105 protein-coding genes and 2 pseudogenes (2 of these 107 only partly in view) are annotated in these 112855 nt (G+C 61.6%); 54 read left to right on the plus strand and 53 right to left on the minus strand.

The features are described 5' to 3' along the window. On the minus strand, positions 1-11 hold the 5' end (the start) of the coding sequence (gene ppk2, locus IB266_RS21615; RefSeq protein WP_192262360.1) for a polyphosphate kinase 2. The gene continues 907 nt to the left of window position 1, outside the view; only the first 11 of its 918 coding nucleotides appear in the window; its start codon is at positions 9-11; its stop codon lies beyond the left edge, outside the window. 222 nt (positions 12-233) lie between these two features. Here ppk2 and IB266_RS21620 point away from each other — a divergent pair, with 222 nt between their 5' ends. The 4 genes from IB266_RS21620 to IB266_RS21635 all read left to right on the plus strand — a co-directional run bounded on the left by IB266_RS21620 (position 234) and on the right by IB266_RS21635 (position 4697). Further along, complete coding sequence (locus tag IB266_RS21620) at positions 234-1169, plus strand: Ppx/GppA family phosphatase (RefSeq protein ID WP_192262361.1); 936 nt, start codon at positions 234-236, stop codon at positions 1167-1169. 251 nt (positions 1170-1420) lie between these two features. Next, entirely contained in the window at positions 1421-2518 is a 1098-nt protein-coding gene (locus tag IB266_RS21625; RefSeq protein ID WP_058545429.1) for a carboxynorspermidine decarboxylase, read from the plus strand. Positions 2519-2543: 25 nt separating this feature from the next. After that, complete coding sequence (locus tag IB266_RS21630; RefSeq protein WP_041476374.1) at positions 2544-3788, plus strand: saccharopine dehydrogenase family protein; 1245 nt, start codon at positions 2544-2546, stop codon at positions 3786-3788. Between the two features lie 381 nt (positions 3789-4169). Next, the gene (locus tag IB266_RS21635) at positions 4170-4697 is read left to right on the plus strand and encodes a GNAT family N-acetyltransferase (protein ID WP_192262362.1); all 528 of its coding nucleotides are present in this window, start codon (positions 4170-4172) and stop codon (positions 4695-4697) included. A gap of 39 nt (positions 4698-4736) precedes the next feature. Here the strand turns inward: IB266_RS21635 and IB266_RS21640 are convergent, their stop codons facing one another. Further along, on the minus strand, positions 4737-5165 hold the full coding sequence (locus IB266_RS21640) for a DUF1810 domain-containing protein (protein ID WP_192262363.1): 429 nt from the start codon (positions 5163-5165) through the stop codon (positions 4737-4739). A gap of 244 nt (positions 5166-5409) precedes the next feature. Here IB266_RS21640 and IB266_RS21645 point away from each other — a divergent pair, with 244 nt between their 5' ends. Together IB266_RS21645 and IB266_RS21650 are read left to right on the plus strand one after the other, a co-directional pair. Continuing rightward, entirely contained in the window at positions 5410-6192 is a 783-nt protein-coding gene (locus IB266_RS21645; RefSeq protein ID WP_192262364.1) for a hypothetical protein, read from the plus strand. 31 nt (positions 6193-6223) lie between these two features. After that, the gene (locus tag IB266_RS21650; protein WP_225613616.1) at positions 6224-6844 is read left to right on the plus strand and encodes a LuxR C-terminal-related transcriptional regulator; all 621 of its coding nucleotides are present in this window, start codon (positions 6224-6226) and stop codon (positions 6842-6844) included. A gap of 4 nt (positions 6845-6848) precedes the next feature. Here IB266_RS21650 and IB266_RS21655 read toward each other — a convergent pair whose 3' ends face one another. From IB266_RS21655 to IB266_RS21695, 9 genes are all read right to left on the minus strand, one after another. Beyond that, a complete protein-coding gene (locus tag IB266_RS21655; protein ID WP_192262366.1) occupies positions 6849-8501 on the minus strand; it encodes a sensor domain-containing diguanylate cyclase in 1653 nt (550 codons plus the stop codon). Positions 8502-8650: 149 nt separating this feature from the next. Continuing rightward, on the minus strand, positions 8651-9349 hold the full coding sequence (locus IB266_RS21660; RefSeq protein WP_192262367.1) for an outer membrane protein: 699 nt from the start codon (positions 9347-9349) through the stop codon (positions 8651-8653). A 56-nt stretch (positions 9350-9405) separates the two neighbouring features. Continuing rightward, positions 9406-9927: an SRPBCC family protein gene (locus IB266_RS21665; protein WP_225613617.1), complete on the minus strand. Its 522-nt coding sequence runs from the start codon at positions 9925-9927 to the stop codon at positions 9406-9408. A gap of 7 nt (positions 9928-9934) precedes the next feature. Further along, positions 9935-13354, minus strand: a complete 3420-nt coding sequence (locus IB266_RS21670) for a beta-ketoacyl synthase N-terminal-like domain-containing protein (RefSeq protein ID WP_192262368.1) — start codon at positions 13352-13354, stop codon at positions 9935-9937. A gap of 74 nt (positions 13355-13428) precedes the next feature. Beyond that, positions 13429-14520, minus strand: coding sequence for a phosphopantetheine-binding protein (locus tag IB266_RS21675; protein WP_192262369.1), 1092 nt, complete (start codon positions 14518-14520; stop codon positions 13429-13431). A gap of 119 nt (positions 14521-14639) precedes the next feature. Then, positions 14640-16403: an FAD-dependent monooxygenase gene (locus IB266_RS21680; RefSeq protein WP_192262370.1), complete on the minus strand. Its 1764-nt coding sequence runs from the start codon at positions 16401-16403 to the stop codon at positions 14640-14642. Positions 16404-16406: 3 nt separating this feature from the next. Next, positions 16407-17018: an HAD-IB family hydrolase gene (locus IB266_RS21685; RefSeq protein WP_192262371.1), complete on the minus strand. Its 612-nt coding sequence runs from the start codon at positions 17016-17018 to the stop codon at positions 16407-16409. Next, positions 17008-18528, minus strand: coding sequence for a class I adenylate-forming enzyme family protein (locus IB266_RS21690; protein WP_192262372.1), 1521 nt, complete (start codon positions 18526-18528; stop codon positions 17008-17010). Before IB266_RS21690 ends, IB266_RS21685 begins: the two co-directional genes overlap by 11 nt. Before the next feature lie 80 nt (positions 18529-18608). Beyond that, positions 18609-19622, minus strand: a complete 1014-nt coding sequence (locus IB266_RS21695) for an SDR family oxidoreductase (RefSeq protein ID WP_192262373.1) — start codon at positions 19620-19622, stop codon at positions 18609-18611. A gap of 513 nt (positions 19623-20135) precedes the next feature. On the opposite strand from IB266_RS21695, the gene IB266_RS21700 reads away from it, so the two are divergent. Continuing rightward, positions 20136-20732 (plus strand): TetR/AcrR family transcriptional regulator, encoded by a 597-nt coding sequence (locus IB266_RS21700; RefSeq protein ID WP_192262374.1) that lies wholly within the window; start codon positions 20136-20138, stop codon positions 20730-20732. Between the two features lie 10 nt (positions 20733-20742). Here IB266_RS21700 and hisM read toward each other — a convergent pair whose 3' ends face one another. From hisM to IB266_RS21725, 5 genes are all read right to left on the minus strand, one after another. Next, complete coding sequence (gene hisM, locus IB266_RS21705) at positions 20743-21444, minus strand: histidine ABC transporter permease HisM (RefSeq protein WP_192262375.1); 702 nt, start codon at positions 21442-21444, stop codon at positions 20743-20745. Continuing rightward, on the minus strand, positions 21441-22130 hold the full coding sequence (locus tag IB266_RS21710) for an ABC transporter permease (protein WP_192262376.1): 690 nt from the start codon (positions 22128-22130) through the stop codon (positions 21441-21443). The genes hisM and IB266_RS21710 overlap by 4 nt, the downstream gene beginning before the upstream one ends. A 23-nt stretch (positions 22131-22153) precedes the next feature. Beyond that, positions 22154-22924, minus strand: coding sequence for an ABC transporter substrate-binding protein (locus IB266_RS21715; RefSeq protein ID WP_192262377.1), 771 nt, complete (start codon positions 22922-22924; stop codon positions 22154-22156). A gap of 62 nt (positions 22925-22986) precedes the next feature. Continuing rightward, positions 22987-23841 (minus strand): PfkB family carbohydrate kinase, encoded by an 855-nt coding sequence (locus IB266_RS21720; protein WP_192262378.1) that lies wholly within the window; start codon positions 23839-23841, stop codon positions 22987-22989. Between the two features lie 2 nt (positions 23842-23843). Then, a complete protein-coding gene (locus IB266_RS21725; RefSeq protein ID WP_060741794.1) occupies positions 23844-24857 on the minus strand; it encodes an SIS domain-containing protein in 1014 nt (337 codons plus the stop codon). A gap of 246 nt (positions 24858-25103) precedes the next feature. Between IB266_RS21725 and IB266_RS21730 the strand changes: the two genes are divergently transcribed. Together IB266_RS21730 and IB266_RS21735 are read left to right on the plus strand one after the other, a co-directional pair. Further along, positions 25104-25895, plus strand: coding sequence for a GntR family transcriptional regulator (locus tag IB266_RS21730; RefSeq protein ID WP_060741795.1), 792 nt, complete (start codon positions 25104-25106; stop codon positions 25893-25895). Positions 25896-26077: 182 nt separating this feature from the next. Next, positions 26078-26989, plus strand: coding sequence for a helix-turn-helix domain-containing GNAT family N-acetyltransferase (locus IB266_RS21735; protein ID WP_192262475.1), 912 nt, complete (start codon positions 26078-26080; stop codon positions 26987-26989). Positions 26990-26995: 6 nt separating this feature from the next. On the opposite strand, the gene IB266_RS21740 is transcribed toward IB266_RS21735, so the two are convergent. Beyond that, on the minus strand, positions 26996-27739 hold the full coding sequence (locus IB266_RS21740; RefSeq protein WP_192262379.1) for a GntR family transcriptional regulator: 744 nt from the start codon (positions 27737-27739) through the stop codon (positions 26996-26998). Positions 27740-27873: 134 nt separating this feature from the next. On the opposite strand from IB266_RS21740, the gene IB266_RS21745 reads away from it, so the two are divergent. From IB266_RS21745 to IB266_RS21765, 5 genes are all read left to right on the plus strand, one after another. Continuing rightward, positions 27874-28713 (plus strand): ABC transporter ATP-binding protein, encoded by an 840-nt coding sequence (locus tag IB266_RS21745; RefSeq protein WP_192262380.1) that lies wholly within the window; start codon positions 27874-27876, stop codon positions 28711-28713. Next, positions 28710-29711, plus strand: a complete 1002-nt coding sequence (locus IB266_RS21750; protein ID WP_060741799.1) for an ABC transporter substrate-binding protein — start codon at positions 28710-28712, stop codon at positions 29709-29711. The genes IB266_RS21745 and IB266_RS21750 overlap by 4 nt, the downstream gene beginning before the upstream one ends. Before the next feature lie 7 nt (positions 29712-29718). Further along, complete coding sequence (locus IB266_RS21755; RefSeq protein ID WP_060741800.1) at positions 29719-30468, plus strand: ABC transporter permease; 750 nt, start codon at positions 29719-29721, stop codon at positions 30466-30468. Positions 30469-30520: 52 nt separating this feature from the next. Then, on the plus strand, positions 30521-32890 hold the full coding sequence (locus tag IB266_RS21760) for a hypothetical protein (RefSeq protein WP_192262381.1): 2370 nt from the start codon (positions 30521-30523) through the stop codon (positions 32888-32890). Positions 32891-33156: 266 nt separating this feature from the next. Beyond that, entirely contained in the window at positions 33157-33921 is a 765-nt protein-coding gene (locus tag IB266_RS21765) for an SDR family NAD(P)-dependent oxidoreductase (RefSeq protein WP_192262382.1), read from the plus strand. Between the two features lie 60 nt (positions 33922-33981). Here the strand turns inward: IB266_RS21765 and IB266_RS21770 are convergent, their stop codons facing one another. The 13 genes from IB266_RS21770 to IB266_RS21830 form a co-directional block, all read right to left on the minus strand. Further along, positions 33982-35037 (minus strand): hypothetical protein, encoded by a 1056-nt coding sequence (locus IB266_RS21770; RefSeq protein WP_192262383.1) that lies wholly within the window; start codon positions 35035-35037, stop codon positions 33982-33984. Between the two features lie 32 nt (positions 35038-35069). After that, positions 35070-36887, minus strand: a complete 1818-nt coding sequence (locus IB266_RS21775; RefSeq protein WP_192262384.1) for a hypothetical protein — start codon at positions 36885-36887, stop codon at positions 35070-35072. Positions 36888-36890: 3 nt separating this feature from the next. Then, on the minus strand, positions 36891-38195 hold the full coding sequence (locus IB266_RS21780) for a hypothetical protein (RefSeq protein ID WP_192262385.1): 1305 nt from the start codon (positions 38193-38195) through the stop codon (positions 36891-36893). An 18-nt stretch (positions 38196-38213) separates the two neighbouring features. Beyond that, positions 38214-39134, minus strand: coding sequence for a hypothetical protein (locus tag IB266_RS21785; protein WP_192262386.1), 921 nt, complete (start codon positions 39132-39134; stop codon positions 38214-38216). Positions 39135-39368: 234 nt separating this feature from the next. Beyond that, positions 39369-41753, minus strand: a complete 2385-nt coding sequence (locus tag IB266_RS21790) for a hypothetical protein (RefSeq protein ID WP_192262387.1) — start codon at positions 41751-41753, stop codon at positions 39369-39371. A 10-nt stretch (positions 41754-41763) separates the two neighbouring features. Then, entirely contained in the window at positions 41764-42906 is a 1143-nt protein-coding gene (locus tag IB266_RS21795; protein WP_192262388.1) for a hypothetical protein, read from the minus strand. Further along, complete coding sequence (locus IB266_RS21800) at positions 42885-44330, minus strand: alkaline phosphatase family protein (protein WP_192262389.1); 1446 nt, start codon at positions 44328-44330, stop codon at positions 42885-42887. The genes IB266_RS21795 and IB266_RS21800 overlap by 22 nt, the downstream gene beginning before the upstream one ends. After that, the gene (gene eboE, locus IB266_RS21805) at positions 44320-45549 is read right to left on the minus strand and encodes a metabolite traffic protein EboE (protein WP_192262390.1); all 1230 of its coding nucleotides are present in this window, start codon (positions 45547-45549) and stop codon (positions 44320-44322) included. Before eboE ends, IB266_RS21800 begins: the two co-directional genes overlap by 11 nt. Next, positions 45546-46430: a TatD family hydrolase gene (locus IB266_RS21810; RefSeq protein ID WP_060741816.1), complete on the minus strand. Its 885-nt coding sequence runs from the start codon at positions 46428-46430 to the stop codon at positions 45546-45548. The genes eboE and IB266_RS21810 overlap by 4 nt, the downstream gene beginning before the upstream one ends. A gap of 38 nt (positions 46431-46468) precedes the next feature. Beyond that, positions 46469-47242 carry an EboA domain-containing protein gene (locus IB266_RS21815; RefSeq protein ID WP_192262391.1) on the minus strand — a complete coding sequence of 258 codons (774 nt, stop codon included), beginning with the start codon at positions 47240-47242 and terminating at the stop codon, positions 46469-46471. Then, positions 47239-48129 (minus strand): UbiA family prenyltransferase, encoded by an 891-nt coding sequence (locus tag IB266_RS21820; RefSeq protein ID WP_192262392.1) that lies wholly within the window; start codon positions 48127-48129, stop codon positions 47239-47241. The genes IB266_RS21815 and IB266_RS21820 overlap by 4 nt, the downstream gene beginning before the upstream one ends. Beyond that, a complete protein-coding gene (locus tag IB266_RS21825; protein ID WP_192262393.1) occupies positions 48126-50000 on the minus strand; it encodes a 3-dehydroquinate synthase in 1875 nt (624 codons plus the stop codon). The genes IB266_RS21820 and IB266_RS21825 overlap by 4 nt, the downstream gene beginning before the upstream one ends. Positions 50001-50241: 241 nt before the next feature. Further along, entirely contained in the window at positions 50242-51057 is an 816-nt protein-coding gene (locus IB266_RS21830) for a helix-turn-helix transcriptional regulator (protein WP_412548318.1), read from the minus strand. A gap of 94 nt (positions 51058-51151) precedes the next feature. Here IB266_RS21830 and IB266_RS21835 point away from each other — a divergent pair, with 94 nt between their 5' ends. After that, on the plus strand, positions 51152-52108 hold the full coding sequence (locus tag IB266_RS21835) for a threonine dehydratase (RefSeq protein WP_192262395.1): 957 nt from the start codon (positions 51152-51154) through the stop codon (positions 52106-52108). A 291-nt stretch (positions 52109-52399) separates the two neighbouring features. Next, positions 52400-52909: a hypothetical protein gene (locus tag IB266_RS21840; RefSeq protein ID WP_072404789.1), complete on the plus strand. Its 510-nt coding sequence runs from the start codon at positions 52400-52402 to the stop codon at positions 52907-52909. A 131-nt stretch (positions 52910-53040) separates the two neighbouring features. On the opposite strand, the gene IB266_RS21845 is transcribed toward IB266_RS21840, so the two are convergent. The 5 genes from IB266_RS21845 to IB266_RS21865 all read right to left on the minus strand — a co-directional run bounded on the left by IB266_RS21845 (position 53041) and on the right by IB266_RS21865 (position 56586). After that, positions 53041-53631, minus strand: a complete 591-nt coding sequence (locus tag IB266_RS21845; RefSeq protein WP_192262477.1) for a helix-turn-helix domain-containing protein — start codon at positions 53629-53631, stop codon at positions 53041-53043. Positions 53632-53684: 53 nt separating this feature from the next. After that, positions 53685-53846, minus strand: a complete 162-nt coding sequence (locus IB266_RS21850) for a hypothetical protein (RefSeq protein WP_177431673.1) — start codon at positions 53844-53846, stop codon at positions 53685-53687. Positions 53847-53968: 122 nt separating this feature from the next. Continuing rightward, positions 53969-54682, minus strand: a complete 714-nt coding sequence (locus tag IB266_RS21855; protein WP_060741824.1) for an ABC transporter ATP-binding protein — start codon at positions 54680-54682, stop codon at positions 53969-53971. 3 nt (positions 54683-54685) lie between these two features. Further along, positions 54686-55531, minus strand: coding sequence for an ABC transporter permease (locus tag IB266_RS21860; protein ID WP_192262396.1), 846 nt, complete (start codon positions 55529-55531; stop codon positions 54686-54688). Between the two features lie 62 nt (positions 55532-55593). Beyond that, a complete protein-coding gene (locus IB266_RS21865; RefSeq protein WP_060741826.1) occupies positions 55594-56586 on the minus strand; it encodes an aliphatic sulfonate ABC transporter substrate-binding protein in 993 nt (330 codons plus the stop codon). Positions 56587-56889: 303 nt separating this feature from the next. Between IB266_RS21865 and IB266_RS21870 the strand changes: the two genes are divergently transcribed. Further along, a complete protein-coding gene (locus IB266_RS21870; protein ID WP_192262397.1) occupies positions 56890-57837 on the plus strand; it encodes an ABC transporter substrate-binding protein in 948 nt (315 codons plus the stop codon). Between the two features lie 414 nt (positions 57838-58251). Here IB266_RS21870 and IB266_RS21875 read toward each other — a convergent pair whose 3' ends face one another. Next, a complete protein-coding gene (locus tag IB266_RS21875; protein ID WP_192262398.1) occupies positions 58252-59202 on the minus strand; it encodes a DNA/RNA non-specific endonuclease in 951 nt (316 codons plus the stop codon). A 364-nt stretch (positions 59203-59566) separates the two neighbouring features. On the opposite strand from IB266_RS21875, the pseudogene IB266_RS31245 reads away from it, so the two are divergent. Both IB266_RS31245 and IB266_RS31250 read left to right on the plus strand, forming a co-directional pair. Then, a pseudogene (locus tag IB266_RS31245) lies at positions 59567-60244 on the plus strand (PAS domain-containing protein); the annotation flags it as partial. Positions 60245-60358: 114 nt separating this feature from the next. After that, positions 60359-60832: pseudogene (locus tag IB266_RS31250) on the plus strand (methyl-accepting chemotaxis protein); the annotation flags it as partial. On the opposite strand, the gene IB266_RS21885 reads toward IB266_RS31250, so the two are convergent. Next, complete coding sequence (locus IB266_RS21885; protein ID WP_192262400.1) at positions 60813-62444, minus strand: hybrid sensor histidine kinase/response regulator; 1632 nt, start codon at positions 62442-62444, stop codon at positions 60813-60815. The pseudogene IB266_RS31250 and the gene IB266_RS21885 overlap by 20 nt on opposite strands. A 131-nt stretch (positions 62445-62575) precedes the next feature. On the opposite strand from IB266_RS21885, the gene IB266_RS21890 reads away from it, so the two are divergent. Next, on the plus strand, positions 62576-62965 hold the full coding sequence (locus IB266_RS21890; RefSeq protein ID WP_192262401.1) for a hypothetical protein: 390 nt from the start codon (positions 62576-62578) through the stop codon (positions 62963-62965). Between the two features lie 54 nt (positions 62966-63019). On the opposite strand, the gene IB266_RS21895 is transcribed toward IB266_RS21890, so the two are convergent. Beyond that, entirely contained in the window at positions 63020-63526 is a 507-nt protein-coding gene (locus IB266_RS21895) for a hypothetical protein (RefSeq protein ID WP_192262402.1), read from the minus strand. A gap of 316 nt (positions 63527-63842) precedes the next feature. Further along, positions 63843-64481, minus strand: coding sequence for a response regulator (locus IB266_RS21900; protein ID WP_192262403.1), 639 nt, complete (start codon positions 64479-64481; stop codon positions 63843-63845). A 102-nt stretch (positions 64482-64583) separates the two neighbouring features. Between IB266_RS21900 and IB266_RS21905 the strand changes: the two genes are divergently transcribed. From IB266_RS21905 to IB266_RS21925, 5 genes are all read left to right on the plus strand, one after another. Next, positions 64584-66191, plus strand: a complete 1608-nt coding sequence (locus IB266_RS21905) for a hybrid sensor histidine kinase/response regulator (protein ID WP_192262479.1) — start codon at positions 64584-64586, stop codon at positions 66189-66191. Positions 66192-66365: 174 nt separating this feature from the next. Then, complete coding sequence (locus IB266_RS21910) at positions 66366-68420, plus strand: pyridoxamine 5'-phosphate oxidase family protein (RefSeq protein WP_192262404.1); 2055 nt, start codon at positions 66366-66368, stop codon at positions 68418-68420. A gap of 130 nt (positions 68421-68550) precedes the next feature. Then, positions 68551-69180: a glutathione S-transferase family protein gene (locus tag IB266_RS21915; RefSeq protein ID WP_060741835.1), complete on the plus strand. Its 630-nt coding sequence runs from the start codon at positions 68551-68553 to the stop codon at positions 69178-69180. A gap of 99 nt (positions 69181-69279) precedes the next feature. Continuing rightward, on the plus strand, positions 69280-70200 hold the full coding sequence (locus tag IB266_RS21920) for a LysR family transcriptional regulator (RefSeq protein WP_192262405.1): 921 nt from the start codon (positions 69280-69282) through the stop codon (positions 70198-70200). Beyond that, entirely contained in the window at positions 70200-71114 is a 915-nt protein-coding gene (locus IB266_RS21925; RefSeq protein WP_192262406.1) for a LysR family transcriptional regulator, read from the plus strand. The genes IB266_RS21920 and IB266_RS21925 overlap by 1 nt, the downstream gene beginning before the upstream one ends. On the opposite strand, the gene IB266_RS21930 is transcribed toward IB266_RS21925, so the two are convergent. Further along, positions 71115-72038 (minus strand): AraC family transcriptional regulator, encoded by a 924-nt coding sequence (locus IB266_RS21930; RefSeq protein WP_192262407.1) that lies wholly within the window; start codon positions 72036-72038, stop codon positions 71115-71117. Between the two features lie 110 nt (positions 72039-72148). On the opposite strand from IB266_RS21930, the gene IB266_RS21935 reads away from it, so the two are divergent. Next, positions 72149-72496, plus strand: a complete 348-nt coding sequence (locus IB266_RS21935; RefSeq protein ID WP_060741839.1) for a carboxymuconolactone decarboxylase family protein — start codon at positions 72149-72151, stop codon at positions 72494-72496. A gap of 222 nt (positions 72497-72718) precedes the next feature. On the opposite strand, the gene IB266_RS21940 is transcribed toward IB266_RS21935, so the two are convergent. Then, entirely contained in the window at positions 72719-72907 is a 189-nt protein-coding gene (locus IB266_RS21940; protein WP_192262408.1) for a hypothetical protein, read from the minus strand. Between IB266_RS21940 and IB266_RS21945 the strand changes: the two genes are divergently transcribed. Together IB266_RS21945 and cynR are read left to right on the plus strand one after the other, a co-directional pair. Next, a complete protein-coding gene (locus IB266_RS21945) occupies positions 72906-73130 on the plus strand; it encodes a hypothetical protein (protein ID WP_192262409.1) in 225 nt (74 codons plus the stop codon). The genes IB266_RS21940 and IB266_RS21945 overlap by 2 nt on opposite strands. Before the next feature lie 88 nt (positions 73131-73218). Further along, positions 73219-74169 carry a transcriptional regulator CynR gene (gene cynR / locus IB266_RS21950; RefSeq protein WP_192262410.1) on the plus strand — a complete coding sequence of 317 codons (951 nt, stop codon included), beginning with the start codon at positions 73219-73221 and terminating at the stop codon, positions 74167-74169. A gap of 15 nt (positions 74170-74184) precedes the next feature. Here cynR and IB266_RS21955 read toward each other — a convergent pair whose 3' ends face one another. The 3 genes from IB266_RS21955 to cynS form a co-directional block, all read right to left on the minus strand. Then, the gene (locus IB266_RS21955) at positions 74185-74844 is read right to left on the minus strand and encodes a carbonic anhydrase (RefSeq protein ID WP_192262411.1); all 660 of its coding nucleotides are present in this window, start codon (positions 74842-74844) and stop codon (positions 74185-74187) included. A gap of 29 nt (positions 74845-74873) precedes the next feature. Beyond that, positions 74874-75122, minus strand: a complete 249-nt coding sequence (locus IB266_RS21960) for a DUF2790 domain-containing protein (RefSeq protein ID WP_192262412.1) — start codon at positions 75120-75122, stop codon at positions 74874-74876. Between the two features lie 94 nt (positions 75123-75216). Then, positions 75217-75684, minus strand: a complete 468-nt coding sequence (cynS, locus tag IB266_RS21965) for a cyanase (RefSeq protein ID WP_192262413.1) — start codon at positions 75682-75684, stop codon at positions 75217-75219. Positions 75685-75910: 226 nt separating this feature from the next. On the opposite strand from cynS, the gene IB266_RS21970 reads away from it, so the two are divergent. Further along, positions 75911-76411 carry a GNAT family N-acetyltransferase gene (locus IB266_RS21970; protein ID WP_192262414.1) on the plus strand — a complete coding sequence of 167 codons (501 nt, stop codon included), beginning with the start codon at positions 75911-75913 and terminating at the stop codon, positions 76409-76411. 193 nt (positions 76412-76604) lie between these two features. Here IB266_RS21970 and IB266_RS21975 read toward each other — a convergent pair whose 3' ends face one another. Both IB266_RS21975 and IB266_RS21980 read right to left on the minus strand, forming a co-directional pair. Continuing rightward, a complete protein-coding gene (locus tag IB266_RS21975; protein ID WP_192262415.1) occupies positions 76605-77486 on the minus strand; it encodes an AraC family transcriptional regulator in 882 nt (293 codons plus the stop codon). Positions 77487-77549: 63 nt separating this feature from the next. Continuing rightward, the gene (locus IB266_RS21980) at positions 77550-78491 is read right to left on the minus strand and encodes a DMT family transporter (protein WP_192262416.1); all 942 of its coding nucleotides are present in this window, start codon (positions 78489-78491) and stop codon (positions 77550-77552) included. A gap of 74 nt (positions 78492-78565) precedes the next feature. Here IB266_RS21980 and IB266_RS21985 point away from each other — a divergent pair, with 74 nt between their 5' ends. Beyond that, on the plus strand, positions 78566-79420 hold the full coding sequence (locus tag IB266_RS21985; protein ID WP_192262417.1) for a LysR family transcriptional regulator: 855 nt from the start codon (positions 78566-78568) through the stop codon (positions 79418-79420). Between the two features lie 184 nt (positions 79421-79604). On the opposite strand, the gene IB266_RS21990 is transcribed toward IB266_RS21985, so the two are convergent. Then, positions 79605-81311 (minus strand): amidase, encoded by a 1707-nt coding sequence (locus tag IB266_RS21990; RefSeq protein ID WP_192262418.1) that lies wholly within the window; start codon positions 81309-81311, stop codon positions 79605-79607. A gap of 244 nt (positions 81312-81555) precedes the next feature. On the opposite strand from IB266_RS21990, the gene IB266_RS21995 reads away from it, so the two are divergent. The 7 genes from IB266_RS21995 to IB266_RS22025 are packed head-to-tail and all read left to right on the plus strand — an operon-like array spanning position 81556 to position 87850. Then, positions 81556-82233 (plus strand): thermostable hemolysin, encoded by a 678-nt coding sequence (locus IB266_RS21995; RefSeq protein ID WP_192262419.1) that lies wholly within the window; start codon positions 81556-81558, stop codon positions 82231-82233. Then, positions 82223-83704: an AMP-binding protein gene (locus tag IB266_RS22000; RefSeq protein ID WP_192262420.1), complete on the plus strand. Its 1482-nt coding sequence runs from the start codon at positions 82223-82225 to the stop codon at positions 83702-83704. Before IB266_RS21995 ends, IB266_RS22000 begins: the two co-directional genes overlap by 11 nt. Continuing rightward, positions 83701-84375 carry a TenA family transcriptional regulator gene (locus tag IB266_RS22005; protein WP_192262421.1) on the plus strand — a complete coding sequence of 225 codons (675 nt, stop codon included), beginning with the start codon at positions 83701-83703 and terminating at the stop codon, positions 84373-84375. The genes IB266_RS22000 and IB266_RS22005 overlap by 4 nt, the downstream gene beginning before the upstream one ends. Further along, positions 84362-85171: an SDR family oxidoreductase gene (locus IB266_RS22010; protein ID WP_060741853.1), complete on the plus strand. Its 810-nt coding sequence runs from the start codon at positions 84362-84364 to the stop codon at positions 85169-85171. Before IB266_RS22005 ends, IB266_RS22010 begins: the two co-directional genes overlap by 14 nt. Continuing rightward, entirely contained in the window at positions 85168-85812 is a 645-nt protein-coding gene (locus tag IB266_RS22015) for a tetratricopeptide repeat protein (protein ID WP_192262422.1), read from the plus strand. The genes IB266_RS22010 and IB266_RS22015 overlap by 4 nt, the downstream gene beginning before the upstream one ends. An 11-nt stretch (positions 85813-85823) precedes the next feature. Beyond that, positions 85824-86486: a response regulator gene (locus IB266_RS22020; RefSeq protein ID WP_192262423.1), complete on the plus strand. Its 663-nt coding sequence runs from the start codon at positions 85824-85826 to the stop codon at positions 86484-86486. Next, entirely contained in the window at positions 86483-87850 is a 1368-nt protein-coding gene (locus IB266_RS22025; protein WP_192262424.1) for an ATP-binding protein, read from the plus strand. The genes IB266_RS22020 and IB266_RS22025 overlap by 4 nt, the downstream gene beginning before the upstream one ends. Positions 87851-87870: 20 nt before the next feature. Here the strand turns inward: IB266_RS22025 and IB266_RS22030 are convergent, their stop codons facing one another. The 3 genes from IB266_RS22030 to IB266_RS22040 form a co-directional block, all read right to left on the minus strand. Next, on the minus strand, positions 87871-88290 hold the full coding sequence (locus IB266_RS22030; RefSeq protein ID WP_192262425.1) for a DUF6691 family protein: 420 nt from the start codon (positions 88288-88290) through the stop codon (positions 87871-87873). A gap of 2 nt (positions 88291-88292) precedes the next feature. Further along, positions 88293-88727: a YeeE/YedE family protein gene (locus IB266_RS22035; protein ID WP_192262481.1), complete on the minus strand. Its 435-nt coding sequence runs from the start codon at positions 88725-88727 to the stop codon at positions 88293-88295. 182 nt (positions 88728-88909) lie between these two features. Then, positions 88910-90253, minus strand: a complete 1344-nt coding sequence (locus IB266_RS22040; protein ID WP_192262426.1) for an OprD family porin — start codon at positions 90251-90253, stop codon at positions 88910-88912. A 309-nt stretch (positions 90254-90562) separates the two neighbouring features. On the opposite strand from IB266_RS22040, the gene IB266_RS22045 reads away from it, so the two are divergent. From IB266_RS22045 to IB266_RS22070, 6 genes are all read left to right on the plus strand, one after another. After that, a complete protein-coding gene (locus IB266_RS22045) occupies positions 90563-91294 on the plus strand; it encodes a GntR family transcriptional regulator (protein ID WP_192262427.1) in 732 nt (243 codons plus the stop codon). A gap of 122 nt (positions 91295-91416) precedes the next feature. Next, the gene (locus IB266_RS22050; RefSeq protein WP_192262428.1) at positions 91417-92706 is read left to right on the plus strand and encodes an MFS transporter; all 1290 of its coding nucleotides are present in this window, start codon (positions 91417-91419) and stop codon (positions 92704-92706) included. A gap of 28 nt (positions 92707-92734) precedes the next feature. Continuing rightward, positions 92735-93565, plus strand: coding sequence for an amidohydrolase family protein (locus tag IB266_RS22055; protein ID WP_192262429.1), 831 nt, complete (start codon positions 92735-92737; stop codon positions 93563-93565). Between the two features lie 195 nt (positions 93566-93760). Then, positions 93761-95944 carry a PAS domain S-box protein gene (locus tag IB266_RS22060; protein ID WP_192262430.1) on the plus strand — a complete coding sequence of 728 codons (2184 nt, stop codon included), beginning with the start codon at positions 93761-93763 and terminating at the stop codon, positions 95942-95944. Further along, on the plus strand, positions 95941-96342 hold the full coding sequence (locus IB266_RS22065; RefSeq protein ID WP_192262431.1) for a response regulator: 402 nt from the start codon (positions 95941-95943) through the stop codon (positions 96340-96342). The genes IB266_RS22060 and IB266_RS22065 overlap by 4 nt, the downstream gene beginning before the upstream one ends. Before the next feature lie 257 nt (positions 96343-96599). Further along, a complete protein-coding gene (locus IB266_RS22070; protein WP_192262432.1) occupies positions 96600-97043 on the plus strand; it encodes an HIT family protein in 444 nt (147 codons plus the stop codon). Positions 97044-97079: 36 nt separating this feature from the next. Here IB266_RS22070 and IB266_RS22075 read toward each other — a convergent pair whose 3' ends face one another. Beyond that, positions 97080-97937: a LysR substrate-binding domain-containing protein gene (locus IB266_RS22075; RefSeq protein ID WP_060741881.1), complete on the minus strand. Its 858-nt coding sequence runs from the start codon at positions 97935-97937 to the stop codon at positions 97080-97082. 242 nt (positions 97938-98179) lie between these two features. On the opposite strand from IB266_RS22075, the gene IB266_RS22080 reads away from it, so the two are divergent. The 11 genes from IB266_RS22080 (at position 98180) to IB266_RS22130 (ending at position 110587) form a co-directional block, all read left to right on the plus strand. Then, positions 98180-99022 carry a transporter substrate-binding domain-containing protein gene (locus IB266_RS22080; protein WP_192262433.1) on the plus strand — a complete coding sequence of 281 codons (843 nt, stop codon included), beginning with the start codon at positions 98180-98182 and terminating at the stop codon, positions 99020-99022. A gap of 54 nt (positions 99023-99076) precedes the next feature. Next, entirely contained in the window at positions 99077-99928 is an 852-nt protein-coding gene (locus tag IB266_RS22085; RefSeq protein ID WP_192262434.1) for a transporter substrate-binding domain-containing protein, read from the plus strand. Beyond that, a complete protein-coding gene (locus tag IB266_RS22090; RefSeq protein WP_192262435.1) occupies positions 99925-101349 on the plus strand; it encodes an FAD-binding oxidoreductase in 1425 nt (474 codons plus the stop codon). The genes IB266_RS22085 and IB266_RS22090 overlap by 4 nt, the downstream gene beginning before the upstream one ends. Further along, the gene (locus tag IB266_RS22095; RefSeq protein WP_192262436.1) at positions 101346-102557 is read left to right on the plus strand and encodes an aminotransferase class I/II-fold pyridoxal phosphate-dependent enzyme; all 1212 of its coding nucleotides are present in this window, start codon (positions 101346-101348) and stop codon (positions 102555-102557) included. Before IB266_RS22090 ends, IB266_RS22095 begins: the two co-directional genes overlap by 4 nt. Further along, positions 102554-103288 carry an amino acid ABC transporter permease gene (locus IB266_RS22100; protein ID WP_192262437.1) on the plus strand — a complete coding sequence of 245 codons (735 nt, stop codon included), beginning with the start codon at positions 102554-102556 and terminating at the stop codon, positions 103286-103288. The genes IB266_RS22095 and IB266_RS22100 overlap by 4 nt, the downstream gene beginning before the upstream one ends. Continuing rightward, the gene (locus IB266_RS22105) at positions 103278-104066 is read left to right on the plus strand and encodes an amino acid ABC transporter permease (protein WP_192262438.1); all 789 of its coding nucleotides are present in this window, start codon (positions 103278-103280) and stop codon (positions 104064-104066) included. Before IB266_RS22100 ends, IB266_RS22105 begins: the two co-directional genes overlap by 11 nt. Beyond that, positions 104053-104889: an amino acid ABC transporter ATP-binding protein gene (locus IB266_RS22110; protein ID WP_060741888.1), complete on the plus strand. Its 837-nt coding sequence runs from the start codon at positions 104053-104055 to the stop codon at positions 104887-104889. Before IB266_RS22105 ends, IB266_RS22110 begins: the two co-directional genes overlap by 14 nt. Before the next feature lie 13 nt (positions 104890-104902). Continuing rightward, positions 104903-105502: a cysteine dioxygenase gene (locus tag IB266_RS22115; RefSeq protein WP_192262439.1), complete on the plus strand. Its 600-nt coding sequence runs from the start codon at positions 104903-104905 to the stop codon at positions 105500-105502. Between the two features lie 46 nt (positions 105503-105548). Next, entirely contained in the window at positions 105549-108314 is a 2766-nt protein-coding gene (gene metC, locus IB266_RS22120; RefSeq protein ID WP_192262440.1) for a cystathionine beta-lyase, read from the plus strand. A 421-nt stretch (positions 108315-108735) separates the two neighbouring features. After that, positions 108736-109254: a hypothetical protein gene (locus IB266_RS22125; protein ID WP_060741891.1), complete on the plus strand. Its 519-nt coding sequence runs from the start codon at positions 108736-108738 to the stop codon at positions 109252-109254. Positions 109255-109375: 121 nt separating this feature from the next. Further along, positions 109376-110587, plus strand: coding sequence for a cupin domain-containing carboxymuconolactone decarboxylase family protein (locus tag IB266_RS22130; protein WP_225613618.1), 1212 nt, complete (start codon positions 109376-109378; stop codon positions 110585-110587). Here the strand turns inward: IB266_RS22130 and IB266_RS22135 are convergent. Both IB266_RS22135 and IB266_RS22140 read right to left on the minus strand, forming a co-directional pair. After that, positions 110575-111468, minus strand: coding sequence for a LysR family transcriptional regulator (locus tag IB266_RS22135; protein WP_192262441.1), 894 nt, complete (start codon positions 111466-111468; stop codon positions 110575-110577). The genes IB266_RS22130 and IB266_RS22135 overlap by 13 nt on opposite strands. 103 nt (positions 111469-111571) lie before the next feature. Continuing rightward, positions 111572-112855, minus strand: the 3' portion of a protein-coding gene (locus tag IB266_RS22140) for an ABC transporter ATP-binding protein (protein ID WP_103308523.1). Its footprint extends 576 nt past the window's final position; the window shows 1284 of its 1860 coding nt (coding positions 577-1860); the start codon falls outside the window, past its right edge; the stop codon is at positions 111572-111574.

Consider the following 112855-nt stretch of genomic DNA (forward strand, 5'->3'; position numbering starts at 1 on the left):
GTTGAAAGCATGATGGAAAACTCGGTCGTGGAGGCGCCATCCACGCTAGTTGCAATTTATTACATAGTGGTGAACGTCATCTGTGCTTCATGCGCTGCCCTTGGCTAAAACAGTTACTGGGGCTCAAGGGGTGTCATCCAGGTGTCATCGAAGCCATGGCAGGATCTTCGCAAACCATCGTGGGATGCCCGCAGCGCTTGTGCCTGCTGGCTGATGAATCAAGGAACACCGCTATGAAAGGCGACGCCCCCCTGTTCGCGGCCATTGACCTGGGCTCCAACGCCTTTCGCCTGATGATTGGCCAGTCGGTCAAGCGCAATCGACAACGGGTGATCCAGGAAGTGAAAACCCTGCGCGAGCCGGTCCGATTGGCCGAGGGCCTGCAAGCCGGGGCCCTGGACGAACTGGCGCTGGATCGAGGCTGGCAAGCCCTGGCCCGATTTGGCAAAAAGCTGCGAGGCTTCGAAGCCGGACGGGTGCGGGCGGTGGCGACCAGTGCCGTGCGCGAAGCGGCCAATGCCCAATTGTTCCTGGCCAGTGCCGAGCGGCACCTGGGGTTTCGGATCGACGTGCTGTCCGGGCATGAAGAAGCCCGGCTGGTGTATGCCGGTGTCGCCCATGCGGTGCCCGGTGTCGAGCGGACGCGACTGGTGGTGGACATCGGCGGTGGCTCGACCGAACTGATTCTGGGGCAGGGCGCCCAGCCGCTGTTGACGGAAAGCATTGCCATCGGCAGCGGCACCTTTGGCGCCCGTTACTTTGCGGGCGGACGCATCACCGCTCAAGCGCTGCTGGAGGCTGAACGCGTGGCCGTCCTGCAGTTTGAAGCGATGGCGGCGCGTTATCGCGCGCAGGGCTGGCAGCAGGTGATCGGCTCTTCCGGTACGGCGCGGATGTTGGCCAAAGTGCTCAAGGCCAATGGCCTCAATGACGTTGGCCAAGGCGGCATTACCTACAGCGGGTTGTTGCGCCTGTCGTTGCGGCTGCTGGAAGTCGGCCATGTCGAGCGCCTCAGATTGGCCGGTTTGCAGAGCCATCGCCTGGGCATCCTGCCCGGTGGCCTGGCGATCATGCTGGCGGCGTTCAAGGTCTTCGGTGTTACAGACATGATCGTTTGCGAAGCGGGCCTGAGGTTTGGTGTCCTGCATGACCTGATGCATAAACACTGATCACCCATGGCCTGTTGCGCAAGGCCGGTTATCCGCGACGGCTCAAGGTCGAGCGTCAGCGCTCTTTGGTTATCCTCCCTTTGCCAGATTCAGCATTTCGTCGCCTGGGCGGCCGGTATGTCCGGTGATCGCAAAGCGTCGATCTGGATCAGGATGATTGCGCGAACGGGGCTTTTCGCTCTTTCGATCTGCAGTCAGTGAAGGCACAATGCGCATCCTTTTTTGGCTCGCCTTGCCCGGAGGCCTCGAAAATGATCAAAACGCCGTACTACCTCATCGACAAACAAAAGCTGCTGGCGAACATGCAGAAGATCGCCTATGTGCGTGAGCAGTCCGGGGCCAAGGCCTTGCTGGCGCTCAAGTGCTTCGCCACCTGGTCGGTGTTCGACCTGATGCAGCAGTACATGGACGGCACTACGTCGTCGTCGCTGTATGAACTCAAGCTCGGCCGGCAGAAATTCGCGGGCGAGACTCACGCCTACAGCGTGGCCTGGGCCGACGATGAGATCGAGGAGATGCTCGCCAACTGCGACAAGATCATCTTCAACTCCATTGGCCAGTTGCAGCGCTACACCGAGGCGTCGGCCGGCAAGGTCCGCGGCCTGCGGGTCAACCCGCAAGTGAGCAGCTCCGATTACCTGCTGGCCGACCCGGCGCGACCGTTCAGCCGCCTGGGCGAATGGGATCCGGTAAAAATCGAACAGGTCATCGAGCATATCTCCGGGTTCATGTTCCACAACAACTGCGAGAACGGCGATTTCGGTTTGTTCGACCAGATGCTGGGCACGATCGAGGAGCGTTTCGGTCATCTATTGCATAAGGTCGAGTGGGTCAGCCTCGGTGGCGGCATCCATTTCACCGGTGAGGGCTACGCCCTGGACGCCTTTTGCGCACGGCTCAAGGCCTTCTCGCAGAAGTATGGCGTGCAGGTCTACCTGGAACCGGGCGAGGCTGCGATCACCCAGAGCGCGTCGCTGGAAGTCACCGTGCTCGACACGCTCTACAACGGCAAGCACCTGGCCGTGGTGGACAGTTCCATCGAGGCACACATGCTCGATCTGCTGATCTATCGCCTGGACGCCAAGCTGGCACCGAGCGAGGGCGAACACACCTACATGGTGTGCGGCAAATCCTGCCTGGCTGGGGACATCTTTGGCGAGTACCAATTCGATCGTCCGCTGTCCATCGGCGATCGGCTGTCGTTCATCGACGCAGCGGGCTACACCATGGTCAAGAAAAACTGGTTCAACGGCCTGAAAATGCCGTCCATCGTTGTGAAGCAACTCGACGGCAGCGTCGAGGTGGTTCGCGAGTTTGTTTACGACGACTACTTGTCCAGCCTCTCTTGAGCTGGCGGAAGGAGAAATAAAGAAATTGAAGAAGAACGTACTTATCATTGGTGCAGGAGGTGTCGCCAAGGTGGTGGCCCACAAGTGCGCGCAGCACAACGACGAACTCGGTCGTATTGCTATCGCGTCGCGCAACATCTCCAAATGCCAGGCCATCATCGACAGCGTCAAGGCCAAGGGTAGCCTCAAGCAACCCGCCGACATCAAGGCCTTTGCACTGAACGCTCTGGATGTCGAAGCGACCAAGGCGCTGATTCGCGAAACCGAGTCGCAGATCGTCATCAACGTTGGCTCTGCTTTCCTCAACATGTCGGTGCTGCGTGCCTGCATCGATACCGGCGTGGCCTACCTGGACACCGCCATCCACGAAGAACCGGGCAAGGTCTGCGAGACGCCGCCCTGGTACGGCAACTACGAGTGGAACCATCTCCAGGAGTGCCAGGAGAAGAACATCACCGCCATTCTCGGCGTGGGCTTCGACCCGGGTGTGGTCAATGCCTATGCGGCACTGGCGCAACAACAGCATTTCGACCGCATTGATTCGATCGACATTCTCGACGTCAATGCTGGCTCCCATGGCAAATATTTCGCCACCAATTTCGATCCGGAAATCAATTTCCGTGAGTTCACCGGACAGGTGTGGAGCTGGCAGGACAGCCAGTGGACCAGCAACACCATGTTCGAGGTCAAGCGCACCGACGACCTGCCAGTGGTCGGCTCACAGAACCTGTACCTGACCGGTCACGACGAAGTGCACTCGCTGTCGAAGAACCTCGATGTGCCCAACGTGCGTTTCTGGATGAGCTTCGGCGAGCACTACATCAATGTGTTCACCGTGCTCAAGAACCTCGGCCTGCTTTCCGAGCAACCGGTCAAGACCGCCGAAGGCCTGGAAGTCGTGCCGCTGAAAGTGGTCAAGGCCGTGCTGCCTGACCCTAGCTCGCTGGCGCCGGGTTACACCGGCAAGACCTGCATCGGTGACCTGGTCAAGGGCGTCAAGGATGGCCAGCCGCGCGAAATGTTCATCTACAACGTGGCCGACCACGAGGACGCCTACGCCGAAACCGACAGCCAGGGCATTTCCTATACCGCCGGCGTGCCACCCGTGGCCGCGGCCTTGCTGGTGGCCCGTGGCGAGTGGGACGTGCAGCGCATGGTCAACGTCGAAGAACTGCCTGCCGAGGCGTTCCTCGAGGCGCTGGATGTGATGGGCCTGCCGACGCGCATCAAGGACGAACATGGAGACCGTCCCTGGAACCAGAACGCCTGAAGGACTTCAGGCGGGTTCCCCCAATAGGAACTGCAGAATCGCTCTGGATTCTGCAGGCGATTGAACCAGAAGACTCACCGTCGCGTGAATACCTGGCAATCCACGGGAAGCCTTGAAGAAATGCTCCGTATCGAAAGGTACGGGGCATTTTTCGTTTAGGGGCCCATCAAATAGGCCCGTGGCGAGGGAGCCTGCTCCCGCTGGCGCGTGAAGCGGCGCTGAAGTCAGACCCTGTGGTGTTTCAGGCAGACCGCATTCAGCTTTTTGGGGCTGCTGTGCAGCCCAGCGGCCCCTAACAAAGGACCGCCCAAGTAGAAACCCTCGCCATGAACGATCACTCGACCTTACGATTGCGCTTCACGGCCCCAGGAGAAGCCATCAGTGAAACCCTTCAGAATTCGCGAGCTGGAAATGACCGATGTGCAAGCGCTGCTGGCCTTCGAAGTCCACAACCGTGAATGGTTCGAGTCGCAGATCGACGCACGCGACCCTGCCTTTTATTCATGGACGGGCGTCACCGATCACATTGAAGGCTATCTGGCCGATTTTGCCGTGGGCGCCTGGCACCCGTTTGTGATCGAAGACGCCAGCGGGAAAATAGTGGGGCGGGCGAATTTGAAAGGCATTCATTCACCACGCGGTTGCGCCGAGGTGGGCTATCGCATTGATCAACGCGCTTGCGCGCAAGGGCTGGCAACGCAGGCCCTGAAACATTTGATCGAGGCGGCGCGGATGCGTTGGGGGCTTACGCAGTTGGTGGCTTATGTCTATGAGAACAACATCGGCTCAAGGAAGGTCCTTGAGCGATGCGGGTTTGTGCCTGAGGTGCTGTCATGTGACCACCAAACCGGGAGTTCTTCCAGATGGTGTAAAACCATTCAAGTAGAACTCCCGACGATCCAATCCTGAGGCCACGGTCACCTGTACCACAACGTCCATGTTTCGGAATCAGGCATTTTTTCTCTCGTGCTCCTTAAGTAACTCCAGTGTTCTCGAGTCGACACTCACGCCACCACTCAGCGCCTGGGCATACGCCGAATGCTCGCCGGCAACCGCTGCAAAAAGCGTCATGCAGGACGCGAATTTCATGGCGTCGAGTGTCCCCAGGAGTTTCTCTACCGCGACTTCCGAGTCCAGGACGGCACGGGTTGCGCACTCCAGTCGTGGTCCCAGAAGCGGGTGATGCAAATAGTCGCGCGCTTCTTCCAGGTCGCGCAGGCCGTAGTAGGTGGCGTTCTCGCTGGCACCCAGGCCGCGTAATTGGGGAAAGATGAACCACATCCAGTGGCCTTCCTTGCGGCCGTGCCGTAGCTCGAGCAAAGCGCGGTCATAGGTTGATGCTTGCGCCTGGACAAAACGCTCCAGTGATTCGGTCATACGAGCCTCTGATACGGTTTCACGGCTGAAGAATGAAGCGCGTCCAGGCTCGATCAAGGTGGTGGCTTTATGATGTCGTGGACTGGCGCGTATCGGTAGTCTCGATCATCACCTCCATCCAGAACGAGGGCAAAGCCTATAGCACACTTGCGCTATAGCGCCGCTCGGCACTCGACCCTAACCTATGAGCGCTATCGGGTTTTCGATCGGTCGCAACGAGCCTATTTGAACAAGGATCTGTTTTTTGAAAAGCACACCTGCCAGAAAGTCCAGCATCTGCCCGGCTTATCGCAAGCGCCTCGCAACGGCATTCGCCGTCTCGGCCCTTGTCGCCAGTGGCTGGGGTTCTTTGATCGCCGGTGCGTCGGCTGCCACTGCCAGTGAGACATCCTCGGCGGCTTGCACCAACGAGGCGGATTTCCAGGCCGGGACGGTGGTGGAGTATGAAAGTCGCGACAACCTGTCGCCAGCCACCAGTCGCGGTAAAACCGAGGCGCTCGGGCGCGAGGCGTTTGCCGGCGCCAATCCGGTGGCTTCGGTGCACACGTCGTTCCTGAACAATGCGCCGTTTTTCCTGACGACGACCTTCGCCGAGATCAAGGACGGTCGGCTGGTTCGTTACGGTGATCGTCATGGTGCCGGGGCATCGTTGGTGACCACCACCTACCAGCCTCCCGCTTCCACACCGATTGATCTGCAACCTGGGCAGACCGTCACCGTCAGCTACAAAAACAAAGCGGTGAGCGCTGGGGGAGCGGTCGAGTTCGATGTCGTCGAGAAGCTGACGTACAACGGGCGTGAAACGATCAAGACGGCCCTGGGGACGTTTGATACCTGCAAATTCACCAATGAAATCTCCACGGGCCCGGTTTCGTCTGGGCAGCCGAAACAGGTTGTCGTTGTCCAGAATTGGTTTCCCGCGGACGGACCTTATCGTGGTCAGTCGATCCGATCCGTCACGCCTCCGTTCAATGGCGTTGCGCAGAGAATCAGTGAAGTCGTCAAGATGCAGTATGGGACGCGATGAGAGACGCGTCTCGGGTCGGAATATTTGCCGGATGATCGTGGCAGATGAGCATCCGCTGTTCCGAGAGGGGATGATGGTGTTGCTGGAACGCCTGATACCTGACGCAATGATCGAACAAGCAGGGAGCCTGGAGGAAGTACGGACGCTGGCAACGAATGGACAACCTCTCGATACGCTGATTCTTGAAATACGTCTTCCCGGCCTGGGCTCCATCAGCGAGCTCGCGCAGTTGCGCCAGGCACTCAAGCACACCGTGATGATTGTGGTTTCGACCCTGGATGACAGCGATGTCATTGGCCGTGTCATGGCCACCGGTGTGGACGGGTTTGTCGGCAAGAGCCTTTCTCCCGACCAGGTCGGCCAAGCCATCGCCGATATTCGCCGTGGCGAAGTGCTGGTCAAGTACGAGCCTTCGGGCCCGCTCCCACTGGGTTCCGACGATGATATGAGCCGGCTCACGTCACGGCAGCGAGAGGTCTGGCAATTGATTGCCGAAGGCAAGACCAACAAGGAAATCGCCGCGGCGCTTGAGATCTCTCCCTTCACCGTGCGCATTCATGTCTCTTCGTTGATCCGTGCGCTGAACGTTCCCAACAGGGCGGTGGCCGCTGCTCGTTTTGCCGGGCGCGAGGCGCTTCAGACCTTGCGCTAGCGCCTCAGACCTTTGCTCCGGTATGTCCGGCCTCGGTGAACGAGGTGTCATGGAATTTCGCCTGGGACTTGCCCGCACGCTTGGCCCGGTAGAGCGCTTCATCGGCCTGGGCCAGCGCATCGGTAAACTCGCCGCCGGTCCACAGCGTCCCGCCGATACTGCAGCCGATCGTGATCGACTCCCCGGCCAGCACGACCGGCTCGGCCAGTTTTGCGAGGATGCGCTGGGCGGCACCCTGCATGCTGGACAAGGATTCTCCGGTACGCAGGCGCAGCAGCAATACGAACTCATCCCCGCCGTGGCGGACAGCGATGTCGCCATCGCGCACCGCGCCCAGGAGCCGGAGACCAACCTCCTGGAGCAATGCATCGCCAACGGCATGGCCGAAGCAATCGTTGATGGGCTTGAACCCGTCCAGATCCAGGCATAGCACGCCAAAGCCAGGCTGTACGTCGACCTCGCTGCGTACCGCCTCGATGTACTTTTCCAAGGCTGCCCGATTTGGCAGGCCGGTGACGACATCGCGGTAGGCGATACCCTCGACCACGGCCAACTGACCTCTTTTTCGGGTGAGGCTGTCAACGAGGTGCCGGATCGCAACACTCAGCGTTTCGACTTCGCGTGTGCCCTTGAGCAAGGGAATCCCCACATCGGCGCCTTCGGAAAGGCGCGCGGCAGCCTTGGCGATGACGTTTACCGGCCCGGTGAGAATACCTGCCATGATCCATCCGATGACCGCGAACAGGATGGACAGCAGGCCGCCCCAGATGAGTATTTCATTGCGCATCTCACGTGCTGCCGCAAAGGCGATCTCGGCGGGCTGGCGTGTCACCACGGTCCATCCCAGGCCGGGATAGTCGTCGACGCCGACACTTTGCGCCGCACCTGCCAGATAGAGCTTACCGTCCGGCCAGCGCTCGACCGACCAGCTTTGTCCGCGCCCATCGAGCGTGATCCCGGCGGGCTTGCCGATCATGTCCTTGGGGCCCAGCAAGAGGGTGCCGTCCTTGCTGATGACCAGGAACTCCAGGCCAGGCAGGCGCTCTTGCAAGGGGTCGAAAAGCGATCGACCAACTTCCGCAGCCCATTCCCAGGAAAGATGCGCCGCGAGCACCCCCGTGAGATTTCCGGCGACGTCCTTGATTGGCATGCTGATATCGACGAATTTCATCGCTTCCCCGGAAGGATTCGGCAGCAGCTTGGCCAGCAGGACGGCTTCGTGGACATCGCCAATGAACGTCTTTTCCCGCGCACTGGCAAAGACCGGCCGTTGCGAGATGTCGGCGCCTGCGAGCACCCCGTTGGTCGATGCGACCACTTTGCCGTGGGCGTCGGTGAGGCCGATCCAGGAATAGTTCGGGAACTGCTGGCTAAGGTGGTCGAGCAGGGCGCGTGCTTCGCCAGGGTTCGCAGTGTTGCGCAGGGTTTCCAGCTTGCTCAGGACCGTGAGCGCTTTTGAACGGTTACTCATGTCGCGATCGAGGCGATCGATCATCGAGTAGGCATATTCGCTCAGTTGCAGCCCGGTTTGCTCCTTGAGCCGCGAAATGGAGGACTCGCCGATAACGGTGCCGAATATGCAACTGAGGAGCAGCACCACCAGCGCCACGACGATGGCGAAGCGTGCCCGTAAGCTTTGGAAGAGAGGGATGTACATGTCGGACCGCCACGGGGATGGAAATTGGAAAGCCTGTATTCCATGGCGTTCTTGGCATGCATCCTCTCAAAATTTTCCAGTTTGGGGTACTGGCGCGGTCACCGCCGGGACGCCCTGCGAATGAGGCAAGGCGCCGTTCCGTCTACCGCTTACAACCAGTACCGCAAACCAAGCATCAAGGACTGGGCGTTGTACTCCGTTTTCACATCGCCCTGGGGCAGGCCCTGGATGTTGCCGAAGTGCGCTTCACCGGTCTTGAAGTAGCGATAATCCAGGGACATGGACCAATGCTCGCTGAGCTCGTAAGCGACCCCGGTGCCGAGTTGCCAGGCCGAGACGGTGTCGCGATGGGTGTCGCCGAACTCGACGCCGCCGGCTTCCAGGCCGGTGATGGTCAGCACGGCGTAGCCCAGGCCACCGCCGACATAAGGGGTGAACCGGCTCAAGGGGGCTGGCAGATTCGTGACGTCATACCAGAGGTTGGCCATGAGGCTGGTGGCTTGCTCTTTGCCTTTGCCGTCGATGCTGCCGCCACCCTCGTAGACCCGGTGATTGAACTGGGTCAGGGTGTTGCGGCGGTAGCTCAGTTCCACTTCAGGCCTCAGCCCGACCGGGAATCGCCAGCCCAGTGCCAGGCCGGTGGCGAAGCCGGAATGCAACGGTTGGTTGAATTCCATCTCGACGAAGTCAAGGTCGTTCTGGTTAAGGTCCTGTTCAGCGACCCAGTTCACGCCGCCCATGCCACTGACATAGGGGCCGAGTGTGTCGGCGAAACTCGATGCCGGGGCGGTACCACCCAGGCCAATGATGCCCATGACAAGATACCGGGTGTTTTTCTGTAGGTTCATGCTAGATCCGAAATGTTGCTGTTATCGATAAGTAGGCGAAGCGTGTCCGAAGACGTTCATACGAGGTGCAAGGGCGTCGCGGTTTTCCCGTGCACCGATGTGTCGCTGGCTCGTTGTTCAGCCAGCCTGCACAGGTTGTCCAGTGCGGTGGTCATCGCCTTGGCCAGCGCTTTGCGCAGCAGCCCGCGGTACAGGAAACTCAACGGGCCCGAAATCTTCGCGCTATGGATGACATGGGTTTCATCGGCAGAGAGCCTGCGCATCCGATGGTCGAATTCGAGGTCGATCCAGAGCAGCCGGGCGCTGTTGCGATAACTTTCGTGCGGACTCACGGCCTCCAGTTTCAGAGGCATTTCCAAGCCATTCTTGAGGACACATCTACCGCGGGTTCCAGCCTGGAACGGACCGTCGAGTTGACACTGGCGGACGTCGGTATCCCAGAGCGGCGCTTCGGGAAAATTGCTCCAGAGCTTCCAGATTTCAGAAGGGGGCGATTTGACTATGACTTGCACGTTGACATCGTTCACGGCGACACCTTGGTTGTGGGGGGCACGGTCATGCCGGGTGGGCAGATCCATTCCATGCTCAGGCTGCCGGTGCCGATTGACTCAGCACCTGGGCGGTAATGCTGGCTTGACCGATTTTTTCGCCCCGGTTGAACAGGTCGATATAGATGCGGTTGGTCTTGAAGGCCTGGAGCGACGCATCGAAACCGGCTTGCGGCGCCAATGACAGCGGGCTGTTCCTGGGGATGGGCCGGTCCAGGGTGAAACTCAAGGCCAGCAGGTTCATCGGGGTATTGAGCGGGATCCGCAGGTGACTGTGGGCGATCTGCATGTAGCACTGGCGAGCCACTTCGAGGAAATACACCATCGAATAGTGCTGGGGATCGCCGGCCTGGAAGAAGTGTTCCGGCGGCAGTTTCACGGTGTCCACGCTCAGGCCCTGGGCGATGCCGCTCATGTCACTGACGATGACGTTTTCCGCCCTGGCCTTGTGCAACAGGGCCTTGTCGCGGCAGGGCGTGGCGCTGAATTCGCCAGCCGGCGAGGTCTCGAATGCCGAGCTGTAGGCCATGGCGAGGACGCAGGTGCACATCACTTTTCCGGCCTGCATGACCTTCGCGTTGAACACCTGGGGGTCTTCGCCGTGTTCGACGTGCAGATCGACCGTGCCCTGCTTCTGTACGTAGTGCTGGAACCTGATCGTCAGGGTCTTGATGTAGGCGACCCGTCCGCTCAGAGGCGGCATGGCCAGTTCGAGCAGTTGCAGCACGCCCTCCAGCAGCAAGATGCCCGGGATGTGATCCAGGGGATGATCGAAGAAGTACGGATGCGCTTCATTCACCACGAGTTGGGCGTGCAGCGACTGAGGGCTGCGCTGGGCGTTGGTGATCACGCTATGCTCCGCGCTGCGCTGCCAGTGCGCCGGGCGCTGGGCGGTATCGCCACGGTGCAGGGCGAACAGGCTTTCCATGGCGCGCACCCGTACCCGCAGCCCGGAGAGCAGGGTGCTGGTGAGCATGTCGCTGAGCTGCTGCACGTCGACACCATCGTTCTGCGGCTCGCGAACCAGGCTGACAGGCGTGATGACCTGCTGCAGTTCGTGAGCTGACGAATGGGCAAAGCGCAACATGAACGGATGCTTGATGGGCGAGCTGACCTCGGCGGTGGTCGGGTTCCACTGGCGAAGCTGTTCGGTAAACAGCCACATCACCGCCTTGCCGGCCTCGCGCACTTCGATCACGGTATGGGGCGCGCCCCGCAACATCACCGCCAGCAGGGTTTCGATGCCACTGGCTTCAGCGAGGAAACCGGTGATCTCCTGCAGCGATCCACTGGCAGGCGTCGCAACCGGTTGCAATTCGCAGACTTCAACGTGCGGCGAGTGGCCGGGCGCTTTGCCCACCAACCGGCAAGCCTCTTCCAGTGAGCCCGCCGCATGGGCGAGGACCGCGGCGCGGATCACCAGCAAGGGTTTGTCAGTGGCCTGGGGTTGATAGCGACGCAGCGCGATCAACCCCAGGCCTTCACCTTGCTGGGTCGCGCTGCACCGAGCGCGCTCGACCTCTATTTCACCGCTGACAAAACGCCCGGCGCCGAGCAGGAGCGTGGTGATGCCGTTGTCGAACCATTGCGGCGAGGCCAGCAAGGTTTGCCAGAACAGGCCCGCCGTGCCGACCAGGGTCTGATGGAAACCCTTGAAGTCGAAAATCTGCGCCGGGTAGCCGGACAGCATGTTTGGCAACATGGTTGCCACGTCGGTTACCTCGACGCCCGGCGCCGCACCTTGCGCCCGGGAATAGAAGTTGTGGGCGCTGCTATAGGCGTTGCTGAAGCGCTCGCCGCCCATGTTGCAGCACATGACCATCGCGGTGCCGGGCGAACCGGCCACGCCCGGCAAGCGCCGCAGCAAGTGATTGACGCGATCGGTGATCAACAGCTTGAACGGATCGACATGGGCCAGTGGCTTGGGGCCCATGCCGAAGCCGTCGATATCGATGACGTGGTCCTGGGCGAGGAATTTGCCCAGCAAAGGCTGACCGGGAGCCGGGGTGTAATCGACGAAGCGCCCATAAGGAAACATGACCGAGGGGGCGGCGGGTTGGTCGAGCTGCTGCTGGAATGCTTGCAACGAGCGGTGGCTGCCCAGCGCGGCTTCAGCCTCGACAATGGCAAGGTCCAGCATCAGCACGCCGGAGGTGGTTGCGGGGGCTGCGGGGGCTGCGGCAGGGTGGTCGCCGGGCAGGTATTCGTCTACCACCAGGTGCGCGTTGGCGCCGCCAAAACCAAAGCTGGAGATGCCAATCCGGAGCGCCGACGGACGCGCCTCCAGAGGTTGAACCTGCTGGGTGGCGAGTCGCAGGCAGGTGTCGTCGACCTTGGTGCTGGGGCGGTAGCCGGGCTGCGGTGGAATGCCTTTGTGGCGCAGTATCATCAAGGCCTTGGCGAGCGACGCGCCGCCGGCAGCGGCCAGGGGATGGCCGATGACCGACTTGATCGAACCGATGGTGATTTTCCGGTCGTCCGGGCGATGGGGGGCGAAGAAGCTGTTCAACGAGGCCAACTCCGTCGCATCCCCCAGCGGCGTACCGGTGCCGTGGGTCTCGATGTAGTCCACGTCCCTTGGGTCGAGGCCGCGATAGGCACGTTGGTAAGCCGAGTACTGGGCCTGTTTGCCGGGGGCGAACACCGAGCCCTCGGCGCCGTCGGCGGACATGCCCAAGGCACGTAAGACACCCAGGGGCCGGCGCTGCGCCGTCAGGGCCTGGGCGACGGGTTCGACCAGAAACGCGACCGCACATTCGCCCGGCACGATGCCGTCGGCGTCCTGGCCGAAGGCTTCCATCCGCGCCCGCGCGGAAAACGCCGTCAACTGCGAGAACCCGAGGAACAGCGCCGGAGGCAGCACGGTGTTGAGGGCCATGACAATCGCGTTGTCCGCTTGGCCACTGTTGACCAGCGCCTGGGCCATATCCAAGGCATAGGGGAACGAACTGCAGGCCGTGTCCACCGATAACGCCGGGCCACCCAAGGCAAAGGCCGCGGCCAGTGCCTCCACTTGTTCACCCGGTGTAAAACCCGGCGGCGCAGCGGTTTTTCCGGACATGCCGGTGACGAAATAGCTCTCGTCGCTCCAAGATGTCGCGACTACCAGCGCGGTGCGTTCGCCGCCCAGTGGCGAGCCTTGTGCGGCGAGTTGGGTCAACAGCGTCTGAAGCACCTTCTTGCCGATGGCGACCTGCCGTCCTTCGTGCCGTGACGGGATCGAGGCGTCGTCGGTCAGGCAAAAAGCGCTGTCCAGATACGTGCGATCCTTCTCGCCGGCCTTGGTTGAATAGATCGATGCCTTGTCCACTTCCCAGCGTGTCGGCATCGATTCCATCGGTGCGACCTGCCCTTGGGCGAGCAACTGCCAGAGCGCCTCCGTTGACGGTGCCCCCGGAAACTCGCCCGCCATCGCGCTGAAGCAAAAATCGCCCGCTGTCGTTACTGCGCCACTCATACCCTGTCTCCTGATCGCCAAAATGCTGGGTGACCTGTTCGGTCACCCGGATTCCATTCCTGTTGCTGCTGGGCTCAGCTCAGCCTGGCCAGCAGCGACAAGGCATCCTGGGGCGTGCGACGGGACATCAGCGCTTCACCGGCAAATTCGCTGACCGAGCACTGCTGCGCCATGGATTGGCAGAGCGTCTCCCGGGCAAAGCCGTTGAGACCCAGTTGTGCGAAGGGCGTCTGGATATCGATCGCCTGCGCTGCGTCCGGGATCAACGGCGACAGGGCGTTGAGCAGCAGGTTTTCCTCCTGTCCTTGAGTGTTCGTCGCGGCAGGGGAAGGCGTCTCGCAAGGCGTCGCTTGTGGCTGGGGATCGGCCAGGGCCGCTTGAATCAGGGCGATGGTTGCCTGCGGGAACTTGGCATTGGCCAGCTCGGAACTGTGAGCCTTGAGCTGCGGCCACAGGGCGACTACCGACTCGAGGAAATCCAGCTGCACCAGCGAATCCAGGCCCAGGTTTTCATAGCTTTGTGTCGGGTCGATCTGCTCGACCGTAAAGCCGGTGATCGCCGCCAGTTGATCGAGTACCCAGCCCTGGACATCCACCGCCGGTGCCTGCGGATCGGCTTCGAGCCGTGCCAGCAAGGCGGTCGGGGTCGGGGCATCGAAGAGCTGCGAGGTGAGTGCTTTCTTTTCCGGAAAGTGCTGGGCCAGGGATTCGAAGATATCCACCAGCCCCAGCGAGTCGATCCCCAGGCTTTCGAAACTTTGATCGAAGTCGATCTGTTGCGCCTGGAACCCGGTCACCGTGCCGATTTCGCTGCGCAACCATTGCCCGTAGCTGAGTGCGGTGGCCTGTTCGACGGTTTCGGCGGCGGGCACCGGGGCCAGTATTGTCGGGTTCGAGTGAACAGGCTCCAGCACCGCAACATTCTGGTTGACGGAGGTTTCGATCCCATGGGCATAAACGCCCTCGAGAACTTGTTGATGAGCATTGAAATAGTGGGCCGTGACGGATTCGGCCTGTTCCAACACCCGCAGCAATATCGCTTCCTTGGCGATATTGGATTCGCACAATGATTCAAGGATCTTTTCGGACAGAGAGAAATAGCTGTGGGCTATTCTTCCGTTGGACACGATGAATTCCTGCACCACATCGTTAAGTTGCATGCGCATAAGGTTCTCCTAACCAAAGTCGGTGGATATTTCTATACAGAAGAAAGATCAGAAATCGCGGCCCAGGACTGGGCCGTGTTTATATCAATGAGGCAAACTGGCAGTAGCCATGGAGCGACTTAAAGTTGGAGTTCCATTGCGTTGATCTCGCGAGTCAGCGTTTTTCTGGCGCCCTTGAGCAACCCGGACCTTACGTGCAGATACGTCACCAGCGTCATTGCATCGGCGCCCTGGAAAGCGATGTAGCCGTCAGGACGAATCAGCATCAACGTGCCTTCCTTGGCGTGGTAGCGCTTGTGCAGCCGCCAATCGGGGTCCAGCAGTGTCGAGTGCCAGGCCGGTAGCCCGGCGCTGCTCAGGGCGTCGATCACGCAATAGGCCTTGATGCCCGGGTAGTCCTTTTCCACCGACTCGGCCAACGCGTAATAGCCCGGCAATAACGGCGAAAACTGATCGGCCGCGCTGAAGATCAACAACGTGAACGTGCCATGAAACAGGTCGATCAAGCGTTTCGTGGGCAGCCCTTGCAGTTGCCACAACTCGACATCCGGCGCCAGTTGCCCGGCGCGGGGCGCGGCGGTCTGGAACTCGGGTTTTTTCCCTTTTCTGTTCCAGTTCTGGCGCTGCTTTTTCGTCAGCGATTCTTGGATATAGTCACTCTTGTCATAGTGGTACTGATGACCGGAAATCATCGACGGCAACCTGCGCTGGACCTTTTTCCGGTTGCTCAACAGCGGCAGGACATGGTCGCGCAGCCAGACCAGGGCGCGCCGCCGGACGGTAATCAGCCGTGTCAGGCGGTGTGCGGTGTTCTCGACTTCCAGGGCAACCGGATAACGCTCTTCGTTGTAGCTGTCGAGCAAGGACGGATCCGCCAGGCCTTGATCGACATAAGCGATTTTCCAGGCCAGGTTATAGGCCTCGGAAACCCCCAGGTTCATCCACTGGCCACCGATGGGGCTGCCGATGTGCGCCGAGTCCCCCAGCAGGAACACCGAGCCTTGCTGCATCGTTTGCACGCGGCGATGCTGGAACGAGGCGATGGTGGTCGATGAGATATTGGACAGCGTCATCTTTTGCCCGCGTCCTTCGCACAGGCGCTGGAAGTTCTCCAGGCTCAAGGACGGGCGCTCGCCTTCGGGGGGCAGGTTATAGGGCATTTCGATGAACAGCCGATAACGGGACTGGGCGCTGATCGGTGCGACGGCCACATAACCGTCCTGCGCACCCAGGAAGAACGCGCCCTCATCCTGGCTGCCGGACCATTGGATATCGGCATCGGCCAGCATGAAGAAGCGGTCGTAGGACGAACCTTCGAAGGTCATGTCCAGGCGTTTTCTGATGTTGCTGCGAGCCCCGTCACAGGCGGCCACCCAGCGACTGGTGAAGGTTTCGTCGGTGCCGTCGGCATGCTTGAGCGTCATGCGTACCGACCCCGGCAGGTTTTCGATGTCCACCAGTTCGGTGTTCCATTCCACCTCTGCGCCCAGTTCCTTCAGCCGCTCCAGGAGAATCTTCTCGGTTTGCGGCTGTGGCAGGCTCAAGAGCAGGGGATAGGTCGCGTCCAGGTAGGAGAAGTTGTAGTTCAGCACCCGCCTGGCGTTCGACTGCACGGAGAATTGGTTGATCGTGAAGCCGTCGTTGATGGCTTGCTCGGCAACGCCCAGGTCTCTGAAGATTTCCAGGGTCCGGGAGTGGATCGCCATGGCCTTGGTCGCCGTCGAGGGGCCGGCGTTCTTTTCAATGATGCGAAACGCCACACCCCATTTTTTCAGCATGATTGCCAGGGACAGGCCAATGGGGCCGGCGCCGACGATCATGACGGCCGGGGCGCTGCCAGGGCGCTTGAAATGCTTGGGGGCCAACGTGCTCAGAGTGTTCATCGATCAGTACCAGTTTCTGTAGAAGGGAGAGTTGGCAATGCCGAGCAGGGCATCGTCGCCGGATGAGTCGCCGTAGGCATAAATGTAAAAATCATCAAGGTTGCTCAGGCAGCCTTTGAGCCGCGTGACTTTCTCTCGCTCTACACAGTTGGTACCGGCTATCCCGCCAGTCAGTTTGTTCTTCGCCGTGGCCAGGCGGGTGCCGCACACATAATCGAACCCCGCGGCCCGGCCCCAGGGGATCAGGTAGTTTTCCGGCGAGTTGCTGACCAGGGCGGTGACGTGCCCCATGGATTGATGCCATTGCAGCCGCCGCAACGCCTCGGGCCTGAGCCAGCGCGGGAGCTGTTCGCTGATGAAGTACTTGGCGTGCTCGCGTTCTTGTTCCACCGACAACCCGCCCAGGTAACAGGCGATGAAAGCCAGGCGCGCTTGCATCAGCGGTGTGATGCCCAGGATCACGCTGAGCATCTTGGGCAGCAGGGGAATGATCCTGAGCCAGAACGAACGGGTGCCCACGATAAAACGCATGTAGCGCCAGAACGTGTGGCGGTCGGTCAATGTGCCGTCGAAGTCGAAAACGGCCAGTACCGGTTGGGTGCTGTTAGCGTGCATGTGCCTCTTCCTTGAGCGAGATGATCTCGATGGTCTTGGGCAGCTTGAAGCCCGACAGGTAGCGCGAAAGCAGGGTGGAAAGCGCGTTCTGGGTCAGCTCGCCGGTCCCTTCGACGCACAGGTGCAGCACGTTGACTTCCTTGTGGTCCGGGACGATATAGGCCCTGGCCCGCACCACATCGGGGTGCTTGAGGGCGATGGATTCGATTTCCATCAGGTCGACCATCTGCGCCTTGATCTTCGAGATTCGCAGGCGTTGGCAAAAGAAAAACACATGCCCAGCGTCGTCCCGCCAGACCAGGTCACCGCTGTGGAACCAGCCCTCGCGGAAGAACCGGGCATTGCTGTCCTCGGCATCGTTGTAGCCGTCGATCACCATCGCGCCGCGGATCAGCAATTCACCGATGCGTCCGGGTGCCACGTCCTGGCCCTCGGCATCGACAACGCGCAGTTCCACGCCGGTGATCGGCTGGCCCATGGCACCGCGGTGGACCTCGCCGATCGAGCTCTGGACAATGACCGGCATGCTTTCGGTCAGGCCATAGCCTTGCAGCACCGGGTTGCAACCCAGCAGCTTGCCCAGCTTCTCGGCTTCATCGGCCGGCAGGTGGCTGCCGCCGGAATAAATCATCAGTTGCGGGTGCAGCGGCAACGGCGTGCCTTTGCGTTTGGCCAGGCGCGTATTGAAGTAGCGGATGACATCGGGCACCAGGCAGGCGAAGGTGACCTGATGTTCGGACAAGACTTCGGCCAGGTCGCGATTGAGCAGGGTGTTGGTCATGAGCAGGGTGGCGCCCATGCTCAAAGGGAACACCATCATCACCGACAGGCCGAAAATGGCATACAGCGGCAGCGTCACCAGGTGCACCGAGCCGACGCCCTGCAGGTGAAAGTGCTCGTGCAGGCCATCGCTCGATTGCGTCAGGTCGAGGTAGCGGTGAGAGACAGCCAGGGGCCTGCCGATACCACGATAGGTGAACTGCACCGAGACGATCGGATTGCCGTCGGGCAACGACAAGGGTTCGAGCTGTCGAGGAAGTTCAGAGGCGGCCGTTGCATTGGCGGGCAAGGGCGATGACGGTTCGCTCCCACCGTCCAGCACCAGGGAGTGCCTGACGCCGTTGTCCGGCTGGAATACCTCGCTGTGTTGTCCCCACAACGTTTCGGTCGTGACCACCAGCGTCGGCCTGGCGAGGCTGACGACACTGTTCATTTCGAAGGGAGTCAACTTGTAGTTGAGGATGACCGGGATGGCACCCCGCCCGATAATCGCCAGGTAGTAAGCGATGAACGCCACCCCGTTGGGCAGCACCAGCGCTACTTTATCGCCTGGCAATACACCGAGTGCCGTCAGGGTACCGTTGCAGGCTTCGGCCTTGATGCGCAGCTCGCGGTATGTGACGGTATCTTCTTCCGTGTCCAGGTGCCGGATAGCAACTTGCTCGGGGAACGATTCCGAAAAACCGACAAAGCGATGCAGAAAACCTTCTTTATATGAAAGGCTTTTCATTTACCAACCTCTTTCAATCCTTGGATATAGGGCGCGTCAAAAAAGTACTACAGAGGCAGGCTTTATATGAGGTGTCTCAATCAAGCATCTGTGTAGTTGTTATTCCGATACCAGTCCAGGGTATCGGTCAGGGTTTCAGCGACAGGGCGGAACTGGCATTCCAACTCCCTTGAACTTTTGTTGTGGCTGAAATGGGTACGGCCTTGTTCTTGCGCCATGAGCTTGACCGTGGAAGTACTGATGAGTACCGGTTTCTTGGTAATCCGGTAATAACCTTCATAGATCAGTGCGATGATTCGCAGCATGAACAAGGGCACTTTTCGTTTCGGGGCTTTCACGCCACTGACGCTGGACAGCGCCTGGAAAATGCTTTTCATGTCCATGTGATTGCCGGCGGCGAGGTAACGCTCTCCGGACCTGCCGCGGGTGATGGCCGCGATTTGATGTTCGGCCACATCCCGGGCATCGACGACGGAAAAGCTTCCGGGAAGTACGCCGGGCAATTTCTGTCCGACAAAGTCGAGCAGGAACTGGCCCGAGGAGGTCGGGCCGATATCCCCCGGGCCGAACATCCACCCTGGCAAGACCATGGCAATGAACATGTCCGGGTGCTGCGACAGGAATTGCTGGACCTTTTGTTCGGACAATATTTTGCTCAAGTAGTAATCGTCAGCCTCCTGTTCACTGCGAGACATGGTTTCATCGATCACTTGATCTTTATTGCCCTTCAACACGGCGATGGAAGAGGTATGGACGGCACGACGGATACCGGCGGCATAGGCGGCCTGCAACAATCGCTCGGTGCCGGTCACATTCGTGTCGTAGAGTTTTTGCCAGTGTTTCCCGCCTTTGTAACTGTCGCGGAAATACGCTGCCGTATGAAACAAGGCATCGCACCCTAGCAGGGCATGGCTGAAGGCATCGACATTGAGCATGTCGCCTTCGACCCATTCCACGGGCAGGCTGGCGAACTGTTTCTTGGCTTTCTCTGCGGAACGAACCAGTGCTTTTACTTTGATGTTTCGTTTTAACAGCGCACGAACGATATTGTTCCCGAGCAGGCCCGTAGCGCCTGTAACGAAGGCATATTCCATTAAAATACCGCTCCTGTGAGATGACCTGTCATTGCATCGAGACCCGTGTCACGGATGCGATGCCTGGATCAGGCGTTGGGCTCCACCAACGGCGCAATTAAAAACCATTCGGTATCTGAGAATCAAGTGGTATTTAGTAGTAATGTCAAATCAGTGGCTCTGAACCGGGCCTTACGCCGATTTTTTTACGCTGTGGTGTGCCGTGGGACGGCGGGAAAAATGCCGCTTTGAGGTGGGTAGGAGGCGCTCCATCCAGCTCGTCAGGCAAAGACCACAACGGTTTTGACTTGCCTGGACCCAGGCAAGAAAGTGACTGGGTAGTCATCTTGCGTGTGCCCCAAGATTGTCCCGGTTACATGGCACATACATGGCACGGGATGAAAGTTAAAATGTAAATGATTGAACGGGCTGCGTATAAGATATGATGGCGAAGATGGATTCCATACAGTGAGTAGCCGCTGCGTCGCATTTAGTTACATGTACATATTTTGACTGGCCAAAGGAGCCGAGGGCGTGATTAAAAAGAGACTAGGTCGAGAAGAGAGCCAGCAAGTAACAAGAGATAAATTATTCGACACCGCCACTGAGCTGATGATCAGCAAAGGCTTTCATGCCGCCAGCGTCAACGTTATTGCCGAGGCGGCGGGCTTTTCCAAAGGGGCCTTCTTTTCCAATTTCTCCAGTAAATCGGATTTGCTCCTGCAACTGACTCAACGCTTCAAGCGAGTTGAAATCGATCGCTTGAGCGCGACCCTGGCGTCGGGCTATTCGGCGGAGCAGTTGAGCCATGGCTTGAATGCCTATATCGACACCCTGAAGAACAATACCCGCTGTGCGATCCTCGATGCCGAGTTGCAACTGATCGCCCTGCGGGATGAAGAGTTCTCACAGCATTACTACGACTTGCATGAGGAAAACAGCGAAGCCCTGGGCAAGTTGATTACCATTATATTCAACCATGCTGGCAAGAAACCGCCGCTGGACTATGCCGCGCTTGCGAAGACCTTCACGGCCCTGTCCGAAGGCTTGATATTGCAAGGGCATAAAGATCCGGCGATTGAAATAAAGCTGGTGCTCAATTCGCTCATCCAGACTGCGGAGCCTCTATAGGTCTTTATCGTTATCGCTGATAGGCCAGCAATCGGCGTTCAGCCAATCGGAATACACCCACCAGTGCGCACGCCAGCAACATGTAGAGCAGCGCGGCAATGCCATACGCCTGGAACGTCTTGAAGGTGGCAGCGTTGACATCTGCCGCGATTTTAAGGATGTCAGGAACGGTCGCGGTAAAGGCGATGGCCGTGGCGTGCAGGACAAAGATCACTTCGTTGCTGTAGGCCGGGAGTGCTCGGCGCAGCATGCTCGGTATCAGCACCAGAAGGAATAGCTGGGTGCGGGTCATGCCCAGGGCGAGGGCGGCTTCGATCTCGCCGCGTGGGGTGGTGCGCAGTACGCCGGCGAGAATCTCGACGGTGTAGGCACAAGTGTTCAAGGCCAGGGCCAGGATCACGCAATGCATGCCATCGCGGAAGAACCACCACAGGCTCGGCGATTCCCTGATGAGGCTCAGGCTGGCCAGGCCGCTGTAGATGATCAGCAGTTGCACGAACAACGGCGTGCCGCGGAACACCAGGGTATAAAGCTGGACAGGCAGTGCCAGCCAACGATTGCCATAGGTGCGAACCAGCGCCAGGGGGATTGCCGCGCACAAGCCGATGACGGCGGACGTGACCAATAACCATAGCGTGACGACCAGGCCACTCCAGCGGTAACCGTCGGACCAGAGGAAGTTCGGTCCGAATTCCTTCAGAATCTCGATCATGACACACTCCGCTGCGGTTCAAGGCTGTAGCGCCGTTCCAGGTGTTTGAGCACCAGGCTTGAAAGAATTGCGAAAGCCAGGAAGATCGCGGCAATCACCAGGTAGAAGAACATCTGCCTCGAGGTCGCATTGCCCGCCTGTTTGGCCACTTGGACCATGTCGTTGAGGCCCAGCAGCGAGATCAGGCCCGCGCTTTTCAGGAGCACTTGCCAGATATTGCCGATGCCGGGCAATGCAAACCGCATCATCTGTGGCAGCCGGATACGCCGCAGCACCTGCCAATGGCTCATGCCATAGGCTCGGGCCGCTTCCAGTTGGCCGAACGCTATCGCCTGGAAGGCACCACGAAAGGTTTCGGCGCAATAGGCACCGTAAATGAAGCCCAAGGTGCCGATCGCCGTACCGTAAGGGTTCAACTGGAGCGATTCACGGCCAAACGCTTCTGCCACTTGGTTGAGTCCGATCTGCGCGCTGTAGTAGATCAATAGCATCAGCACCAGGTCCGGCACACTGCGCACCAGCGTGGTGTAGAGCGTCGCGACCAGCCGCAGCGGTGCCAGTGGCGAGAGTTTCGCCAAGGCCCCGAGCAGGCCAAGCACGAGGGCGACGCAGGCGGCCCAGGTGGCCACCTGCACGGTCAGCCACGCGCCCTGGAAAATCAGATAGCCGTATCCCTCGAGAAACATGCTTCAGGCTCCACTCGGGTGGTTCATTTCGGTGAGATATCGAAGTCGAAGTACTTCCTGGCGATGCGTTCGTAGGTACCGTTCTGGTGGATCCGTTCGAGCGCCTGGTTGATTTCGCCAGCCAGGGCGGTGTCGCTTTTGCGCAAGCCGATCCCCGTGCCCGGCCCGAAGATCTCCGGCGACTTGACCACCTCGCCGGCGTAGCCGAATCCCTTGCCCATCGGCTTCTTCAGCAGGCCTTCGGCGACGGCGATGGCATCGTCGAACGCCGCATCCAGCCGACCGTTGATCAGGTCTGAATAGGTCAGGTCGCTGCTTTGGTAGGGCACCACCTCCACGCCCTTCAGGCCCCACATCCGCTTGGCATAGACTTCGAACACACTGCCTTGCTGCACGCCGATGCGCTTGCCGCGCAGGGATTCGGCCGTTGGTTGCAACGGGCTGCCTTCAGGGGCTACCAGGCGTGCCGGGGTGTCATAGAGGGTGTTGGAAAAGGCGATTTCGGCTTTGCGTTCTTCGGTGATCGAAAGGGCCGACAGTATCCCGTCGAACTTCTTGCCCTTGAGGGCCGAGACCATGCCGTCGAAGGCGTTTTCCACCCAGACGCAACGTCGCTTCAACTCACTGCACAGGCTTTCGCCCAACTCGATATCGAAACCGGTCAGCGAGCCGTCCGGCCGCTTGGATTCGAAGGGTGGATAGGTGGGATCTACCCCGAAACGCAGCTCTTCGCTGGCGCCCCAGGTCATCAACGGACTGGCCACGAGCATCAAACCGATCAGACATTTTTTCATCGACAGGGTATCCACGACAGGTAGGTGGAACCGCCTCGGGCGTTGGCCCGGGGCAGCGTGCTTCAGCCTCGAAGATCCAAGGCTTGTTTGAGGTGTTCGGCGCGTTCGGCGCCCACGGCTTGACCATGGCCAAAGCCGCCGGCCCAGCCACACACCTGGCCGGCATAAGCGGCGCCTTGTGCCAGGCAATCGGCAAGGTCCTGGCGTGCCTGCCATGCCAGCAGGAACGCAGCGATAAAGCCGTCGCCGGCGCCCATGCTGTCGACGAACGCACAAGGCAGCGCGGGTTGTTCGCGGGCTCCCTGGGCGTCGACTGCGAGGGCGCCCTGGGCTCCGCGAGTGATGACCACCACCGCCGGCCCCTTGGCCCGCATCGCGTTCGCCAGTTCAATGGCTTGCGCCGACGAGAGATCGGCCGCCGAGAAAAAGGCGACGTCGACGTGCTGGATCAGGGGCTGCAAGTCGAACTCGACCCAGTTGTCCGAGAAGTCGAAGGACAGGCAACCACTGGCCTGGCGAACCTGGGCCAATTGATCTTCCAGGCCGCTGTAGAGGCTGCTGTGTGCCAACGGGAATGTACCGATATAGGCCAGGTCGTCGGCATCGAGGCGCAGTTGGCGGCACACGCCAGGATCGCTGCCGAGGAACACCCGCTCGCCCTCGACGCTGTCGACGCACGCCCAGCCATTGGCACCCGATAACGTCCGGCAGCGTGAAGCATCGACCGCTTCCTGTTGCAGGCAATCGAGCAGGTACTGGCCGTGCCGGTCATCGCCAACGCAGCCCAGGTAGGCACTGCGAGCACCCAGCCGGGCGGCGAATACCGCGACATTGAGTGCATTGCCGCCGGGGTATTCGATGTTCTGGTCCAGGTAGACGTCCAGGGTGTTGTCACCGACCGCGATCAGGCTGGCCATGCTCAGTACTCCGTTTTCCACATGTAGCGGCGGGTCGTCAGTGGCTGTTGGTGCCAGACCGCCAGGTGGGCGGCGATGCGTTCCACGGCGATGCCGACAATGTAGGGCGCGACAATGGCGCGGATCTCGGGGTCGATGCCCTCCATCGGGAAGTCCTTGGCGTCATAGACCATGACCCGTTCCGTGTAGCGCTGGCAGAACCGCACGACGCGCTCCATCTGTGCACGACTGGGGTCTTCGCCTACCAGCAGGAGCAGGGGCGTGGTGGCATCGATGGCTTCGAACGGGCCGTGGAAAAACTCCGCGGCTTCCACCGGCAGGCAATGCAACCACTGGCTTTCCATGACCACGCAGACGCCGAACACATAGGCTGTGGTGAACATCGGCCCCGAAGCAAGGAAATACATGACGCGGTCATCTTTGTAGAGGCGTGCCTCTTCGGTTGCCCGTTGGTCATTATTGATCGCGGCATCGGCCAGGGCCCTTGGCAATGCCTTGAGCGAGCGGGTGAGCTTGTCCAGCAGCGGCCAGCCTTCGCGCTTGGCCAGGATCCCGCCGATCAGGGCCTGGAGCGTCATGAAACAACCGAAGTAGGCTTCGTCGGTACGTCCTAGCAGGAAGCAATGTTGGACGGCCTGGGCCAGTGGCAACTCGGCGGTCTGGGTCACGCCTACGGTGAGGCAAGGCTTGTCTTGCAGAAAGCGTGCGGCGGCGATGGTTTCCTGGGTCGTGCCGGACTTGGAGGCCAGGACCACCAGGGTGCGTTCATCCAGGCGCGGTGGATCGATGTCCATGAAGTCGGCCGGGAAATAACGGCGCACTTCCAGCGTGTGGCTGTAGCGTTCAAGCCAGTATTGCAGGCCGAGCATGATGCGGTTGGGAGCGCCGCAGCTGACGAAATAGATGCGGTCGATCCGCGAGGCCAACTCCTGGCCGAACTGCTGGGCGTCGTCGACGATGTGCACGGATTGCTGCAAGGAACTGATGAATGCTTCCCGGTTGAACTGGATCGCCATGTGAACTCCTGGGCCTTGTTAAAGGGTTCATGCTGCTGTCATGAACACGATTTAGACCAAAAGCTATACCATGAAAAATACCATTACAAGGAATTTTCCCCATGGTCTAATAGGCTTCCTACGTGATTTCTACGGTGTTCTGCGAGGCGGTTTTGCCGCTTATGATCAAACTGGCGGGTTTGCGACATTATTTTGGGGTTCCACAGTCGCAATGCAGTGCCGAAAAAATAATCCAGGATGTAGACCATGAAAGTAACGCCTCCAAAGTCTTCCGACGTTGCGCTGTTGGCGCCCGAACGCAAGCAGGTGGCCTGGCAGGCTGTGCAGGCCTTGCTGGAAATGCTGGAACGCCCGGAATTCGGGCCCACTGAACGGATCCCGGCGGAACGGGATCTTGCCGAGCACCTGGGGATCAGCCGGATGACCCTGCGCAAGGCCCTGCAGACGCTGATCGATCGCGGGGTCCTGGAGCGTCGGGGCAATCGTGGCACCTTCGTCACGGCGCCAGGTGTCGAGCGGCCGCTCAATACCGTCGCGCGCAAAGGTATCGCCGAAGTGGTCGAGCAGGCTGGCGCCCGGCCGGGCAGTAAATTGCTCTACTTCGAACAAACCCAAGCCAGTGCTCGTGTGGCGAAACTGCTGAAAATCCAGGAAGGCGACCCCTTGCTGACCATCAGGCGCCTGCGCACCGTGGATCAAAAGCCATTCTGCATCGAGACCAGTTACATCCCGGCCGCCCGGGCACCGGAGCTGGTGGCGGGAGACCTGATCGAGGGGGCTTCGTTGTATGCATTGTTGTTATCGCGCTACCAGATTGAAATAGAAAGCGACGAGGGCACGCTGAGCATCGCCACGATGAACGACCAGGAGGCGCGCTTGCTCGACGTCGAGCCCGGGACGGCGGCGCTGGTCTACCGGGGCGTGATCTTCGACCGCCAAGGGCAGCCCGTGGAGTACCTGGTCTCGATCAACCACCCTCAGCGCGTGGTGTTCAAGCTGGCGGACAGTCGGGTCAATAGCCTTCATGGCGATCATTAGGTGCATGTTCCATTCGCTGCGCGGCGTGGCCGTTGCTCCTGGGATATGGACTGGAAAGCTTGACTGAACGCACGGATGGGTATTTAGTTGTGTGGTACAACTAAATACCCATCGCGTCCGAGGTCCCCGTGAATCATTGCCCACCAGATCTGATTGAGAACATCCGTTCGGCGTCGCGTCTCATGGTGCGGGAGCTGGGGTTCATGCACACCACATTGGCTGCGACGGATTATCCGCCGTCGTCGGTGCACACCATCGTGGAACTCGGCAATCGCCAATCCCTGACTGCGGGCGAGCTTGTCGAGCTGCTCGGCCTGGAAAAATCCAGCGTAAGCCGGATGGTTCGCAAGCTCATCGAGGCCGGCGAGATCGAAGAAGTTGCCCATGAACAGGATGCGCGGGCCAAGAGATTGCGACTCACCGCCCAGGGGCAAAACACCCTCCGAACCATCGATGCTTTCGCCACGCAACAGGTTGTTGCGGCCATGTCTCACTTATCCAGTGGGCAGTGTCAGACCGTGAGTGAGGGGATTGCCAGCTATGCCATCGCGCTACACGCCCATCGGCTCGGTACAGCGCCGCCCGCGCCGGCGCAGTTGGAGATCGCGCGTGGCTACCGTCCCGGCGTCATTGGCCGCATTGTGCAAATGCATGCGGACTATTACGCCAGGCATTCGAACTTCGGCCAGTTGTTCGAAAGCCTGGTTGCATCGGACATGGCCGAGCTGATGGGGCGTCTGCACAATCCGCGCAATGAGGTCTGGGTCGCCCTGGATGGCGAACGAATAGTCGGTTCGATTGCCATCGACGGCGAAGGCGAGGGCGGCAGTGCGGTGCTGCGCTGCTTCATCCTGGATGATTCGGCGCGCGGCAAGGGGGCTGGCAGGCGCCTGTTGGCCGAAGCGATGAAGTTCTGCGACGAGTGGGGCTTTAGCTCAACGATCCTCTGGACGTTCCAGGGGCTCGACGCTGCTCGCAAGCTGTATGAAGCGTTCGGTTTCAGGTTGGAGCAGGAGCAAGAGGGGCAGCAATGGGGGCGACCGGTTACAGAACAGTGTTTTGTCAGGCCGGGCCCAACCGTCGCGCCAATTTGAATCCTATCAATTGGCGGTATTGGATTTGAACACCCCACTGAGCACGAAGGCGTAGCGTTCCGGGCGGATGAAAAACGTCGTGCGGTCGCAGCAACGGCCATCGGCGAAATAGGACGTGCGCTCCATGACCAGCAGCGCGGCACCGCGTTTGACGTGCAGTGCGCTGGCCAGGCTTTTGTCGGCTTCCTGTGCACGGATGGCCAGGTCGGCGCGGCTGACCGCCAGGCCGGTGATCGATTCGAGAATGGAATAGATCGGCTGATGTTCGACCTCAGCCCAGGCCACGCTGGCCAACTCTGCCGGCAGGTGGCTGCGTCCCAACGCGATGGGTTCGTCATCGACGAAGTGCAGGCGCTCCAGAAGCAGGCAGTCGTGCGCTTGCTCAAACAGACCCCGCAGGGTTTCCGGAACGGGCTGCAGGGCATGGCTGAGCACCTGCATGCTCGGTTGCAGCCCTTGCAACAACAACGCCTCATGAAAGCTGCGCAACGCATCCAGGCCGTGGCGTACCTGCTTGGCCGCGACAAATGTGCCTTTGCCTTGCTTGCGCTCCACCACGCCGTCGTCACTGAGTTTGCCCACTGCCAGGCGAACCGTGACGCGGCTCACCCCGAACCGTTCGCCCAACTGCGCCTCGGACGGTAGCTTGCCGCTGGGTTCGTAGTCGCCGCGCTGGATTTCTTCCAGCAGTTGATGGGCGATCTGTTCGTAGAGCGAGGTGGTGCTGTCGCGAAGAATGGAGGTGGACACTGTCAGCTTCCATGGCCTTGAGTGGGGCAGGGTGCCTTCACTTCTAAGGTTATAAAAATAGGTTATTGGGACTACTTGTATTAATACGTATTATGTCAGGCATTCCCATTGTAAACGACCTGACGACACTTGCCATGCCCAAAACCCTCCCTTGCCCGCAGCCGCAAGCCGACGCCCTGACGGTCGATGACATCAGCTTCAGCTACCCCAATGGGCACCGCGTGTTTTCTTCTTTCAGCCTGAACGCCAAACCCGGCGAGTTCGTCGCGATCCTCGGGCCATCCGGCTGCGGGAAAACCACCTTGCTGAACTTGTTGTCAGGGTTTGTGCAACCGCAAAGCGGCCAGATCACCATCAACCAGACCGCGGTACGCCCGGAGCGCTCGGAGCTGGGTTATGTATTCCAGGCGCCGCAATTGTTCCCCTGGTTGAGTGCCCTGGAAAACGTTCGTTTCGGTCTGCGGATGAGCGCCCGCACCGACGAAGCGCAGCAGCGCGCACAGGCGTTGCAGTACCTGCGCCTGGTCGGTCTGGAGAGTGCGGCGCAGCGGTTGCCGCACCAGCTTTCCGGCGGCATGCAGCAGCGTGTCTCCCTGGCGAGAACCCTGGCACTGGAACCCAGCGTGTTGCTGATGGACGAGCCGTTCGCCGCGCTCGATGCCATCAGTCGCAACAGCATGAACGAAGAGACGTTGCGCATCTGGGCCGAACTGGGCCAGACGGTGTTGTTCATTACCCACGACATCGACGAAGCGGTGTTCCTGGCCGATCGGGTCATCGTGCTCAACATCGCGCCGGGCGGTATTCACAGCGAGCTGGAGATCCACCTGCCGCGTCCCCGCAGCAACCTGAAAACCCGTCGCCTGCCGGCGTTCCTCGATTACCGCAATGAGCTGATGACGCGCATTGCCCAGGTGATGGACGCCTGCGACACCACGGTTTACCCCACCCCTCGACTTGAGCTGACAGCATGATCAAACGTTCGCTGCTTGCCCTTACATTGTCTGCCGCCACGTTGGCAGGCAGCGCCTTCGCCGTGGCGGGCGAGGCGAAACCCTTGCGCGTGGGTTATGTCTTCGCCATGGCCAACGCCCCGGCACTGATCGCCGACAAACAAGGTTACTACCGCGAAGAAGGCTTGAACGTCGACCTCAAGGCCTTGGGCGATGGCCCGGTGATCCAGCAGGCACTGGCCGCCGGTGAACTGGACGTGGCCTATGTCGGCACCCCACCGGTGTACCAGTGGTTTTCCCGCGGGCTGCAAAGCCGGATCCTGGCGAAGGTCAATTACGGCCAGGCCGCGGTGATTGTCGACGCCAAGAGTCCGATCACCCAGCTGGAAGCGCTCAAGGGGAAAAAACTCGCCGGGGTCAAGAAGGGCAGTGGCATGGATGTGCTGCTGCGCGGTTATGTCCTGAAGGAAAAGGCCGGGCTCGATCCCGACAAGGACCTGGACATCATCGACATGCCGCCGGGCAACATGAACGCTGCCCTTGAACGTGGCATCGTCGACGCGGCATTTTCCTGGGAGCCCTTCGTCAGCCAGTCGGTGTTGCGCGGTTCGAGCCGGATCCTGCTGGACGTCAACCAGGCGTTGCCCCAGTACCCGTGGTACGTGGTGATCGCCTTGCCGAAAACCTTGCAGGAGCGTCCGGATGACGTGGTGAAGCTGTTACGCGCCCATCGCAAGGCCATCGCCTTCCTCAATGAACATCCCGACGAATCGAACCGGCTCATCGCCGAGGCATTCAAGCTCGAATCGGTGCAAGGCATTGACGGCAAGACCATCGCGCCGGAAACCATCGTTGCCCAGGCCCGAACCCGGCTGGGCTGGTCGGCGGACTTGCAGGCGGCGGACATCCAGTTCATCCAGCGCCTGATGGATTATTCCCACGACCTGGGTTTTATCGACACCACGCTCAAGACCGAACAGATCGTGGATACCTCCTACCTGGAAAAAGCCGCGCACTGAGTCCGTCATGTCCTTGCCAAAACCGAATTGGGGATGGGCGTCGCTGCCATTCCTGTTGTTGATCTGGATCGCCCTGGCGAGCCGCTTTCCCACCTACATCCTGCCTCAGCCTTGGGACGTTGCCCGCGAGGCGCTGCGCTGGCTGGGGGACCGTTCGTTGTGGCAGCACCTGCAGGCCAGCGTGCTGGAAGAACTGGGTGGTTTTTGCGCCGCGGTGATCGTTGCGCTCCTGCTGGGCACGGCCGCTGGCCTGTCCTCGCGCTTTCGCGATTTCATCTCACCGCTCAACAGCCTGTTCATGGCCATCCCGCCGATTGCCTGGGCGCCGCTGATCATGATCATTTTCGGCCTGGGTTATGTCTCCATCGTGCTGGTGATTTTCATTGCCGCGATGTTCCCCATGGCGGTGACCATCCAAGAGGGCGTGCAGAGCATCCGCGGCGGTGAAGTTCGCGCGGCACGGACCTTGGGTGCCAACGCCTGGCAACTGTTGGCCCACGTCTATTTACCGGCCTCGTTGCCGTTCGTGACCGCCGCCTTGCGCATCGGCTTCAGCCAGGGCTGGCGGGCGCTGGTGGCGGCGGAAATGATCGGCGCTTCCCGCGGCATCGGCTGGATGGTCGCCACGGGCGGGCAGATCGGCAACAGCAGCCAGGTGCTGCTGGGCATTGTCGTGATCGGCTTGATTGCCTGGCTCATGGAAAGCTTTGTGTTCCGGCGCATCGAGCGTCACTACCAGCAATGGCGCGTGCAATAAGCATCGCCCCACGTATTCGAACCCTTCAGTGGACCACTGCACGAGGTGTCATGTGAGTAACGTTTTCGATCCCCGCGAAGCCGGGCATTACATCGCCCCACAAGGCCTGTACGAGCGCAACAAGAAACGTCCGTTCCTGGGCAGCGTCCACTGCGACCGTGACACGCTGGTCGCCGGGCAGTGGGATGAAATCACCCTGGTCTACGAGGTCGGTGGCAGTGGCCTGGCCGACGGCGCGTGGCTCAAGCTGGCCTTCAAGTTCTATTCCGACTGGGCCTTGTTCCAGACCTCGAACCCGGCCGGCCCCAACTATGTCAGCGCCGAATACCAGGCCGGTGAGCTGGTCCCTGGCCAGAGCCAGGCCACGGTGCAGCACTTGAAGGTGCGCTTCGACCAGAAGGGCCATGAACGGCCATTCCAGAAAGCGATCATCATCGACATCATCGACGGGTACCTGAACCCGGGCGATAAAGTCATCATTCGCCTGGGTGACCGACGCCAGGGCGGGGCGGGGACGCGGGTGCAGAGTTTCGTCGAGAAGGACTTCCGTTTCCGCCTGTTTATCGACCCGCTGGGCAGCTCGAAATTTGCCGAAGTGCCGGGCGATCCCTTGTTGGACATCGTGCCGGGACCGGCGCAGCGCGTGCAGCTGATCGTGCCTCGACTGGTCAGCGCCGGGGAAGCCTTCGATGTCCTCTTGCGGGTGGACGATGCCTGGGGCAACACCTGCCGAAACTTGCCGCTCGAAGGTGTCCTGACCCTGGTTGATCCGGAGGGCGGCGAGCGCCGACAGCCGTTCACGCTGGCGTCCGAAGGTTGGGCGACGGCCCGGCTCGAGGCGCTTGACCTCGGCGCCGTGGGCGAGTGGCGTTTGTCCGCCAACGTGGCGGCGCCGTTTGTCGACGGGGCCCAGGCCTTCGTCACTGTCGACCCGGCCGGTACGGCGCTGCGCCCGCTCTACGCCGACCTGCATGTGCACTCCGATGACACGGTGGGCACCAACGACACGCTGTACAACCTCAGCTACGGTCGCGATGTCGCCGGGCTCGACGTCCTCGGCTACACCGCCAATGACTTCAATATCACCGAGCAACGCTGGGACCAGGCGGTCAAGCTGATCCACGAGCTCAATGAGCCGGGCCGATTCGTGTGTTATCCCGGGACCGAATGGTGCGGTAACTCTTGTGCGGGCGGCGACCGCAACGTCGTATTCCTGCATGACCGCAAACCCGAGTTCCCCTTCGACAATCAAGGACGACTGGTGCGTTCCTTCGAATGGAACGAGTTCACCGCTGGCACCATCAAGCCAGGCGCCTGGCCGGTGGACGAGTTGTACGCCGCCTATGCCAAGGACCCGGAAGGCCATCTGATGATGCCCCATGTCGGCGGACGCCGTTGCAACCTCGACTGGCATCACCCGGAACTCGAGAGGCTGATCGAGGTGGGTTCGGCCTGGGGCCAGTTCCATTGGGTCTACGCCGAGGCGCTGCAGCGTGGCTATCGGGTTGGCGCCGCCGCGAACAGCGATGAGCACCAGGGCCGCTGCGGTGGCGGCGTTCCGGCCACGGCAGTGTTCGGCTCCCGTGGCGGGTTGACGGGGGTGGTCGCCGAGGCTTTCGACCGCGCCAGCGTCGGCAAGGCCCTACGCGCCCGCCGTACCTTCGCCACGACCGGGGAGCGTTCGTTCGCCAGCCTGCGCCAGGGCAAGCACTTCATGGGGGAAGTCTTCACTGCCGATTCAAATGCCTCCCTGGACTATCGACTGCTGGGAGAGGCAGGGTGGGAGCAGGTCGATCTGTTCGATGGCGACCAGTTGATCTGGTCGCGCAACCTGCACCAGGAACTGGGTTTCTGCGCGCAACGCATTCGCCTGCGCCTGGGTGGCGCGCGGATCAAGGACCGCTATCGCGGTGCGTACTGGACTGGCGAAATCCGTATCACCGGCGCGGTCATCAATGGTTTCCGCGCCTTGGGCCTCGACCATCCCGAGCAGACCGTATGGCGCAAGGACGCCACGGTCCTGGCGTTTCGCACCGACACCAACGGCGATACCGACAGCATCGAAATCGACCTGTCGCAACTGGCCGGCGCCACGCTACAGATCCACAGCCGTATCGACAATTACGTCAAGGTCGGCGACCCGTCCGAACCGCAACCTTACGTGCACGCACCGACGGTGGTGATGGAGCTGTCCGGCGATGAGTTGTTGGCGCAATCGCAAGTGGTCGAGCAGTTGCCGGGCGCGGAGTTGAAGCTGTCCCTGGAACGGATGACCGCTGCACCGTTGCCCCGTGAGTTGCAGGGGCGCATCGAACTGGCCCGCCTGGGGCTTGATCCAGGGCGTGAACACCCCTTGTTCATCTGTGCCCGCCAGCGGGATCAGTCGCGGGTCTGGACCTCCGCGCTGTTCCTGACCTTGTAGGCGCTGTCGAGTGCAACGAGGCTGCGATCTTTCCCCAGACACTTGAATCTCAAGCGAAAGATCAAAAGATCGCAGGCTTCGCCAGCGCCTACACAGCCCGGCGGTGGCCATCTCTGGCCACATTTGCGCAAAACCCCGACAGTCCCAGCAAGCCTGCGAAAGCCTGGCAGTCGCCATTGCGAGAAAGTGAAGTCGTCGATAACGACAGCGCCACGGGCGCCGGGCAGGCGAATGTCTCGTCTGCCCGCTCACGCAGGAGAGCGATCATGACTGATATCCAACACAACATTCCCCACGAAGTCCAAGGCAAGGTTGCACTGGTCACTGGCGCCGCCAGTGGCATCGGCAAGGCCATCGCATTGCTGTTGCATGCCCGCGGCGCCAAGGTAATCGCTGAAGACATCAACCCCGCCGTCCATGAGCTGGCCCGTCCCGGGCTGGTGCCGCTGGAGGCCGATATCACCGCGGATGGCGCCGCCGAGCGCGCCGTCGGCCTGGCCGTCGAGCAGTTCGGCCGGCTGGACATCCTGGTCAACAATGCCGGGATCATCATCAATAAACTCGTCATCGACATGACGCGCCAGGACTGGGAGCGCATCCAGGCGGTCAACGCCACGGCCGCTTTCCTGCATTCACGCGAAGCGGTCAAGGCGATGATGCCGAACAAGGCGGGGGCCATCGTCAACATTGCGTCCTACGCGTCCTATTTTGCCTTCCCGACCATTGCCGCCTACACCGCGTCCAAAGGTGCCCTGGCGCAACTGACGCGCACCCTGGCACTGGAAGTCATCAAGCATGGCATTCGCGTCAATGCCATCGGTGTTGGCGATGTGGTGACCAACATCCTCAATGACGTGGTCGAGGACGGTCCGGCGTTCCTCGCCCAGCACGGTGAAGCCGCGCCCATCGGCCGGGCCGCGCAGCCGGAAGAAATTGCCGAGGTGGTTGCGTTCCTGGCCTCGGATCGCGCGAGCTTTGTGGTCGGCGCGGTGGTCATGGCCGACGGTGGCATGACCGTTACCGCAGGCTGAATCGAGTGCTGGATGACACCTGGGTCACCGGCCGGGCTGTGCACCCGGCCGGTGTTTTTGTCAGAGTTGCACCCGACGAAGCCTGCCGCGTAACGGCACCACGTTTTCCTCTGGCGTGGGCAGTGGCCTTCCGACCAGGCCCATGCCTTCGCTGACCAGTACCGCGTCGGGTAACAGGCACAGGTTGGACGGGGTATCCAAGCCTCGGGCGAGCACGGTGACCTGGGCTGTTTGCAAGTCGCAGCTCAGCAGTCGCCCACTGAACCGGGTAAAGCCGCCATGCAGGGGTTCGCCGTTCCAGTCGGAGAGCAAGGGTTGTTGCAAGCGCTCGCAGAGTTCCAGTACCAGCAGGTGGCCGTTGGGGCGCAGCGCCAGCCCGGTGGGCAGTTGCAGGCCGCGAATCAGGATGTCGATCTCGGCGCTGGCGGGCCAGACCCGGATCACCTGGCCGGCCTTTTCGGCAAAGTCGATGCCCTTGCGGCTCGGGTCGCCGTGCAGTTCCCCCGAGAACAGACTGATCAGCACAGCGTCTGTCGCCGGTTCGTACACCAGGGTCACGGGAACGGCTTCCTGGCCTTGATCCAGTTCGGGCAGTTGAGCCAGCACGCGCTCCTCTTGGCCCGTGACGAACTCCACCAACTGATTGGTATCGGGCTTGACGGCCAGCCAACTGCGGCGGGTCGGGTGGTAGCACAGCGCGTTCAGGTTGCCGCGGCTATGGAAGACCGGCTCGGGCGGCGTGAATTGCAGGTCCAGCAGTTTGGAACCCGCGACGTAATCGGTCTGGCTGACCAGGCAGCGCCCATCACCGCAGGCGATGTCCGACAGCCCCATGATTTCATCGCGCAGCATGCGTGCCTGCATGTTCATGGCGCGAAACCCTTGCGCCAGTGTTTCGCGGGGCAGGTAGGCGCCGGGCCGCTGCGGATCCGGGCGCAGTCGACTGATACGGCCGCTGAAAGGTTGGTCGGGCAAGCCGGAACCTGCTTCGGTGAGCAGCAGGCTGCCGTCGGCTTGCAGGCAGAGACCACGAGGGTTCAGCAGGTCCTCGGCGATAAGGGTGCTGGGGCGCAGGCTTTCCTCCGGGTGTGCGGGGATCTTAAGGGGAACTGACATAGGCTCTCTCCGTGAACAAAAGGGGGACGCGGTCATTGCGGCGGTTGCCACGGTTCACCGGTGAGGTAGGCCCGCAGCAGTGCCCGCTGGCAGGGCGACATCGAGCGCACCACCGGCATGAACAGCGTGGTGCCTTTGTACGCATCCGAGGTGCGGGCCAGGATGGGGTTCTTGGCACCCATGATGGCGTCGGGCTGATTCAGCGGGATGTAGCGCGACATGGCAGGGAAGGCCAGGTAGTGAAAGCGCAGGACGTTGGGGTACATCAGCGGCCAGGTGACGGTCGTGCCCTGGGGAATGCCGAAGTCGGTCTGGGCGTATTTGCGAAAGTTGGTGAAGTAAGCGCTGCTGTCGAGGCCGTTGGCCGTGCAGGTCAGGGCGACGAAACCGGCCTGGGCGGCGCTGCCCGGTTTGACGGTGACGGGGAAGCTGACTGAAAGCTGGCCGGCGCTGACCGTCAGCGAGTCAGGGTAGTCGAGGAAGTCCCAGTACTGTGGTTCTTTGTACGTGGGGGGATCGGCTGCCGGGATTGCCTTCAGGCCGATTTCGGTGGTGCTGGGCACCGCGCCGCCCAGGTACCGGACCTGCAGGGTGATCGACAGGCCGTTGGGGTAGTCCTCCAGGTAGACGTTGCGCTGGTCGGCATAGATCCGATAGGTCGACTCGGTGGCTTGCAACGTGGTACCGGCGACCTTGCCCGGTGCGTTGATCGCCAAGGCAGAGGTCCGTACTGCCTCTAGCTGATCGAAGGTCAGGGGCAGGTCGACGATGCCGCCGTACACGTAGTAGTCCAATAAAAAGCGGCTGGTCGGCTCCAGGGTCGTCAGGGTGGTGGCGCCGGCGCTGATGGTCACGGTCCCGTAATTGGCGTTGGGGCCGATCGGGCTGGTGATGTCGTCCCTGACAGCCCGGAAGGTCTCCTTCGGAATGACGTTCACCATGTCGATGCTCAGGTAACCGGTATTGTCCAGGTCGGCATAGCCAGCATTGCCCGTGCTCTGGTTGACCAGTTGCCGGCCCGGCTGGCAGTTCAGCGGCTCGTTGGCGAAGGCCGGGGCCAGCGTGCCGATGACCCGGCCGATGCTCGGGTTGGGGGTGTACTTGCCGGCGGCGTAGTCGGCGTCCAGTTGTTCGGTGGTCATCGTGGGGCACATTTCGAACATGACGAAACGCAGGACAATGCCCGTGGCATTCGGTGCCTGGATGATCGCGCGCAGGCCGCTGCTGTTCTGGTTCCAGCTGACGATGCTGCTCAAGGGGAACGTCAGTTGAAAGGTGCCACTGGCGTGGAAAGAGCCCGGCGCATCCATTTTCGCCGGCAACAGCACACGTCCCGCGACGTCGAAACTGCTGCACACGGTGTCGCTGCGAATCAGCAACTGGATGTTGTCGTTGCCGCCGATTTGCAGACCGCCGACGAAGATCTGGGTGGTCGTCGAGGCAGTGGGGTCCAGGTCCACCATCATCGGGCCGGACACCGGTCCCTGGCCGGTCACCGGGTCCACCGAGCCGAGCAGGTAGACGGCCTGGCCCACCAGGTCGCCGGTGGTGTTGATGCTGCCGGGGATGCCCTGGGAGCTGATCAAGGCGTTCTGCATGTCGACGACATGCTGCCCGTAATGATTCCAGCCACCGGCGGTGTAGTAGTTGCCGGTGGGGGCATTGATCATGTTGTTCAACTGGTCGTCGGTGTAGGACTGGGCCCCGGGTGCCAGGGTCGAGGTGGTCAGGTCGAAGAGCGGCCAGTCATCGTTGCCATCGTAGGGAATGGTCGGGGAGTTGTTCGGCAGGCTGACGTCCGTGCGGATGCCGCCCCAGAAATTCAGCCGTGGTCCGTTCAGGATGCTCATGAGTTATTCCTCGTCCTTGATGGTTTTGCCGACAGGCGAATTGGCGAATTTGAACAGGTAGGAGTAATCGGATTTGTAGGGGCTCTTGACCGGGGTCGCCATGGAGTGGCAGTTCATGCAACTGCTGTTGGGCTGGATGTAGCTTTCCATGGTCACGTTGGCCGAAAGGGCGGGTGTCGGCTGGCCCAGTGGGTTGCTGGGGTTGTCCGGCATCAGCGGACGCTGGGTGGTGATGAGTTGGTAGTACTTCAACACGCTGCGTTGCAGGTCCGGGTCGCTGCGGTAGCGGGCGTTGACCTCGTTGGTGATCTCGGCGATCGGGGTGAACCGGTTCAACGGGTTCGGGGTCTGGAAGGTGGTGCCGGGTTTGGGCACGCAGACCAGGTGTGCGCCCTGGGTCTGCCAGTCGCAGGGTGACTGGTTGAGGCTGGCTGCCGGCGCGTTGGGGTTGAAGTAGGAATAGGCCGTGCCGGCTACCGGCTGGTCGACCCATACCCCGTTCACCAGCGCTTTGGGCGCAACGTTGTCGATCTGTTCGAAGGTCGACCAGATCCACTGCGGATAACCGTTCACCTTGGTGATGATGTGCAACCCCACCAGGCCCAGGTAGGCCTCGGTGACGCCGGTGCGCTGGCCTTGGTCGTCGAACGTGGCGACGCGGGCGAGCATGGTCAGGTAGCGGCTGGCGTTGTCATGCGTGGTAAGGATGCGCCAGCTCGATTTGACCTCGATGACCCCGTAGGGAAAGGTGATGTTGTTGGCTTTGGACACCACATCGGCGTTATAGAACTGGTTGGCGACGATGTAGTTGTAGGAGGTCTCGTTGGCCGAGATGTCGTAGTAGGTCGGGTTGCCGGCCTGGTCGACCAGCCAGCCGCCGACGGCCTGGTCGACGGCATTCACCAAGGAGCTGTTCTTCAGCGCGGCGATGTTGATGATGCCCAGGCTCTTGGCCAGTTGCGGGGTGTTCCAGGGGCCTGGATCGGCCCCCCGTGGCAGGAAGATTTCTTCCACGGTCTTGTAGGTCTGCCAGACGGTGTAGCCAGGATCCCCCGGTTGCTTGCTGCAGTCGGGATCACCGCGCTGCCCTGCCTGGGCGGGCCAGTTCACGGCGATGAACAGCTGCCAGCTGTATTGATCGAACAGGTCCTGGCTGGCGGTGGCCGCTGGCGCCGTGCTGGGGGGCTGGCAATTCAGGCTGGAGGCCTGTGTCCGTGGCATGGCTTGTTCCTGGGATTGCTCCAGGGCCAGGGCCGGAAGATTGGCCAGACCCACTAGTACCAGGATGAAACGCAGTGAAATGTTCATGGCGATCTCCGTCATTGCTCAGGGTTTGCGCTGCATGAGCTTGTTCCACTGCGCCTTTTGCCCGTTGCTCTGGGAAGCCGGTGGCTCGAACAACTGGCAGGGCGGTGGATTCGCCGGGCACATCGCGTCCACCTGCGCCCAGGTCTGGGCCGGGTCCGGTCTGGCGATGCGGAAGTTGGTGTAGTTCTGGCTGACGATAGGGGCGTTGGCGACGCTGGTGTCACCGGAGAAAAAGAACGATTGGGGCTGCCGGTAGGGCAGTTGTCCCGACATCTTTTTGTAGAAGGCATAGCCGAACAGGATCGGCCCCTGCGGCGATTGAAGGTCCAGCGCGTAGGCCTGCACGCTGGCGTCGAGGTTTTGGCTGCGCTCGGCGCTGTAGGGCAGGTGCTGGATGAAGTCTTGGCGCGGCGGATGATTCATCGGCGAGAACATGCAGCAGGCGGGCATGTCCTTGGGGCGATCCTGCGGGTAGGTCAGGAAGTACGCCTTGTTGCCCAGGGACACGAAGGAGCAGGTGTAATTGTTGTTCTTGATCGGGAAGATCGGCAGGCAGTACTTCTCATAGTGCTCCATCATCGCACCGAAGCCGTCGCCATCGGCCGGGATATAGGCCGTGTCGTAGTAGCTGGTGCCTCGGGAGACGGTGTAGTCCGCCGGGGTCAGGGTGGAGGGCGGATTGCTGTAGGGCGGCGGGTTTTTTTCGTAGTTGTGCATCACCCGGTACATGGTCCAATCGCTGATCCAGAACGCCGGGAAAAACGGATCGGAAGGGTCGCCCGGTGCGCGTTTGGCGATGCAGTTGCCGTTCTGTTCGTTGCACCCCTCGGTGTTGTGCACACCCATGGTGAAGTAGACGGCGCCGCTGTCCTGGGCAAACAGCGGTGGGCTGAACAGCAGGATCAACAGCAACAGCCGGTTCAAGATACTGGTTTTCATAGGTCATTCCTTTGAAAAGTACCGGGTGACACTGTGTGCGAGCCTGTGGAAGCAAAGCTTGTGTGGGAGTTGAGCTTGCTCGCGATGAACGATAACGCGGTCATTCGAAAGACCGAGGTGCCTTCATCGCGAGCAAGCTCGGCTCCCACACAAGCTCGGCTCCCACAAAAGCTCGGCTCCTACACCAGCTCGTTCCCACAGTGGTTTATCTTTCCTGGGTGAACAGCGTTACGGTCAGAGGTTGTCGTAGTCGCTCATCTTGAGTTGTTGTGGCGGATAGTTGCGCTTCACCAGCTTCTTGGCCCACAGCTCCAATACCGCGCGGCGGCTCTGGGACATGTCACGGGTGATGGGCATCGAGAGCGTGCTTTCTTCCTGGTAGGGCTTGCTGATCAGCACAATCAGCTGGTCGATGGCGCCTTCGACGCGTGCCTGGGAGTTGAGCGGCATGTACTTGTTCATGATGGGGTACAGGTAATAGAAGGTCTGCAGGATGCGTGGGTAGAGGAAGCCCTCCCACAGCTGCGTGGCGGCGTTCTGATCCTTGTAGACGGTGTTCCAGTAGTTGATGAAGTCCTGTTGCAGTTGCACGTCCAAGGGCAGGACGCGGAGCGGGGCGAGGAAGTCGATGTAGGCTTGGGGAACGGGGAAACTGAAGGGGATGACCGGATCGCTGTCGCCGTCCTTGACGAAAAAACGCAAGGTCGGGAAGCCCGGGGCCACGGCCCTGAAGCTCACCTGGGCGATGCCGTTGGCGTCGGTGGTCGTGGTGACATAAGAGTAATCCACCGGCGTGGCGTGGACGTCGTCGTGCAGGGTTCCGGTGGCGTAGAGGCCAGCGTCGAATGCCAGGCAAGGGTGCAAGTCGATCGTGACCGGTTTGCCCTCGCCCTGCAGGAATTGCTGATAACCGATCGGGTCTCCAATGTCCTCATCCGTATTGCGCAGCGCGGTCAGTCGGCGGCCGCTGCCTTCGGCCAGATAGTTTTGTACGGGCGGCGCGTTATTGAAGTTCGGTAGATTGGCCTTGTTCAGTTCGGGGTGGTTCGGGTGGTCGAAGAACAGCGTGAAATTGGCCGCGTTGCTGGAGGCCAGATAGTAGTCGCTGGTGGTCACCATGTAGGGGTTGCCATATTCCGCCACCCATAGCGTGGTATTGGCGGCCGGCTGACCATTTTTCTGCACCATGATGGTCAGTGTCTTATGGTCGCCCACGTCGATGAAACTGCCGCTCTCCACCACTTCGGCGGTCCAGGTTTGCTGGGTGGCGGCGATCACGGGTGTCGGGGCGGCCGTAGCTTTGAGTCGCAGCTCCAATGGATGACCTGGTTGTAGTTTCGTCAGGTCCGCGTCGCTGAGCGTGAAGTCCTGCAGGCCGGAGCGTTTGTCGAAGGCTGCCTGGTCATACCGGTCGAAACCGAAGTCCACTACCGGCGTGAATTGATCACCCTCGCGTACACCCAGTTGATAGTCGCCGGCCTGGAATTTTTCGGCGGTCAGGATGGGGGCATTGGGCTCTACCGGATAGAACGGGAACGTGTTGGCCAGATCCAGCGACAGGGTGTTGCCGGTAATCTGCACCGAAGTCACGCCCAGTGTGGCGTTTTGGGGAGTTCCACTGGGTTGAACAACAGATACGGCCTGCGCGGGCACCAGGCGCAGGCCGGCGGGCGCGGTCGGGTATTCGTCGGCGAACCAGAGGCCCAGGGTCGCGGCGGTGCGGCTGTAGGCGGGATTGAAGAAAATACCGGAAACGTTGTCCAGGCCCTTCTGATACATCGCTTGCAGACGAGCCGTATCCGAGGGGGCATTGGAACGGGTGTTGACGTACGGAAAGTCGTTGAAAACACCGTTCCTGTCGTAGCAGGTCAGGTAGGTGGAGAACCTGAACATCAGGCCCTTTGCCCCTTGCAGCTTCATCTGCTGCTGCAGGTTACTCAGCAGCGCCGAATCAGCGATGACCCATTCCAGGTTCTCCTGGGGAAAGCAGGTCTGCCAGGTGGTGGTGACATACACCAGGCCACCGAAGGCGCCCCAATTGAAATTGAGGAAGCGATCCATCATCCGATACTGGCGATTGAGGGTCAGGCCACACGTGGCATCCCCCAGCATCAGCTTGTCGAAATACAACGCGGTGAAGGTGTTCTGCCACGGGCTGACGTCCACGAAGCGCGCGGCAGTCGGAGCGTTGCTGCCAAAGGGATTGCCGAGCAATTGGTAGTCCCTGCCAACCAGCGCATCCTCGGTGATGTAGGTGTCGGCCTGCAGCTCGCCGCCAATGATCGTTGAGCGAGTCCCTTTGTAGCTCACCGTGCCGCAGGCATTGTCACCAAACAGATCCCATTCGGCGGGCATGTATGGGTAGGTTTTCGGGTTGGCATTGGTCGGTACCTGCAGCATATAGAGCGGCAGCTCATTCTTTGCCAGGGGCTTGATGGCCCAGGGCATCAGCTGGGTGGGGGCGTTCGTGGCGTTGATGCCGAAGTGGCTCATGAACGGCCAGTTGATGTCCGCGTTGACCGCGTCATACAGCGGATATACATCGTTATTGTTGGCCGTCGGTGGGTTCCAGAACATATGGCCGTTGAGGTAGATACGGGGGAAATTCAATACGCTCATGTCATGCTCCTTAGCGTTGCCACTGGGCGCGTTTCAGCGACCAGACAAAGTCCAGTTTTTTGTAGCCATCGAATGCCGAGGGCGGCAGCGGAGTGGTGGGATAGACGATGCCGCCCCCCTGGTTCAGAGCGAAATTGAAGTAGCCGTTGTCGTTCGAGTAGGCGGCGGTGCCGTGGCAGGCCAGGCAGGACGAGGTGTTCTGGAACGCCGATTCCAGTTGCGAATTGGCCAGTACCTGGGTGATGGGTTGGAACTCGACCCCGATCAACTCGTACTTCGACAGGCTCCGGTTATTGGCCTGGAAGCTGGCATTGACCGGCTTGGCAGCCGCAGTCGGCCCGGTGGTGTTGGTCATCGGCGCCGGCGTCGGGGCATTGGTTACGGTGTACTTGCTGTTGTTGATGTTTTCGAAGGTGGTCCAGACCCAGTCAGCGTTCAGTTTGTTGACGACATGCAGGCCGCTCAATGCCACATAGCCGACCTGATAGGTACCGTCGTCCTGCTGGTAGTAGGCCTGGGCAATGTAGTAGCCGTCGTTCACCAGGGTTTGTCGGTAGGTCGTGTCCGTGCCGATCCACAGCCATGCGGCTTTCAACTCCCAGGCGGTGGGGGGGAAGTCCAGGTCGTTGGCCAGGGCGGCCTGGCCATTCACGTTGTAGACCTGCTTCTTCACGATGTAATCGAACGTGTCCTTGCCCATCAGTAACTGAAAGCGTACGGGCTGGCCTTGTTGGGCATCGGGCACGGCACCCCCCATTTGCAGGATCAGGCCATCGACCTGTTGGGTGGCATTGATGTTATGGAAGGATCGGGACAGGTCCATGCCCTTTGCCTTGGCTTGCGTCACCACCGCGGCCGGGAGCGGCGCTGAGCTGTCATAGGTGCCCGGTGGTGCGCCGTTGGGCAGGTAGACCTGGTCCGAAGGCTTCATCGTCTCCCACACGAGATTGCTGCTTTGCGCGGTGCTGGGTTGGTTCAAACAGACGAACCAGTTCCAGGCCATGGTCTCGGGACTCTGGGCAAACGCGGTCCGGGTCTTGTTGATGTCTGCTCCAAACTGCAGGAAGTTGCTGCAATCGAAGTTGTTGGTGTCCTGTGCCTGGGCCAAACCGGCCAGGGCACTGAGAACGGTTATGGAAATGGCTCGCCGCATGGAAGCTCCTTGGCATTCGCCGTATCGGCATGAGGGCGCCCCCGGAAGTGTTCCAGGAGCAGTTGCTTCACCGCCGTGGCCGCAAGGTGCTGCGGCAACGACAGATCACAATTGGTGATGAGCAGCGGGCCGGTCTTCTCGCTCGCGGGCAGCCGTCCGTGACTGCCGCGGACCAGGCGGGTGTCCAGCGGAATCAGGTCCATGTAGTAGCGAAAGCCGAGTTTTTTCTGAAGCAGGCGGCGCGCCACTTTCAGTTTCGGGAAGCGAATGGCCGGGTCGATGAACAGTTCGAGCGGGTCGTAGCCTGGCTTGCGATGGATGTCCACGGTGCGGGCAAAGTCGGGGGCCTTGCGGTCGTCGAACCAGTAGTAGTAATCGAACCAGCAACCGGCGGCGGCCACGGCCACCAGCTCGCCGCTGCGCGGATGATCCAGGTGCCAGGCCCGTTGTTCGGTTTTATCCAGCACCTGCTCGATGCCGGCCTGGCGCTGCAACAGCGCCTTGACGCGAGGGATGTCGCGCGCCTGCTTCACGTAGATGTGCGCGACCTGATGGTCGGCCACGGCAAACGCCGCGCTGGCACCGGGATCGAGCAGCTCCCAGGTCAGCGATTGGCGGACCTGCAACAAACCTTCGGCGCGTAGCAACCGGTTGATGGAAACGGATTGGGTGACGGCTTCGATCCCGTATTCGGACAGCAGCATCACCGCCGCGCCCTGTGCTTGGGCAAAGTCCAGCAGACGCCCGACTTCGCTGTCGATGGCGCGCACCTCGTCGGCAATCGACGGATGATCGGGGCCCAGGCGTTGCAGGCTGTAGTCGAGATGGGGCAGGTAGATCAACTGCAGGTCGGGGCGGTCGAGCTGGAATTCGGCGATGGCGCAATCGACGATCCAGCGGCTCGAGGCGATGCCGGCTGCCGGGCCCCAGAAACTTGGAAAGGGGAATTCGCCGATCTGCTGTTCAATATGCTCGTGCAACGAGGCCGGCGTCGAATACAGGCCGAACATCTTGCGGCCATCGGCCGGGTAATGCGGCCGTGGGGTAATGGCGGCGTCCACGTCGGCATACATGTTGTACCACCAGAACAACTGGCTGCAGCGAAACCCGGGGTACTGACGCTTGAGTGTCTGCCAGACTTTTTCCCCCTGGATCAGTGCGTTGGGCTGCAGCCAGAAACGCACTTCGGCCTGATCGCGAAAATACCAGCCGTTGCCGACGATGCCGTGCTCCGACGGTGGCTGGCCCGTGAGGATCGAGGCTTGCACCGTGGAGGTGACCGCCGGGAACACCGGTTGCAGCGTGGCCATCCTGGCCGTTTTCAACAGGGCATTGATGCAGGGCGTCGCGGCCCCCAGCAGTGCGGGTGTCAGGCCGACCACGTTGATCAGCAGCAACGGCTGGCGCGCAGGCTCAGAGGACATCGGCGCAGGCCTCCAGCGCTTGGGGTTGCAGCAACTGGCGCTGCTGCAACTGGTCTTCGACCCAGTGCAACTCCGCCGCGATGCCCTGGAGTTGGGCGTGCTCGGTGGTAGGGCGCAACTGGCTGGGCAGGACGCCCCAGCTATAGGTTTCCACTTCCAGTACCGGGCGAAAATCCCCATGGTCGGCGAGAAAATCGAAGGTCTGCGCCAGGGCGACCTGGCTGCCGCTGAGTTCGGGCAACAGCAGGTGTTCGCTGAACAACGGAATGTGGAAGTGAATCCTCAGCTCGGGAGGGGCGCGGCCGTCCTGCTCACACTCGTACAGGGCCGCGGGAAGGTCGGCCCAGGCTGATAACTGCTCCTGTCCAGCGCGGGCTTTGACTTGATGCAGGTAGGTGGGTTCGGCAAAACCGCCCAATGTCCTGAGCACCTGTTCGCGCCGCTGCGCATCCTCAGGCAGGTGGCAAATCAGCGCATTGGATAGCTGGATCTTGCCGATGGGGACCCGGGCCCGACGCAATCGGTCCAGTGACTGATAGCAGTCTTCGAACATCACGGCCTGGTGGCAGACGTCAAAACACAGCGCCAGGTGTTCATGGTGTGGGTCCGTGGCTTGCCAGTGACGAAAGAAGGCGATGGCCTGGTCGGTGTTTTCCAGCACGCAATCGGGCTCCATTTCCAGGCAGATCACGATCTTCTTGCCTGTCTCTCGTTGCAACCGGGCCAGCGCGGCGGTGAGCTCGCGCAGTTGCTGCTCGGCACGTTGCTGCAACGTCGGGCTCCAGTGGGCGGCATAGCCCAGCGGGAGGCTGGAGATCACCCCCTGGGCACAGTCCGCTGGCAGGGCCTGGGCGAGAAATCGAGCCAGGTCCAGGCTGTACGCCAGCCGCTGCGGATCGGCCCAACTGGGCAGGTAGACGTCGGCTTTCACCGCGCCCTGGTGAAATTGGCCGTAGGGAAACCCGTTGAGTGAGGTCAGGCGTAGGCCGCTGCGTTGCAGCAGGTCGAGGAAATCCGCACGGGTCGGCGCTTGTTGGAGTTCGGCGGCGGCGACGGCGCTGATCCACAATCCACTGTCCTGCGTGTCCAGCCCGCGCAATGTGCGGACGGTCTGGAAATGCCGTTCGACGGATGCGCGCAGCCCGTCCAGGTCATGGGTCGGGTGCACGTTGCTGCAATAGCCGATCTGCGTGGCCGTCCAACCCGTGCGGGCACTCATTTGATCACCGGCTCCTGGCCCCGCAGGGCAGAGTTGTCCTGCCACTGTCGCCGCTGATCGATGGGCAGGGGCGTGCTGACCAGGGTTTTGTCCAGCTGGCCGCTCTGGGCAAAAAAGTCCACCGGGTTGTGGAACAGCACCTGTTCGACCTGGGCTTCACTGAAGCCGGCGGCCAGCATCGCCTGGCCGGTCTTGGGCACTTTGAGCGGGTCGCTGATGCCCCAGTCGGCGGCGCTGTTGACCACCATTTTTTCTGTGCCGTACTGCTGCAGCAGCGCGACCATGCGTTGTTCCGACATCTTGGTGTTGGGGTAGATGGAATGGCCGCGCCAGCAATCGCTGTCCAGCACCAGGGGCAGGGTCAGTTCGTTGAGGTGGTCGATGATCACCAGGTGTTCGGCAATGCCGACCTCGCGAATGACCGCGAGTGTGCGCTTGGTGCCACCGATCTTGTCGCGGTGGGGGGTGTGCACCAGCACCGGCAGGTTGAATTGTTTGGCCAGCTCCAATTGGGCGGCGAGAAAGCGATCCTCCTCCGGGGTGATGTCGTCGTAGCCGATTTCACCCACCGCCACCACGCCATCTTTCACCAGGTAGCGCGGCAGGATCTCCAGCACTTCATTGGCCACCGACAGGTCGTTGGCCTCCTTGGGGTTCAGGCCGATGGTGCAGAAGTGATGGATGCCGAACATGCTGGCGCGAAAACGCTCCCAGCCCAACAGCGTGTCGAAGTAGTCGATGAAGCTGCCGACGCTGGTCCTGGCCTGGCCCTGCCAGAAGGCCGGTTCGATCACGCCGGTGATGCCGGCGGCCGCCATGTTCTGGTAGTCGTCGGTGGTGCGGCTGACCATATGGATATGCGGGTCGAAGTACTTGAGCATGGTGAATCCTCGTCAAAAAGGCAGGGGAGGGGCGGGTATCAGTTCGGCAAAGTGCCGCCCAGGTGCGCCTGCCATGGCGGCGGCAAGCGTTGTTGCTGGGTCAGCCCGGCCAGGCGCTGACGTTGCGCCGGGCTCAGCAAGGCAAAGGCAATCACGTGAGGCAGTCCGGCAGATACCGTTCGTTCGGCGGCGAGTTGTTCGTCCAGCAGGTCGAGGGCCAACTGGTTGAGCGTGACGCTTTGCCGTTGCGTCAGGCCGACCAGGCGCCCTACATCGAGGCCCATGCCCAGGGCTTTCAACACCAGTTGGTTGAAGGCCCGTTCGTCGTAGTGACGCGATGGGTAGGCGGTGTCCAGGGCGATGGCGGCAAACACCTGGCTGTTGCTGGTGCGCCCGGCCTGAAGTGCAAGCCCGAGGCAGAGCCCACCGCTGTCGAGCCAGTCGAGGGCCTTCAAGGTGGCGATCTTTTCCTGGTCGTCGCCCCACAGGAACAACTGGCGCAGCAAGGGCACTTGCGCGGCGGCGGGTTGCAGCTCCAGGACCTGGGCCAGCAACAATGCCCGCGCCAGTTGGACATTGCTCCAGCCGTCGGCGCCGGGCTGGGCACGCTCCTTGAGGTGGCGCTTGCACTGGCCGCCCAGGAGCGCCGCGGTGTTGGCGTCCGGGCGTTGGGCAAGTTGCGCCTGCGCCGAGAGCCACCATTGCCGTTCGGTTTCATCGAGCGACTGGGTGAAATGCCGGCGTTGTTCGTTCAGGCAGTCCTGGCGCATGTCGAGGGCTGCCGATGCCGATGCTGTAACGTCCGTGTTCATGTGGGTTTGATCCAGCGTTGGAAATGAGGAAGCAGGAAAAACACCAGGACACATAACAGGCTGCCCAGCGGCTGGTTGGCGACGGCCAGCACCAGGGCATCGAACAGCGGCAGGGCGGCCAGGCCTGCTCCGATAAAGGCGCGGACCTGCCGTTGCCGCGGGTTGGCCAGGTTGCGCCAGTAGTGCCAGCCCAACCAGCCAAGCCATATCAGCAGGACCGGCCAGAACCAGGCGTTGTCTGCGTAGATCGCCAATGCCAGGGGGCTCAACATCAGCAGCAGCGGGAGGCGGCTGATCAGTTGATTGCGGTGTTCCTGGCGGGCCAGGTAGGTCAGGCCGCTGATGTAGACACCGAGCAAAAGGGCACAGAGCCAGATCGGTTCGGGTGGCATCGCCAGGCTGGCCGCCGCGGTGAGGTAGAGCGCCGAGCGACAGGCCCCCATCAGCCAGACGCTGTGGGCGTATTTCTTGTGCAGCAGGTTGTAGCCGAGGATGCAACCCACCAACAGCGTGGCGCTGCCCAGCAACCAGTGCGGTTGTTCGATCAACCGGCTCAGGCCCAGCAGCGCGACCGCGGCCAGCACCAGTAGCAGCGCCGTGGCCAACCGCACTTGCTGGCGGCTGACCAGGCCCAGGGTGATGGGGCGCGGATTGTGGTGTCGTTGATCCCAGTCGGCGTCCAACAGGTCATTCAACAGCATGCCGGCCAGGTACAGCAGCGACAGTGCCGCCAGCAGCAGGAGCCAGACCAGGGACGATGGCGGTGCCAGGGCCCCTGCGCTGCTGGCGAGCAGGGCGGCGGCCAGGGTGTTGGTCCACACCGTGGGCAGGTTGGAGACGCGGCCGAGGGTCATCCAGGTCTTGAGGTCCGGCGGCGACGGGTTCATTGCGCACAGCTCTCGTTCAGTGTGAATGCAGGGTCGGCCTGAGTGCAGAGCCGTTGCAGCGCCTGCTCCATTCGCGCGGTATCGATTTCATGCAAGTCCACCGACTCGCCGATCCGGCTGAGCATGGGGATGGAGAGTTGCCCGCCCAAATGCTGGCGGAACTCTTCCAGCCCGAGCAGAACCTGCGAGCGTCCCTGTGCATCTTTCAAGGTCAACTCCGGCGGGTTCAGGCAGAAGCCGAGCTTGAGCAGCAGGCGCAGCACCCGGTCGCTGTCGGCGTCGCTCAACAGCCCCAGGGCATTGGCGTAGAGTCCATCCAGGGCCATGCCCACGGCGACGGCTTCACCATGGCGCAGTCGGTGGTGGCTGAGGTTTTCCAATTTGTGGGCGGCCCAATGCCCGTAGTCCAATGGCCGCCCATTACCGCGCTCGAAGGGATCACCGGCACCGGTGATGTGCGCCAGGTGCAGTTCGGCGCAGCGGCGGATCGCGTAGCGGCTGGCCGCGTGATCGAAGTGGGCGAGGGCGTCGGCCTGTTGCTCCATCCATTGGAAAAACGCCTGGTCCTTGATCAGCGCCACCTTGACTGCCTCGGCCAGCCCGGCGATCTGGTCGCGTCGGCTCAGGCTGGTCAGCAATTGAAAATCGTTGATGACCGCGGTGGCGGGGTAGAAGGCGCCCAGCAGGTTCTTCTGGCCAAAGGCGTTGATGCCGTTTTTCACACCGATCCCGGCGTCGTTCTGGGCGAGTACGGTGCTTGGGATGCGAATCAGGCGAATGCCGCGGTGGAACGTGGCGCAGGCGTAGCCCACCGCATCGAGCACCGCGCCGCCACCGAGGGCCAGCACATAGCAATGCCGGTCCAGGCCATGTTGCAGCATGTCGCTGTACAGCTGCTGCAACACCTGGGAATCCTTGCTCGATTCGCCGGCCGGGACCGCGATGGGGGGCGCCTGTAAATGCAGGTCCGGAAAATGGCTGGCGAAGTAGGTATTGATCTGTGCCAGCAGGTGCGGAGCGCTGTGCAGCAGTTGTTCATCGGCGAACACCAGCACCGTTACCTGGCCGTGGTGCCCGGTGGTGAGCTGACGGTGCAGACAGGGATTGAGCGGGTCGAACAGATGATCGGTGAACACCACCGGGTAGTCGTAGCTGACCTTGAAGCGCCCGTGCAAGGGTTGCTCCGTGTCGTGCCGGCGAATGTTCTTGAACAGGCTGTACCCGGCGATGAACAGCCCGGGCAATATCATGCTGGCGAGCAGGGTCACCAGCAGCGCGTTCTGTTCGACGAGAAAGGTGCCGATGGCACTGTAGGCCAACGCGAGGCCGGCATTGGCCAGGGTGGTGACCAGGATGAACGCGCGCAATGGGTAGCGTTGCATGCCGGCGGCGACGACCGAGGTTTCCGCCAGCACCGGGACGCCGCGCAGGCAGATCAATGACAGCGTGCCCAACCGATAGGCAAGTTGCCCCGGCTGGCGCTGATGCAGGCCCAGGCGGCCTGACAGCAGACGCAAATAGCCGGCTCCCAGCGCATAACCCAGCCCGGCCCCCAGGCACAGGCCGACGAAAATCACCAGGTATCCACCCAGGCTGCCAAGCATCGCCACGGCCAGCAGCGCGACCATGCTCGACGGCACCGGCAACACCACGTCCAGCGCCAGCAGGGCAATCAGCAGCAAGGCCAGGTTGAGTTTCTGCGCGGGCGTCGAGGGCAGGTACAGGTTGAGATGGGTCAGGAAATCCTGGATCTGTTGTTCGAACAACAGGAAGCTGGCGATCACCAGGCCTGAAAAGCAAACCAATGACAGCCAGAAATGTCCGGCTGGTCCTTTTTGCGAGCGCGAACGATACCCACGGCCATGCTTCATCAAGCATCCCTCTTGTTGATATGACTGATTCCGTGTCAGTAATTGAAAGCAACGCCAAGTGTGTTTTTCAGGCCAATAGACGCTCTCGCCCGAGGGGCTGTCAGGTGTGGTTGAAGATCTGGTTGGAGACAGGTTTGAATCTAGACGGCCAGTGTGTTTTTGCAAGGCCATCTGATGGCAATTTGGTTTGGGGCGCCATTTCGCGCCTCAGGTGCCCGCATCAACCCATTGCCCAGAGGCTTCAGGGCCTTGAATACCCGCGCAACTGCGCCGGGCTGACGCCCAGGCGTTGCTTGAACAGCGTGGTCATGTGCGCCTGGGAATTGAAGCCGCAGATGTGGGCGATATCGGTCAGTCGGGCGGTTGAGTCGCGCATCAGCGCCCGTGCCTTGGCGAGGCGTCGGTCGATCAGGTAGCTGTGTGGGCTTTTGCCGGTCGCCTGTTTGAATGCCCGCATGAAATAACCTTCGGACAAGCCAAGCAGCCCGGCCATTTCCTTGACCCCCAGCGGACCGTCGAGACCGGCGTCGATGAACTCATCGAGCAGGCGCATCCGGCCGGCCGTGATCGAGCCTTGGGAATGTGCCGAAAACCTCTTGTGGTCCTTCACTCGCTCAGCCAGTCCGAGCGCCCAGGCTTCCCAATCGTCCTCTGCCGTGGCACGCAGCAGTGCGCTGCGCATTCTCAAGGCGAGGGTGATGGCCTGCGGGTCAATACGGTTGTTGAACGCATGTTTCGCCGGCAACGCCATGCCGTCGGTGCGCACCATCCGCAGGTATTCACCGCCCCGGGGAGATTCGGAGAACACGTCGCACCCGGCGGGAACGAATGCCAGGCCGTTGGGCAGCGCCTCGAAGGGCAACACGCGGTCGCTGCCGATGGCGTGCAGGCCGCGCTGACTGTCGAAGGCAAAGCCGATCGCCGACTGGGTCGCGACGTAGCGGGTCGCGTAGGCACAGCCGGGGAGCAATTCGATCGCCCAAGGCCCTGCCTCGATACGACGGACCGGTTCAGACAGGGGCGGCGGTGGATGGTTTCGCGGGCTCATGAACAGCATAGTAATGAAGAGTGGGCCTGAAAGTCAGGTCAGTTTTCTGAAAGCCCCGTCGCCGTCGCGCTGATTAGACTGGGCAAAACCAGGAGGCCCAATCATGCACACACTGACCCGCGACGACATCGAACACGCTGCCCGCCATCTCTATCAATTCATGCCCGCCACTGCCCAATACGCCTGGCCGTTGCTGGCTGAACGGTTGGGTTGCACGGTGTGGGTCAAGCACGAGAATCACACCCCGACCGGGGCCTTCAAGGTGCGCGGCGGCCTGACCTTCGTGCACTGGCTCAAGCGCGAGCATCCCGAGGCGAAAGGCATTGTCACGGCGACGCGCGGCAACCATGGCCAGAGCCTGGCGCTGGCGGCCACTGCCTTGGGTTTGAAAGCGTTGATCGTCGTGCCGCAAGGAAACTCGGTGGAGAAGAACAATGCCATGCGTGGCTTTGGCGGCGAGGTGGTCGAGTTTGGCCGCGATTTTGATGAGGCCCGGGAAGAGGCAGCACGCCTGGCCCACGCTCAGGGGCTCTACCTGGTGCCGCCGTTCCATCCTGAGTTGGTCAGGGGCGTGGCGACTTATGGGCTTGAGCTGTTCAAGGCGGTGCCGGACCTCGACACGGTCTACGTGCCGATAGGCTGTGGGTCGGGGATTTGCGCAGTCATCGCCGCCCGCGATGCCTTGGGGCTGAAAACCCAAGTGGTGGGTGTCGTGTCCACCGAGGCCGACGCGGCGAAGTTGTCATTTGAAACCGGAAGACTGTGTGAGACCGCTTCGGCGAATACCTTCGCGGACGGGTTGGCCGTGCGTAGACCCATTCCCGAGGCCTTTGCCATCTATGGGGCTGCTGCGGCGCGGATCGTCGCAGTCAGCGACGCGGAAATTGCCGAGGCCATGCGGGTGTATTACACCGACACTCATAATCTGGCCGAGGGCGCAGGTGCCGCGGCCTTGGCGGCACTCATGCAGGAACGTGAAGCGATGCAGGGGAAAAAGGTGGGGGTGATTCTGTCTGGTGGGAATATCGACCGGCCGGTGTATGCCCAGTTGATTGGCTGAGCCCTCGTGGCGGGAAACGCTGGGTGATATTTAGATCGATTATTTCTTACGGTTATTGATATAGGTTTGGATCGCATATCCATGACCGAAGAATCGAAGCTGTCGTTTGTAAAATGTCTGCAATGAAATCGAAGTGCATGCAGCAGCAGACGACTTGGCGTGTGTCGCTCCGGTAAGCCTGTCTGAACGTTCATTCCTGCTGTTCGATCGCCATCTTGTCGGGCCCGGGTCAATGCTTAGAATCCGCCCCATCAGCTTGTCCGACTCTCGAACCTTACAGGGAACAACACCATGATGAACGCCATGCAGATGCCAATGCCAATGAACGCCAACATGCCGATGATGCCAATGATGGGCATGCCGATGATGATGGCGACCATGACCTGCGAAATGATGGACGACGGCATGATGTGCAAAATGATGCCAGCCGCCGGCATGGACATGGCCATGTTCAAGAACAGCGCCGACATGATGCAGATGATGATGAACTGCGGCATGCCGATGATGATGCACTGCGGCAACATGAGCATGATGTGCATGTCCCAGGCGAGCATGGCCATGCCGATGGCGAGCATGATGATGCCAATGCCGATGATGGGCATGCCGATGCCGATGATGAAGTGCGTGATGGAATGCACGGTGATGGCGGACTGCATGATGTGCAAAGTCATGCCGATGGCGGGCATGAACATGGACATGATGAAAAACTGCTGCGCCTTGATGATGAAGATGATGGACGACTGCAGCATGCCGATGATGATGAGCTGCAACGGCATGCCGATGATGTGCTGCACCTGCTGATTACAGCCGGGCAACATCCTTGAGACTGGCCCCGTGGCGAGGGAGCTTGCTTCCGCTGGGCTGCGCAGCAGCCCCCATTTTGTGAGCGCTGCGCACTCAAACGGGAACAAGCTCCCTCGCCACCGGCGGGTTCAGTCCAGGCGTTCCGGGTAGGTAACCACCAGGTACGCCACCGCTTCGCTGTCGGCCGGATTGCGATAGCGGTGTGGTTGGTCGGCATAAAACAGAATCGAGTCGCCGGTGGAGAGCAGGTAGCGCTCCTCGTTGACACTGATCTCCAGCACACCCTGGGACACCACCAGGTTCTCCTGAACACCAGGCCCATGCCCTTCTGAGTGTTCCTCCCCCAGCGGGCTCAGGCGCAGCTCGTAGAATTCCGACTGGCGTGCCACATCGAACGGGAACAGGGCACGGCTGACGAAGGCGCCACTGGCGCTGACCAGGCGTTTGCTCTGGCTGACCGACAGCACCGCCACCCCCTCGAAAGCCCGATGTTCCAGGAACGCGGCAACCGACACCTTCAGACCCTTGGCGATTTTGCACAGCACCTTGATTGAGGGCACGCTGCGTCCGGACTCGATCTGCGCCAGCATGGCCCGACTTACCCCGCACTGGCGAGCGAGGGCATCGAGGGACAAGTGTCGCTTGCCGCGCAGGCGTTGCAGGTTCTGCGCGACCCGTTCGCAAATCGGATCTTCATCCAAGGCTTCCAGGTTGTTCAGATCCACTTCGGGTTCGTCGGCACTCGCCAAAAAGCGCGAGGGTTCCTGGGCGCTCACGCCTGGTACGTCCTGGTCGGCTGGAACGCCTGGACCCACTGGAACGCCTGGTAACCGGCATTACGCGCGTACATTTCCCACATGGCCCGGGCCTGTTGCTGAGCCTGCTTGCGTTTGCGGAATTGGACGAAGTCGATAACGTTGTCAGTCGGTTTCATAAGGCACTTCACTGTCGTGACCAATGGGACGGGATGAGTTGAGAGTACGTGGTTATTTTTATAACCATAAATACTGATTGTTTATTTGTTAATGCTATTAAGTGCTTAGCGAAGCGCCTTGATCAAATCACATGAGCACGTTGCAGTTCGGTCAGGGCCAGCGCCTTGAGTCGGGCCAGCAACGGGTCGCGCCGGTCTCGCGGATGGTCCAGTTGCACCGTCAATGCTTGGCGAATGCGGCTGGGGCGGTTGTCCATCACCAACACCCGGTCGCTCAGGTACAGCGCCTCGTCGACATCGTGAGTCACCAGCAACAAGGCGATCCCATGCCGTTCGGCCAGTTGCAGCAACAGGTCCTGCAATTTCATTCGGGTGAAGGCATCCACGGCGCTGAAGGGCTCGTCCAGCAACAGCACCTGTGGTCGCGCGTACAGGCCCCGGGCAATCGCCACCCGCTGCGCCATACCGCCGGACAACGCCTTGGGCAACGCGTCGGCAAACCCCGTGAGGCCGACTTCCTCGATCAACTGCGCGACCCAGGCCTTGTCGTAATCGTCGTCATCACTGAACCCGATGTTCTGTTGCACCGTCAGCCAGGGCATCAAGCGCGGTTCCTGGAACACAAAGGCCAGGTGTTCGGTGTGGCTGAGCAGTTGCCCTTCGAAGTCTTTCTCCAGACCGGCGACGATGCGCAGCAAGGTGCTCTTGCCACAGCCGCTGGGGCCCAGCAGGCACACGGTTTCCCGGGGTTGCAGTTGCAGGTGGATATGATTGAGCACGGTGGTGTCGGCGAACGTCTTGCGCTCGACGTGGATATCCAGCAGGGCTTGGGTCATGGCTCACTCCTCGGTGCCGGTAAAGGTGTCGCGCCAGGCCAGGAAATGTTTTTCCAGGGCGGCGAGGATGCCGTCGCTGAGCTTGCCCAGCAGGGCGAGCACGATGATCGCCGCCAGCACGATGTCCGGACGCGAGGTTTCGCGGCCATCGCTGAGCAGATAGCCCAGGCCTTTGGTCGCGGCGATCAGCTCGGCGGCCACCAGGAACATCCAGGCCAGGCTCATGCCGCCGCGCAACCCGGTGAACAGGCCGGGCAGGGCGGCGGGCAGGAGAATCCGCCGCACCAGACGGCGGCGGCTGAAACCGTACATTTGGCCGACCTCCACCAGCTTGCGATCGATGTTGCGAATCGCTGCCACGCCATTGAGGTACACGGGAAAGAACGCGCCGATGGCGATCAGCACCACCTTCGAGGTTTCGTCGATGCCCAGCCACAGCAGGAGTAATGGCACCCAGGCCAGGCTGGGGATCGAGCGCAGGCCGGCGAAGGTCGGCTCCAGATAGGCTTCGGCCTCCCGACTCAAGCCAACCCAGGCGGCGAAGACCAACGCCAGGCTGGCGCCGATGGCAAAGCCCAGCAGCACTCGCAACAGGCTGGCGCTGATATGTTTCCATAGAGCACCTTCGGCCAGGTCGCCGAGGGTCAGGGCGATCTCGCTGGGGGCCGGCATCTGGTAGGCGGGCAGCCAACCGATGCGCACGATGATCTCCAGGAACACGATGATCAGCACCGGCAGGGCCAGCCCCTTGAGGCGCAGCCGCCAGCGGTCGGGATTGAACAGGGGCGCTTTGCCCGATGCGGGCAGGGCCAAATGGGGGCTGGAAAGGTCTTCGCTGTTACTGCTCATGGCGTTCCTCCGGCAACGCCGAATCCGCGCCAGGCGCGGATCGGCTGTCGCCTGGGCAAGGGTTATTGACGGGCCACGGCCTGCTGGCGGCCGGTGTCGAGCAATTGATCGATCACCTGGTCCACATTCACCCCGCGACGAACCAATTCTTCCGAGACCAGGATCGGCGCGGCAGCCTTGGAAGCCAGCACATCCTTGGCACTCAACTGCGGGCTACCCAGGTCGGTGCGGGACAGTTGCAGCCGGGCAACTTCCAGCGGCAGTCCGGATTCGTCGGCCAGCAATTTGGCCAGCTCTTGCGGATGCTCCACCGACCAGGCCCGGGCCTGTTCGTAGGCCGCAAGCACGGTGTCGATGGTTTGCGGATGCTCCTGGGCATATTTCTCCGTGACACTGACCACGCCGTAGCTGTTGAAGGCGGGGTTGCGATACAGCAGGCGCGACCCGGCTTGTACTTCGCTGGCGGCCATGTGCGGGTCGAGACCGGCCCAGGCGTCGACATCGCCTTTTTCCAAGGCGGTGCGACCGTCCGGGTGCTGCAAGTGCACCAGCTCCACATCGTCTTTCTTCAGCCCGGCCTGTTGCAGGCTGCGCAGGGTGAACAGGTAGGGATCGGTGCCTTTGGTGGCGGCGATTTTCTTGCCCTTGAGGTCGGCGACCGTCTGGTACGGCGAATCCTTGCGCACCACCAGGGCGGTCCATTCGGCGCGACTGTAGACATACACCGACTTTATCGGGCTGCCATTGGCCCGGCTCAGCACTGCGGCGAGGCTGGCGGACGAAGCGAAGTCGACGCCGCCGCTATTGAGGTATTCCAGGGAGCGGTTACTGCCCTGGCTCAGGACCCAACTGACCTTGGTCTGGGGCAGGGCCTTTTCCAGGTAACCGAAATGCTTGAGCACCAGGCTGACCGGCGAGTAATAGGCGTAATCCAGGTGCACTTCGGCCGGAGGGCTTTCTGCGGCCTGGGCCAGGGTCGGCAGGCTCAACGCCAGGGCACAGGCACCGATCAGGGATCTGGCGAGGGCCAGTGGGAAGCGGAAGTCGGGTTTCATGGAACAGCTCCAGCAAGGCGGTGAGAAGGCAATGTTCTTATTTCCGAAAGATCGGAGCGCGAAAGAAAATCGCGCTTGAAAGGAATATTGCAGGCTCTGTGCCATAGCCGGCGAATGGGCGGTTTTCGGGTGCCGCCACGGGGGTGAAGGCTTCAAGGAAATGTTGCCCAGCCAACAGTCTGTTGCGGCACTGTTGGGTCATGGACAATGGCTACTTGTGACTATGAGCTTATGCGTTAAAAGAATTTCGAATAGGAATTACAAGAGCGTTATGTTCTATGAAATTCATTCAGGATTGCCTTCATGACGTTCGCCCGATCCCTGCGCGGTCTGCTCCTCAGCACATTGTTCGCCGCCCCTTTGCTCCAGGCCAGTGAGCCGTTGGTCCTGCATGTTGGCGACCAGAACTACTACAACGTGCGGGCTTCGGTGGAAGCCTCGGGGGTCCTTGAGGGCGCTCCCTACCGCGTCGACTGGAAACACTTCCAAGCCGCCGCGCCGCTGGCCGAGGCGCTGAATACCGGCGACCTGGACCTGGGCTTTCTCGGCGATTCGGGTTTTCTGTTCCTGGCTGCCAAACAGGCACCGGTGAAACTGATCGGTGTTTCGCGGCAGAACCCGGACACCATTGCGCTGTTGGTGCCCAAGGACTCACCGGTCAAGACCATCGCCGACCTCAAGGGCAAGAAGGTCGCCTATTGGCCGGGCGCCTGGAGCCAGCAACTGACCCTGCGCGCCCTGGAGCAGGCCGGCTTGCCGGAGAACCATGTGGAATTCATCAAGCTGATGCCGATCGACGCGGCGGCGGCCTTGCCCCAGGGCAGCATCGATGCCTTTCCGGTGTGGGAACCCTACATCTCGCAACAGATCCTGTTCTCCGGCGCCCGGCCGATCCTGACGGCGAAAAACCTCATGCCCGGTCTCAGCGCCATTGCCGCTTCGACGCCGGCCATCGACAGCAAGCGCGAAGCCATCGCCGACTTCCTCGGCCGCGTGAAACAAGCCCGCACCTGGGTCGACAACCACACCGACTCATACGCGGACTTGTGGGCGAAAAAGGCCAACCTCGACCAGAACGTCTCACGCCATTGGTTGCGCCAGGCCCACATGAGCGTCGGCCCGGTGGATCGACAGGCCGCCGCCGACCTGCAAAGCACGGCGGACTTCCTGTTCAAGGTCAAGGCGCTGCCAGCCCCGCTGGCCACTGCCGGGATTATCGACACCTCCTTCAGCCAAGCCTTGAGCGAATAAGTCCCACCGTTTTTTGAATCGCTCACAAACATCCCATGCAGCTTCAATCCCCTGTGGGAGCGAGCTTGCTCGCGATAGCGGCGGGTCAGCTTGCGGGGATGTTGGCTGTGCTGCCGTCATCGCGAGCAAGCTCGCTCCCACAGTATTTTGAGTCGTTCACCAACATCCCATGCAGCTTCAATCCCCTGTGGGAGCGAGCTTGCTCGCGATAGCGGCGGGTCAGCTTGCAGGGATGTCGACTGTGCCGCCGTCATCGCGAGCAAGCTCGCTCCCACAGTATTTTGAGTCGTTCACCAACATCCCATGCAGCTTCAATCCCCTGTGGGAGCGAGCTTGCTCGCGATAGCGGCGGGTCAGCTTGCGGGGATGTTGGCTGTGTCGCCGTCATCGCGAGCAAGCTCGCTCCCACCGTTTTCAAAGGCGGATGTCTTCAGGCCCACGGATTGGCGCTTCAATCCTCGTACCTGTCAGTCGTTCTTCATTGGAAAAGCCGTCGTAGTCAGCCAAGTCGCCAAAGCGGATACCGCTCAGCGTCTCAATTTGATCGACGCTGCGTCGGTAGGTCTTGAGCGCTCCGAACACAAGTTCCAACTTTTCCAGTTCCTGGCGCTGGTCAATCATGTAGGCACTGGCCGAAGGTTTGCCGTCGTCACCGAGAAAGGCCACGACTTTCCAGAACGCAGTGGGGATCTGTACGCCTCTGTACGTTTGATCATCGTCCCGGAACAAGGGCCCGGTAAATATCGTCGCCCTGGCTTTCCACCGGCGCGTGTTATCGAGGATGTAATCCTCAAGCTCAAGCCAGGTTTTTTGATTGAAGGCTGTCATCTGCGGCGAGCAATTGGTGAAGTGGAAGGTGTCGTTGTTGGCGGTCTGTGCCTCGGAGCCCCAATTGGGATCCTGTCGTCTGACCAGATGACCGCGATCCAGCAAATTGCCGGCGTACAGCGCTTCTCCAATCTGGGCATCGCTGGGGATTCGACCGTCGTATGCCCAGGCATCACGACCTCGGTCGATCTCGACACTGCTGGCGCCATCGATGTTGACGCCCGCCACCAGGGCCAGGCGTCGCCGTCGCGAAAGAAGGATGGAGAAGTGCTGATAATCCAGGCGATTGTCGACGGTGCCGGTCGGGTAGACGTCATCGACCAACGCCGCTTCCACGCTTGGCCAAGGCACGATGAAGTCGCCAAGAAAGCCGCTGTCGTATCCCTGCCGGTCTTGCAACTGCACCGCCGGTGTGACGGCCGGCCCTGCCTGTTTGCGCAGGGTGCCGGACAAGCGCCTGGCGGGTTCCTGCAGGGGGTGCAGATCGGCAAGCCGTGGTCGATGGGCGAAGTCCACCTGGAATCCTTGCGGTGGCATGATCCTGCCTCGCTGAATGGGAACGAAAGTAATCAGCAAACGTAGCGATCATGCTCCGGCACCATGAAGTTTTTATGATGCTGCCTTGCGGACAACCCCGCGATTTACTTCGTCACCCCACATGAACTGGCCGATGCCCCAAAGGTGCAGGCCTTTAGAACGTGGTTGATGGATTCGGTGGGTTTTGGCGTCGAAACATAATTACGCCATACCGTTCAGCCCCAAGCTAACCAGTCGATATGTATATAAGGTCCGGTTACTTCGAGGGTACGTCATGTTTAATAAAAAACTAAAAGATGAACTGACGGCTAGGACGGCCGAATTGGCAACTTACAAAGGACTGGTCGGCGCTCTGGAGCGGTCGATGGCTGTTATCGAGTTCAGCTCCGATGGCAAGGCCCTTCGGGCTAACGAGAATTTCCTGAGCACGATGGGTTACCGTGCGGAACAATTGGCCAGCCTGTCCCATCGGGATTTCTGCCCCCCGGCGTTGGCGGGCAGCGCCGAGTACCGTGAATTCTGGAACAAGTTGCGCACCGGTCAATTCGTATCCGGCACGTTTCACCGCCGCAGCGCGTCAGGCCAGAACGTGTGGCTGGAAGCCAGCTATAACCCCGTGGTGGACGAACAAGGCCGTGTCGTGAAGGTGGTCAAGTACGCGCTCGATGTCACCGCCAAGGTCACCGCTGAGGCCGAAACACGTGGCCGGCTGGCGGCCCTCGACCGGGCCATGGCGGTCATCGAGTTCGACCTGGGCGGCAACATCCTGACCGCCAACGACAACTTCATGAATGTCATGCATTACTCACTGGCCGAACTCAAGGGCAAGCACCACCGGATGTTTTGCGAACCGAGCCTGGTGGGTAGCTCGGAGTACAGTGATTTCTGGCGTCGTCTGAACGCCGGTGAGTTTTTCAGCGGGCAATTCAAGCGTCTCGGCAAAAACGGCAAAGTTGTCTGGCTGGAAGCCAGTTACAACCCGGTCTACGACGCCGAAGGCAAGTTATGCAAGATTGTGAAGTTCGCCAGCGACATCACCGAACGGGTAGAGAAATTCGAAGAGGACTCACGCGGCGCCTCCCGTGCGTACCACATCTCCGCCGAGACCGAACGCGTGGCCGAGCAGGGCGCCCAGGTGATCCACCAGACCGCCAAGGAGATGCGCGAGATCGCCGACAACATCGGCGCCTCCGCGCGCCTGGTTGGGCAACTGGGCGCACGTTCGGAAGAGATCACGGCCATCGTCAACACCATTCGCGGCATTGCCGACCAGACCAACCTGCTGGCCCTCAATGCGGCCATCGAGGCTGCGCGGGCCGGCGATCAGGGGCGGGGGTTCGCGGTGGTGGCCGACGAGGTCCGGCAACTGGCCGGGCGCACCAGTCGTTCCACCTCGGAGATTGCTGAAATGATCGGCATGATCCTCTCCGAAACCCGCGATGCCGTCGCGAGCATGAACGTGACCCACGAGGGCGCCTTGCGCGGTGTCACCCTGGCAGACCAGGCCGGATCGGTCATCGTGCAGATCCGGAACGGGACCACCGATGCCCTCGATGCGGTGAGCATGTTTGCCTCCAAGCTCGACGAGTCCGAGGTGATTCCCAAGACGGCTATCGGCTGGGTGGGTTGAGGTGAGCTGAGCCCTCGCGATTCATGGACTTGAGCAGTTCAAGCAATACTGTTCGCAGCTCCGGCGGTCGCACGGGCTTGGCCAGCACCGAGATGTTCAGGCTTTGCAATGACTGGCGTATGCGCTCGATCTCGTGTCCGGTGATGACCAATGCCGGGACTTCCCAGCCGCGCTGTGCGCGTATCGCGGCGATGCATTCGGCGCCGGAGACTTTCGTGCCCAGGTCGAAATCGGCGATGACGATGGCGCAATCGCTGGTCAGCCCCTCGCCGTCGCTGTGGGCCTCAACCTCGCAACCCCATTTTTCCAGGAGCGCCGACGTCGCCATCAGGACGTTGGCGTCGTCTTCTACCAAGCACACCCGTAATCCGTCCAAGCGATTCTGGACGGGCGACACCTTGGGCTCCATGGCCCTTGGCGCTGCCAGTTCCAGGCCGCTGATCGCTACCTTGGTGCCTTGTCCGACCGTGGAGCGGATGTGTACATCGACACCGAGTATCTGGCTGATGCGCTTGACGATGGACAGGCCCAGGCCAAGGCCCTCGACATCCTTGTCGCGCACATGGCGCACGCGGTAGAACTCCTTGAACACTTCGGGCAAATGTTCGGCGGCAATGCCCCGGCCCTTGTCGTAGATCACCACGGCCAGGCGCTTGCCCTGGCGTCGCACGCCGATCAGTACCGGTTGGCCGGGCGCGTATTTGAGGGCGTTGGACAGCAGGTTCTGGATCATCGTGGTCAGCATGCCTGGATTGACGCTGACCCAGTAAGGGCAGGCACGCAGGCGCAGTTCGACCCCAGCCCAGCGAGCCGCCTCTGTGTTCTGCTTGACCACGTCCTGCAGTAGCGCGCCCAAGTGCACGGGTTCGGCCTTCGGCATCAGTTGGCCATGGTCCAGGGTGTAGATATCGAGGATCGAACGGAACAGCTGCGACACGGTGTGCAGCGAACGGTCGATGTTGTCCACCAGCCGCAATTCCTCCAGGCCCAGCCTGGCGTCACGCAGGCAGGCGGTGAACAGGCCGATGGAGTGGATCGGTTGGCGCAGGTCATGGCTGGCCTGGGCCAGGAAGCGGGATTTCTCTTGGTTCGCGGCAATCGCCTCTTCCGAAGCAATGCGGGTGCGCTTGAGCAAAATGTGCGCGTAGGCCGGCACCACGATGGTGGTGACGATCAACATCAGGAACATGTAGGGCTGGCCATGCCAGAACGGATTGAGCCAGAAAATCAGCACCAGGGTCGACAGCGCGATAACGGTTGCCAGTGCCAGGTAGCGCGAGCCGAAGCGCATGCCATTGCCCAGGGTGACCCAGAGCAGCGCCGCGTAGATCGGCAGTGCGCTTTCACCGCCCAGCACCATGGCGAAAGCGATACCCGTGTAGTCATGCAGCATCGAGAAAAGGCGTCGCCAGAAGAAGTGTCCTGGCCAACGCTTGATGATCATGCGCAGGAATACCGAGGCGACGATAAACGTTGTGATGTAAATGATGATGGGCACGTAGCCTGTGGCATCGTCGGGATGGAGGCTGGCCAATACGACGATGTACAACAGCGCACAGGCGCTGACGATCAGGCGCAACGTGGCCTGGTCCAGTTCACTGTTCTTTTCCACGGGCGTTCGAACCTCATGTGCCTCTGGTGCCTTGAGCAAGCTTAGCGGCTAGCCCATCTGTGCTATTCAGAATTGTTGCCCGAGTCAGGATACTTCAGGAGGTATGACCACTCAGGACGTCGGGAGAGTACATGAACGGAGTCGTTCGTTTTTTCAGTGTGATCAGCGCCGCGATGCTGTGCGCTTCAGTGGCCCATGCAGGTAGCCAGGCGTGCACGATGGAAGGTGAGATGACCGTCATGGGGCAACACATCGAGGCGAAAGACTGCGTGCAGGCGAGCGATAAGCAACCGGCGGCCAAGTTCCGCGCCAGTTGTGAATCCTTCGCCAACATGCCGGTCGCGCTTGGTGGCGAAGCGGGCAGGATCACCTACTCGCAAACCTGCCCGGAGAATCCCCAGGGCACCTGTGTGAATGTGAACGGGCAGGGCGTGGACTTTTATTACTACAAGCGTACCGTTGAGCTGTTGGACAGCACCCGCAAGAGTTGCGCGTTGAGCGGAGGTACGTGGAAGGAGTGATCGGTGAAGGTTGGGGACAGGCTTGATGCTGCCCCCAACGGACGAGTCATTGCGTCAGTAGACCCTGTAGTACTTCACGACGTCATCGACGAAATAAATGGTCAATACCGAACCTTGGGTCTGGCTTTGGCCCGTTTTCCCACCGGTCACGCTGCTGACGTCGTTAGCCACGGTTTGTGCCTTGTACAGTTGTGCCGAGGTGTCGGCCATCTTCAGGCGCGTCTCGGGCGACACGTACTTATGGGCCAGCTTCATGTATTTATCCAGGCCCTCATCACTCTTTTCATAGGTCCAGTTCGACTCGTTGCTGGCGCTGGTCGAATTGAGCTCTTCATTCGTCGGCGCGCCGAACATTTGGGTGATCTGGCCTTTTGTCGTCTTGCCCGGAATGATCGTTTGCTTGAGGTAAGAGACGTCGTATTTCTGGGCGCCCTGATTCAAGGTGCCCATCAAGTTGCCCAAGTTGCTCAGGTCACCGGTGTTTGCACAACCGTTGAGTACGCCCGCCAGCACGCACAGCGCCAATCCATTTCTAAGTGTTTTTCCATATTCGAAGGACATGATGACTTACCTTGAGTTAATGTCAGGACCATTCCATTTCAACCGCGCAGACGGTGAAGTTGACCCAGCAGTGCGCCGCCTGTGGACTTATTTAATCCATAGGCTGCGCACGCCATAACGTTTCGATAGGCACAGTGATACTGCACGGCGAATGGCGCGTTGGCTTTCTTTATGTTTGGCTGTTCGAACAGCCTTTGTATGGAGCGCCCACAGCTTAGGGGGAGAGTACTGGGCGAAGCTATAGTACAAGTGTGCTATGGCCTGGGAGACGAACCAGGAGGGTAACGTTCAATGAATATTTGCGGCCGCCATACATTTAATTGTCTTGTTTTTCCGACCATCCGCCATTGCTTGGGAAGTTGGAAAATTGCGCCGCGGCCGCCGCGCGCGTGGGGACACCCAGGGATTTGAGCAGGCTCGAGACATGGATGCGCACCGTGAAGGGGGAAATGCCCAGGTCCCGGGCTATTTCCTTGTTGGTCTTGCCGGCCGCGATCAACCCAAGCACTTGCCGTTGGCGTACGGTCAGCTGGGAAAGCGCATCGTCGAGGACCGAGCTTTCAGCTTGATACTTCACCACCACTTCGCCTTCGCGTATTGCCATGATGGCCTCGGCAATATCGGAAGGGTCGATATTCTTGCCGATGAAACCGTCGGCACCCAGCGCCATCACCTGGGAAATAACCTCGATGTCATCCATCATTGAAACCACAATAATGGAGGTCCGTTTGAACTCACTGCGCAACTGGCCTATGACTTGCAGCGATTTGATCCCGGGAAAGCGCAAGTCGAGTATCAGGGAGTCCACTTCCACCCCGGAACGCGCCAGCGCCAATACTTCATCCAGATTGCCAGCTTGTTCTATGGTGGCTGTCGGCAGAAGCCGTTCGATGGTTCTCAACATACCTTCACGAAACAAAGGATGGTCATCTGCCACAATGACTCTGCACGTCATGCTTCAGATCCTTCTGACTTCAAGTTCGCACATCGTAACCTAAACGACTCCCTTGGTTTTCAAGTTGATACAAACTTTCATGTTGGGAATATTCCTGTGACTATGACGGAAAAGAATAGCGAGCTTGATCAGGCGACATTGAGATTGACGGTCGGGGCGTGCACTGCGCTTTACATCATTGTGGTGGCCTTTCTGGCCAGCGACTTCGAAACCTATGTACCGATCCTGTGGTACATGGCCTTTTTCTTCGGCGCCGCGGTCCCGCTGCGCATGGCCGTCAGGCGCTGGCCCGGGCACTTCTTCCTGCGTCGTCTTTTTGCCATGACACTGGATTATGCAAGCCTCGCCTTTGCCTTGATCGTCGGTGGGGAGGGCACGCTGCCGGTGTACGCGGCATTGCTCTGGGTCACGTTGGGCAATGGCATGCGCTTCGGCTCGCGTTACCTGGCGCTGGCAACCGTTCTCGCGCTGTCGACACTGGGGGTGATTTTCCTGCTCACGCCGTTCTGGCGTGGCCAGCCCTATCTGTTCCTGACGTTGATCGTCACCACCATCGTGGTGCCTGCCTACGCGCATATCCTGCTGACCCGTACCCGCATCGCTTCGGAAGAGGCGATTGCCGCGAACCAGGAAAAGTCCCGCTTCCTGGCCCAGGCCAGCCATGACTTGCGCCAGCCGATCCACTCGATCGGCTTATTCACCGCCTGCTTGCGCGATGCCCGGTTGGGCCAGGAAGAGCTGCGACTGGTGGACAACATCGACCGTTCGCTGCACATCGTGTCGCAGCTGTTTCGTTCGATCCTGGACATCTACACCCTCGACAACGGGCAGCTTGAACCCCAGGCCGAACCCGTGCACCTGGGCGCGTTGCTCCAGGATGTGGTCAAGCAGAACACCGAAGCCGCCCGCTGGGCCGGTGTCGAGTTGCGCCTGCGGCCTTGCCGGCACTGGGTCAGCGTCAATGCCGGTTTGTTGGCGACCATGGTGCAGAACCTGGTCTCCAATACGCTCAAATATGCCCCCGGCCAACCGGTGTTGATCGGTGTGCGTCCGAAAGGCAATGGCCTGGCCATCGTCATCTACGACAAGGGCCGGGGCATTGCCGCCGAACATCTGCCTGAGGTGTTCAAGGAGTTTTATCGGGTACGCCATGTCCGTGACAAGGATGTCGAGGGGCTGGGCCTGGGGTTGTCCATCGTCAAGCGAATCAGCCACCTGATCAATCTGGACATCCAGCTGGACTCCCGGCTCGGCCAGGGCACGCGCGCCACGATCCAAGGGCTGGAAAGGGTCGCGCCAAGGGCTGTGGTGGACAGACCGGTGCCCACGCAAAGCCGTTTGCAGGGCTTGCGGGTGTGCCTGGTGGAGGATGACGCCAACGTGCTGATGGCGACGTCGGCGCTGTTGGAGAAGTGGGGATGCGAAGTGGAAACCCACAGCGACGGGGTGGGTGTGACCAGCGACTGCGACATCATCATTGCCGACTTCGACCTGGGTACGAAAGTCTCGGGGGCCGAATGCATTGCTGCGATTCGCGAACAGCGAGGCTGGGAAGTCCCCGCCATGATCATGACCGGCCATGAAATCGAAAGAATTCGCCACGCCCTGCACCACATGAACATTTCAATCCTGGCCAAGCCCGTGCGGCCTCCGGAGTTGCGGGTGACCTTGCTCGAATTGACCAAGCATTTCGCCAGTGTCAGGTCATGAGCCCACCATTCCATTTTATGAAACGGTGGATTGCAGTTCGTGCGTATTCCTGCGCAACCGCTTTGGGCAGAAGATAACGCCAGCCACTTGCACACCCGTGCAAACGATGGCGGAGAATCCCTAACCGTAGCGCACTGGCGCAGGCGTTCATGCTGCGAGCGCGAGGAGTAGCTGATGGACGAAGCCTTGCAAGCAAAAACCTCGCCCTGGCACGAAGGAGAGCTGACCTTGCAGCTCTCCGTCGGGGCTGTCGACATGATGGCCAGTGTCGGCCAACGGCAACTGGCGCGTACGTGGATGCCGGACCAGCACCGGGAGTTCTACGCCCAACTGCCTTTCGTGGTGCTGGGGGCGGTGGATCGGCAAGGCGACGTGTGGGCGACCCTGCGCGCGGGGCAACCGGGTTTCATGAATTCGCCCGATCCGCAGACCCTGCACATCAACCTCGAGCCCGAGCCGAACGATCCCGCCCAGGAGGGCATGGGCGAGGGGGATGCCATCGGCATGCTGGGGATCGAATTGCACACCCGTCGGCGTAATCGCATGAACGGCGTCGTGCGCCGTCAGCTTGCCCCAGGGCTGGAGATTGCAGTGAGCCAGGCCTATGGCAACTGCCCTCGCTACATCAACCTGCGCCAGTATCAATTTGTCGACGCACAAGCGGTCGCGCCGCGTCAGTTGAGCGTGTCAGACCCGCTGGTCCGGCGCCTGGTGACGGCGGCCGATTCGTTTTATATCGCCACCTACGTGGTGCGAGATGGCGAGCGGCAGGTCGATGCTTCTCACCGTGGTGGCAAGCCTGGGTTCGTGCGCATGGATGAAGACGGGTCGCTGACCATTCCGGATTTTTCCGGCAATCTGTTCTTCAACACCCTGGGCAACATCCTGCTCAACCCACGGGCCGGGCTGGTGTTCGTCGATTTCCAGACCGGCGATCTGCTGCAAATGAGTGGCTCGGCGCAAGTCCTGCTGGACGATCCCGAGATCAATGCCTTCCAAGGCGCCGAGCGGCTGCTGCGCTTCACACCGCAACGCATCGTCTATCGTCCGGCCGCCATCGCGCTGCGCTGGAAGGATCAGGATGAAGGCGATTCGCCCAATTCATTGATGACCGGCAGTTGGGAGCAAGCCGCCGAGCGTTTGCAGGCTGAGGCGCTGCGTAGCCGCTGGCGTGCGTTGCGGGTTGCGCGAGTCGTGGATGAGAGCCACAACATTCGTTCGTTCTACCTGCAGGCGAGCGATGGCTTGGGTTTGCCTCGGTTTGAAGCCGGGCAACATTTGCCGGTGCGGATCCAGCTGGAGGGGCAGAAAACGCCGTCGATCCGAACCTATAGCGTTTCCAGTGCGCCGTCGGATGATTTCTTGCGCATCAGCGTCAAGCGCGATGGATCGGTGTCGTCCCACCTGCATGAGCAGGTGCGGGCGTTGCACGAGATCGAAGCGCGGGCGCCCCAGGGCCATTTCACCGTCCAGGCCACCGAGCGGCGTCCGTTGGTATTGCTGGCAGCGGGGGTGGGCATCACGCCGCTGTTGTCGATGTTGCGCGAGGTGGTTTACCAGGGGCAACGCATCAGCCGCATGCGTCCGGTCTGGCTGGTGCAAAGCGCCCGCTCGGTGGCCGACCTGGCGTTCCGTGAAGAGATCGACGAACTGGCCGCCCGTGCCGGCGACAAGCTCCAGGTTGTGCGCATGGTCAGCCAACCGCCCACCGAAGCAAAGGTGGGTGAAGGCTATGACCTGGCGGGCCGGATCGATGTGGAACTGCTGAAGAAACTGCTGCCACTCAACGACTACGACTTCTATCTGTGCGGGCCGGGCAGCTTTACCCAGGCGCTGTACGACGGGCTGCGCAAATTGCGCATCCCTGACGATCGCATTCATGCGGAAACCTTCGGTCCCTCCACCCTTGTGCGGGACATCGAAGTCAGCATGCCGGCGCCCCAGCAAGTGCCGGCCGCGACTGAAGCGGTGAAGGTCTTGTTCGCCAGTTCCGGCAAGGAGGCCCGTTGGGAGCCCGGCGGCGGAACGCTGCTGGAGCTGGCCGAAGCGCGCGGCCTGAACCCGGAATTCAGCTGCCGCGGCGGTTCCTGCGGCACCTGCAAAACCCGCTTGAGCCGCGGCCAGGTGCATTACCTGAGCCAGCCGGCCGAACCGGTTGGCGAAGGCGAAGTGCTGATCTGTTGCGCGGTGCCGGCTCAAGGCAGCGAGCCGCTGGTGCTTGAGGTCTAGGGCTTGCGATCGTTTCACTGGGTGAAATGCTGGATTGTAAAAGCTGGTTATTCCACTGTCCGGAGCAGGAGCAGAGGATAGCCCCATCGACGCGATCACCGCTTCGAGCCCAAACAACATGGAGTACGTCATGCCTGAGAACGCGATCAAACTTTATCGCCACCCGTTGTCGGGTCACGCCCATCGTGTCGAGCTGATGCTCTCGCTGCTGGGCCTGCCGACCGAGCTGGTATTCGTGGACTTGATGAAAGGCGAGCACAAGACCCCGGAGTTCCTCGCCATCAACAGTTTCGGCCAGGTGCCGGTGATCGATGACAACGGTGTTGTGCTGGCCGACTCGAACGCGATCCTGGTCTACCTCGCGGCCAAATACGGCAAGGGCCAATGGCTGCCCGGCGATCCGCTCGCCCAGGCCCGGGTGCAGCGCTGGCTTTCGGTGGCCGCGGGCCAGATCAACCAGGGGCCGGCCAACGCCCGATTGATCACCGTGTTCGGCGCCGGCTATGACGCCGAAGATGCCATCAAGCGTTCCCACGCCCTGTTGAAGGTGATGGAGACGGAGCTGGGGCAAAGCCGGTTCCTGGCCGGTGAGCAACCGACCATCGCTGACGTGGCCGCGTACACCTACGTGTCCCATGCACCGGAAGGCAACGTCGCGCTGACCGACTACCCGAACGTCCGTGCCTGGCTGGGCAGCATCGAAGCCTTGCCGAATTTCGTCGGCATGCAGCGCACCGCCAAGGGCTTGCAGCAAGCCTGAGTCAAACCGCAGGAGCTTGCCGGGAGGCCTCTTCCGGCAAGCCTTGAGGCCGAAACCGCCACGTATGTTCAATCTCCCTCAAGCAAGGCTGGATCAACCATGGATCGCTTTCAGGAAATGCAGATTTTCATGGTGGTTGCCGAGGAGGAAGGGTTCGCCGCTGCCGCCCGGCGCTTGCGCATTTCGCCACCGAGCGTGACGCGGGCCATTGCGGCGATGGAGGAACGGATCGGCACCCAACTGCTGTCTCGTACCACCCGCAATGTGCACCTGACCGAAGCGGGGCAACGCTACCTGGAAGATTGCCGGCGGATCCTGAGTGAGCTCGAAGAGGCCGAGGAGGCCGCCGCCGGCAGCTACTCGATCCCGTGCGGGTATCTGACGGTTACCGCGCCGGTGCTGTTTGGCGAGTTGTACATCGCGCCCTTGCTGACGGATTACCTGGATCGGTTTCCCTCGGTGCACCTCAATGCCTTGTTGGTCGACCGTGTGGTGAATATCGCGGACGAGGGCATCGATGTGGCGATCCGCATCGGCCATTTGCAGGAAAACAATCAGCACGCCATCAAGGTTGGTGAGGTACGCCAAGTGATTTGCGGCGCCCCGGCCTATTTCCAGCGCCATGGACGTCCAACCCATCCTGGCGAGTTGAGCACGGCCAATATCGTGATGTCTTCGGCCAGTCATTTGCTGAGCCACTGGCAGTTCATGGACGAAGCAAACTCGCTGAGCCTGCGGGTTGACCCACGCCTGGTGGTGACCGCGAATCAGGCCGCGATCAATATCGCCCGCCAGGGCTGGGGCGTTACCCGGGTATTGTCCTATCAAGTGGCCCGGCAGGTCGCCGAGGGTGAACTGGAAGTGGTGCTCAAGGCTTTCGAACCACCGGCGTTGCCGATTCACGTGGTGTATCAGAAGAGCAATCGGGTGCCGGCCAAGGTGCGTACGTTCGTGGACTACCTCGCGGATCGGCTGGGAGACGACGTCACGCTCAAGCCTGTCGTAAAAGGCAACGGCTGATGGCGCGCCACCATGAAATGAGGGTATTCCACGCGCTGTCGCAGTGCTCCAGCCTCGCCTCGGCCGCCCAGCGCCTCAACGTCTCCGGACCGACCGTGATGCGTGCGGTCGCTCGACTGGAAGCGCGACTGGGTGTGCAACTGCTGTCACGAAGCACGCGCGGGGTGGCGCTGACGGAAGCCGGGGTCGGCTTCATGGCCGATTGTTCACGCATTCTCAAGGCCGTTGACGAGGCTGAAGCATCGGCCAAGGGCTGGCATGTCCAGGCGCAGGGCAACTTGACGATTCTGTTGCCCACGTTGTTCAGCCGTTATGTCATGGCCCCGGTATTGGCCGGCTACATGGATCACTTTCCCGAGATCAGGCTATTGGCCCACTACCATGATCGTTTCCCGAACATGCATGAAGAAGGGCTGGATGTCGCGGTGCTGGTAGGGCATCTACCCAGTTGCTCATTGATCGCACGACCTGTCGGTAGCGTTCGCTCGCTCGTCTGCGCCAGTCCTGGTTATCTGGCGATGTATGGTGAGCCAGTTGTGCCGCAGGATCTGCACGATCACCGACTGATCGCCACGCAGGCCAACCAGGACTGGGTCCAGTGGTCTTTTCAACAGCAGGGCGAGGCCAACGGCTTCAAGGCCCGCACGCGGCTCAGTTGCGCCACGCTACAGGCGGCCATCGACGCTGCGGCTCATGGGGCCGGGTTGACGCGCTGCTTGAGCTATCCGTTGTACGACTATCTGAGCAGCGGACGCTTGCGCAGGGTCTTGCAAGCCTATGAACCGCCCTCCATGCCCGTGCAGGTGGTCTACCGCGAAAGACGCAAGGCGCCGATGCGGGTGCGCAGTTTCGTGGACTACATCGTCGAGCACCTGCGCGAGCACCCGGCCCTGCGAGCGGATATCTCTTGGTAGTCAGCGCGCGTTCGGGGCCTGGATCCCACGACGCACCCGCCCTGGCGCCTCGCCGTAGATTTCCTTGAATTTCTTGCTGAACGCAGCCTGGGATTGGTAGCCGACCTGTACGGCAATATCGCTCAGCCCCAGGTGTGAGTGGCTGAGCAGACTGAAGGCCAACTCCATTCGCACTTGCGTCAACAGCACCCATGGCGAGACGCCGGCCAGCTTGACGAATGCGCGCATGAAATTGGCCCGGGACATGCTCGCGAGGTCCGCCAGGCCTTGAATGGTCCACTCGTGCGCAGGGTCCGCCAGCATCGCCTGCCAGGCCCGGCCCAGGCGTTTGTCGCTGAGCAGGGCCAGGGAGCCGCTGTCCTGGCCATGGCTCGCCAGGTGCGCACGCAGAATCAGGGTGAACAGGGCCTGGGACAAGGCGTCGAGCAAGAAGCGAGCGCCGGGCTGGTTCCCGTCCGCTTCCCCGCGAAGGATTTCCACCAATGCCGGCAAAGGTCCGTTGGCCGGTAAGGCGCCGCTTGGAATCACCAGGTAGTCGGGCAGGGCGCTGAACAGCAACGAAGCCCGGTTGAAGTGAAAACCACCGCAAAGCATGTCCAGCTCCGCGCTGGCACCGCCAATGCGGTGAATCGGCAGGGCGCCTCCGGTCACGATCCGGGGGAGGGTCGGCGTCACCATTTTCCCAGGGCTGTGCATGAGGTGCGGGGCGCCGCGCGGCAGCAGCAGGATGTCACCGGCACGCATGGGCAAGCGCTGCCCATCGGCAAACTCGACGCGGCATTCGCCGGCCAGCACGATGTGATAGGGAGCCGTGCCCAGGGCATGCTGGCCGTGATCCAGGGCCCAGTCGCCCTGGAACTGACAACGCAGGTCCAGGCTGCCGCGAACGTTGGCCAGGCTGATGAGTTTATCGATCGCATTCATTTGAGCGTTTCGCCAAAAAAACTGAGCGGATTGAGCAAAACCGAGTGGCGCCAGGGTGAAAAACTGAGGGCGTCAAAACAGTACACCCAACCCACTCAGGAGTTAATGCCATGTTCAATAACTGGTCCGAATTGTTGCCCACCATTCAGAAAGCGTTTGGCGCGCTGGGCCGCAGCAACCCGAAAATGGTCAAGGCCTATATGGCGCTCGGGGAAGCCGCCAGCGAAAACAACGTGCTCGATGCCAAGACCCGCGAGCTGATCTCGATCGCCATCGCCGTGACCACTCGTTGCGACGGCTGTATCGCCGCCCACACGGATGCGGCGATCAAGGCGGGGGCGAGCCGTGAAGAGGTCGCAGCGGCCCTGGCCACTGCGATTTCGTTGAATGCGGGGGCTGCCTACATCTACTCGCTGCGCTCGCTTGAGGCGTACGACACGCTGAAAAAACCGGCGTGATTCATAACCGGTCCCAAGCCCCGGTTGCCTCAACGACACCGCAATGCTGTTCATTGAAGAAACATGATGGACCCTGTGGCGAGGGAGCTTGCTCCCGCTCGGCTGCGAAGCAGTCGTAAACCGGCGGGTGCGGTGTGTCTGATGCTCCGCATTTGGCAGGTTTTGGGGCCGCTTCGCGGCCCAGCGGGAGCAAGCTCCCTCGCCACGGGTTTATCGACTGCCTTAAGTGAACAGCATTGCAACGGCACCGGGGCTTTTTTGGCTGCCCGGGGCGATTGTTTCAGATGGCGCAATCAAGTCATCAGATTCCTGGGCATTCTCTAAAAACTGTTCGCCAGTGAAACTGATCCCAGAAGCGATCGACCGTTTCGGGCCGTCGCAGCGTTCTCCATTCTCCAGGAGGTTTCCCATGTTCGACGTCACCTGCACCGGCAACCCTTGGTCGGACACCTCTGTTGCGATTCACCCAGAATACGAAAGCGGATTCCTGTTGCCCCAGTTGATGGGCGCCCTGGCCAGCGAGTCCGCAGCACCGGTTTCGAACGCCATGTGCCAGCCGAGTACGAGCGGCGCCATGCTGGCGAAGGCGAGCGCTTTTGTGATGCGGGTGCTGAGGCTGACGCCGACCCGCTAAACGCAACGCTGAGCCCGTGGCGGATGTGGACGCGACATGTCCCCTATACAATGCATCGCAATTACCCAAGCTCCAGGTGGTGGTTCCGATGTTGCTACGTCACTTGCGCTATCTGTTGGCGGTCGCTGACCACGGCGGTTTCACGCGTGCCGCCGAGGTGCTGCACGTGTCGCAGCCGACCCTGTCGCAACAGATCCGGCAACTGGAAGAAACCCTCGGGGTGAGTCTGTTCGACCGCACGTCTCGCACGGTCAGGCCCACGGATGCCGGGGCGGCCTATATCGAATGCGCCCGGCGGGTGCTGGTGGAGTTGGCCGCCGGCAAGCGCGCGCTGCACGACGTCAAGGACCTGTCCCGCGGCAGCTTGAGGCTGGCCATGACTCCGACATTCATGGCTTACCTGGTCGGGCCGCTGGTGCGTGACTACCGCGCGCGATACCCGAATATCCATCTGCAAATCTTCGAGTTGTCGATGGTCGATATCGAGGAGGGCTTGGCGAATGACACGTTAGACATCGCCATCGCATTCGATCAGGTCAGGAGCGCCGATATCGAATCGATCCCGGCGTTCACCGAAACCCTGGGACTGATGGTGGGGCGCAATCACCCGTTGTATGACTGTCAGGCCGCGCTGACGGCTGAGCAGGTCGGGCAACTGGAGTTCGCCTTGTTGAGCCCGGACTTTGCCACCCGTACGTGCATCGACGACTACTTCGTCCAGGCTCGGATCACGCCCAAGGTGAGCATTGAGGTCAATTCGGTCAGCACGTTGCTGGAAGTGATCGGGCATTCGGCCGTCGCCACCATTCTTCCAGAGCCCATCGCCACCCAGGAGCGCGCACTGCGCAAGCTGGCGCTGCAGGACGCGGCGCCCCGGCGTGGAGCTTCGCTGTTGCGGCGCAAGAACAACTATCACAGCGCGGCGTCCGTGGCTTTCGTGGAGACACTGTTGCACGGGGTGGATGGCTTTGGGGCCGCTGCGCAGCCCAGCGGGAGCAAGCTCCCTCGCCACCGTGATCGAGGTGGGCAACTGCCCTAGACCAAGCAGCGACCCTCACGCGGCAGTCGCCGTCCGGGCCGGTACGGCACACGCCTGGGGGTTGTCCGCCAAGGACCTGAAGCGGCGATTGTCGACGTCCAGGGAGTCGATGGAGCCGGTCTCGATGTCATAGACCCAGCCGTGCAGGTTGAGCAAGCCCTTCTCCTGGGCCAGCCGCACACTCGGGTGCGTCTGGATGTTCGCCAATTGGGCGATGACGTTTTCACGCACCATCGAACTGACTTTCGCCGCGTCATCGACGTGAGGTCGTGACTCATTGATGACCCGTGCCGACTCGGCGTGTTGCAGCCAACCGCTGACCGCCGGCAGGTGATTCATGCAGGCGCATTTGGCGACGGCGGTCATGGCACCGCAATCGGAATGACCACAGATCACGATATCCCTCACGCCCAGCACCGCGACGGCATATTCCACCGTCGCTGAAACACCGCCCGGGTGCGGGCTATAGGACGGCACGATGTTGCCGGCATTACGGATCACGAACAGTTCGCCGGGTTCCTGCTGGGTCAGCAGCTCCGGCACAACACGGCTGTCGGAGCAGGTGATGAACAACGTGCCCGGGTGTTGCGTGGTGGCCAGGTGTTTGAACAGGTCCGTGCGTTGTGGAAAGACCTCTTGCTGGAACTTCAGGAAACCTTCGATCAGCGCTTTCATGCTGCTTGCCTCCAATGAATAGGGTGTTATCAGTTCGTGCAGCCGTTGCCGATCAGGCTGTATTCAAGAATGTGGGTTTCACCTTGGGAATCGCGATAGGTCATTTGCACTGGCGTCGGCCCGCAGACATCGGCGGGCGTGGTGATGTCCAACACCTGGGCGATGTCCAGATGCATGCCGTAGGCATAGGAAACGACGTCCGCAGGTGCGGTGGATGGTTGGGCATGGGCCGACAGCGAGGCGGTCAGCGACAGGGCCAGAAACAGGAATTTTTTCATGAGTCATGCTCCACGCAAGAATGAGTAGTGAGTTCAAATCAGCGATAAGTTGTTTGCAGCGAAGCCCCAGGTTCGCCTGGGGCCAGCGGGACGATCAGAACGGACGCAGGGGCAGGAACTTGCCGTCCAGTGTGATCACCGCACGCGAGCCGCCTTCAGGGTCTTCGACTTTCTTGATGTCGAGCTTGAAGTTGATCGCGCTGATGATGCCGTCGCCGAACTGCTCATGAACCAGGGCCTTGAGGGTGGTGCCGTAGATCTGGATCATTTCGTAGAAGCGATAGATCGTCGGATCGGTCGGCACGCCAGCGAGGCTGCCGCGCAGGGGAATGATCTGCAGACGGGCGACCGAGTCAGCGGTCAGGTCGAGCTTCTCGCCAATCACCTTCGCCGCGTGTTCCGGCAATGGATGCTGGCCGAGCAGGGCGGCGGTGACGTAGGCAAGGCTCAGGCCGGTGTCATCGGCCAAGTCTTGCCAGGACAGGTGCTTGCGTGCCTTGGCATCCAGTACTTCGGTGGTCAGGGCCAGGCTGATGTCGTTGTAGGCGTGGGACTGTTGCATGGCGTAGCTCCTATCGGTTTGGATCGGGTTGATGTCGCTTGGTTGAAGCCATCATCTGCCGCTTTAGCTATAGCGTCCAAGACCGATATGCAATGCAATGTATTGGTTCTGCCTATGGATTGGGACCCACGTTGTCGAGGTATAAATCCTGTAATTGTTGACCTGTACTAATCTCTTGGCAGGCACGGTAGAAGTAGTCATTTAACTAGCCAGCGAGATACCTCGAATGACGAATCATGAAACCGATGTCGGCAGAGCCAATGAGGCCGATCTGGACGGGATCCTGGTGCTTCAGGCCGCGAATCAAATGGCCCGCGGCGGCTCGCTTTCTGCGAGCCTGCCAAGGGCCCGTGTGGCAGCGATGATGCAGGAAATGCCTCTGATTGTTGCGCGTCGAGAGGGTCGTATCACCGGTTTCCTGATGACTACCACGCGGGCGATGAATGCTGACTTACCGATCGTACAGGCGATGTTCGCCGCTTATCATGGAACGCCGGATGCCTATGTCTATGGCCCGATTTGCGTGGGCGAGGCGGAACGTGGCAAGGGTTTGGCCCAGCGAATGTTCGCGGAGCTCCGGCGGCTCGAGCGGGGGCGTGAAGGTATTCTTTTCATACGCAAGGACAATCAACCCTCGCTCCGTGCGCATTTGAAAATGGGTATGAAAGAAGTTGCTTCCTTTCCATTCAATGGGTTCGATTTCGCTGTTTACTCGTACATCGGCTAGACAGGAAAAAAGCGCTCACTAGACGATAGTGCCAGTCAGTTAAGCCTCATACCCGTGGGAGCAAAGCTTGCTCGCGATTGGGGTGAGCCAGTCGACAACCCATTGACGGGTCTGCCGCTATCGCGAGCTAGCTTTGCTCCCACAGGTTTTGTGCCGTTTGATCTTTAACTGACTGGCATTACCCACTAGACGATCACCTGAGCGGCAGAAAGAGCTCGGTAATGGCTTGGTTCTCAGCAACGTCCGGAAAGAACGTAATGCGCTGGCAGTAGAGGGGGAAATCTCCGGGCTCCTCACCGCTGGCCGGCAGCCAGTCCCTGTACAGGTACAGCGCGGCGGGCTCGAGGTTGTCTGCGCCCCCTTCGACCCGCAGCACTGCACAACGTCCGGCGGGAATACTGCCAGCTTTGATCGTTTCTCCGTTCGGCACGACAGGTCGGCCCGTCCCCGCGCATAAATCCAGGCGATAGTCTTGCGGTGGCGTGGTGCGCGGGTCGGTGTGAAATACATTGAACGTCGGGCTGATCGAGGGGATCAGGCCGACACTTCGCCGCCATGCAATGAAGCGTCGGAGGGTCGTCCCGATCGTCGAGGGATCGCCTCGGTGCTCCATGATGGCGACGGGGGTTGCAGGAACCGTACGGATCCGTACGTCACTGGACTGATAGGGCGTGGGCATGAGACGGTTCCTCGCAGTGTGCAATGGCGTGAAAAGGGTGTTCCAGCGCTGCCAGTCGGGAGACTTGCGGAAATGCGAAGGCGGTTGTCCCACCCGTTGTCGGAATACACGGGCAAAAGCGTCGGGTGCTGCGTAACCAGTGTCCATGGCGATCTGCGTAATCGTTTCATGTTCGCGAAACGCCAGTTTGTAGGAGGCGCGTTTCAGGCGCGCGAGTTGGACGTAGCGATTCAAGGGCAAGCTGAACGTCGCCATGAACTGCCGGTGAAAATGGTATTTCGAAAAAGCCGCAACGCCACTCAACGTATCCAGGTCCAGGCAGTCATCAAGGTGCAGGTCGATGTAATCGAGCACCTTGCGCATGCGGGATTGGTAATGCTTTTTTGTGTCGGTCATGGTCTTTCCCAGTAAAGGCCACCAGCATGAGGCCGGCGAGCACAATGCGCTCGACCGATCTTGCTATCTTGAACTCGCAGCCTGCCGGGCCTCGGTGCCGACGACCAGCCAGATGCCGATCCCGGACACCGCCATCCCCACCACCATCTGCCAGGAAAGCGGTTCGTTGAACATGGCCCAGGCCCAGAGCATCGTAATGGGCGGGCTGAGGTACAGGACACTGGCGACGCGGGTGGCGGTCGCGCGGCGCAGGCACAACCAATAGAGGCCGTAGCCGCCCATGGTCGACAGGCCCGCGGTCCACAATACGCTCAGTGCGAAGCCTGTGCTGGGCAGCGGGGCCAGGCTGCCATGGGCGCCCTCGACCAGGGCGAAGGCCAGGCCCGACACGCAACACTGCAGCCACAGGTTGGGCAACAGCCCCAGCGATTGTTCGGCGGGTAAGTGTTTTTGCCACAGGGTCGCGACGGCGAGCGAGAGCATGCCAAGCAGCGGCAGGCCATAGGCCCACAAGGGCGCATTGCCCCACGCCAGTGCGCCCTGTGTCACCAGCGTGACGCCGAGCAGGCCGATGAGCAGCCCCGTCCAGACCTGCCAGGCCAGTCGTTGCCGGAGTACGCCTGCGGCCAGTAGCGCCAGGCCCATCGGCAGCAGGTCGGCGACCAGCGCGGCCAGGCCCGCCGGCACACCCAGGGCAATGCCTTGGGTGATGCCGCCCAGGTAGCCCGCCATCGCCAGGAGGCCGATGCCGGCGTTCTTCAGCAGCGCGACGGGCGAGGTCCGGCGTAGCGACCTGGCGACGAAGGGAAACAGGACGAGCGTGACCACGACACACCGCCAGAAGACCACCAGCAGGGCCGGCGCATAATCGATGGAAAAGCGTGCGCCGACGAAGCCCGAGCTCCACGACACCAGCAATGCCGCTTCGAGCAACGGCAATGGAATCAGCCAGTACCAGGCGGGCCGGGGCAGGGAAGTGCAGATCATCGATTTATTCGGGTTCATGACCACAGGCTACGAAACCCGACTAATCTAATAAATCAAAATGTAATGCATCAGTTGTTCACGAAGATTGAATCATGACGGCCATACTCGATATCGACTTGATACGTACTTTTCATGCGGTGGCGCGGATCGGTAAGTTCAGTGCGGCGGCAGACCAACTGCACAAAAGCCCGGCGGCGGTCAGCGTGCATATCCAGCGTTTGGAAGCGGTCGCTGGCGGGCGCTTGCTCAACCGGGACAACCAATCGGTATCCCTCACCGCGTTGGGCCAGCGTTTGCTCGTGGCGACGACGGAGCTGTTGAGCACCCATGACCGGGTGCTGGCCGACCTGCACGGAACCCGTTTGGCGGGACGTATCACCTTGGGGGTGCCGGATGAGTACGCAGACCATGTGATCCGCGACATCCTCCCGACCTTCGCCGCCGCGTGGCCCAACGTGGTGCTGGAACTCAAGACCGCGCCAAGCTATGCGCTACGCGACCTGGTGCAGCGCGGCAAGCTCCAGGCGGCGGTGGTTGCCCAGCCGAAGGGGCTGGCGAATGCAGAGGTGCAAGTGCTGGTGTCCACCACGCCGGTCTGGGTCGGGCCGGCCCACACGACGGCGGCTTCGATGGAGCCGCTGCCGCTGGCGGTGCATGCGGCGCAATGTCCTTATCGGCAAGCGATGATGGAGTCCCTCAGGCAAAGCGGGCGCAAGACCCGCATCGTCCTGGAAAGCCCCTCCAACCAGGCCGTCAAGGCCTGCGTGGAGGCCGGGTTGGCGATCAGCCTGATCGACCGTGGACGGGTGACGGCTGCCATGCGGATCCTCGAAGGGCTGCCGGTGATCGCGGAGCATGAGGTGGTGTTCATGCGAGCCCAGGCGTCACGCGGCGATGAAGCCGTGAACTTGCTGGCCCGTGCCATGCAGCAATATTTCCGGTTGTAGGCATGGAGCCGGGGGCCGCTGCGCAGCCCAGCGGGAGCAAGCTCCCTCGCCACAAAAGCTTACAGGTGCAATACCTGAGGGCCATTTTGGCGAGGGTGGCGTTTGCCCCCTCACCCAGCCGAACATGCAACCGTGGCGAGGGAGCTTGCTCCCGCCGGGCTGCGCAGCAGCCCCCATGATCGGGTCAAGCCGACAATGGCGGTGTCCGCGGCGGGACCCGACGCTTGGAGCCAATCGACTCGAACGCCGACGCCAGTTGCAACAGCCTCGAATCGTCATAGGCACGCCCGGCGAATGTCAGCCCGACGGGCATGCCGATGTCCGCCATGATGCCCATTGGCACGGTGACCGTGGGTACGCCCAAGTGGCGGATGGCGAGGTTGCCGTTGGCGACCCAGACCCCGTTGCTCCAGGCGATATCGGCAGATTCCGGATTGATATCCGCATCCGCCGGTCCGACGTCGGCGACGGTCGGGAAGATCACCGCGTCCAGGCCTAGCCGCTCCATCCAGTCTTCCAGGTCGATCCGGCGTGTCGCTTCAAGCCCCCGCAACCCGTCGGGCAGCGTCGGGATCTGGTCCCAGGGCGTAATGCCGCGCTGGGCCATCTTCACATACTCGTCCATGCCGGCGGCCAGATCGTCCTCCCGGTTGGGCAGGGTGCCCGGGTCGTGGGGGAAGATCTTCGGTCCGTCGACGTCGGCCAGGCGATTCAATTTCGGATCACCGTTGGCCCGCAGGAAATCATCGAATGCCCAGGCCGACAGGTCCCACAACTCATGGTGCAGGAATTCCTTGGAAACCAGGCCGCGGGTGAACACTGTCGGTGCGCTGGGACGGTCGCCCTCGCAGTTGGACACCAGCGGGAAATCCACCTCGATCACTTCGGCGCCGCAAGCCTCAAGGGCCTTGCGGGCTTGCTCCCAAAGGTCGATCACCGAGGCGCGGGTGACGATTCGCTGCCCGGTCGGGCCGCCGATGCCGGGGGCCTCGGCCGTGCCGGCTTCAGGGTCCGCGTTGATGTACATCCGTGGCACGCCGAACCGAATGCCGGCCAGCGCCGTCGGGTTGCTGGCAAGGCTCGGATACGAGGCGGGACGAACCGACTCGACGCTCGGAATCGGCACCCAGGGTTGCAACCGCCACAGGTCGCCACGGGTGTCCGGGTCTTCGGCGACCACCACGTCCAGCACTTCGAGCAGGTCGGCCATGGTCCTGGCGAAGGGCACGACGACGTCCATCGTTGGCGTCAATGGCCAATTGCCCCGCACCGAAATCACCCCACGCGACGGCGTGTAGGCGCACAGGCCGTTGTTCGACGCCGGGCCGCGTCCGCTCGACCAGGTTTCTTCGGCAAGGCCGAACGCGGCGAAACTGGCGGCGGTTGCCGTGCCTGCCCCGTTCGAGGAGCCGGAGGCAAAGGGCGCGGTGAGGTAGTCGCCGTTGTACGGGCTTTCCGCACGGCCATACACCCCGCGCTGCATCCCGCCATTGGCCATGGGCGGCATGTTGGTCTTGCCCAGGCAGATGGCCCCGGCGGCGCGCAGCCGTTCGATGGTGAACGCATCGCGATAGGCCACCAGGTCCTTGAACGCCGGGCTTCCGGAGGCGGCGGTGAGTCCCTTGACCAGATAACTGTCCTTGGCCGTATAGGGAATGCCGTCGAGCGGGCCGAGGGTCTGGCCACTGGCCCGACGGGCATCGGAGGCCTGCGCTTCCTTCAGCGCATCCGGGTTGCGCACCACCACCGCATTGAGGGCCGTGGGGGTGTCGGGGCCGTCGTAGGCATCGATCCTGGCAAGGTAGGCCTGGACAAGCGCTACTGCTGTGGTCTGGCCCGATTCCAGCGCGGCGCGCAGTTGGGCAATGGAGACTTCGGTGATGTCGATCATGCAATTACCGCCGCGGTAGAAGGATGACGGGTGTGCGGGTCCATTGACGTCGGGCCTGGCACTTCAGGTCATCTAAAGGTGGATATTTATCGGGTTTTGCCTACTGTACTACGGAAAAACAAACAAAGGCAGCCCGTGTTTGATCGGACTATTTCTCAAGCGTACGCAAACTTCCCATCTTCAGACTTCGTTAAGAAACGGCCTCGATACTTCTCCCCAATAGCCCGAGGGAGAACGTTGCGCCATGCCCGATTTTGACTGGAACATCCACTTGCCGCTGGCCTTCGGTGACGCCGGGCTGCCGGCTCGCCACTTGTACCGAGCCTTGCCGGGACAACTGCGGCGGGCTGAGTTCGAAGCGTTCATCCAACAGCGTTTTCGCCAGGTCCACGGTGCCGATATTCGTCACTTCATGCCGGAGCTGTTCGGGCTCGACGATGTCCACGGCACGCTCTGCGCAGCCGCTGGCGTGCGCCGGGCCGCACAGGGGCCGCTGTTCCTCGAACATTATCTGGACAGCCCCATCGAGCCTTTGATCAGCGCCACCGCCGACCGTCCGGTGGACCGCGCCGGTATCGTCGAAGTCGGCAACCTGGCCGCCAGTGACACGGGCAGCGCCCGGCTGAGCATCATCGCGATCACTTATCTGTTGGCCATGGGCGGCCTGGAGTGGGTTGCGTTCACTGGCAACATCGGCCTGGTCAACAGCTTCCATCGCCTCGGCCTCAAGCCCGTGACCCTGTGCCCGGCCGATCCGCAGCGCCTTGGCGAGGAGCGTCACCTCTGGGGGCGTTACTACGAAAGCCAGCCGTGGGTTCATGTCGGAAACATCCGCGCCGGTTTCATTCACCTGCGCAATACCGGCCTGTTCACTCGGCTGGGACTGTCGACGGATCTCGGGGAGACCAGCCATGTCGCCTGAGATGGAACGGTTCAAACGCACCCTGCGTGGGTATGCCGAGCGCAGGGGCCACGCTATTGCACTGTGGGGCGACGGTTCGCAGCTCGACTACGCAACGCTTTATTCCGAAGTGGTGTACCGCCAGCAACGCCTGCGCGATGAACACATCAGCGTTGTCGCCCTGGCCCTGGACAACGGCATCGAAGCGATGCTCTGGGACCTTGCCGCGCTGTTCGAAGGGCTGGCCTGCGTCATCCTGCCCGGTTTTTTCAGCCAGGCTCAACGTCGCCACTGCCTGGAGCAGAGCCAGGCCGAGCGGGTGATTGCCGAGCCTGCGTTCGAAACGGAACTGCAAGCCGCCGGATACCAGCACAGTGGCGAGTTCTGGCGGCGGTATTTCGACGGGCCGAGTCGTCTGCCGACAGGCACCGCCAAGCTGACCTTCACGTCCGGAACCACTGGCACGCCCAAAGGCGTCTGCCTGAGCGCTGACAGCCTGTTGCGGGTGGCCCGTGAACTGGAACAGGCCAGCCAACCGGTCGAGGCCCGGCATCACTTGGCGTTGCTGCCCCTGGCGATTCTGCTGGAAAACCTTGGCTGCTACGCGGCGTTGTATGCCGGTGCCATGCTGAGCCTGCCCAGCCAGAGGACGCTTGGCATCCAGGGCGCCAGCGGGGTCGACCCGACGCGCCTGCTGGGATGCCTGGCCGAGCGTCGGGCGCAGAGCCTGATCCTGGTTCCGCAACTGCTGTTGATGTTGGTCACGGCTGCCGAACAGAAGCTGTTCAACCCGCACATCGTGCGATTCGCCGCCGTCGGCGGGGCACGGGTGTCCCACGATTTGTTGCAGCGGGCCCAGCGCGTCGGCTTGCCGGTGTTTGAAGGCTATGGGCTGTCGGAATGCGCCTCGGTGGTGTGCCTCAATCGGCCACAGGCTCATCGTGCCGGCAGTGTCGGCCAGCCGCTGCCCCATGTGGAGATCCGCTTGGCCGATGACGGCGAAGTCCTGATCAAGGGCTCGACGTTGCTCGGTTACCTGGGGGAGCCTGCGCACGCCAGCGAGTGGTGGCCCAGTGGCGACCTGGGGGCGTTCGACGAGGACGGTTTTCTTTACCTGCGCGGTCGCAAGAAACACCAATTCGTCACCAGTTTCGGTCGCAACGTGAACCCCGAATGGGTTGAAGCCGAACTCACCCAGGGCGGTGACATTGCCCAGGCCTTCGTTTATGGCGAAGCCATGCCGCACAACCATGCACTGCTCTGGCCCGCCCGGGCCGACTGCACGGATCAAACGCTGGAGCTGGCCGTGGCCAAGGCCAACGACACGCTGCCCGACTACGCGCGGGTCCATCACTGGACGCGCCTGGACCAACCCTTCAGCGCTGCCAACGGCATGCTCACCGCCAATGGCCGGCCACGCCGGGAAGCCATCGTGGAGCGGTACCGGGCGCAGCTCACTTCACCCGTCTTGTCCGAGGAATCCCCATCATGAGTTTTTTTGACACGTTGCAAGCCGCTACCCAGCAAGAGCGCCAGACCCTGTTCAATCTGCCGATCATTCGTGACGCCCTCGACGGCCAGGTCAGCCTGGCCAGTTACCGGGGCTTCCTGATCCAGGCGTATTACCACGTGCGCCATACGGTGCCGTTGATGATGGCGTGCGGGGCGCGCCTGCCAATGCACCTGGAATGGCTGCGCAAGGCCGTGTGCGAATACATCGACGAAGAGTACGGCCATGAGCAATGGGTGCTGGATGACATTGCCGTGTGCGGTGGCGATAAGGAAGCGGTGCGCAACGGCCAGCCTTCGTTACCCATCGAGCTGATGGTCAGTTACCTCTATGACTTGATCGCCCGAGGCAATCCGGTTGGCCTGTTCGGCATGGTCAATGTGCTGGAGGGTACCAGTATCGCCCTGGCGACCCATGCCGCCGACAGCATCCGCCAGCGCCTGGAATTGCCGCCCACGGCGTTCAGTTACCTCAGCTCCCATGGATCGCTCGACGTCGAGCATATGCAGACCTATCGCGGCCTGATGAACCGCCTGGACGATCCGGCGGACCAGGCTGCGGTGATCCATGCCTCCAAGGTGGTGTACCGGTTGTACACCGACATGTTCCGGGGCCTGCCTCGTGACGGGGAGCCTGAACATGCGCCTGTGTGATGCGCGTGTCGTGCTGACCGGCGCCAGCGGTGGAATCGGCCAGGCCATCGCCGCTGCCCTGTGCGCCAGTGGCGCGCGGGTGCTGGCCGTCGCCAGGCATCGCGAAGCCTTGCAGCCGTTGCTGGAGCGTTATCCGCAGCACTTGAGCTGGGTCGAAGCCGACCTGACCTTCCTCGCCGACCGACGCAAAGTGCTGGTCGCCGCCGAGGCCCAGGGCGGCATCAACCTGCTGATCAATGCCGCCGGCGTGAACCACTTCGCCATGCTCGAACAACTCGACGACAGCGAGATCAACGCCATGCTGGCGCTGAACATCAGCGCGCCGATCTGCCTGACCAAAATACTGTTGCCGCTGCTCAAGCAGGCCGACAGCGCGATGGTGGTGAACGTCGGTTCGACCTACGGATCAATCGGCTACCCGGGCTACGCCAGTTACTGCGCCAGCAAGTTTGCCTTGCGCGGTTTTTCCGAAGCCTTGCGCCGGGAGTTGGCCGACACCCGTATCGGAGTGCTCTACGTGGCGCCCCGGGCCACCCGTACATCGATGAACAGCCCGGCAGCCGACGCGCTCAACCAGGCCCTCAAGGCCAACGTCGACGACCCGCAAACCGTGGCGGCGGCGGTGATCCACGCGATTATCGGCGACCGGCGCGAGCTGTATCTGGGCTGGCCTGAACGCTTTTTCGTCGGCCTCAACAGCCTGCTTCCCAACTTGGTGGATCGGGGGCTGCGCAAGCAATTGCCACTGGTCCGTCGCCTCAGTCGCAAACCTGAAAACGAGCACCTCAAGCCATGAAAAAAATCCTCGCTTGTCTATTGATCGGCACCCTGAGCCAAAGCGTCTGGGCATTGGAGGCGGCCGACCAGCAACGTCTCAGCGACATCCAGCAGCGCTGGGCCCACATTCAATATGAAGTGCCAGAAGGCCAACGCGCCGACGCGTTCGAAAAGCTCGCGACCCAGGCCTCGGCATTCAAGCAGGAGCGCCAATCGGTGGCCGAAGCATGGATCTGGTCCGGCATCGTCAACAGCAGTTGGGCCGGTGCCAAGGGTGGGCTCGGTGCGTTGGGCAAGGTCAAGGACGCCAAGGGCGACCTGGAAAAAGCCCTGACCCTGGACCCCAAGGCCCTGCAAGGCTCGGCCTACACCAGCCTCGGCGCACTCTACGACCGGGTGCCGGGCTGGCCCCTGGGTTTCGGCGACTCGGACAAGGCCGAGCAATTGCTCCAGCAGGCGTTGCAACTCAACCCGAACGGCATCGACAGCCTGTACTTTTGGGGCGATCACCTCTACCGTCAGAAACGCTACAGCGAAGCCAAGGCAGCGCTGCAAAAAGCCTTGCAGGCAGCGCCGCGGCCGGGTCGGGAAACGGCCGATGCCGGGCGCCGCAAGGAGATCGACGCGTTGCTGGTGGATGTGAACAAGCAGCTGAACTGACAGGAGCGCGTGTGCGTTTATTACTGATCGAGGATGATGTGGCCTTGGGGGAGGGCATCCATCAGGCCCTGAGTCGCGAAGGCTATACCGTCGACTGGTTGCAGGACGGCAGCAGCGCCTTGCATTCGCTGCTCAGTGAAACTTTCGACCTGGCGGTGCTTGACCTTGGCTTGCCACGCATGGACGGCCTGCAGGTGTTGCGGCGCTTGCGTGACAGTGGTTCCAACCTGCCGGTGCTGATCCTCACCGCCCGCGATGCCACCGAGGATCGCATCGCCGGGTTGGACGCCGGGGCTGACGACTATCTGGTCAAACCCTTCGACCTGGCGGAACTCAAGGCCCGGCTACGGGCCTTGTTGCGCCGCAGCGCCGGCCGCGCCCAAGCGTCAATCGAACATGCCGGCATCAGCCTGAACCCCGGCACCCAGCAAGTCAGTTACCAGGGCAAGCCGGTGGCCCTGACGCCCAAGGAGTATCAGTTGCTCCATGAACTGCTCTCGCCGCCGGGCCGCGTCATGACGCGCGATCATTTGATGCAGTTGCTCTACGGCTGGAGCGAGGAGGCCGAGAGCAACACGCTGGAAGTGCATATCCATCACCTGCGCAAGAAATTCTCCACCGACCTGATCCGTACCATTCGCGGTGTCGGTTACCTGGTGGAGGAGCGCCGATGAGTTCGATCCGGCGGCGTACCCTCACGTTGATCCTCGGCCTGCTGTTCCTTGGCCTGTTGATCATCACGGTATTCAACCTGCATGACAGCAACCACGAAATTGCCGAGGTCTACGATGCCCAATTGGCGCAGAATGCCCGGCTGCTGCAGGGTGTGATGCGCATGCCGATGGCGAGCAAGGAACACGCCGAGCTGTATCAGGCGTTCAATTCGGCGTTGGGGCAGGCGGTGCCTAAAGTCGACGGTCATCCCTATGAAAGCAAGATCGCTTTCCAGGTCTGGAACTCACAAGGTTCGGTGCTGGTTCATACCACCAGCGCACCGTCGTTCACCTCACCCCCGGTTGCGCCCGGTTTCAGCGAGATCGTGGACCAGAAGAACCGTAAGTGGCGGGCGTTCGTCCTGGACGACGCGCAATACGGGTTGAAGATCTGGGTGGGCGAGCGCGACGACGTGCGTGCCGACTTGGTCGACCGCATTGTTCGTCACACCGTCGTGCCCAACCTGATCGGCAGCGTGGTGCTTGCCGCGGTGATCTGGCTGGCCATCGGCTGGGGGCTCAAGCCCCTGGTCGACATGGCGGCGAAGTTGCGCGCCAGGCATCCCGGCTCCCTGGAACCCTTGCAAATGATGCCGCTCCCTACGGAGCTTGAGCCCATGCAGGCGGCACTCAACCGTGTCTTGGCGCAGATCCAGGAGGTGATGGGCCGTGAGCGGCGTTTCATCGCCGACGCCGCCCATGAAATGCGTACGCCCTTGGCCGTACTGCGGGTGCATGCACAGAACCTGATGGAGGCGGGGAGCGAGCAAAGCCGTCGCGACTCCCTGGAACACCTGATTGCCGGGGTCGACCGCACCACGCGCCTGGTCAACCAATTGCTCACCATGGCACGGCTTGAACCGCAGGCAGGCGTTCCGACGCCGGCGGTCATCGACCTGGCCGCCACGGTTCGGGCGAGCCTGATACAACTGACCCCCTGGTTGTTGAGCAAGGGGCTCGAGCCGGTGCTGGATGTCAGCGATGACATCGGTCCGGTTCGAATCGACCCGGTGGCTATCGACATCGCCTTGAACAACCTGGTGACCAACGCGGCCAATTTTTCTCCGGCCAACGGCACGATTACCGTACGCCTGGCCAGGAAGGGCGATCACTACGAGCTGTCTGTCGAAGACCAGGGGCCGGGTATCGACGAGGCCGAGCGTGAGCGGCTCTTCGAGCGGTTCTACAGTCGTGGCAATGACCAGGGCGCCGGGTTGGGGTTGACGATCGTGCGCACGATCGCCAATCGCCTGGGTGGCCAGATCCGGCTGGAGAATCGAGTCGAACGTGGCCTTTGCGCGACGTTGGAGATTGGTCGCTTTTAGCACCCATCAGCGATTCAGGCTCAGCGGCCCCGTCGATTTTCCAACACCGTGAACAGCATCATGCCGGCCAGCATGGCCAAGGCGAAGACGATGGCTTGCCAGTGCCCTGTCAAAAGGGTTGCCACGGCAGGGCCTGGGCAGATGCCGGCGATGCCCCAGCCTATGCCGAACACCAGGGCGCCGCCGATCAGGCGCTTGTCCAGTTCACGCTTGGCTGGCAGTTGCATGGGGCGGCCCAGCAGCGAGTGGCTGCGCTGGCGTGCCCAGGTCAACGGGATGATGGCAGTGCCAATCGCGCCAATCATGACCAGGGCCAGGGATGGATCCCAGGCGCCAGCCAGGTCCAGGAACGCCAGCACCTTGCTCGGATTGGTCATGCCCGCCAGGAGCAGGCCGAAGCCGAACAACAGCCCGGCCATGAATGCGCTCAGTTTGAGCATGTTCAAACCCCCAACCAGTGACGCAAGACAAACACCGTGGCGAAACCGCTGAGCATGAAGCAAGCGGTGGCAACCATCGAGCGCGGCGAAAGGCGGGACAGGCCGCACACGCCATGACCGCTCGTGCAACCTGAACCGTAGCGGGTGCCGATGCCCACCAACAGGCCGGCGATGATGAGACCGGCCGCGCCGCTCTGGAACTCAATCGCTGGAAGGCTGGCAAACAACCCCCAGAAAAGTGGCGCGACGAGCAGACCGAGGAGAAACAGCGCTTTCTCACCGAGGCCTTCCGCGCTCCGTTGCAGAAGACTGCCGATCAGGCCGCTGACGCCGGCGATACGCCCATTGGCGACAACGTACAGGCCGGCCGCCAGGCCGATCAGCATGCCGCCGGCCAAGGACGACCAAGGTGTGAAGTTGAACCAGTCGATGTGCATGAGTCTTTCCCCCAGCATGCGGGTGTCCGGTGGCTGAACCGATGCTTTCAGCCGACTTGCTGCGGCGCAATCACCCACACCGCTGCACGGCAGCTTGTACAGCAGCCCTTCCACGGTGCTACCGATCAGCTTGTCCAGGCCACTGTAGCGCACGCGCCCCATGACAATGACATCAATCAACGTCAGAACGGCCCCAGCTTGAGCGGGTACTCAATGACGATATACAGCCGGTCGATGTCGTCTCCGGCCTGGGCGCTGTTGGCGCGATGGGTGACATGGGACAGTTGCAGCGACAGGTCCTTGGCCGGGCCTGACTGCACGATGTAGTGCAGGTCCAGGTCGCGCTCCCAATGGCGTCCGCCAGCGCCTTGTTGCGGGCTGTAAGTGCCGGTGTCGCTATCGAACGGGTTGTAGGCACCGCCTTGGGGGGCATGGCTGCCGTCGATTCCGCGTCCAGTCACATAGCGGGCCATGAAGCTCAGGCCGGGGATGCCCAAGGTGCCCAGGTCGAGGTCGTAGCGCGCCTGCCATGAGCGTTCGCCGGGGCCGTTGAAGTCGGCATATTTGATCGAGTTGGCCAGGTAGATGGAGTCGCCGCCGACGAAATCGAAGGGCGTGTCGCCGTTGATTTTCTGATAGGCCAGGGTGAACGCCTGGGCATTGAGCCGGTACTTGCCGCTCAGGCTGTAGGCTGTGGTGTCGATGGCCCCGGCGTTGGCCTTGCCGTAGTCGCGGGTGTGATACAGGTTGCCGTCAAGGAACAGTTCGCCAAGGGTGATATGCAGGTTGGCATAGTACTGGCGCCAGGTATCGCTCAGTTCGGAGGCGTAGAGCGCGCCGCCCAGGGCTTGGCCGGTGAGCAGGTCGGCGCCGATGAAGTCGATGGCGCTGTTGCGCGTCGTCGCGCCATACCCGGAAAAATCACCCTTGCCGGTCGAGGCGTCCTGATTCTTGAACGCACTGAAGTGACCCGCCTGCAGGTCGACCCCGTCGAACTCGCGGCTGGAGAGCAGCAGGCCGCTGGCGTATTCGGGTTGCAGGCGCTTGTCTGCGGTATCGAATACCGGGCTCTGCACGGTCATTTCGCCGAGCGCCAGGGTGGTGCGTGAGGTGTTGAGTTTCAGCGCGCCGCCCGCACTGGAGTAATGCTCCTCGCTTCGCCCGCTCTCATCCAGCGGCAATAATCCCGTTCCGGAATGCCCCTTGCCGCCGTCCAGTTTCAACCCCAGGAACCCGTGGGCATCGATGCCTACGCCGATCGTGCCGGGGGTGAAACCGGACTCGAACGAGGCGATGAAGCCCTGGGCCCACTCCTGTTTGTAGCTTTTGCCTGCCGGGGTCGGGGCGCGATAGTCGTTGTTGAGGTAGAAGTTACGGCTGAGAACTTCCAGCGTCGCCCCGTCGAGGAAGCCAGGCGTGCTTTGCGCGAGTTCCGCTGCCATCGCGGGTGCGGTGCTGCTTGTGAGCAGGGCAAGCAGCCAGAGCGGCTTCAGGGCGGCGGTTGAGTGGTGGGGTGCAGGCAACATGCTTCATTTCCATGTGAAATTGGGCGGGCGAAGGGGCGGTACTACGCGCCGCCAGTGGGAAATGCCCGGCGCACCGCAGGGTGGGCGGACAGCTTTGCGCTTGAGCAAACAGGTCTGGGCAGAGGGCTTCATTCTTGGGCGTGGGGCGCGAGCGTGCGAGTTAAACGTTGTTAATTGCGGGCGGCTGCGTCATTGGATTCACCATTCGTCAACGAGACACCCTGGCACTTCTTGACAGCCATCGAGCCTGGGTAAATACTCGCCGTGCATATTCATATATATGACTAGATAACAAGGTGAATAAGGTCAATGAACTCTCTCTCCAGCGATGTCCGCCTGCCGCTTTACCAACGTTTGCGCGACCAATTGGCCGAGCAGATCGCCAATAACCGCTGGCGCCCGGGGGAGGCGATTCCGACCGAGGCCGCCCTTTCAGCGGAGTACCAGTTGTCGACCGGCACAGTGCGCAAGGCCATCGATGCGCTGGTCAGCGAGGGCATCCTGGAACGCCAGCAGGGGCGCGGTACTTTCATTCGCCGGCCGCAGTTTCAATCGTCGTTGTTCCGTTTCTTCCGTTTTCAAAGCGCTTCTGGCGAACGCCGGGTTCCCGAGAGCCGGATCTTGTCCGTGGAACCGGTGGCCGCGCCGTCGGCGGTGGCCCAGGCGCTGGGGTTGCCGGTGGATGCGCCGGTGATTCGCCTGGTGCGGGTGCGTCTGCTGGAAGTGGAGCCGGTGCTCGCCGAAGAAATCTGGTTGCCCCGTAGCCGCTTCCAAGCCTTGCTCGAAATCGACCTGAGTCAAAAGGGCCCGTTGCTTTACCCCATCTATGAAGAGGTTTGCGGCCAGGTTGTCGCCTATGCCGAAGAAACCCTCACCGCCGAATCGGTGAATGAGGTGCACGCAAGATTGCTGCAGGTGCCGGTCAACAGCCCGGTGGTGGTGATCGAACGCCTGGCACGGGACTACGCTGGCAATCCCCTGGAGTGGCGACGCTCTCGCGGGCATGCCGAGCACTTCCGCTACCGCGTGGAAATTCGCTGACCCGACCCGGCTAGCGGCGAGTCGGTCGCCGCTGTCCTTATCGTTTTGTTTGCCATGACTGGCCCTGTAGCGGCGCGGTTCGCTCTCGGCTGCCTTTCGTTCCACTTACAAGGATAAGAATCATGTTCAGTTGGTATCGCCAAGTCACTGCGCGGGAGCGCAAAACGTTTTGGGCTTGTTTCGGCGGATGGTCGCTCGACGCCTTGGAAGTACAGATGTTCGGCCTGGCGATACCGGCGTTGATCGCCGCGTTCGCCCTGACCAAGGGCGATGCCGGGCTGGTCAGCGGCGTGACCCTGGTCACTTCGGCCATTGGCGGCTGGGTCGGCGGGACGCTGTCGGATCGCTACGGTCGGGTGCGCACGCTGCAATGGATGATCTTGTGGTTTTCGTTCTTCACCTTCCTGTCGGCGTTCGTCACTGGCTTCCATCAGTTGTTGATCGTCAAGGCGCTGCAGGGCTTCGGAATTGGCGGGGAATGGGCCGCCGGCGCGGTATTGATGGCCGAGACCATCAACCCCAAGTACCGCGGCAAGGTCATGGGCACGGTGCAGAGCGCCTGGGCGGTGGGTTGGGGGCTGGCGGTCGGCGTCTTCACGCTGATCTACTCCCTCGTACCGCAGGACATGGCCTGGCGGGTGATGTTCGTCGTAGGCCTGCTGCCATCGTTCCTGATCATCTGGGTGCGGCGCAATGTTGAAGAGCCCGACAGTTTCCAGCGCCTGAAAAAAGACAACGTCATCCCGCAGAGTTTCTTCAAATCCCTGGCCGGTATCTTTCGCCCCGAGTTGATCCGCGTGACCTTGTTTGGCGGGTTGCTGGGGCTAGGGGCGCACGGTGGTTACCACGCCGTGATGACCTGGCTGCCGACCTTCCTCAAGACCGAGCGCAACCTGTCGGTGCTCAACTCAGGTGGCTACCTGGCGGTGATCATCTTCGCCTTCTGGTGCGGCTGCGTAGTCAGTGGCCTGTTGATCGATCGCATTGGCCGTCGGAAAAACATCGTGTTGTTTGCGCTGTGCTGCGTGGTCACCGTCCAGTGTTACGTATTCCTGCCGTTGACCAACACCCAAATGCTGTTCCTGGGGTTCCCGCTCGGCTTCTTCGCGGCCGGTATTCCGGCGAGCCTCGGGGCGTTTTTCAACGAGTTGTACCCGGCGGATGTGCGCGGCGCCGGCGTGGGGTTCTGCTACAACTTCGGCCGGGTGCTCTCGGCGGTGTTCCCGTTCCTGGTCGGCCACATGAGCGATTCCATGTCCTTGGGCTCGGCCATTGGCATCGACGCCGGGATTGCCTACGGCGTGGCGGTGATCGCAGCGCTGTGCCTGCCGGAAACCCGCGGCCGCAGCCTGGAAGCCACTGCGGCATCGGCGCCTGTGGTTGAGCAGGACAGCCAGAGCGCCCGGGCCTGATTTCCCTTATTGTCGATAGATGAGACCCATGGTTGATACCTGTACCAAACCGATGACCGGCATTGACTGCCACGCCCACGTGTTCAGTCGTGAGCTGGAACTGGCCGCTGTCCGGCGCTACACACCCGACTATGACGCTACGCTCGCTCAATACCTGGGCCACTTGCACGCCCATGGCTTGAGCCATGGCGTGTTGGTGCAGCCGAGTTTTCTCGGCACCGATAACCGCTACCTGCTGGCCGCACTACGGCAAGCGCCGGAGCAGTTGCGCGGGGTCGTGGTGGTGGAGCGAGACGTCAGCCGCGCCGAGTTGGACGACATGGCCCGGCTGGGCGTGGTCGGTGTGCGCTTGAACCTGATGGGCAAAGCCTTGCCTGATTTTCGTGACGCCGCCTGGAGCGGCTTGTTGGGCCACATCGCGGAACTGGACTGGCATGTGGAGTTGCATGCCAACCTGGTGGACTTGCCGGGGTTGATGGCTCAGCTGTTGCCATTGGGCATCAAGGTGGTGGTCGATCATTTCGGCCGCCCGGATGCGTGTTCGGGGCTGGATCAACCTGGCTTTGCCCAATTGATGGCGCTGGGGCAGGGCGGGCAGGTGTGGATGAAGGTGTCCGGTATCTATCGATTGGGCGCAACGGCCCCGCAGAACCTTGAATTCGCCCGCGCCTCGTTGACGTTGCTGGAGCGCAGTTTTGGCCCCGAACGCCTGGTGTGGGGCAGCGATTGGCCGCACACTCAGCATGAAAAACATGTCGGCTTCGAGACGGTCATGGCACAGTTGCGCGCGTTGGAATGTTCGGCGTCGCAGATGCATGCGTTAATGGTCCAGGCACCCCAGGCGCTCTTCAAGTTTTGAGGCGCGAAGGTGGTGGCGTCGAGTTTTCCTGAACTCGCTCGATGAATAGCGATCTAGACTCCATTGAAGCCCTGTGAACAGTCGCCTTATCGGCCTTTGAAAGGGAATTCTGCGAGGCTGAAACCACCGACCCGGGCGATGCACCGGGGCGAAGGACAGCGAGGGTGTTTCAGCCAGGCGGTTTGAGGATGACTGATGTCGAACATTGAAGAGCTACCCACGCAAACCCATGCGCCGAGCGAATACGAAAGCTTGATCGCAATGGGGACGAGCGCGCTCGATGCCATTCCCGGTGCAGTGTACCTCTGCGATCACCAGGGGTGGCTCGTCCGGTACAACAGCGAGGCGGCCGAGCTGTGGGGAAGGGCGCCGGCACTCGGAGAGAACGGCGACCGTTTTTGCGGCGCCCATCGATTGTTCCTGGCCGATGGCACGCCGCTGGCATTCGAACACTGCCCGACGGCCGCGGCGCTCAATACAGGCATTGCGCCGCGCAACCAGGAAGTGATCATCCAACGCCCGGATGGCTCGCGGTTCGTGGCGCTGATGAACATCCGCGTCCTCCGGGATCGCTGGGGCGTGATTCAAGGGGTGATCAACTGCTTCCAGGATGTTTCGGCGCACCATGCCATGGCCGAGGAGCTTCGGCGCAAGAGTGCCGACCTGGAGGACTTTTTCGAAAACAGCGCCGTGGGCCTGCATATCGTCAGTGGCGAGGGCATCATCCTGCGCGCCAACAAGGCGGAGCTGGCGCTGCTGGGTTATCCGGCAGAGGAATACATCGGGCGGCACATCACCGAGTTTCATGTCGATGAACCGGTTATCGACGATATCCTCACCAAGCTGGGCAGTGGCGACTGTCTGGAGAGTTATCCGGCGCGCCTGAGGGCGAAAGACGGCTCGATCAAGCATGTCACCATCACTTCGAACGGGCGCTTCGAGGACGGAAAGCTTTTCAACACCCGTTGCTTCACCATCGACAGGAGCTGCGTCCACGCGGCCGAGGCGGCACGCCAGGACAGCGACGACCGGCTTTCAGCGACCTATGAGGCGGTGACCATCGGGATTTCCGAAGCCGATATCGACGGTCGCTTGCTCCGGGTGAACGACGCCCTGTGCAACATGTTGGGCCGGTCGCGGGAGGAGCTCCTGTCGATGACATTCCTGGACTACACCCACCCGGACTGCATCGCCCAGGATGCAGGGTTGTACGCCCGCCAGGTGGCCGGTGAACTGGATAACTACGTGCTGCGCAAGCGCGCCCTGAAGCCCGACGGCGAGGTGGTCTACCTCGACATTCACAGCTCGTCGGTGAGGGACGCCAACGGTACGTTTCGTTATGGCGTGCGGGTGCTGCAGGACGTCACGCTGGCGCGGCGGATGGAAAACCAGATCCGCGAAAGCGAACGGCACATGCGCAATCTGCTCGAAGCATTGCCTGCCGCGGTGTACACCACCGACGCCGAAGGACACATCACGTTCTACAATCGCGCCGCTGTCGAACTGTCGGGGCGCACCCCGCAGTTGGGCGACATGTGGTGTGTGACCTGGAAGCTGCTCAACACGGACGGAACCGCGCTTCCCCACGATCAATGCCCGATGGCGGTGGCGCTGAAGGAAAACCGGCCGATACGCGGCGTCGAGGCCATCGCGGAGCGGCCGGATGGCAGCCATGTACCGTTCACGCCGTTTCCCACGCCTTTGCATGACGCCGATGGAAACCTGGTGGGTGCCATCAACATGCTGGTCGATATTTCCGAACGAAAACAGGCGGAGAACCGCCAGAAAACGCTGATCGATGAGCTCAATCACCGGGTCAAGAACACCCTGGCCACGGTGCAATCGCTGGCGGCCCAGACCGCGCGCAATGCCGAGGATGCGAAGGACGGCTACAGGCGTTTCGAGGCCAGGCTGTTGGCATTGTCGCGTGCACACGATCTGTTGACCAAGCGCCATTGGGGGCAGACGCCACTCGACACCCTGGCCCATGAAGTGCTGCTGCCGGTCTTTGGGCATGAGCCTGGCCGTGTCGTGATCGAGGGCGCTTGCGTGGACATCGGCACCCGCGTGGCGCTCAACCTCACGATGACCCTCAATGAATTGGCGATCAACGCGCTCAAGTACGGGGCCATGTCGGTGGAGACGGGGACGCTTGCCGTCACCTGGCACCTGCAGACCCAAGCGGACGGAACGTGGCTGACCCTTGACTGGCAGGAGCGTGGAGGGCCGCTGGTATCCCCGCCGGAACGGGAAGGGCTGGGTTCACGCCTGATGACGCGCTGCATCGAGCGCGACCTGGGTGGTACGTTTGACCTCACCTATGCCCCACAGGGCGTTTGCTGTCGCTTTTCGTTCCTGATTGGAGCGGACGGGGCATGAGCCCATTGGCTGGAACCCGGGTGCTGGTCGTCGAAGACGAAGGCGCGATTGCCCTGTTGATCGAGGAGATGCTGGAAGAGTTCGGATGTGAAGTGGTGGCCTCGGTCGCCCGGCTCGCTGCTGCGTGTGAAATCGCCGGCTCGGTGCAGGTGGACCTGGCGATCCTGGACGTCAACCTGGCTGGCGAGCGTGTGTTCCCGGTGGCCGACATTCTTCGCGAGCGCCAAATCCCCTTTCTGTTCAGCACCGGATACGGCGCCAGCGGGCTGCCGGCCGAGTACGCCGCGCGGCCGGTTCTGCACAAGCCGTTTTCGGAAAGTGAATTGCGGCAGAAAATGGCCGTTACGCTGAAGGAAGCCGGCGAAAGCGCCCCGACCTTCAGCCCTGATGCCAACTGACTCGCCGCCATCGCGAGCAAGCTCGCTCCCACAATGGCCGGCGGTGGACCGTGATTGAGTGCCTCCCACAAATCCCCTGTGGGAGCGAGCTTGCTCGCGATAGCGATCCGGCCTCCAGCACCGTACCAACGGATGCAACACCCTCTCCAGCAAGCCCAGCCCTGACGTTCAAGCAGGCCTTTACGAGACGTTGCCACTGGACTGTGCTAAATCTCTTACCGGCAACCCACCTCTCCACACCCATTCAAGGAGTGAACATGAGTCTCCACGGTCACTACGATCCGCAGAACATCTTTGCGCTGATCCTTCGCGGCGATGCGCCGTGCTACAAGATTTACGAAGACGCCGATGTGCTGGCCTTCCTGGATATCTTTCCTCAATCGCGCGGCCATGTCCTGGTCATCCCCAAAGCCTCCCAGGCACGCAATATCCTTGAAGTCGAGCCCGCTGTCCTCGGCGCGATGATGTCTGCCGTGCAGCGCCTGACGCGCATCATCGTGGATGAGTTGCAGCCGGACGGGGTCCAGGTTGCGCAGTTCAATGGCGCTGTGGCCGGGCAGACGGTCTTTCACATTCACGTGCACATCATTCCTCGCTGGGAAGGTGAGGAGCCGGGTGTGCATGGCCGGGGCAAGGCCGATCCCGAGGAGCTGGAAAAACTCCAGGCTCGCCTGGTCGAGCGCATTCGCTCAGGGGCCTGACGCCGGGCAAGATCCTGCGACGGGGTACGGGCCGTATCAGTTCCCGTGCCCCTGGTTGCTGCGGATCAACTCGTAAGCCCGGCGTACCAATGGATTGACCGTATTGGGTCGAATCCACAGGTGATAAGTCACGTCCGGGAGCCGCGGTAAACCATCGTTTTCCCCCAATACCCGCATGTCCGGGCCGAGCATTTCCATACTGCGTGGGGTAACCCCTAGGCCCGCGCGGGTCGCGGCCTTGATGCCGATCAGGTTCGAGGCCAGGTAGGCCTGGCGCCAGGGAATCTTGGCGCGTTCGAGCGCCTCGAGGGCATAGCGGCGATAGATGCTGGGCTCATCCACCAGAATCAGCGGCAACGGTTCGCCGGGGTTGTGCAGGTACTGGGCCGAGCAGATCCACCACACCGGTGAGGTGCGCAAGGCGAAGCCTTCAAGGCTCGGATCCTGGCGGGTGGAAATGATCATGTCGACCTTGCCTCGATGCAGGTCGTCCATCAGGAACGGACTGCGTCCGACATCGATTTCCAGGCGCAAGCGCGGGGCCGAGCGGGCGATGTGACTGAGGATCGGGGGCAGGATGGTGTCGGCGATGTCGTGGGGCGAACCGATGCGCAGCACGCCGCTGAGGCTGCTCTCACGCAGGGAGCTGAGGACGTCGTCATTGAGCGATAGCATCTGTCGCGCATGCCGCAGCAATTGCTGGCCGGCTTCCGTGAGCTGTTTTTGCCGTCCGCGTTTTTCGAACAGGCTTACCCCGACCTGCTGTTCCAGGCGTTGCATGTGCTGGGTCACTGAAGATTGTGTGCGAGACAACTGGGCGCCGGCTTCGGCGAAGCTGTGGTGATCGACCACGGCGATGAAGGTGCGCAGTAATTCGAGATCGAGGGTCGACATGGCGGTTGCTTCACATCAAGGGTGCAAACCTAAACATTACAGATTTTTATGGGTTGAGGGGAGTCTTGCGACGGGGGCTTGACTGCAAGCCAGTAAAACAGCGGTTATAAGTTTTTCGCCTGGAAACCAAACCCTGAAAGTTATAACGATATTAGATATTTGAATTTCCTTTGCCTCCAAGTGCTACCTAGGATGCCCACTCATCAGGTCGGGGGACGCCGGCCATCCATGAGGGGAAATCCATGTTGCTCGAGCGCTCACCCGTAAAACGATTGTTGCCTGTCATGCTGGGCGCCTTGATTTCATTGTCAGCCGTCAACATCGCCCAGGCCGATGCCACCCTGGACAAGATCGAACAGCGCCACGAACTGGTGGTGGGTGTTCTGCTATCTGGTGGCCCGTTCGGCGGCATCGACCCCGCCACCCAGAAACCGCGCGGCTTGAACGTCGACCTCGCTCAGGAATTGGGCCGGCAACTGGGCGCCGAGGTGCAACTGGTGCCGGTATTGCCCGCCAACCGCGTGCAGTTCCTGCAGCAGGGCAAAGTCGATGTGCTGATCGCCAATATGGAATGGACCGCCGAGCGCGGTGAAATCCTCGGGTTCGTACCCACGCCGTTCTACCGCGTCGGTGGTACCGCGGCGGTGCTCAAGGACAGCACGATCAGCCGCTGGGAAGACCTGAAGAATCAACCGGTGTGCACCTCCCAGGGCAGCAGCTACATCAAGCCGCTCACCGAGTTGGGCGTCCAGATCAAGGCTTTCAAGAGTTCCTCGGAATCACTCCTGGCACTGCGTGGCAACAACTGCGTTGCGGCGGTGCACGACGCCACGCTGATCAATCCACTGATTGCCGACAACGCCGAATGGCAGGGTTACCGCGCCCTGAGCCCGGAGCTGAACCCGGCGCCCTCGGTGATCTGGACGCGCAAGGGTGAAAGCGATACCCAGGCCAAGCTTGATCCGATCATCAAGCAATTGCACCGCAGCGGCTGGCTGATCGAGGCCCAGACCCGTAACCGCATCACCCCGGCGTCACCCGCCTTGGTGGAGTTGCAGAAACAGTTCCAGGCCAACGGCGCCTGAGGATCATCACGCCTGTTTTCTCTCTTCAACCACCGACGTTCAAGGTCATTGCCCATGATTTCATTTTTCGCACCACGAACCCTGGTCAGCCTGTGCCTGGCGTGGTCCGTCGGCTGCGCGGCCAGCCTGGCCCAGGCCGATGCCACGCTGGACAGGATCGAGCAGCGGCATGCCATCAGCGTCGGGGTGATGCTCAGTGGCGCGCCGTTCGGCACCATCGACCCCAAGACAGGCGAGCACCTGGGCTACAACGTCGAGTTGGCCCAGGGCATCGGCAAGGCGCTGGGGGTGGAGACCCAGACCGTGTCGGTGCTGGCGCCAAACCGTGTGCAATTCCTGCAACAGGGCAAAGTCGACATCCTGATCGCCAACATGCAGTTCACCGAAGAGCGTGGCGAGATTCTCGACTACGTGCCGACGCCCTATGAAGAGGTCGGTGGGGCGGCGCTGATTCGCAAGGGTTCCGGCATCCGCCAGTGGGCCGACCTCAAAGGCAAACCGGTATGCGTGTCCCAGGGCAGCAACTTCATCAAGCCCCTGCAGGAAACCTACGGCGCACAGATCAAGGCTTTTCGCAGCCAGTCCGAGTCACTGCTGTCGTTGCGCGGCAATGGCTGCGTGGCAGCGGTCCACGTGAGCCCGACCCTGCATGCGCTGTTGAGCGAAGCCGAATGGGCCGGTTATGAAATCCCGCTGCCGGGGGATCTGATCCCATCGAATTCGGTGATCTGGCTGCGCAAGGGCGAGCACGACACCCAGGCCAAACTCGATGCCATCGTGCGCGACTGGCACCGCAGCGGCTGGCTGATCGAGCTGGGCGAGCGCACCGGCATGGCGCCGTCCCAGGCCTTGCGTGATCTGCATGCCAAGTACAGTCAGGCGGCCCCCCTGGCCGCGCAACCATGAGCCAGTCGTTGTTTTTGACGTTGCAGGCACTGGTCGGCGCCAAGCATGTACAGGGCAGCGAAGACGCCGCGCCGTACCTGACCGACAAGCAGGGTCGTTACGTCGGCCAGGTGATTGCCGCGGTACATCCGGCCAGTACCGAAGAGGTCGCGGCGGTGGTCCGGGCTTGCGCCGCGACTGACACACCGGTGGTGGTGCAGGGCGGCAATACCGGATTGATGGGTGGCGCCACCCCGGACGCCAGTGGCCGTGCCGTGTTGCTGTTGCTCGACCGAATGAATCGGGTACGCGCCGTGGACACCGACAACGACACCCTGACCGTCGAGGCGGGCTGCATCCTGCAAACCGTCCAGGACGTTGCCCGCCAAGCCGGTCGCTTGTTCCCCTTGAGCCTCGGTGCCGAAGGCAGTTGCACCCTCGGCGGCAACCTGGGCACCAATGCCGGCGGCACCGCGGTGCTGCGCTACGGCAATACCCGTGAATTGACCCTGGGCCTGGAAGTCGTGACCGCCCAGGGTGAAGTTTGGGATGGCCTGCGCGGCTTGCGCAAGGACAATACCGGCTACGATTTGCGGGACCTGTTTATCGGCAGCGAAGGCACGCTCGGCATTATCACCGCCGCGACCCTGAAGCTGTTTCCGCTGCCCAAGGCCCAGGCCACCGCGCTTCTGGCGTTCGACTCCCTGGAGCAGGCAGTGGCCTTGTTGTCCCATGCCCGCGCCGGCTTTGGTGCCAGCCTGACGGCCTTCGAGTTGCTCAGTGCCGAGTGCCTTGCACTATTGCGCGAGCAGTTCCCCGACGGTCCGCGTCCCTTCGCCAGTGCTCGCCAGCCTTGGTTCGCGCTGTTGGAACTGTCCGATAACCACAGTGAATCCCATGCACGGGAAGTTTTCGAGCAGGTACTGGGTGAAGCCTTCGAGCAGCACCTGCTGGCCGATGCGCTGATCGCCGAAAACCTCGTCCAGAGCCAGGCGTTCTGGCAGCTGCGGGAAAACATGAGCGATGCGCAAAAGCGTGCCGGTCGCAACATGAAGCATGATATCTCGGTGCCGATTTCCCAGGTCGTGGCGTTTGTTGCCCATACCGACGCGCTGTTGCAGGAGCGGTTTCCCGGCGTGCGGCATTACACCTTCGGTCACTTGGGGGACGGCAACCTGCATTACAACGTCGCCCATCCGCTGGACTCCACGGTCGACGCGCACATGGCCCATTACGCCGCCCTCAGCCGACTGGTCCACGACAGCGCCCACGCCCATGGCGGCTCGATCAGTGCTGAACACGGGATCGGCCAGCGCAAGGTGAACGAGCTGGGGCGTTACAAAAGTACCGTGGAACTGGACCTGATGCACCGGATCAAGCAGGCCCTGGATCCGCGCAATCTGCTCAATCCGGGCAAGGTCCTGGAGCAAATTCAGCCATGACGCTTTACCTGTCCAAGCGCATGCAGCGTGTCTCGCTGTCCGCCAATGCCGCCGCCAAGTCCCGGGCCACGGCCCTGCGTGACGCCGGTCGCGACATTCTCGACCTGACCACCGGTGAGCCGGATTTCGATACGCCGGCGCACATCAAGCAGGCCGCCTATGCCGCCATTGCCGCCGGCGCCACCAAGTACACGCCGACGCCGGGTGTGAAGGCCTTGCGAGTGGCGGTGCAACGCAAGCTGCGCACGGAAAACCAGCTGGACTATCCGCTGGCATCCATTGTGATTGCCAACGGTGCGAAACAGATCATCTTCAATGCCTTCGCCGCGACCCTCGATGACGGCGACGAGGTGCTGGTACCGACGCCATACTGGCCGTCCTTTCCGGACAGCGTGCGCTTCAACGGTGGTGAGCCGGTGTTCATCGAATGTGGGCTGGGCCAAGGCTGCAAGCTCACGCCTCGACAACTGGAGCAACACATCGGCGAGCGCACGCGCTGGCTGATCCTCAACAGCCCCGGCAACCCCAGTGGCGCGGTGTACAGCGAGGCAGAACTGCAAGGTTTGGCCCAGGTGCTGCGCCGACATGCCCACGTGTTGATTCTGCTGGATGAACTCTACGAACATATTCGTTTCGACGGGCGCCCATCCCAGAACCTGCTCAACGTCGCGCCGGATTTGCAATCGCGCTGCCTGCTGGTGGGCGGGGTGTCGAAAACCTATGCCATGACCGGTTGGCGCATCGGTTTCGGTGCCGGGCCGCAAGCGCTGACCGATGCCATGACCGTGGTGCAATCGCAATCGACCTCCGGGGCGTCCTCGGTCGGCCAGGCGGCGGCCTTGGCGGCCTTCGAGGGCGGGCTGGATTTCTTGCCGGAACAGGTCGCGGCCTATCGTCAGCGCCGTGATGTGCTGGTGAGCACCTTGCGCAATGTCGAGGGCCTTGAAGTCCTCGAGCCTCACGGTGGTTTTTTCGTCTTTGTGTGCTGCGCCGGGTTGTTGGGGCGCTATCGCCCGGACGGTCAGCGGCTGGAGCACGATGCCGATGTCGTTGCGTACCTGCTGGACGAGGGCGTGGCTGGCGTTGCAGGCAGTGCCTATGGCTTGTCGCCGTGGTTTCGCCTGTCCATCGCCACGGCGACTGAAACCGTCGCCGAAGCGGGCCGCCGTATTGCCCACGCCTGCGGCCAATTGAGGGGCGAACCATGACCCATTGGCTGGAGCAATTCGTCCATTGGAGCGCCGGACTCGGCCTCAACTACAACTTTCTGCTCGATGCCTATCAGCGCGGCACGCTGGAGCAGGGCGCGTTGACCACGGTGTTGCTGTGCCTGCTGACCATCGTCGGCAGCCTGTTGGCGGGCGTCGGCCTGGCGGCGCTGTTGACCTCGGGCAAGGCCTGGCTTGCAAGGCCTGCGCGGGTGTTTGTCGAAGTCACGCGCAACACGCCGACCCTGGTGCAGCTGTATTGCGCCTTCCTGGTGCTGAACATGCTGCTGACCGAGGCCGTCGGTACGGCCAACCCGCTGACCCCCTTCGCCTGGGTGGTGATCGTGATCTCGCTGCACAAGGGCGCGTTCCATGCCGAGGCGCTGCGGGCCGGCATCGAGGCCGTGCCCACGGTGACCCTGGAGGCGGCCAGTTCGCTGGCCTTCAACAGCCGCCAATTGTTATGGAACGTGCAACTGCCCCTGGCCCTGCGTTTTGCCTTGCCGTCGCTGATCAACAACCTGATCGACTTGGTGAAAATGACCGCCGTGGCCTCGGCCATTGCCGTGGGCGACATCACCTATGCGGCCATCATGATCTGGACCCAGAGCGATAACGTGCTGGAGCTGATGATCCTGATCCTGGGCTTTTTCGGCCTGTTGAGTTTCACCGTCAACTGTGTGGGGCGCTATCTCGAAGCGCGCCTGAGGATGCCCGGCTATGGCCATTGATTCGTCCGTCATCGCGCCACTGGCCTGGCCGCGGCGACATTTCGGCAAAGTGCTGCTGGGGCTGGCGACGTTGTCCTGGCTGGTGTATGTCGCCCCGCACAGTCCGGTGTTCAAGGCCTTGTTGCAATGGTCGCCGGCCCTGGCCGCAGGGTTCGGCCAGAACATTCTCATCAGCCTGCTGGCCATTGGGCTGGGTTCTGCGGCGGGGCTGTTGGTCGGTGCCATGGTCCTGTCGCCCCTGCGCTTGCTGCGCTGGCCGGCGCGGATCTGGGTGCAGGTCTTCCGCAACGCGCCCTGGCTGGTGCTGATCTACTTCACTACGTATGTGTTCCCGTTCGAGGTTCGTATCGGCAGTACCTATGTCGCGTTCCCCGACTGGGTCAAGGTCACCCTCGGCCTGGCTTTGCCCGCCAGCGCCAATGTCGCGGAAATCTTCCGTGGCGCCATCGCCTCGATTCCCAGCACCCAATGGGAGGCGGCGCGTTCCCTGGCGTTCACCCGTGGGCAGATTTTCCGCTCGATCATCCTGCCGCAGTGCTTCAAGCGCATGTTGCCGCCGTGGATGAACCTCTACGCGGTGATCACCATGGGCACCGCACTGGCTTCCCTGGTGGGCGTGCACGACGTGATCGACACCGCGCAGATCGCCAGCAACACCGTGAACCTGACCGGCTTCACCGTGGTGATCTACCTGAGCCTGCTGGTGCTGTTCTTTGCTTATTGCTACCCGATTTCCCGCCTTACCCAATACCTGGAGCGACGTTATGCCTTCTACTGAAACCGTCGCCGAACCCCTGGTCAGCCTGCGCGACCTGCACTTGTCGTTCGGCAGCAACCCGGTGCTCAAGGGCATTGACCTGGACGTGCGCCGTGGCGAAGCCGTGTCGATCATCGGCCCTTCCGGCTCGGGCAAGTCGACGATCCTGCGTTGCATCACCGGCCTGTTGCAACCCCAGCGCGGCAGCATCCGTGTTGGTGCCACCGAGGTCCACACCCTGGCCCAGGAAGCCCAGCGCATCGAGTTGCGCAAGCGCGTGGGGTTTGTGTTCCAGCAGTACAACCTGTTCCCGCATCTGTCGGTGCTGGAGAACCTGGTGATTGCGCCGCGCAAGGTCCTGGGCCGCAATCGGGCCGACGCCGAGAAAGATGCCCGCGCCTTGCTCGCCAAGGTGCGCATGGAGCACAAGGCCGATGCCTATCCGGGACAACTCTCGGGCGGCCAGCAACAACGGGTGGCGATTGCCCGCGCCCTGGCGATGCGGCCGGAGCTGATCCTGTTCGATGAAGTGACCTCGGCCCTGGACCCGGAAACGGTCGGCGAGGTGTTGACGGTGATTCGCGAGCTGACCGAGGAGGGCATGACCTGTGTACTGGTGACCCACGAAATGCGTTTCGCCGAGGAGATCAGCGATGTCGTCTATTTCACCGAGAACGGCGTGATCGTCGAGCACGGTAGCGCCGCGCGGATTTTCCAGCACCCCACCAGCGAGCGCACCCGGGAGTTTCTGCGCCATGCCTTGGGTGACCCGGGGCGGCGGCCGCCCATCGCCGATGATCCTTACCTGTTGACCAACCTGAGTCGCTACAGCCTGTCTGTCTAAAAAGGAGCCTGCCATGACCACCCCTGACCGTGCCGATATCATCGAGAACTTCCTCAAGGAAGTGCGCGTCATTCACCAGCGTGGCGTCGACCGAGCCGCGCTCAAGCAGATTGTCGTGCTGCTGGAAGCCCTGGCCGAGCGCCGCGACCTGTTCAACTTCGAGGCCTTTCCGGCACCGGAACCGGGGCAGGGCAGCACCGCGTTTCGCTATCGCCTCAATGACGACGGCGACACCCCGACGCTGTACCTGAACTCGCTGCTACCGGGCAAAAGCACCATCCCCCACAACCACGAGACCTGGGCCATCATCAGCGCCATTGAAGGCCAGGAAATCAACTACGTCTATCAACGCGATGATGAGGGTCGCGAACCGGGATACACCACCTTGCACCTGGAAAAAGAGGTAATCGTGCAGCCCGGTACATCCATCGCGTTCCTGGGTGAGGACCTGCATGGCATTCGGGTCGCAGGCGAGCAACCGACCCTGCATTTCCATCTCTATGGCTTGCCGCTGGAGTCACTCAACGGCCGTTACGGCGTCGAAGCCGACGGGCGCATCCTCAATTACAACGCCTCGCAAATGGCCCCGTCGATCAAGGCCTATGCCCACTGACGCCAACCTTGCGTTCCAGTCACTCCATTTTTCCAGCGGGACTCCCATGAGCCAGACCCTAACTCCCCAGCAACTGCAGCAGTGGTTGTTCGACGGGCAGGAAATCGCCCTGTTTGATGTGCGTGAGCACGGCCAATATGGCGAAGCCCATCTGTTTTTCGGGGTGAGCCTGCCCTATAGCCGTTTGGAGTTGGAAGTGCGGCGGCTGGCGCCGAACCTCCAGGTGCGGTTGGTGCTCCATGATCAGGATGGCGGGGATCTGGCGGCCCGTGCGGCGCAACGCCTGCAAGCGTTGGGTTATGTCAATGTGCACATCCTGGAGGGCGGCGCCGATGGCTGGCAGGCCGCCGGCTATCAGCTGTTTGCTGGTGTGCACGTGCCGTCCAAGGCCTTTGGCGAGCAGGTGGAGGCGGTCCGTCACACGCCTCACGTCAGCGCCCGCCAACTGGCGCAGTGGCAGGCCCGGGGTGAGCCGCTGGTGATCCTCGACGGCCGACCGTTGGAGGAGTATCGCAAGATGACCATTCCCGGTTCGATCTGTTGCCCCAACGGCGAACTGGGCTACCGCGTGCACGACCTGGTGCCGGACGAGCAGACCCCCATCGTGGTCAATTGCGCCGGCCGGACCCGCAGCATCATTGGCGCCCAGACGTTGATCGACCTGGGTTTGAAAAACCCGATCTATGCCCTGGAAAACGGTACGCAAGGCTGGCACCTGGAAGATCTTCAACTGGAACACGGCAGCGAGCGTCGTTATGCCGATGAGGTGTCGAGCAGCACGTTGCCGGGGCAGCGCTTGGCGGCGACACAGCTGGCCGAGCGGGCCGGAGCGCCTGTCGTTGGGGTTGCCCAGGTCGAGCAGTGGGCCGCGGACGCCAGGCGCAGTCTGTTCCTCTGCGACGTGCGCACCGCCGAGGAGTTTGCCGCTGGCACGTTGTCGGGTGCGCAACACACGCCGGGCGGGCAGTTGATTCAATCCACCGATCTGTACGTGGGCGTGCGCCAGGCGCGGGTGGTGCTGTTCGACAACGACGGCGTGCGCGCACCGATCATCGCCAGTTGGCTGCGGCAGCTGGGGCACGAGGCCTTTGTGTTGTCCGGTGGGTTGAGCAGTGGCCTGGCATTACCGGCTCCAGCCGGCGTCGCGCCTGAAAAGTTGCCGCTGATCAGTGTGCAGGCCTTGGCCGACGCCCTGAAGGATGACGCAGTGGTCTTGATCGACCTGCGTTCGAGCCGGGCGTATCGCAAAGGTCATATCGCCGGGGCGCGTTGGTCGATCCGGCCGTTATTGGCCCGTGCGCTGGCGGGTGAGCAGCGGCCGCTGGTGCTGGTGGCCGATGACGCCCGACTCGCCGCCCTGGCGGCACTGGAGCTGCCTCAAGCGGAGGTCCGTTTGCTGGAAGGCGGTCCGGATGCCTGGTGCTCGGCGGGCCTGTTGCTGCAAGAAGGCGCCGATACATTGCCGGATGCACAGTGCATCGATTTCCTGTTTTTCACCCACGACCGCCACGCTGGCAACAAGGACGCGGCGCGCCAATACCTGGCGTGGGAAATCGGTCTGCTGGCGCAAATGAGCGAGGAGGAGATCGCCAGCCTCAAGCCATTGCAGGGACAGCCTCAAAGCATTGTCGCTGAGCGGCTGCGGACCCGTCTGGTCCATGGCGCGCGCACCGCAAAGGGCGTCGGTGCCAGGCCCGTCAACGTACCGGTCAGCCGCCTGAGCACGGTGCTGTTCGACAACCTGGCCCAGATGCGTGACGCCCGTGCCCGGCGCGACAGCGAGCGCGTCCTGAGTTATGGCGCCCGGGGCAATCCGACGGCCTTCGCCCTGGAAGACCTCGTCACTGAATTGGAGGGTGGCTACCGCACTCGGCTGTTTGGCACCGGGTTGGCTGCCGTGGCGCAAACCTTCCTGGCCTACCTGCGGCCTGGCGATCATGTGCTGATCACCGATGCGGTGTATGCCCCGGTACGGCGTGTGGCCCGGGACTTCCTCGAGGCCTTCGGCATAGAAGTCGACTACTTCGCCCCCGACGGCAGCGACCTGCCTGGAAGGTTGCAGGCCAACACCAAAATGGTCTACACCGAAGTGCCCGGTTCCTTGCTGTACGAGCTCTGCGACTTGCCGGCCATCGCCGCACTCTGCAAGCCGCGCGGCATCTTGCTGGCGGTGGACAATACTTGGGGTTCGGGCGTGTTGTACCGGCCACTGGCATTAGGCGCCGACATCTCGATCATGGCCCTGACCAAATACCTGAGCGGCCACAGCGACGTGGTCATGGGCAGCGTGTGCACGCGTCAGGAGGCTTGGCCGGCACTGGCGGCCATGAGCGACAGCTTCGGCAACACCGTCAGCCCCGACGACGCCTACTTGGTCCTGCGTGGCGCGCGCACCCTCGTGCCACGCCTGGACACCCATGAGCGCCAGGCCCTGGAAATCGCCCATTGGCTGCAGGCGCAACCGCAGGTGAAGCGGGTCTTCCATCCCGCGCTGCCCGAGCATCCCGGCCACGGATTGTGGCAGCGGGATTTCAAGGGCAGCAATGGGTTGCTGTCCTTTGAACTTCGCGAACACGACGACGCTTACCTGGAGCGATTCATCGACGCATTGCAGGTGTTTGGGTTGGGCGCGTCCTGGGGGGGATTTGAGAGCCTGGTGACCGTTGCTGATACCCAGGATCGGCAACGTGCCGAGGATCGGGCATTGAATCCGGTAGTGCGCTTGCATGTGGGGTTGGAGGATGTCGAGGTGTTGATCGAGGACTTGCGGCGGGGGTTTGCGCAGGCTGCTGCCAGTGCATCGATGACTTGAAGCATCCAACATCGATTGCGAACTGACCCACCGCTATCGCGAGCAAGCTCGCACACAAGGGGCCTGCATAGGTTTCAAGTACCGTGCAGCACCCCAAATCCACTGTGGGAGCGAGCCTGCTCGCGATGAGGCCAGCCCGTTCAACATCCATGTCGCCTGACATTCCGCTATCGCGAGCAAGCTCGCTCCCACAAGGGTCCTGCATAGGTTTCAAGTACCGTGCAGCACCCCAAATCCACTGTGGGAGCGAGCTTGCTCGCGATGGCGGCAGTGCATCCAACCTCAATGCGCACTGATCCACCGCTTTGGCGAGCAAGGTTGTGCACCCCACCACAAAACCTATCGACACCGGGCTACCAAATCCCTTGCCAACCGCTACCATTGCGCGCAGACCTCCCGACGCCCCTGGACATTCACTTTCATGAAATTGCGCCTGCTGACCGCTGCCTTGTTTTTCACCTGCACCCTGACTCACGCCGCTGAATCGAAACCCGTTCCGAAAGCCCTGGAAGCACAGATCGGGCACTTGGTGGCGCTCATCAAGGACAGCTATGCCACCGGCTACCCGGAAGCGACGCTGGTGCAGACGCTGGACACTGGCGAGGACAGCCAGGTCACCCTCGCGGTCTTCACCATCGAGGGTTTTGGTATGGGCAACAACTACAGCCAATACCTGGCGGCCTTTACGCCCGAAGAGAACGAAGAAGGTGTGCCGCACTACAGCCTGTTGGACGTGATGCGCATCGGGGGCGACAGCTGGCGTGCCATCGACAAACTGGATGCCAAGCTGGTCAGCGACCCGACGGGTGAGCAGACCCTGATCGACATTCCTGTGATGGAGAATACCGATGACGATGCGCCGAACTTCCCGAGCAGGGCTGCTGTGATTCACCTATCGCTGGAGGGGGCGCAGTCACTGCGATTGGTTGAGAAAAGGTAAGTCGCGTTGTCCCGTTGTATTTATACGATTGCGATATGAGTGCTATGTAACTGGCATGGTTTATCGATTAATGCGGCAAGGGTAATTTGCTTCTCTGCGATATCAATCGAGAGGAAGCCAAATGACTCTGCGTTCGACCCCACCGAAAGTACCCGCCGCAGCCAAGGCGGGTAGCCTTTGTTTTGCGCTATGCGCGGCGGTGCCTTTTGCCGACGCCGCCAGTACGGAAAGCTCCAGCGAATCCCGGACTTCGCAGCAGATCAGCCGGGCCGGCAGCCAGGCTTCGGTCGCAGGCCCGGCGGACTATTTCACCGGGCGAGTGCGGGTCGATCCATTGTTCCCGGCTACCGATCAAGTGAGCGCCTCCGGCGCCTACGTCAGCTTCGAACCGGGCGCGCGCTCGGCTTGGCATACCCATCCCGCCGGTCAACGCTTGGTGGTGATTTCCGGTGTTGGACTGACGCAGGAGTGGGGCAAGCCCGTGCAGCAGATCCGTCCGGGCGACGTGATCGTTTGCCCGCCAGGTGTCAAGCATTGGCATGGTGCTGCGCCGACGAGCGCCATGACTCACCTGGCCGTCACTGGGACGGTGGAGGGCAAGAGCGTGGAGTGGATGGAGAAGGTCAGCGAAGAACAGTACGGCGCCGCTGGAGCGTCTACGACAACGGCCAGGCCGGATACCGTGGCGGTTTCGCAAACCCTGTCGGCCAAGCAGCAAGCCATCCCGCTGATTGCCGCCGCCATGGCGACGAGCAATATGCCTGGTCTCAACACTGCTTTGAATCAAGGGCTGGATGCCGGCCTTACCGTCAGCGAGGCGAAGGAAATCCTGGTGCAGCTTTATGCCTACAGTGGCTTTCCCCGCAGCCTCAACGCCCTCGGCGAATTGATGAAAGTGGTGGAGGCGCGCAAGCAACGCGGCGTCCAGGACGACCCGGGACGCGAGCCCGCTCGCCTGATTCCTACCGGCGATGAGCTGCTGGCGGCGGGCACGGCCAATCAGACGCGCATTGCCGGTGCGCCCGTCCAGGGGCCGTTGTTCGACTTCGTCCCGGTCATCAACCAGTACTTGCAGACGCACCTGTTTGGCGACATTTTCGAGCGTGACAACCTGGACTGGCAAAGCCGCGAGCTGGCGACAGTCGCCGCGCTGGCGGTCACTCCCGGCGTGGAGTCGCAACTGCGCTCGCACCTGGCCGCCAGCCTGCGAGTCGGCTTGAGCGCTGCACAGCTGCGGCAACTGATCCAGCTACTGGACGAGCAGGGCGACGCCGCCGCGGCCAAGCGTACCAGTGAAGCGTTGGACACCGTCCAGGCCAATCAACCCACGTAGCGCAAGGCTTCGCGCAGCAGCGTAAAGGCCGGTGAACTTTGGCGGCGACTGGGATAGTAGAGGTGGTAGCCGGAAAACGGCTCGCACCAATCTTCCAGCACCCGAATCAACCGGCCTTGCGCGACAGCGTCTTGCACCTGGTCCTCCGGCATGTAGGCCAGCCCCAACCCTTGGAGGGCCGCCTCCAGGCGCATCGCGATGGTATTGAACACCAACTGGCCTTCCACTCGGACGTTCACTTCCTGTCCGTTTTTCTCGAACTCCCAGATGTAAAGGCCGCCATGGGTCGGCATGCGCAGGTTGATGCAATTGTGCGCCGTGAGGTCGTCAGGGATGACTGGCTTGGGGTATCGGCCGAAATACGCTGGCGAGCCCACAACCGCCATGCGCATATCAGGGCCGATACGCATGGCGATCATGTCCTTGGCGACCTGTGGGCCCAGCCGGACACCGGCGTCGAAACCCTCCGCGACGATATCGGTAAAACCGTAGTCGACGATGATTTCGATATTGAGATCGGGATTGTTTGGCAGCAGCCTGGCGAGAACGGATTGCAAGATCGTGATCGCAGAGTGCTCACCGGCAGTGATGCGCAACTTACCCGCCGGCTTATCGCGAAACTCACTGAGCATCGCCATCTCGTTATCGATCTCTTCGAATCGCGGCGCGACCACCCGCAGCAGGTGTTCACCGGCTTCGGTCGGGGCGACACTTCGCGTGGTGCGCGAGAGCAGCCTGACCCCCAGCCGCTCCTCCAACTGACGCATCGCCCGGCTCAGCGCCGGTTGCGACATGCCCAGCTTGGCCGCTGCGCGGGTGAAGCTGCGCTCCTGGGCGACGGCGGCGAAGATGGCGAGCTGGTCGTAGCGTTCGGTGGTCATTGATCCGTCTCTGGCATGAGCGGGGAGGGATTATGGCACTGGTGCCAGTCATCGGCTGGGACCATCGGGGTGAAGTGAACGTTGCCCTCCGGGCCATCCACGCTCATACCTGATCCATCGCCTCGCCCACCCACCGGTCCTCACCCAGGAACCCGCCACTCTGATGGTGCCACAGTCGCGCATAGATGCCGTTCTTGGCGAGCAATTCGCTGTGGGTGCCCTGTTCGATGATGCGTCCATCGTCCATGACAATCAGTCGATCCATCGCCGCAATCGTGGACAGCCGATGGGCGATGGCGATGACGGTTTTGCCCTGCATCATTTCATCGAGACTTTCCTGGATGGCCACTTCGACTTCCGAATCCAGCGCGCTGGTCGCCTCGTCAAGGAGCAGGATCGGGGCGTTCTTGAGCATCACTCGGGCAATCGCGACGCGCTGGCGCTGGCCGCCCGACAGCTTGATGCCGCGCTCGCCGACCAAGGTGTCGTAGCCGGTGTGGCCCTGGCGGTCGCTCAGTTGGCTGATGAACTCATCGGCCTGGGCATTGGCCGCGGCACGGCGGATTTGTGCGTCGCTCGCATCGGGTCGGCCATAGGCGATGTTGTCGCGAATGGAGCGGTGCAGCAGGGACGTATCCTGGGTGACCATGCCGATGGCGCTGCGCAGGCTGTCTTGTGTCACGTGCGCAATGTCTTGCCCGTCAATGCGGATCTGCCCGCTGTCGACATCATAGAAGCGCAGCAGCAAGTTGATGAGCGTGGATTTGCCCGCGCCGGAGCGGCCCACCAGGCCGATTTTCTCGCCCGGGCGAATGTTCAGGCTCAAGCCATTGAGCACCTGGCGTTCGCCATTGTAGTTGAAGCTCACATTGTCGAAGGTGACCGCTCCGCCGGAGGTCACCAGCACCCCCGCGTCCGGCGCATCCTGCACCTTGGGGCCGCGGGTAAGGGTGGCCATGCCATCCTGCACGGTGCCGATGCTCTCGAACAGCGAGGTCATTTGCCACATGATCCAGTGCGACATGCCGTTGATACGCAACGCCATGGCGGTGATCGCCGCCACGGCACCGGCGCCGACGTCGCCCTGGTGCCATAGCCAAAGGGCATAACCGCCTGCCGCCATGATCAACCCCACCACCAACGCCTGGTTGACGATCTCGAATTGGCTGACCAGACGCATCTGGCGAAAGCCGGTCTGTTTGAAATCCTCCATGGCCGCGCGCGCGAAGTGCGCTTCACGATTGGAGTGGGAGAACAGCTTCACGGTCGTGATGTTGGTGTAGGCGTCCGAGATACGTCCGGTCATCGAAGAGCGCGCATTGGCCTGTTCCTGTCCGACTTTCCCCAGGCGGGGCACGAAGTAGAGCATGGCCAGCCCAAACAGCAC

Origin of the sequence: Pseudomonas sp. Pdm06 (assembly GCF_014851795.1) — a bacterium.
Taxonomy (GTDB): Bacteria; Pseudomonadota; Gammaproteobacteria; order Pseudomonadales; family Pseudomonadaceae; genus Aquipseudomonas; species Aquipseudomonas fluorescens_AA.

What these genes read in the sequence shown, in the direction of transcription:
- IB266_RS21995 (WP_192262419.1), top strand. Translation starts at nt 81,556, where the DNA reads ATGCCCGATTTTGACTGGAACATCCACTTGCCGCTGGCCTTCGGTGAC.
- IB266_RS21990 (WP_192262418.1), bottom strand. Translation starts at nt 81,311, where the DNA reads ATGATCGACATCACCGAAGTCTCCATTGCCCAACTGCGCGCCGCGCTG.
- IB266_RS21820 (WP_192262392.1), bottom strand. Translation starts at nt 48,129, where the DNA reads ATGAACCCGTCGCCGCCGGACCTCAAGACCTGGATGACCCTCGGCCGC.
- IB266_RS21770 (WP_192262383.1), bottom strand. Translation starts at nt 35,037, where the DNA reads ATGTCAGTTCCCCTTAAGATCCCCGCACACCCGGAGGAAAGCCTGCGC.
- IB266_RS21655 (WP_192262366.1), bottom strand. Translation starts at nt 8,501, where the DNA reads ATGTACATCCCTCTCTTCCAAAGCTTACGGGCACGCTTCGCCATCGTC.
- IB266_RS21945 (WP_192262409.1), top strand. Translation starts at nt 72,906, where the DNA reads ATGTTCGACGTCACCTGCACCGGCAACCCTTGGTCGGACACCTCTGTT.
- cynR (WP_192262410.1), top strand. Translation starts at nt 73,219, where the DNA reads ATGTTGCTACGTCACTTGCGCTATCTGTTGGCGGTCGCTGACCACGGC.
- IB266_RS21765 (WP_192262382.1), top strand. Translation starts at nt 33,157, where the DNA reads ATGACTGATATCCAACACAACATTCCCCACGAAGTCCAAGGCAAGGTT.
- eboE (WP_192262390.1), bottom strand. Translation starts at nt 45,549, where the DNA reads ATGAGTGCCCGCACGGGTTGGACGGCCACGCAGATCGGCTATTGCAGC.
- IB266_RS21890 (WP_192262401.1), top strand. Translation starts at nt 62,576, where the DNA reads ATGAACGGAGTCGTTCGTTTTTTCAGTGTGATCAGCGCCGCGATGCTG.
- IB266_RS21975 (WP_192262415.1), bottom strand. Translation starts at nt 77,486, where the DNA reads ATGACCGACACAAAAAAGCATTACCAATCCCGCATGCGCAAGGTGCTC.
- IB266_RS21640 (WP_192262363.1), bottom strand. Translation starts at nt 5,165, where the DNA reads ATGACCGAATCACTGGAGCGTTTTGTCCAGGCGCAAGCATCAACCTAT.
- IB266_RS21680 (WP_192262370.1), bottom strand. Translation starts at nt 16,403, where the DNA reads ATGAACACTCTGAGCACGTTGGCCCCCAAGCATTTCAAGCGCCCTGGC.
- IB266_RS21780 (WP_192262385.1), bottom strand. Translation starts at nt 38,195, where the DNA reads ATGAACATTTCACTGCGTTTCATCCTGGTACTAGTGGGTCTGGCCAAT.
- IB266_RS22100 (WP_192262437.1), top strand. Translation starts at nt 102,554, where the DNA reads ATGACCCATTGGCTGGAGCAATTCGTCCATTGGAGCGCCGGACTCGGC.
- IB266_RS21830 (WP_412548318.1), bottom strand. Translation starts at nt 51,057, where the DNA reads ATGCTGTTCATGAGCCCGCGAAACCATCCACCGCCGCCCCTGTCTGAA.
- IB266_RS21815 (WP_192262391.1), bottom strand. Translation starts at nt 47,242, where the DNA reads ATGAACACGGACGTTACAGCATCGGCATCGGCAGCCCTCGACATGCGC.
- IB266_RS22045 (WP_192262427.1), top strand. Translation starts at nt 90,563, where the DNA reads ATGAACTCTCTCTCCAGCGATGTCCGCCTGCCGCTTTACCAACGTTTG.
- IB266_RS22055 (WP_192262429.1), top strand. Translation starts at nt 92,735, where the DNA reads ATGGTTGATACCTGTACCAAACCGATGACCGGCATTGACTGCCACGCC.
- IB266_RS22105 (WP_192262438.1), top strand. Translation starts at nt 103,278, where the DNA reads ATGGCCATTGATTCGTCCGTCATCGCGCCACTGGCCTGGCCGCGGCGA.
- IB266_RS21785 (WP_192262386.1), bottom strand. Translation starts at nt 39,134, where the DNA reads ATGAAAACCAGTATCTTGAACCGGCTGTTGCTGTTGATCCTGCTGTTC.
- IB266_RS21895 (WP_192262402.1), bottom strand. Translation starts at nt 63,526, where the DNA reads ATGTCCTTCGAATATGGAAAAACACTTAGAAATGGATTGGCGCTGTGC.
- IB266_RS22030 (WP_192262425.1), bottom strand. Translation starts at nt 88,290, where the DNA reads ATGCTCAAACTGAGCGCATTCATGGCCGGGCTGTTGTTCGGCTTCGGC.
- IB266_RS22115 (WP_192262439.1), top strand. Translation starts at nt 104,903, where the DNA reads ATGACCACCCCTGACCGTGCCGATATCATCGAGAACTTCCTCAAGGAA.
- IB266_RS21675 (WP_192262369.1), bottom strand. Translation starts at nt 14,520, where the DNA reads ATGCGCATGCAACTTAACGATGTGGTGCAGGAATTCATCGTGTCCAAC.
- IB266_RS21690 (WP_192262372.1), bottom strand. Translation starts at nt 18,528, where the DNA reads ATGAAAAGCCTTTCATATAAAGAAGGTTTTCTGCATCGCTTTGTCGGT.
- IB266_RS21835 (WP_192262395.1), top strand. Translation starts at nt 51,152, where the DNA reads ATGCACACACTGACCCGCGACGACATCGAACACGCTGCCCGCCATCTC.
- IB266_RS21715 (WP_192262377.1), bottom strand. Translation starts at nt 22,924, where the DNA reads ATGAAAAAATGTCTGATCGGTTTGATGCTCGTGGCCAGTCCGTTGATG.
- IB266_RS21900 (WP_192262403.1), bottom strand. Translation starts at nt 64,481, where the DNA reads ATGACGTGCAGAGTCATTGTGGCAGATGACCATCCTTTGTTTCGTGAA.
- IB266_RS21660 (WP_192262367.1), bottom strand. Translation starts at nt 9,349, where the DNA reads ATGAACCTACAGAAAAACACCCGGTATCTTGTCATGGGCATCATTGGC.
- IB266_RS21925 (WP_192262406.1), top strand. Translation starts at nt 70,200, where the DNA reads ATGGCGCGCCACCATGAAATGAGGGTATTCCACGCGCTGTCGCAGTGC.
- IB266_RS21750 (WP_060741799.1), top strand. Translation starts at nt 28,710, where the DNA reads ATGATCAAACGTTCGCTGCTTGCCCTTACATTGTCTGCCGCCACGTTG.
- IB266_RS21810 (WP_060741816.1), bottom strand. Translation starts at nt 46,430, where the DNA reads ATGCTCAAGTACTTCGACCCGCATATCCATATGGTCAGCCGCACCACC.
- IB266_RS21865 (WP_060741826.1), bottom strand. Translation starts at nt 56,586, where the DNA reads ATGAAACCCGACTTCCGCTTCCCACTGGCCCTCGCCAGATCCCTGATC.
- IB266_RS21930 (WP_192262407.1), bottom strand. Translation starts at nt 72,038, where the DNA reads ATGAATGCGATCGATAAACTCATCAGCCTGGCCAACGTTCGCGGCAGC.
- IB266_RS21915 (WP_060741835.1), top strand. Translation starts at nt 68,551, where the DNA reads ATGCCTGAGAACGCGATCAAACTTTATCGCCACCCGTTGTCGGGTCAC.
- IB266_RS21920 (WP_192262405.1), top strand. Translation starts at nt 69,280, where the DNA reads ATGGATCGCTTTCAGGAAATGCAGATTTTCATGGTGGTTGCCGAGGAG.
- IB266_RS21775 (WP_192262384.1), bottom strand. Translation starts at nt 36,887, where the DNA reads ATGAGCATCCTGAACGGACCACGGCTGAATTTCTGGGGCGGCATCCGC.
- IB266_RS21720 (WP_192262378.1), bottom strand. Translation starts at nt 23,841, where the DNA reads ATGGCCAGCCTGATCGCGGTCGGTGACAACACCCTGGACGTCTACCTG.
- IB266_RS22025 (WP_192262424.1), top strand. Translation starts at nt 86,483, where the DNA reads ATGAGTTCGATCCGGCGGCGTACCCTCACGTTGATCCTCGGCCTGCTG.
- IB266_RS21665 (WP_225613617.1), bottom strand. Translation starts at nt 9,927, where the DNA reads ATGGATCTGCCCACCCGGCATGACCGTGCCCCCCACAACCAAGGTGTC.
- IB266_RS22095 (WP_192262436.1), top strand. Translation starts at nt 101,346, where the DNA reads ATGACGCTTTACCTGTCCAAGCGCATGCAGCGTGTCTCGCTGTCCGCC.
- IB266_RS21625 (WP_058545429.1), top strand. Translation starts at nt 1,421, where the DNA reads ATGATCAAAACGCCGTACTACCTCATCGACAAACAAAAGCTGCTGGCG.
- IB266_RS22080 (WP_192262433.1), top strand. Translation starts at nt 98,180, where the DNA reads ATGTTGCTCGAGCGCTCACCCGTAAAACGATTGTTGCCTGTCATGCTG.
- IB266_RS22015 (WP_192262422.1), top strand. Translation starts at nt 85,168, where the DNA reads ATGAAAAAAATCCTCGCTTGTCTATTGATCGGCACCCTGAGCCAAAGC.
- IB266_RS22010 (WP_060741853.1), top strand. Translation starts at nt 84,362, where the DNA reads ATGCGCCTGTGTGATGCGCGTGTCGTGCTGACCGGCGCCAGCGGTGGA.
- IB266_RS22070 (WP_192262432.1), top strand. Translation starts at nt 96,600, where the DNA reads ATGAGTCTCCACGGTCACTACGATCCGCAGAACATCTTTGCGCTGATC.
- IB266_RS22130 (WP_225613618.1), top strand. Translation starts at nt 109,376, where the DNA reads ATGACTCTGCGTTCGACCCCACCGAAAGTACCCGCCGCAGCCAAGGCG.
- IB266_RS22000 (WP_192262420.1), top strand. Translation starts at nt 82,223, where the DNA reads ATGTCGCCTGAGATGGAACGGTTCAAACGCACCCTGCGTGGGTATGCC.
- IB266_RS22090 (WP_192262435.1), top strand. Translation starts at nt 99,925, where the DNA reads ATGAGCCAGTCGTTGTTTTTGACGTTGCAGGCACTGGTCGGCGCCAAG.
- IB266_RS21730 (WP_060741795.1), top strand. Translation starts at nt 25,104, where the DNA reads ATGAAAGTAACGCCTCCAAAGTCTTCCGACGTTGCGCTGTTGGCGCCC.
- IB266_RS21870 (WP_192262397.1), top strand. Translation starts at nt 56,890, where the DNA reads ATGACGTTCGCCCGATCCCTGCGCGGTCTGCTCCTCAGCACATTGTTC.
- IB266_RS22110 (WP_060741888.1), top strand. Translation starts at nt 104,053, where the DNA reads ATGCCTTCTACTGAAACCGTCGCCGAACCCCTGGTCAGCCTGCGCGAC.
- IB266_RS21735 (WP_192262475.1), top strand. Translation starts at nt 26,078, where the DNA reads ATGGTGCGGGAGCTGGGGTTCATGCACACCACATTGGCTGCGACGGAT.
- IB266_RS21860 (WP_192262396.1), bottom strand. Translation starts at nt 55,531, where the DNA reads ATGAGCAGTAACAGCGAAGACCTTTCCAGCCCCCATTTGGCCCTGCCC.
- IB266_RS22035 (WP_192262481.1), bottom strand. Translation starts at nt 88,727, where the DNA reads ATGCACATCGACTGGTTCAACTTCACACCTTGGTCGTCCTTGGCCGGC.
- metC (WP_192262440.1), top strand. Translation starts at nt 105,549, where the DNA reads ATGAGCCAGACCCTAACTCCCCAGCAACTGCAGCAGTGGTTGTTCGAC.
- IB266_RS21955 (WP_192262411.1), bottom strand. Translation starts at nt 74,844, where the DNA reads ATGAAAGCGCTGATCGAAGGTTTCCTGAAGTTCCAGCAAGAGGTCTTT.
- IB266_RS21755 (WP_060741800.1), top strand. Translation starts at nt 29,719, where the DNA reads ATGTCCTTGCCAAAACCGAATTGGGGATGGGCGTCGCTGCCATTCCTG.
- IB266_RS21935 (WP_060741839.1), top strand. Translation starts at nt 72,149, where the DNA reads ATGTTCAATAACTGGTCCGAATTGTTGCCCACCATTCAGAAAGCGTTT.
- IB266_RS22065 (WP_192262431.1), top strand. Translation starts at nt 95,941, where the DNA reads ATGAGCCCATTGGCTGGAACCCGGGTGCTGGTCGTCGAAGACGAAGGC.
- IB266_RS21905 (WP_192262479.1), top strand. Translation starts at nt 64,584, where the DNA reads ATGACGGAAAAGAATAGCGAGCTTGATCAGGCGACATTGAGATTGACG.
- IB266_RS21980 (WP_192262416.1), bottom strand. Translation starts at nt 78,491, where the DNA reads ATGAACCCGAATAAATCGATGATCTGCACTTCCCTGCCCCGGCCCGCC.
- IB266_RS21725 (WP_060741794.1), bottom strand. Translation starts at nt 24,857, where the DNA reads ATGGCGATCCAGTTCAACCGGGAAGCATTCATCAGTTCCTTGCAGCAA.
- IB266_RS21685 (WP_192262371.1), bottom strand. Translation starts at nt 17,018, where the DNA reads ATGCACGCTAACAGCACCCAACCGGTACTGGCCGTTTTCGACTTCGAC.
- IB266_RS21790 (WP_192262387.1), bottom strand. Translation starts at nt 41,753, where the DNA reads ATGAGCGTATTGAATTTCCCCCGTATCTACCTCAACGGCCATATGTTC.
- IB266_RS22135 (WP_192262441.1), bottom strand. Translation starts at nt 111,468, where the DNA reads ATGACCACCGAACGCTACGACCAGCTCGCCATCTTCGCCGCCGTCGCC.
- IB266_RS22125 (WP_060741891.1), top strand. Translation starts at nt 108,736, where the DNA reads ATGAAATTGCGCCTGCTGACCGCTGCCTTGTTTTTCACCTGCACCCTG.
- IB266_RS22050 (WP_192262428.1), top strand. Translation starts at nt 91,417, where the DNA reads ATGTTCAGTTGGTATCGCCAAGTCACTGCGCGGGAGCGCAAAACGTTT.
- IB266_RS21670 (WP_192262368.1), bottom strand. Translation starts at nt 13,354, where the DNA reads ATGAGTGGCGCAGTAACGACAGCGGGCGATTTTTGCTTCAGCGCGATG.
- IB266_RS21695 (WP_192262373.1), bottom strand. Translation starts at nt 19,622, where the DNA reads ATGGAATATGCCTTCGTTACAGGCGCTACGGGCCTGCTCGGGAACAAT.
- IB266_RS21620 (WP_192262361.1), top strand. Translation starts at nt 234, where the DNA reads ATGAAAGGCGACGCCCCCCTGTTCGCGGCCATTGACCTGGGCTCCAAC.
- IB266_RS21910 (WP_192262404.1), top strand. Translation starts at nt 66,366, where the DNA reads ATGGACGAAGCCTTGCAAGCAAAAACCTCGCCCTGGCACGAAGGAGAG.
- IB266_RS21795 (WP_192262388.1), bottom strand. Translation starts at nt 42,906, where the DNA reads ATGCGGCGAGCCATTTCCATAACCGTTCTCAGTGCCCTGGCCGGTTTG.
- IB266_RS21850 (WP_177431673.1), bottom strand. Translation starts at nt 53,846, where the DNA reads ATGAAACCGACTGACAACGTTATCGACTTCGTCCAATTCCGCAAACGC.
- IB266_RS21745 (WP_192262380.1), top strand. Translation starts at nt 27,874, where the DNA reads ATGCCCAAAACCCTCCCTTGCCCGCAGCCGCAAGCCGACGCCCTGACG.
- IB266_RS22040 (WP_192262426.1), bottom strand. Translation starts at nt 90,253, where the DNA reads ATGTTGCCTGCACCCCACCACTCAACCGCCGCCCTGAAGCCGCTCTGG.
- IB266_RS22085 (WP_192262434.1), top strand. Translation starts at nt 99,077, where the DNA reads ATGATTTCATTTTTCGCACCACGAACCCTGGTCAGCCTGTGCCTGGCG.
- IB266_RS21960 (WP_192262412.1), bottom strand. Translation starts at nt 75,122, where the DNA reads ATGAAAAAATTCCTGTTTCTGGCCCTGTCGCTGACCGCCTCGCTGTCG.
- IB266_RS21840 (WP_072404789.1), top strand. Translation starts at nt 52,400, where the DNA reads ATGATGAACGCCATGCAGATGCCAATGCCAATGAACGCCAACATGCCG.
- IB266_RS22060 (WP_192262430.1), top strand. Translation starts at nt 93,761, where the DNA reads ATGTCGAACATTGAAGAGCTACCCACGCAAACCCATGCGCCGAGCGAA.
- IB266_RS21800 (WP_192262389.1), bottom strand. Translation starts at nt 44,330, where the DNA reads ATGTCCTCTGAGCCTGCGCGCCAGCCGTTGCTGCTGATCAACGTGGTC.
- IB266_RS21710 (WP_192262376.1), bottom strand. Translation starts at nt 22,130, where the DNA reads ATGTTTCTCGAGGGATACGGCTATCTGATTTTCCAGGGCGCGTGGCTG.
- IB266_RS22075 (WP_060741881.1), bottom strand. Translation starts at nt 97,937, where the DNA reads ATGTCGACCCTCGATCTCGAATTACTGCGCACCTTCATCGCCGTGGTC.
- cynS (WP_192262413.1), bottom strand. Translation starts at nt 75,684, where the DNA reads ATGCAACAGTCCCACGCCTACAACGACATCAGCCTGGCCCTGACCACC.
- IB266_RS22005 (WP_192262421.1), top strand. Translation starts at nt 83,701, where the DNA reads ATGAGTTTTTTTGACACGTTGCAAGCCGCTACCCAGCAAGAGCGCCAG.
- IB266_RS21825 (WP_192262393.1), bottom strand. Translation starts at nt 50,000, where the DNA reads ATGAAGCATGGCCGTGGGTATCGTTCGCGCTCGCAAAAAGGACCAGCC.
- IB266_RS21650 (WP_225613616.1), top strand. Translation starts at nt 6,224, where the DNA reads ATGATCGTGGCAGATGAGCATCCGCTGTTCCGAGAGGGGATGATGGTG.
- hisM (WP_192262375.1), bottom strand. Translation starts at nt 21,444, where the DNA reads ATGATCGAGATTCTGAAGGAATTCGGACCGAACTTCCTCTGGTCCGAC.
- IB266_RS21875 (WP_192262398.1), bottom strand. Translation starts at nt 59,202, where the DNA reads ATGCCACCGCAAGGATTCCAGGTGGACTTCGCCCATCGACCACGGCTT.
- IB266_RS21940 (WP_192262408.1), bottom strand. Translation starts at nt 72,907, where the DNA reads ATGGGAAACCTCCTGGAGAATGGAGAACGCTGCGACGGCCCGAAACGG.
- IB266_RS21970 (WP_192262414.1), top strand. Translation starts at nt 75,911, where the DNA reads ATGACGAATCATGAAACCGATGTCGGCAGAGCCAATGAGGCCGATCTG.
- IB266_RS21985 (WP_192262417.1), top strand. Translation starts at nt 78,566, where the DNA reads ATGACGGCCATACTCGATATCGACTTGATACGTACTTTTCATGCGGTG.
- IB266_RS21855 (WP_060741824.1), bottom strand. Translation starts at nt 54,682, where the DNA reads ATGACCCAAGCCCTGCTGGATATCCACGTCGAGCGCAAGACGTTCGCC.